The organism is Stenotrophomonas lacuserhaii (assembly GCF_014836545.1).
Lineage (GTDB): Bacteria > Pseudomonadota > Gammaproteobacteria > Xanthomonadales > Xanthomonadaceae > Stenotrophomonas > Stenotrophomonas lacuserhaii.
Map to the genome: position 1 here is coordinate 28125 of NZ_JACSQS010000013.1, position 81143 is coordinate 109267.

The 81143-nt window shown below is 65.3% G+C and carries 69 protein-coding genes and 1 tRNA gene; 25 read left to right on the forward strand and 45 right to left on the reverse strand.

Features of this window, described 5'->3' with window-relative positions; translation table 11 throughout:
- Positions 1-262: 262 nt before the first annotated feature.
- Positions 263-625: a helix-turn-helix domain-containing protein gene (locus tag H9654_RS12550; RefSeq protein WP_191771159.1), complete on the reverse strand. Its 363-nt coding sequence runs from the start codon at positions 623-625 to the stop codon at positions 263-265.
- Positions 626-943: 318 nt separating this feature from the next.
- Between H9654_RS12550 and H9654_RS12555 the strand changes: the two genes are divergently transcribed.
- Both H9654_RS12555 and H9654_RS12560 read left to right on the forward strand, forming a co-directional pair.
- Positions 944-2254 (forward strand): ABC transporter permease, encoded by a 1311-nt coding sequence (locus H9654_RS12555; protein ID WP_191771108.1) that lies wholly within the window; start codon positions 944-946, stop codon positions 2252-2254.
- Positions 2251-3477 (forward strand): ABC transporter permease, encoded by a 1227-nt coding sequence (locus tag H9654_RS12560; protein ID WP_191771109.1) that lies wholly within the window; start codon positions 2251-2253, stop codon positions 3475-3477. The genes H9654_RS12555 and H9654_RS12560 overlap by 4 nt, the downstream gene beginning before the upstream one ends.
- Before the next feature lie 290 nt (positions 3478-3767).
- On the opposite strand, the gene ilvD is transcribed toward H9654_RS12560, so the two are convergent.
- Positions 3768-5603 carry a dihydroxy-acid dehydratase gene (gene ilvD, locus H9654_RS12565; protein WP_191771110.1) on the reverse strand — a complete coding sequence of 612 codons (1836 nt, stop codon included), beginning with the start codon at positions 5601-5603 and terminating at the stop codon, positions 3768-3770.
- Positions 5604-5790: 187 nt separating this feature from the next.
- On the opposite strand from ilvD, the gene H9654_RS12570 reads away from it, so the two are divergent.
- A complete protein-coding gene (locus H9654_RS12570) occupies positions 5791-6363 on the forward strand; it encodes a DUF1190 domain-containing protein (protein ID WP_042613210.1) in 573 nt (190 codons plus the stop codon).
- 3 nt (positions 6364-6366) lie between these two features.
- Positions 6367-7545 (forward strand): glutathionylspermidine synthase family protein, encoded by a 1179-nt coding sequence (locus H9654_RS12575; protein ID WP_191771111.1) that lies wholly within the window; start codon positions 6367-6369, stop codon positions 7543-7545.
- A 146-nt stretch (positions 7546-7691) separates the two neighbouring features.
- Here H9654_RS12575 and H9654_RS12580 read toward each other — a convergent pair whose 3' ends face one another.
- The 9 genes from H9654_RS12580 to H9654_RS12620 all read right to left on the reverse strand — a co-directional run bounded on the left by H9654_RS12580 (position 7692) and on the right by H9654_RS12620 (position 18257).
- Positions 7692-8990 carry a DUF58 domain-containing protein gene (locus H9654_RS12580; protein WP_191771112.1) on the reverse strand — a complete coding sequence of 433 codons (1299 nt, stop codon included), beginning with the start codon at positions 8988-8990 and terminating at the stop codon, positions 7692-7694.
- Entirely contained in the window at positions 8987-10000 is a 1014-nt protein-coding gene (locus H9654_RS12585; protein ID WP_225212042.1) for an AAA family ATPase, read from the reverse strand. Before H9654_RS12585 ends, H9654_RS12580 begins: the two co-directional genes overlap by 4 nt.
- Positions 9997-11193, reverse strand: coding sequence for a DUF4350 domain-containing protein (locus H9654_RS12590; RefSeq protein WP_191771113.1), 1197 nt, complete (start codon positions 11191-11193; stop codon positions 9997-9999). Before H9654_RS12590 ends, H9654_RS12585 begins: the two co-directional genes overlap by 4 nt.
- Positions 11190-12821 (reverse strand): DUF4129 domain-containing protein, encoded by a 1632-nt coding sequence (locus H9654_RS12595; protein ID WP_191771114.1) that lies wholly within the window; start codon positions 12819-12821, stop codon positions 11190-11192. Before H9654_RS12595 ends, H9654_RS12590 begins: the two co-directional genes overlap by 4 nt.
- Entirely contained in the window at positions 12811-13809 is a 999-nt protein-coding gene (locus tag H9654_RS12600) for a stage II sporulation protein M (protein WP_191771115.1), read from the reverse strand. The genes H9654_RS12595 and H9654_RS12600 overlap by 11 nt, the downstream gene beginning before the upstream one ends.
- Positions 13806-14498 carry an RDD family protein gene (locus H9654_RS12605; RefSeq protein WP_225212043.1) on the reverse strand — a complete coding sequence of 231 codons (693 nt, stop codon included), beginning with the start codon at positions 14496-14498 and terminating at the stop codon, positions 13806-13808. Before H9654_RS12605 ends, H9654_RS12600 begins: the two co-directional genes overlap by 4 nt.
- Positions 14499-14629: 131 nt before the next feature.
- Entirely contained in the window at positions 14630-15160 is a 531-nt protein-coding gene (locus H9654_RS12610) for a gamma carbonic anhydrase family protein (protein ID WP_182656299.1), read from the reverse strand.
- A 121-nt stretch (positions 15161-15281) separates the two neighbouring features.
- Positions 15282-17171, reverse strand: a complete 1890-nt coding sequence (gene mnmG, locus H9654_RS12615) for a tRNA uridine-5-carboxymethylaminomethyl(34) synthesis enzyme MnmG (protein WP_191771116.1) — start codon at positions 17169-17171, stop codon at positions 15282-15284.
- Positions 17172-17711: 540 nt separating this feature from the next.
- Positions 17712-18257 (reverse strand): hypothetical protein, encoded by a 546-nt coding sequence (locus H9654_RS12620; protein WP_191771117.1) that lies wholly within the window; start codon positions 18255-18257, stop codon positions 17712-17714.
- 153 nt (positions 18258-18410) lie between these two features.
- Between H9654_RS12620 and H9654_RS12625 the strand changes: the two genes are divergently transcribed.
- The gene (locus H9654_RS12625; protein ID WP_191771118.1) at positions 18411-19373 is read left to right on the forward strand and encodes a pyridoxal-phosphate dependent enzyme; all 963 of its coding nucleotides are present in this window, start codon (positions 18411-18413) and stop codon (positions 19371-19373) included.
- Positions 19370-19975, forward strand: coding sequence for a YdcF family protein (locus H9654_RS12630; RefSeq protein ID WP_191771119.1), 606 nt, complete (start codon positions 19370-19372; stop codon positions 19973-19975). Before H9654_RS12625 ends, H9654_RS12630 begins: the two co-directional genes overlap by 4 nt.
- A 127-nt stretch (positions 19976-20102) precedes the next feature.
- Here the strand turns inward: H9654_RS12630 and bioC are convergent, their stop codons facing one another.
- The 4 genes from bioC to H9654_RS12650 are packed head-to-tail and all read right to left on the reverse strand — an operon-like array spanning position 20103 to position 23873.
- Positions 20103-20999 carry a malonyl-ACP O-methyltransferase BioC gene (gene bioC, locus H9654_RS12635; RefSeq protein WP_191771120.1) on the reverse strand — a complete coding sequence of 299 codons (897 nt, stop codon included), beginning with the start codon at positions 20997-20999 and terminating at the stop codon, positions 20103-20105.
- 28 nt (positions 21000-21027) lie between these two features.
- Complete coding sequence (locus H9654_RS12640; protein ID WP_191771121.1) at positions 21028-21810, reverse strand: SDR family oxidoreductase; 783 nt, start codon at positions 21808-21810, stop codon at positions 21028-21030.
- A 39-nt stretch (positions 21811-21849) separates the two neighbouring features.
- On the reverse strand, positions 21850-22650 hold the full coding sequence (gene bioH, locus H9654_RS12645) for a pimeloyl-ACP methyl ester esterase BioH (RefSeq protein ID WP_191771122.1): 801 nt from the start codon (positions 22648-22650) through the stop codon (positions 21850-21852).
- An 8-nt stretch (positions 22651-22658) separates the two neighbouring features.
- Positions 22659-23873 carry an aminotransferase class I/II-fold pyridoxal phosphate-dependent enzyme gene (locus H9654_RS12650; RefSeq protein WP_191771123.1) on the reverse strand — a complete coding sequence of 405 codons (1215 nt, stop codon included), beginning with the start codon at positions 23871-23873 and terminating at the stop codon, positions 22659-22661.
- A 238-nt stretch (positions 23874-24111) separates the two neighbouring features.
- On the opposite strand from H9654_RS12650, the gene H9654_RS12655 reads away from it, so the two are divergent.
- Positions 24112-24816, forward strand: a complete 705-nt coding sequence (locus tag H9654_RS12655) for a ComF family protein (protein WP_225212044.1) — start codon at positions 24112-24114, stop codon at positions 24814-24816.
- Between the two features lie 81 nt (positions 24817-24897).
- Here the strand turns inward: H9654_RS12655 and H9654_RS12660 are convergent, their stop codons facing one another.
- The 11 genes from H9654_RS12660 to H9654_RS12710 all read right to left on the reverse strand — a co-directional run bounded on the left by H9654_RS12660 (position 24898) and on the right by H9654_RS12710 (position 34556).
- A complete protein-coding gene (locus H9654_RS12660; protein ID WP_042613224.1) occupies positions 24898-25347 on the reverse strand; it encodes a PA2169 family four-helix-bundle protein in 450 nt (149 codons plus the stop codon).
- Positions 25348-25525: 178 nt separating this feature from the next.
- On the reverse strand, positions 25526-25747 hold the full coding sequence (locus H9654_RS17950; RefSeq protein WP_343237805.1) for a hypothetical protein: 222 nt from the start codon (positions 25745-25747) through the stop codon (positions 25526-25528).
- Between the two features lie 281 nt (positions 25748-26028).
- A complete protein-coding gene (locus H9654_RS12670; RefSeq protein ID WP_101116297.1) occupies positions 26029-26421 on the reverse strand; it encodes a hypothetical protein in 393 nt (130 codons plus the stop codon).
- Between the two features lie 167 nt (positions 26422-26588).
- Positions 26589-26665: transfer RNA gene (locus H9654_RS12675), tRNA-Arg, on the reverse strand.
- Between the two features lie 68 nt (positions 26666-26733).
- Positions 26734-27648 (reverse strand): alginate lyase family protein, encoded by a 915-nt coding sequence (locus H9654_RS12680; protein ID WP_191771125.1) that lies wholly within the window; start codon positions 27646-27648, stop codon positions 26734-26736.
- A gap of 173 nt (positions 27649-27821) precedes the next feature.
- Positions 27822-29129 carry an oligosaccharide flippase family protein gene (locus H9654_RS12685; RefSeq protein WP_225212045.1) on the reverse strand — a complete coding sequence of 436 codons (1308 nt, stop codon included), beginning with the start codon at positions 29127-29129 and terminating at the stop codon, positions 27822-27824.
- A complete protein-coding gene (locus H9654_RS12690; RefSeq protein WP_191771127.1) occupies positions 29122-30474 on the reverse strand; it encodes a TolB family protein in 1353 nt (450 codons plus the stop codon). The genes H9654_RS12685 and H9654_RS12690 overlap by 8 nt, the downstream gene beginning before the upstream one ends.
- 14 nt (positions 30475-30488) lie before the next feature.
- Positions 30489-31277, reverse strand: a complete 789-nt coding sequence (locus H9654_RS12695; RefSeq protein WP_191771128.1) for a WecB/TagA/CpsF family glycosyltransferase — start codon at positions 31275-31277, stop codon at positions 30489-30491.
- Positions 31274-32488, reverse strand: coding sequence for an O-antigen ligase family protein (locus H9654_RS12700; protein ID WP_191771129.1), 1215 nt, complete (start codon positions 32486-32488; stop codon positions 31274-31276). Before H9654_RS12700 ends, H9654_RS12695 begins: the two co-directional genes overlap by 4 nt.
- On the reverse strand, positions 32485-33540 hold the full coding sequence (locus tag H9654_RS12705) for a polysaccharide pyruvyl transferase family protein (protein WP_191771130.1): 1056 nt from the start codon (positions 33538-33540) through the stop codon (positions 32485-32487). Before H9654_RS12705 ends, H9654_RS12700 begins: the two co-directional genes overlap by 4 nt.
- 20 nt (positions 33541-33560) lie before the next feature.
- Positions 33561-34556: a glycosyltransferase family 2 protein gene (locus tag H9654_RS12710; RefSeq protein ID WP_191771131.1), complete on the reverse strand. Its 996-nt coding sequence runs from the start codon at positions 34554-34556 to the stop codon at positions 33561-33563.
- Between the two features lie 617 nt (positions 34557-35173).
- Here H9654_RS12710 and H9654_RS12715 point away from each other — a divergent pair.
- The 3 genes from H9654_RS12715 to H9654_RS12725 all read left to right on the forward strand — a co-directional run bounded on the left by H9654_RS12715 (position 35174) and on the right by H9654_RS12725 (position 38911).
- A complete protein-coding gene (locus H9654_RS12715) occupies positions 35174-37399 on the forward strand; it encodes a polysaccharide biosynthesis tyrosine autokinase (RefSeq protein ID WP_191771132.1) in 2226 nt (741 codons plus the stop codon).
- A 120-nt stretch (positions 37400-37519) separates the two neighbouring features.
- Entirely contained in the window at positions 37520-38413 is an 894-nt protein-coding gene (ubiA, locus tag H9654_RS12720) for a 4-hydroxybenzoate octaprenyltransferase (protein ID WP_191771133.1), read from the forward strand.
- A gap of 318 nt (positions 38414-38731) precedes the next feature.
- Entirely contained in the window at positions 38732-38911 is a 180-nt protein-coding gene (locus tag H9654_RS12725; RefSeq protein WP_191771134.1) for a hypothetical protein, read from the forward strand.
- 62 nt (positions 38912-38973) lie between these two features.
- Here H9654_RS12725 and H9654_RS12730 read toward each other — a convergent pair whose 3' ends face one another.
- Entirely contained in the window at positions 38974-39645 is a 672-nt protein-coding gene (locus H9654_RS12730) for a VOC family protein (RefSeq protein ID WP_191771135.1), read from the reverse strand.
- A 507-nt stretch (positions 39646-40152) separates the two neighbouring features.
- Here H9654_RS12730 and H9654_RS12735 point away from each other — a divergent pair.
- Positions 40153-47835 (forward strand): YadA-like family protein, encoded by a 7683-nt coding sequence (locus H9654_RS12735; RefSeq protein WP_191771136.1) that lies wholly within the window; start codon positions 40153-40155, stop codon positions 47833-47835.
- Between the two features lie 87 nt (positions 47836-47922).
- Positions 47923-48726, forward strand: a complete 804-nt coding sequence (locus H9654_RS12740; protein WP_191771137.1) for an OmpA family protein — start codon at positions 47923-47925, stop codon at positions 48724-48726.
- A gap of 105 nt (positions 48727-48831) precedes the next feature.
- On the opposite strand, the gene H9654_RS12745 is transcribed toward H9654_RS12740, so the two are convergent.
- The 3 genes from H9654_RS12745 to H9654_RS12755 all read right to left on the reverse strand — a co-directional run bounded on the left by H9654_RS12745 (position 48832) and on the right by H9654_RS12755 (position 52449).
- On the reverse strand, positions 48832-49146 hold the full coding sequence (locus H9654_RS12745) for a hypothetical protein (RefSeq protein WP_191771138.1): 315 nt from the start codon (positions 49144-49146) through the stop codon (positions 48832-48834).
- A gap of 102 nt (positions 49147-49248) precedes the next feature.
- The gene (locus H9654_RS12750) at positions 49249-50889 is read right to left on the reverse strand and encodes an AMP-binding protein (RefSeq protein ID WP_191771139.1); all 1641 of its coding nucleotides are present in this window, start codon (positions 50887-50889) and stop codon (positions 49249-49251) included.
- Between the two features lie 63 nt (positions 50890-50952).
- A complete protein-coding gene (locus H9654_RS12755) occupies positions 50953-52449 on the reverse strand; it encodes a YifB family Mg chelatase-like AAA ATPase (protein WP_191771140.1) in 1497 nt (498 codons plus the stop codon).
- Positions 52450-52594: 145 nt separating this feature from the next.
- Between H9654_RS12755 and H9654_RS12760 the strand changes: the two genes are divergently transcribed.
- From H9654_RS12760 to H9654_RS12790, 7 genes are all read left to right on the forward strand, one after another.
- Positions 52595-53140, forward strand: coding sequence for a hypothetical protein (locus tag H9654_RS12760; RefSeq protein WP_191771141.1), 546 nt, complete (start codon positions 52595-52597; stop codon positions 53138-53140).
- Positions 53141-53556: 416 nt separating this feature from the next.
- Positions 53557-54507: a glutathione S-transferase family protein gene (locus H9654_RS12765; protein WP_191771162.1), complete on the forward strand. Its 951-nt coding sequence runs from the start codon at positions 53557-53559 to the stop codon at positions 54505-54507.
- Positions 54508-54680: 173 nt separating this feature from the next.
- On the forward strand, positions 54681-55067 hold the full coding sequence (locus H9654_RS12770; RefSeq protein ID WP_191771142.1) for a glycine zipper 2TM domain-containing protein: 387 nt from the start codon (positions 54681-54683) through the stop codon (positions 55065-55067).
- 104 nt (positions 55068-55171) lie between these two features.
- Entirely contained in the window at positions 55172-56266 is a 1095-nt protein-coding gene (locus H9654_RS12775; protein WP_191771143.1) for a tartrate dehydrogenase, read from the forward strand.
- A 217-nt stretch (positions 56267-56483) separates the two neighbouring features.
- A complete protein-coding gene (locus tag H9654_RS12780) occupies positions 56484-56999 on the forward strand; it encodes a hypothetical protein (protein WP_191771144.1) in 516 nt (171 codons plus the stop codon).
- Positions 57000-57237: 238 nt separating this feature from the next.
- Positions 57238-57636: a hypothetical protein gene (locus H9654_RS12785; protein ID WP_101099271.1), complete on the forward strand. Its 399-nt coding sequence runs from the start codon at positions 57238-57240 to the stop codon at positions 57634-57636.
- A gap of 86 nt (positions 57637-57722) precedes the next feature.
- Positions 57723-59510: a peptidoglycan-binding protein gene (locus H9654_RS12790; RefSeq protein ID WP_191771145.1), complete on the forward strand. Its 1788-nt coding sequence runs from the start codon at positions 57723-57725 to the stop codon at positions 59508-59510.
- Between the two features lie 174 nt (positions 59511-59684).
- On the opposite strand, the gene ubiK is transcribed toward H9654_RS12790, so the two are convergent.
- Positions 59685-59939, reverse strand: a complete 255-nt coding sequence (gene ubiK, locus H9654_RS12795) for a ubiquinone biosynthesis accessory factor UbiK (protein ID WP_057508499.1) — start codon at positions 59937-59939, stop codon at positions 59685-59687.
- A 137-nt stretch (positions 59940-60076) separates the two neighbouring features.
- Here ubiK and H9654_RS12800 point away from each other — a divergent pair, with 137 nt between their 5' ends.
- Positions 60077-60415, forward strand: coding sequence for a P-II family nitrogen regulator (locus H9654_RS12800; RefSeq protein WP_042613243.1), 339 nt, complete (start codon positions 60077-60079; stop codon positions 60413-60415).
- A 107-nt stretch (positions 60416-60522) separates the two neighbouring features.
- Here H9654_RS12800 and H9654_RS12805 read toward each other — a convergent pair whose 3' ends face one another.
- Positions 60523-61188 carry an RIO1 family regulatory kinase/ATPase domain-containing protein gene (locus H9654_RS12805; protein ID WP_191771146.1) on the reverse strand — a complete coding sequence of 222 codons (666 nt, stop codon included), beginning with the start codon at positions 61186-61188 and terminating at the stop codon, positions 60523-60525.
- A 444-nt stretch (positions 61189-61632) separates the two neighbouring features.
- Between H9654_RS12805 and H9654_RS12810 the strand changes: the two genes are divergently transcribed.
- A complete protein-coding gene (locus H9654_RS12810; RefSeq protein WP_182656265.1) occupies positions 61633-62538 on the forward strand; it encodes an aspartyl/asparaginyl beta-hydroxylase domain-containing protein in 906 nt (301 codons plus the stop codon).
- Between the two features lie 21 nt (positions 62539-62559).
- Here H9654_RS12810 and H9654_RS12815 read toward each other — a convergent pair whose 3' ends face one another.
- From H9654_RS12815 to speE, 6 genes are all read right to left on the reverse strand, one after another.
- The gene (locus tag H9654_RS12815; RefSeq protein ID WP_191771147.1) at positions 62560-63552 is read right to left on the reverse strand and encodes a PDR/VanB family oxidoreductase; all 993 of its coding nucleotides are present in this window, start codon (positions 63550-63552) and stop codon (positions 62560-62562) included.
- Positions 63549-64850 (reverse strand): aspartate aminotransferase type Ic, encoded by a 1302-nt coding sequence (locus H9654_RS12820; RefSeq protein ID WP_191771148.1) that lies wholly within the window; start codon positions 64848-64850, stop codon positions 63549-63551. The genes H9654_RS12815 and H9654_RS12820 overlap by 4 nt, the downstream gene beginning before the upstream one ends.
- Position 64851: 1 nt before the next feature.
- Positions 64852-65196, reverse strand: a complete 345-nt coding sequence (locus H9654_RS12825; protein WP_191771149.1) for an AzlD domain-containing protein — start codon at positions 65194-65196, stop codon at positions 64852-64854.
- On the reverse strand, positions 65193-65894 hold the full coding sequence (locus H9654_RS12830) for an AzlC family ABC transporter permease (RefSeq protein ID WP_191771150.1): 702 nt from the start codon (positions 65892-65894) through the stop codon (positions 65193-65195). Before H9654_RS12830 ends, H9654_RS12825 begins: the two co-directional genes overlap by 4 nt.
- Positions 65891-66715, reverse strand: coding sequence for a sugar phosphate isomerase/epimerase family protein (locus H9654_RS12835; RefSeq protein WP_225212046.1), 825 nt, complete (start codon positions 66713-66715; stop codon positions 65891-65893). The genes H9654_RS12830 and H9654_RS12835 overlap by 4 nt, the downstream gene beginning before the upstream one ends.
- A 230-nt stretch (positions 66716-66945) precedes the next feature.
- Complete coding sequence (gene speE, locus H9654_RS12840; RefSeq protein ID WP_191771152.1) at positions 66946-67800, reverse strand: polyamine aminopropyltransferase; 855 nt, start codon at positions 67798-67800, stop codon at positions 66946-66948.
- Between the two features lie 175 nt (positions 67801-67975).
- Here speE and speA point away from each other — a divergent pair, with 175 nt between their 5' ends.
- On the forward strand, positions 67976-69865 hold the full coding sequence (gene speA, locus H9654_RS12845) for an arginine decarboxylase (protein ID WP_191771153.1): 1890 nt from the start codon (positions 67976-67978) through the stop codon (positions 69863-69865).
- A gap of 70 nt (positions 69866-69935) precedes the next feature.
- Here speA and H9654_RS12850 read toward each other — a convergent pair whose 3' ends face one another.
- From H9654_RS12850 to H9654_RS12860, 3 genes are read right to left on the reverse strand one after another with little or no spacing between them, the layout of a single operon-like run.
- On the reverse strand, positions 69936-71258 hold the full coding sequence (locus tag H9654_RS12850; RefSeq protein ID WP_191771154.1) for a sensor histidine kinase: 1323 nt from the start codon (positions 71256-71258) through the stop codon (positions 69936-69938).
- 10 nt (positions 71259-71268) lie between these two features.
- Positions 71269-71931, reverse strand: coding sequence for a response regulator transcription factor (locus H9654_RS12855; protein WP_191771155.1), 663 nt, complete (start codon positions 71929-71931; stop codon positions 71269-71271).
- Positions 71931-72227: a PepSY domain-containing protein gene (locus tag H9654_RS12860; RefSeq protein ID WP_101099284.1), complete on the reverse strand. Its 297-nt coding sequence runs from the start codon at positions 72225-72227 to the stop codon at positions 71931-71933. Before H9654_RS12860 ends, H9654_RS12855 begins: the two co-directional genes overlap by 1 nt.
- A gap of 121 nt (positions 72228-72348) precedes the next feature.
- On the opposite strand from H9654_RS12860, the gene H9654_RS12865 reads away from it, so the two are divergent.
- On the forward strand, positions 72349-72798 hold the full coding sequence (locus tag H9654_RS12865; RefSeq protein ID WP_101099285.1) for a PepSY domain-containing protein: 450 nt from the start codon (positions 72349-72351) through the stop codon (positions 72796-72798).
- A 69-nt stretch (positions 72799-72867) separates the two neighbouring features.
- Here the strand turns inward: H9654_RS12865 and H9654_RS12870 are convergent, their stop codons facing one another.
- The 3 genes from H9654_RS12870 to H9654_RS12880 form a co-directional block, all read right to left on the reverse strand.
- Positions 72868-73383 carry a hypothetical protein gene (locus H9654_RS12870; RefSeq protein WP_191771156.1) on the reverse strand — a complete coding sequence of 172 codons (516 nt, stop codon included), beginning with the start codon at positions 73381-73383 and terminating at the stop codon, positions 72868-72870.
- Positions 73384-73614: 231 nt separating this feature from the next.
- Positions 73615-74829, reverse strand: a complete 1215-nt coding sequence (locus H9654_RS12875) for an NAD(P)/FAD-dependent oxidoreductase (RefSeq protein ID WP_191771157.1) — start codon at positions 74827-74829, stop codon at positions 73615-73617.
- Between the two features lie 4 nt (positions 74830-74833).
- On the reverse strand, positions 74834-75328 hold the full coding sequence (locus H9654_RS12880) for a lipocalin family protein (RefSeq protein WP_101099351.1): 495 nt from the start codon (positions 75326-75328) through the stop codon (positions 74834-74836).
- Between the two features lie 164 nt (positions 75329-75492).
- Between H9654_RS12880 and H9654_RS12885 the strand changes: the two genes are divergently transcribed.
- Both H9654_RS12885 and H9654_RS12890 read left to right on the forward strand, forming a co-directional pair.
- On the forward strand, positions 75493-75741 hold the full coding sequence (locus H9654_RS12885) for a hypothetical protein (protein WP_182656257.1): 249 nt from the start codon (positions 75493-75495) through the stop codon (positions 75739-75741).
- A gap of 120 nt (positions 75742-75861) precedes the next feature.
- Positions 75862-78240 carry a DUF3772 domain-containing protein gene (locus H9654_RS12890; RefSeq protein ID WP_191771163.1) on the forward strand — a complete coding sequence of 793 codons (2379 nt, stop codon included), beginning with the start codon at positions 75862-75864 and terminating at the stop codon, positions 78238-78240.
- Positions 78241-78776: 536 nt separating this feature from the next.
- Here H9654_RS12890 and H9654_RS12895 read toward each other — a convergent pair.
- Positions 78777-80879, reverse strand: a complete 2103-nt coding sequence (locus H9654_RS12895; RefSeq protein ID WP_191771158.1) for a phosphoglycerol transferase I — start codon at positions 80877-80879, stop codon at positions 78777-78779.
- Positions 80880-81143: the final 264 nt, after the last annotated feature.

The following is an 81143-nucleotide window of genomic DNA, read 5'->3' on the forward strand; positions in this document are numbered from 1 at the left end:
GCGCTCGCCGAGCATGGCTCGGCGCTACCACGGCTGTCGGCAGTGACGGCCGCTGGCCGCCATGCTCCTTCTTCGGTGGGTGATGACCGTTGGTCGTCACGCTTCTGCCTTCCGCTGCGCTCGCCGAGCATGGCTCGGCGCTACCGTGCTCGCTCCTCGTCAGTCCAGCAGCGCGGTATTGCGCACGGCACCCTTGTCGGTGGCACTCTGCCATCCCTGGGACTTGCCGCAAAGGGCTGTGTTCGTCAGCAGTTCGGAGCATCTAAAGAAGCGTTTCGGCGCTCTCCATCAATGTCACGACGTTGGCAACGACGGTGAGTGGAAGATTCCTGGACGAAGACAGTAACCTGCACTCGAGGGATGCCCTCGCTCCCCCCACTCCCGCACCAGTGCCCGCATGTCGGCCCTCTGCCAACCACGAGAGGCTGACATTCATGACCTGGCTCAAACGGTGAAGATGGACGATCGATGGCGTGAAGCCGTGCTCGCGCTCCCAGTGGCCAACCGTCGAGCGGTTGACGTTCAAGGCAGTAGCGAGATCGGTCTGCGAAAAACCACGGTCTATTCTCACCGAGCGTATTCGTGCAGCCAGTGTGCCGGCGTCCCAGTCCAAAGGAATCTCCATGAAGCGGTGGCAAGCGTGATCGACAGTGTTTGAGATCGCACTGAGCCAGTCAAAGGTCAGCCGCGACGTCCTGCAGTAGAGCTGGTGGAGACGACGAACATGCAGCTGCAAATCTCCTGCTGTGCAGGCCACAGCGACGCGCTTGCGAACACCATCGAGGGCGTGGAGTAATGAGGGTGGGTGCTAGGCAGAAGAGCGAACGCCACCATCCATGACGCAACCTTCATACATCAGCAGCCACCGCGTGGCTTTCAGTGGAGCCGGTGGACGTTGTACCGACGTCCGCTGCATTTCTCCATTGATCTGTTGGAGTAGATCGTGATCACTTATTACCTCACGCTGGCGTATAGACGCTTGCTGGCAACCAAAGGCATGAGCATTGCACTGATGCTGGGGCTTGGCCTGGGCGTCGGAGCCAGCATGATGATGATTACTGTGGTCTACACCATGTCCTGGGATCCGTTGCCGGGACGCAGCGGGCACCTTTTTCATCCTGTTCTGGATATCCTCCCTTCGTCGTATCCAGTACGTGCTGGAAGGGATCCACGGGTTGCCATGACCTGGCTGGATGCACGAGCACTGCTCAAGCAGGGGCCGGGGTACCAACAGGCAGCGCTTGCTTCCGGCAGGCTGCTCGTCGACAGTCAAACGGGTGTGCCAGTTCCTTTCTTCGCACGTGGACAGTACGCCACTACCAGCGTCTTTGATATGTTTGGGATAGATCTGGTGGCCGGTCGCGCATGGACATCGGCCGAAGAGGGCAACCGTGCCCGGGTCGTGGTTCTGAGTCGTTCACTGGCCGCGAGGGTAGGGTTCAATAGGTCCCGGATCGGTGACTCAATCAGACTGGGGGGACACTCTTTCACCGTTATCGGCATAGCCGACAAGTGGGAGCCGCGCCCGCGATTCCACACTGATCTTCAGCAGGACGCCTTCAGCGGATCAGAGGATTTTTTCGTTCCCCTGGCGCTGGCGGTAGATCTAGACCTCAACGTGGCGAGCAGCATCTTCTCTTGGTCCGACGCGGTCGCGAGTAACAGCCTGGAAGACTCCCGATCTTCGTGGCTGCAGTTCTGGGTGCAGCTCGGAGATGATGCAGAAAAGGCAGACTACGTCCGATTCCTGGAGAACTATCTTCACGCTCAGGTCCGCGTCGGTCGCCTTGAACGATTTGTTCCGCCACGGCTGCCAAGTCTTCGGGAGTACCTGACTGAACGGCGGATCGTGCCGAATGATGTCAAATTGCAGCTCGCTCTAAGCATCGCTTTTCTGGGAGTGTCTCTGCTCAACATGAGTGCACTGATTTTTGCCCGGTTCGTTGGCATGAGCCATGAGATATCCATCCGTCGCGCTCTGGGGGCTCGGCGCATCGACATAATCGCCCAGCTATTGAGTGAGACGGCGATCATAGGCTTCTTCGGCGGGATTATCGGTCTGCTCGTTGCCTGGCTGGGCGTTGCTCTGGTCCGCAGCCAACCCGAAGACTATGCGTCGCTGATACGTCTGGGACCGGGACTTATCCTCCCAATTTTCATGCTTGCGTTGGTCTCAAGCCTGCTTGCTGCGCTGTTACCTGCCATGCGCGCGACCTCGGGACGCGTTGCGATGCAGATCAAGGTGGCTGAATGATTTTCAACCAGGTTTCCTTGATCGCACGATCGCTGCGACGCAATCGGATCACGGCATTTCTTTTATTCATGCAGGTGCTCGTAGCCATGGCGTGCGTGGCAAATCTGATGTCTCTTCTGATGGACAGAGTCTCCTCGTTGAGCCATGCGACCGGGATGCAGGACGAAGGCCTCTTGGTAGTTGAAGGCGAGTTCGTGAGTGATCCCCTGGCGGTCCCGTCCGTAGCTATCGCTGAGGACATTGAGACGTTGCGCCGCGTCCCTGGTGTTATAGACGCATTGGCGACAGGGTCTCTTCCTCTGTCAGAACGCAACTGGATCGCTGGTTTCACGAACAAGCCGATTGAAAGCGATCAGATTGACGGAATAATCGAAGCGGAGCCGTCAGTCTATGCAGTGTCGAGTCCCGCGGTTCGCCTGCTTGGGCTCGAACTGACCGCGGGCCGGGATTTTTCGCCTGAGGCGTTTGTTTCCATGCGTTCGAGAGAGGAATATGCAGGTCTGCATGGGGTGTCCGAAGTGATTCTTACCGAGGATCTGTCGGCTCGGATGTTTCCTGGCAGCAGTGCGGTTGGCAGGTTCATCTATGCTGATGCCCGGTACCCGATACGCGTTGTCGGAATTGTAAGAAGGCTTGCGCGGCCAGTGTTCCGGAAAGATGGTGACGACGGCTTGTCGCTCATCTTGCCGCTCATTCCCGATACAAGCCGAGTCATGTTCGCCATCCGCGTGGCTCCGGGCGTATCGGGCGGCGTAGTGGCACTGGTGCGTGAGAAGCTGTTGCAACGCGATCCTCGCCGTAGCATCGCGAGGAGCAGCACGTTCCAGGAGATGAGGACAGACTATCTTCGGCACGACCAGATCATGGCCGTGATGTTTCTCAGTGCTTCGCTTGCTCTGCTGCTGGTGACCGCTACCGGTATCTACGGTCTATCCAGCTTCTGGGTACGTCGACGCTATCCTCAGATTGCCATAAGACGCGCACTTGGAGCGCGGAGGATCGATGTCATCGCCTACTTCCTGATTGAGAACCTGATGCTGACAGCAGCGGGCACGCTGGTCGGCACGGCAGCGGCAATGGGCATCAATTTGCTTGTCGCCCTACACTACGAGGTTCCGCGCATAGGGCCGCTATATCTGGTCACGGGTGGAGTGACGGTCATCCTGATTGGGCAGCTCGCTGCCTTTGTACCTGCGTGGCGCGCTGCGAAACAGGGACAGTAGAGAAAAGGAGATGGAGGGCCTGGCTGTGGGTAGTGACGGCCGCTGGCCGTCATGCTCCGGCGGTGGAAGGAGGCGATCACCTGCTTCGGTAGGTGACGACCGTTGGTCGTCACGCTTCTGCCTTCCTCTGCGCTCGCCGAGCATGGCTCGGCGCTACCACGGCTGTCGGCAGTGACGGCCGCTGGCCGCCATGCTCCTTCTTCGGTAGGTGACGACCGTTGGTCGACACGCTTCTGCCTTCCTCTGCGCTCGCCGAGCCTGGCTCGGCGCTACCGTGCTCGCGCCCCTTGTCAGTCCAGCAGGGCGGTGTTACGCACGGCGCCCTTGTCCGCGCTGGTGGCCAGCAGCGCGTAGGCTTTCAACGCGCTGGTGACTTTGCGCGGGCGTGCTTGCAGTGGCTTCCAGCCGCGTGCATCGGCGTCGGCGCGGCGCTGCGCCAGTGTGGCCTCATCCACCAGCAGGTGGATGCCGCGGGCGGGAATATCGATGCGGATGCGGTCACCGTCGTGCACCAGCCCGATCACCCCGCCGCTGGCCGCTTCGGGCGAAACGTGCCCGATCGACAGGCCCGAAGTGCCGCCTGAGAAGCGGCCGTCGGTCAGCAGCGCGCACTGTTTTCCCAGACCCTTCGATTTCAGGTAACTGGTCGGGTACAGCATCTCCTGCATGCCCGGTCCGCCCTTCGGCCCCTCGTAGCGGATCACCACCACATCGCCCGCTTTCACCTCATCGGCGAGGATGCCAGCCACCGCCGCGTCCTGGCTTTCGAATACGCGAGCGTTGCCCTCGAAAACATGGATGGACTCGTCCACGCCGGCGGTCTTCACCACGCAGCCGTCCACTGCCAGGTTGCCACGCAGCACCGCCAGCCCGCCTTCCAGCGAATAGGCGTGCTGCAGCGAACGGATGCAGCCTTCGGCACGGTCCAGGTCCAGCGACGGCCAACGCGTGGCCTGGCTGAAAGCCACCTGGGTGGGAATGCCGGCCGGCCCGGCGGCGAAGAACTCATGCACCTTCGCGTCATCGGTGAGCGTGGCATCCCACCGCTTCAGCGCGTCGGCCAGCGAGGGGCTGTGCACGGTCGGCACCGAGGTATCCAGCAGCCCGGCACGGTCCAGTTCGCCGAGGATGCCGAACACCCCGCCGGCACGGTGCACGTCTTCGATGTGGTATTCCGGCGTGTTCGGGGCCACCTTGCACAGCTGCGGCACGCGCCGCGACAGCGCATCGATATGGGTCAAATCGAAGTCCACGCCGCCTTCCTGGGCGGCCGCCAGCAGGTGCAGGATGGTGTTGGTCGAACCGCCCATGGCGATATCCAGCGTCATCGCATTGCCGAACGCCGCTGCGGTGGCGATGCCGCTCGGCAGGGCGCGCGGGTCTTCGCCGCCATACCATCGGTGGCACAGTTCCACGATCACCCGGCCCGCGCGGCGGAACAACATCTCGCGGTCGGCGTGGGTGGCCAGCGTGGTGCCGTTGCCGGGCAGCGACAGGCCCAGCGCTTCGGTCAGGCAGTTCATCGAATTGGCGGTGAACATGCCCGAACACGAACCGCAGGTGGGGCACGCGCTGCGCTCGTACTCGGCGACCTTTTCGTCCGACGCGCTGTCATCGGCAGCGATCACCATCGCATCCACCAGGTCCAGCTTGTGTTCGGACAGCTTGGTCTTGCCCGCTTCCATCGGGCCGCCTGAAACGAAGATCACCGGGATGTCCAGGCGCATCGCGGCCATCAGCATGCCGGGGGTGATCTTGTCGCAGTTTGAAATGCAGACGACGGCATCGGCGCAGTGCGCGTTGACCATGTACTCGACCGAGTCGGCGATGATCTCGCGGCTCGGCAGCGAGTACAGCATGCCGTCGTGGCCCATGGCGATGCCATCATCCACCGCGATGGTGTTGAACTCCTTGGCCACGCCGCCGGCCTGTTCGATCTCGCGCGCCACCAGCTGGCCAAGGTCCTTGAGGTGCACGTGGCCGGGCACGAACTGGGTGAAGGAGTTGGCGATGGCGATGATCGGCTTGTGGAAGTCGCCGTCCTTCATGCCGGTGGCACGCCACAGGGCGCGGGCGCCAGCCATGTTGCGGCCGGCGGTGGAGGTGCGGGAACGGTACTCGGGCATGGGCTGGCAGTAACGGGCGGGCCGTACGACGTGGGTGTCTCCCGATGATGCCCAATTTTTCCGGTTGCGTTTGCAACCACCGGGCCAGCCGATCTGACCCGCCGTTCATCTTGCCTGCTTTGCCGACTTTGGTTGCCGGCGCTGATGCGGCATCATTGGCGGGTTGATCCGCATGAGGCATGAGGCCATGAAACGTTCCCGCACCACCGCGCTGCTGTTGATGAGCGCCGCACCGCTGCTGTTCACCGCCTGCCAGAAGGACGAACCGGTGCAGGTGCAGGAAGGGCTGTATACCTCCGTGCAGGCCTGTACCGAGGCCACCGGCGATCCGTCGTCGTGCCGCACTGCCTTTGCCGAGGCGCAGCGGCAGTCTGCCGATGCCGCGCCCAAGTACGCCGACAAGGCGGCCTGCGAAGCCGATTACAAGCCGGAGCAGTGCGTGGAACAGCGCACCTCGGCAGGCACTTCGTTCATCGGTCCGATGATGATGGGCTTCTTCATGTCGCAGATGATGAACAGCGGACGTGCCGGCCTGGCCCAGCAGCCGGCCGCCGCCAGCCCCGCTTACCAGGACAAGAGCGCCGGCTGGGCGCGCGCGGCCCCCGGTGGCAGCGGCGGGCTGAACACGGCCAGCGGCATCGGCGCCGGCAAGGCCGGCCTGGCCCCGGTCAGCAACGTGCCGAACCGCGCCACCACCGCCAGCCGTGCCGGCTTCGGCAGCACCAGTGCGCGCCGTAGCGGCGGCAGCTTCGGCGGCTGATCGATGCAGCGTGTGCGCATTGCCGAGCGCGCCCAGTGGCGCGCTCGTGCCGAAGAAGCCGGCTTCCGCTTCCACACCATCGACGGCCAGCCGTACTGGGATGAAACGGCGTATTACGCCTTCACCCTGCGCCAGATCGAACAGGACATCGAAGACCCCAGCGCCGAACTGCATCAGATGGCGCTGTCATTGGTCGACGAGGTCGTGGCGTCCGATGCGCTGATGGACAAGCTGGCGATCCCGGCGCATTACCGCGACTGGATCGCCAACAGCTGGCGCCAGCGCCAGCCGCACCTGTACGGCCGCCTGGACCTGGCCTATGACGGCAGCGGCCCGGCCAAGCTGTACGAACTGAACTACGACACCCCGACCTCGCTGTTCGAAGCCAGCTTCTTCCAGTGGCAGTGGCTGGAAGACCAGCGCAATGCCGGTCGCCTGCCGCAGCACGCCGACCAGTTCAACGCCCTGCATGAAGCGCTGGTGGAGCGTTTCGGTGAGCTCGCCGCCAAGCTGCCGCCGCCGCTGTTCTTCAGCGCCGTGGGCAGTTCGCAGGAAGACGTGGGCACGGTGGAATACCTGCGGGACTGCGCTGCGCAGGCCAACCTGCACGGCCAGGGCATCGCCATCGAAGACATCGGACTCTCCGAAGATGGGCGCTTCACCGCGCTGGATGACACGGTGATCGGCACGCTGTTCAAGCTGTATCCGCTGGAAGACCTGATGGCCGAGGAATTCGGCCGCGCGCTGCCGGCTTCCGGCGTGCAGCTGCTGGAACCGGCCTGGAAGGCGGTGCTGAGCAACAAGGGCATCCTGCCCTTGCTGTGGGAGCGTCATCGCGGACACCCGAACCTGCTGGAATCGCACTTCGACAACGGCCGCACGTTGGGCGCCGGCTGGGTCCGCAAGCCGTTGTTCTCACGCGAAGGCGCCAACATCGAAATGCACCTGGACGATGGCAGCGTGCAGCGCAGCGACGGGCCCTACGATGGCCCGGCGGTCCTGCAGAAGGCGCATCCGTTGACCCGTTTCGAAGGCGGTTATCCGCTGATCGGCAGCTGGGTGATCGGCGACCACGCCTGCGGGATCGGCATCCGCGAGGATGACAGCGCGATCACCCGTGACAGTGCGCGTTTCGTGCCGCACGCGATCATCGATGAAGCGCCGACGCAGATCTACGTCTGATCCAACGCGGTGACGACCAACGGTCGTCACCCACCAAGGCCGGGCTGGCATGACTCACCGGGGCCGGGCTGGAATCCGGTAGCGCCGAGCCATGCGCGGCGGCGAGGCGTCGTACGTGATTGACGGCCAGCGGCCGTCACTACCGCTTACAACAGGCCGTCGCGCTTGACCGACAGGTAGCGCTCCACCAGCGCGCCGGGCAGGGCTTCGGCGGTGACATCCAGCACCATCACGCCATGGCTGCGCAACGCATCATGCGCCTGCGCACGCTGTTCCAGGTACATCGCCGCAGCACCGGCATGGGCGGCATCGGTGGTCTCGTCCACCGGTTGCAGCAGGGCCTGGTCCAGTACCTGTTCGCGTAGGCTGGCCACGCACACCAGGTGGCGCCGCTGCAGCAGTTTCACCGCCGCCAGCAGGTCTTCGATGTCCTCATCGCGCACGTTGGTCACCAGCATCACCAGCGCGCGCCGCCGCTGTAGCACCGACAGCCGGGTGGCGGCCGCCAGGTAGTCGGTCGCCACCGGTTGTGGCTGCAGGTCATGGCTGGCGCGCAGCAGGTCGTCGATGGTGCCCATGCCGCGCTTGGGGGCCACCCAGCGCGGCTCGCCACCAATGGCATGCAGGCCGACGCCGTCGCCCTGCCGCAGCGCCAGGTAAGACAGCACCAGCGCGGCGTTCAACACCTGGTCGAAGTGCGAAAGTCCGCCGTCGCTGGCCATCATCCGGCGGCCGGTATCGAGCATCAGCAGCATCTGCTGGTTCTTTTCGTCCTGGTACTCGCGCGATACCAGCCGGCGCGCGCGCGAGGTGGCTTTCCAGTCGATCTGGCGCAGGCTGTCACCGATGCGGTACTCGCGCATCTGGTGGAAATCGGTGCCTTCACCGCGCCGGCGCTTGAGGTGCGCGCCGACCATGCGCGAGGCCTGTTCGGCACTGAACAAGGCAAAGCGGGTCAGCGGCACGAAGTTCGGGAACACCCGCACATCGAGTGCAGGCGGCACGGTGCGCCGTTGCGTCCACAATCGCCACGGCGACTGCAGGCGCAGCTGCACGCCATCGAAGCGGAACGCGCCCCGCTGCGACGGCTGCACGTGGTACGCCAGCGTGGTCGCAACGCCGTCACGCAGGCGCAGCCGTCGCGGCAGGCCTTCGCTGTGCCACCCACCGGGCACCAGATCAAACACCTCCAGCCGCACCGGCTGCTCGGCCTCCAGGCTCAGCTGCACCTCGCGGCGCACGTCCAGCGCCAGCGATTCGGGCATGTGCCGCTGCACGCGTGGCGAGGGCAGCCGGCGCAGCCGCAGCAGGTCGGCCAGCCCGAGCAACAGCAGAATCGCCAGCAGCGCCCACCAGCCCCAGCGCGGCAGCCAGCCGGCCAGCACCGCACCACCCACGCCGGCCCAGGCCAGCAGCAGCCACAGCAGGGGCAGGGCAGGCCTCATCGGCGCGGCGCGTCCACCTTGGCCAGCAGGGCCGAAAGCACATCGTCGGCATCCTGGCCTTCGATCTGCAGCTCCGGTGCCAGCGCGATGCGGTGGCGCAGTGCGGGGCGTGCGATATCGCGCACGTCGTCGGGGGTGACGAAATCGCGTCCGGACAACAGCGCCTGTGCACGCGCTGCACGCACCAGCGCGATGCTGCCGCGCGGCCCCGCGCCGAGTGCGATGCCCGGCCATTTCCGGGTGGCGGCGACGATCCGCACCGCGTAGTCGATCACTTCGGCATCCACGGTGATGGCGGCCGTGGCCTGCTGCAGCGCGACCACTTCGCCGGCGCTGAGCACCCGCGGCACCCGCTGCAGGTCGAAGTCGCTGGCGCTGCGGCCAGTGGTGACTGCATCGACCATGCGCTTCTCTTCCTCCAGCGCCGGGTAATCGATGATGATCTTCAGCAGGAAGCGGTCCAACTGCGCTTCCGGCAGCGGGTAGGTGCCTTCCTGCTCCACCGGATTCTGCGTGGCCAGCGCCATGAAGGGCGGTGCCAGCGGGAAGGACTTGCCTTCGATGGTGACCTGGCCTTCCTGCATCACTTCCAGCAGCGCCGACTGGGTCTTGGCCGGCGCGCGGTTGATCTCATCGGCCAGCAGCAGGTTGGTGAACACCGGTCCGCGGCGGATCTTGAAGCTCTCGCTCTTGGGGTCGTACACCGCATGGCCGCTGACATCGCTTGGCATCAGGTCGGGGGTGAACTGCACCCGGCCGTGGTCCAGCTCCAGCGCCTGTGCCAGCGCGCGCACCAGCAGCGTCTTGCCCAGTCCGGGCACGCCTTCGATGAGCACGTGGCCACCGGCCAGCAGCGCGATCAGGATCTGGTCCAGCACGTCCTGTTGGCCGATGAAGGCATGGCCGACCGCTTCGCGGATCGCGTCCACGCGTTCGACCAGGTCACCGGCAACCGGCGAAGGTCCACCCAGCGGTGGCGGGGTCGTAGGGGTGTTTTCCAGTTCGGTCATAGCAGGCGTCTCATCTGCAGCAGGAGGGCAATCCGCTCTTTCAGGGCGGTGAGGTCGTTGGCAGCGGGCGCGGCCAGCGCGGTGTGCACGCGACTGGCTGGCCATTGCAGCAGGGTGGCGATGGCATGTTCCTGGGCGGCGCCTTCCAGTGCGGCGGCGATCGGCGCGCGCGCCTGCAGCCGGCGCAGGAACAGCCCACGTACCGCGGCATGCAGACGCGGGCCCTGGCGCTGGCGCAGCAGCAGTTCGCCGCTGGCGCGCACGTGTTCCAGCAGCGATCGGCGTTCGGCCAGCGGCGAGGGCAGTTCACTGCCCAAGCGCTGCGAGCGCATCCACAGCCCGCCCAGCAGGGACAACAACAGCGGCAGCCAGACCGGCCAACCCTCGAAGAACATCCGCGCCCACAGCGACGGCGGCCGGCTGGCGTACACCAGCCACATCGTGCCCTTGCCGTAGTTCGGCTGCAGCAGGTAGCGGGTCAGGTCGCGGTGCGGACGGTCGTGCAGGCCGTCGACAGCGGCGGTCTGAATCCCGTTCGGGCGCAACGCGGCCGGCAGGAAGGAGTTGGTGTCGGTCTGACCCTTCATGAACTCCATGTCCGCCAGTACATCCACCACGCCGCGGCCGTGACCGATGCGGGCAAACACGTAGCCGTCTTCGTTGCCCCACTCGCGTTGCACGTTGGCGTAGGCCGCATCGCTGACGTCGAAACGGCGTCCGCTGCAGAACTCCCGGTGGCGGTCCTCGCCTTCCACCTGGAACGGCTGGCACGCACTGCCGAAGCCCAGGCTGCCCACGCCCAGCGCCTGCAGCAGGGCCGGTTCCTGACGCTTGTCATCCTCGCCGGTAGGCGGCGTGCGCACCAGCAGATGGCCGCCGCGCTGGACCCAGGCCAGCAGTGCGGCCACTTCCGGTGCGGGCAGTTCGCCGCTGTCCTGCAGCAGCACCACGGTATCGCCGGCGGCCGGAGACATCGCTGCCATGTCCAGCCGCGCGCGTGCCTGCACCTGCAGGCCATCGGCGCGCAGCGCCTGGCCCAGCACGTACAACGGGTTGTAACTGGCCTCGCCCTGCGGCGGCAGCGTTTCGGTCCTGCTCACCTGCTCATGGGTACGCAGGAACCACACCACCAGCGGCACGCTGACCAGCACCGCCAGGCCGATCAACAACGGCCACAGCACGCGCGCCTTCATGCCGGCCACCGGTACTGCGCCTGCAGGCTGTCAGCCAGTGCCTGGAAGGCATCGCGCGAGGGCAGGCGGTTGCCGTAGGCGGCGTACTGCCACATGCGCACGATGGCGCCGAACAGTTCGCGGTCGCGCGCGTCGGGCATGCGGCGCGATGCACGCAGCACCTGCGCTTCGGTGGCGCCCGGCGGCACTACCACGCCGCTGCGGTCGACCACCGTCCCCACGCTGGCGCGGTACAACAGGGCCAGTGCCTGGCGCGGTAGCCCGCGATCCCACAATTGGCGCGCGCGGGTCGCCACGTCGGGCGGCACCACCTCAGGCGGGGTGATCGAATCTTCGATCAGCGCGCCGGGGGCGGCGGCCTTGCGCCGGCCGGATCCGCGCAGCCACGGCAGCCAGCGCCGCGCGGTCAGCAGCAGGATCAGCAGCAGCACCCCGAGCAGCAGCCACAGTCCCCATTCCATCGCCAGGGCGACCATCTTCGCGGCCGATCCCACCAGCTCTTTGGATTTCCCTGCGTCGGTTTCGCGCTTCAGCCGCTCGCGTTCCTTGCGCTCGGCTTCGTCCTCGGGTTCACGTGTTTTCCACTCCGTGACCTCCCGCGTGGGACTCTGCAGCGGGTCTTCATACGCGCGCTGCACGGCCTGGCGGAAGCCGGCGGTGTCGACCGGTGCATCACCGAAGATGCCAGCCGGCGTGTCGTCGGGATCGATCGGCGAAAGCGTCTCTTCTTCTGCTTCTGCCTCTTCTTCTTCTTCGGCTGACGCTGCCGCGTCGTCGGCCACGTCCTGCGGGGTGTCCTGCGCGTGCACCGGTGCGTATGCCCCCGGCAGCGAGAACAGCAGCACCAGCAGCAGCAACGGCGCGGCCTGCTGCAGGCGCTCGCGCAGGCGGCGGAAGCTGATTTCAACGTCCCATGCTTCCATCTGCGTGCGGCGGTTGAGATACAGGCCGAAGCCCGCCCCGACATGCAACGGCCCGATCACGCTGGCGACCAGCCAGAACACGCCATTCAATCCAAATTTCGCCCAGGCCGGGGTGTCCTGCCGCACCAGTTCCCACGCCGCGCGCCAGGAATCGCTCAACAGTTCCACCGGCACGAACAGGAAGATCGCCGACAGCGCGCCGATCACCAGCACCGCTTCGAAGCCCAGGCACAGCAGCGTGAGCAGCATCGACGGACCGGCCGCCGCGCTCAGCACCGCACGCCGGCGCAGGCTGCGCAGCGGCGCGTCGGCGCCTTCCAGCAGGTTCACCGGCAGGCACACGTTGCGTACCGGACTGAAGCGCCGCCAGCCAAGATAACCCCAGAACCCGCTGACGCCCCAGAGGCGCTGCGCGCGCAATGCCTGCCACGCGGTGACCGGTTCGCCGAATACATCGCGTGAGAGCACATACAGCACCACGCGATCAAACGCCGGCTTGCACCACCACAGCAGCAGCCACGCCCAGCCAAAGGCATCGCCGTGCCACCACGCCAGTGCATTGAACAGCACGAACAGCGGCGCACTGGCCAGCAACCAGGCGCCCCACGCCGCGCGCGGCTGCCGGCGTACCAGCGCCATGCCCAGTTCCATCGCCTCCCAACTGCTGCGGACGCGCAGCGCTACGTTGAGCTGGTCAATCCGCATGCGCACCCCCGCGGCCACCGCGCCACAGCCACAGCAGGACCAGCGTCCACAGCACCGCAGCGACGCTGTACTTGCCCCAGGCCGGAATGCTGGCGATGGATGACCAGAATGCTTCGATGAAGGCGGCCACCAGCAGCATCGCAGCGATGCCCAGGCACAGCCGTGCGCCGATCCGTCCGCCTTCCACCAGCGCATCCAGGCGGCGCTTGCGCCCGGGCGCCACCAGCCGCAGGCCGAGCTGCAGGCCTGCGCCGCCGGCGATCACGATCGCGGTGAGTTCGAAGGCACCATGGCCCACCACGAAGCGCCAGAACGGATCGCCGTGGCCGACGTGCTGCAGGTGCCCGGCCACCGTGCCGATGGTGATGCCGTTGAACAGCAGCACCAGCACCGTACCGACACCGGCCAGCAGGCCGCTGGCGAAGGTGCGCAGGCCGATGCTGATGTTGTTCATGATGTAGTAGCCGAACATCATCCAGTCGGTGCCACTGTCGCGGCCCAGGTTGGGTGATGACGGGTCGTACATGCGTTCCACCTGCGCTAGGCGTGCGTTGTCCATCAACAGGTGGACCAGGTCCGGCCGCAGCTGCACGGCCACGAAGCTGCCCACCAGCGGTACCGCGAACAAGGCCAGCGCCACCCACATCACCGTGGCCTGGCTGCGTACCAGCTGCGGGAAATCGGCGAGCAGGAACTCCAGCACACCGCGCCAACGAAATGCCGGCGTGCGGTACAGCAGCGTGTGGCCGCGCTGCATCAACTGCTGCAGGTGTTCCACCAGCTGCGGGCTGTAGCCGCGCTGGCGGGCCAGCGCCAGCTGCTGGCACAGGCGCCGGTAGCGCTGCGGGAACTCCGCATCGGCCGGCAACGCAGGATCCACCGGCGCACGCGCGCGACGACGGCGGCCCAGGTGCGCACGCTGCTCCAGCCAGGCTTCCAGGGCCTGCCATTCGGGTTGGTAACGGCTGACGAACTGTTCCTGTCTCATCGCCGTCCCAGCAACCAGTTGGCCATGGCATACAGGCGCAGCACGCCGACCTGCCCGTTGGCTTGGGTCAGTGGGCTGGCGATGGCTGCCAGTTCCTGTTGGCGGGCCGGTGCCAGCAGCGGGGCGCGCTCGGCGAAGGCGATCACCGCCGATTGTTCCTGCGGTTGCAGCGCAACCGGGGGCGGCAGCGCGCTGTCGATGGTGGCGGCCGGCGCACGGATGCGCGCATCGCCATGCACCACCAGCGTGCCGGCGACCAGATCGCCCAGCCGCCGTCCATTTGCATCGAACAGGCTGCTGAGCAGGCCCAGCGCGTAGCCGAACGGCAGCATGTCCACGGTGCGCAGCAGGTTGCGCGTGACCGATCCGCTCCAGCCCACCGGTGCCCCATCGCGGGCGATCACCCGCAGGCCCATCGCCCGCTTGCCCAGGGTCTGGCCCCAGATCGCTTCCAGCACGATGGTGTAGGCCCAGTAGAGCAGGAACATCAGCGCCAGGTGCAGCCCGCGCCCGAACTCATCCAGCAGTGCCAGCGGGAAGGCCAGCACGATCAGCACGGCCGCGCGGATCGCGAAATCAATCAGCCAGGCCAGCGCACGCGGCAGTGGACCGGCGGCACGCAGCTGCAACGGCACGCCTTCCGGCGTGACCACTTCGCGGTAGGTATCCAGCATCGGCGTTGCGGTCATCTGTGCCGGATTCCTCTCCGGCAGGCGGCCACGGGCATGTGAGTCTCGACGTCATCCTGGGTCGGAGTCTGACTTTAGCAGGTTGCCGCGGCCACCGAGCCAACGGAAGTTCGCTTTACCGCAGCTGGGCCTCAGCCCAGGTACTCGTCCTTCAACCGCACGTAGTGGTCGGCCGAATAGTGCAGCGCTTCGATCTCGCTGTCCTTCAGCATGCGCGCCGGGCGGGCCGGGTTGCCTACCCACAGTTCGCCTTCACCGACCACCTTGCCCGGACCCACCACCGCGCCGGCGCCGACGAAGCCGTGCTTCTCCACCCGGGCCCCATCGAGGATGCAGGCGCCCATGCCGATCAGGCTGTAGTCGCCGATGCTGCAGGCATGGATGATGCAGCCGTGGCCGACAGTGACCCCTTCGCCGATCAGCGTGGGATAGCCGGCCTTGTTGAACGGGCTGTGGTGGCTGACATGGATGATGGTGCCGTCCTGCACGTTGGTGCGTGCACCGATGCGCACGAAGTTGACGTCACCGCGGATCACCGTGCCCGGCCACACCGAAGCATCCTCGCCGATTTCCACATCGCCGATGATCGTGCAGGCAGGGTCTACGTAGGCACGCGCGCCGAGCACCGGCATCTTGTCGCGGAAGGGGCGTAGCGGGTTCATCGGGTTCTCCGGTACAGCGCCGAGCCCAGCCCGGCAGAAAAGGTAGCGCCGAGCCATGCCCGGCCATAAGGGTAGCGCCGAGCCATGCTCGGCGAGCGCAGCGGCCCGCAGGCCCGCCGCCTTACGCCACGCGTCCGCGGCGCGAACGTTCCAGGTGCACCAGCAACAGCGAAATCGCCGCCGGGGTCATGCCGGGGATGCGCTGGGCCTGACCGATGGTCTGCGGCCGCACGCGTTCGAGTTTCTGCAGCGCTTCGGCCGACAACCCGCGCACGATCGCATAATCGAAGCCCTCGGTGATCGGGGTGGATTCATGCCGTTGCTGGCGCTCGATCTCATCGCGCTGGCGGTCCAGGTAACCGGCGTACTTGACGCCGATCTCCACCTGCTCGGCCACCTTGGCATCGTCCACGCCCGGGCCCAGCGAGGGCACCTGCATCAGCTTGGCGTAGTCCAGTTCCGGGCGCTTGATCAGGTCCAGCACGTTGGTTTCCCGGCTCACCGCCACGCCCAGCACCTGTTCCACTTCGCGGCCCAGGGCATTGCCGGGCGTTGCCCAGAGCGCACGCAGCCGCGCACTTTCGGCGCCCACCGCCGCCTGCTTGGTCTCGAACGCCGCCCAGCGGCGGTCGTCCACCAGGCCCATCTCGCGGCCGACCGGGGTCAGGCGCTGGTCGGCATTGTCTTCGCGCAACTGCAGCCGGTATTCGGCGCGGCTGGTGAACATGCGGTACGGCTCGGTGGTGCCGTGGGTGATCAGGTCATCCACCAGCACGCCGAGGTACGCTTCATCGCGGCGCGGGCACCAGCCGTCCAGCCCACGCACCTGACGGGCGGCATTCAGCCCGGCCAGCAGGCCCTGCGCGGCGGCTTCTTCATAGCCGGTGGTGCCGTTGATCTGGCCGGCGAAGAACAGCCCGCCCACGGTCTTGGTTTCCAGCGATGCCTTCAGGCCGCGCGGATCGAAGTAGTCGTATTCGATGGCGTAGCCGGGGCGGGTGATATGCGCGCTCTCGAAGCCGCGGATACTGCGCACCATCGCCAGCTGCACATCGAACGGCAACGAGGTCGAAATACCGTTGGGGTAGATCTCCACGATACCCAGGCCTTCGGGTTCGACGAAGATCTGATGGCTTTCCTTTTCGGCGAAGCGCACCACCTTGTCCTCGATGGACGGGCAGTAACGCGGGCCGATGCCTTCAATCTGCCCGCTGTACAGCGGCGAGCGATGCAGCGACTCGCGGATGATGTCGTGGGTGCGCGCGCTGGTATGGGTGATCCAGCAACTGACCTGCGGCGGATGCTCATCCACCGTTCCGAGGAAGGACATCACCGGCCGCGGATCGTCGCCGGGCTGCTCGTCCATCACGCTGTAATCCAGTGAACGGCCATCGATGCGCGGCGGCGTGCCGGTCTTCAGCCGGTCCACCTGGAACGGGCGTTCGCGCAGGCGCGCGGCCAGCGTGGTGGCCGGCGGATCGCCCATGCGGCCGGCGGCGTACTGGGTGGGCCCGACGTGGATCTTGCCGGCCAGGAAGGTCCCGGCGGTCAGCACCACCGCTGCCGCATCGAAGCGCAGGCCGGTCTGGGTGAGCACGCCACGCACCTGGTCGCCCTCGATGAACAGGTCATCCACGGCGGCTTGGAACACGGTCAGGTTCGGCTGCGCTTCCACGATGGCGCGGATCGCCATGCGGTACAGGTTGCGGTCGGCCTGGCAGCGGGTAGCGCGCACCGCCGGCCCCTTAGAGGCGTTCAAGGTGCGCCACTGGATGCCGGCGCGATCGGCGGCGTGCGCCATCGCCCCGCCCAGCGCATCGATTTCCTTGACCAGATGGCCCTTGCCGATTCCGCCGATCGCCGGGTTGCAGCTCATCGCGCCCACGGTTTCGATGTTGTGGGTGAGCAGCAGGGTGCGCGCGCCACCGCGTGCCGCGGCGAGCGCCGCTTCGGTGCCGGCGTGGCCGCCGCCGATGACGATGACGTCGTAACGATGGAAGGAGTCGGTCATGGGGAAGGCAGGGGTGGCCGCAGCCATCGGTTGGGCAGGCGCAGGCGCCTTGGAGGGTGGCGATTTTAACGCCAATCGTGGCCGGGGTCAGATTCCTTTCGCCCCCGCCGGACAGAAATCCGGGCAGATTCGTGAATCAACCCTAAAGTTGGCATGGAACCTGCAGATATATCCTTAGCACCCAGCGTGATCGGCGCCATTGGCGCTACGGACCGGAATTGGAACAGGGGCTGGTCCAGATGCACATTGGGGAAGCGTAGGGCCGGCAGTCGGGGGACTGTCCGGCCCTGTTTTTTCCGGAACACCGGAGCAAGGCCGTTTCACCTGCAACAGACGCTGAAACAACAAGGCCCCGCTTGCGCGGGGCCTTGTCTTTTTAGGTGCCGACATCCGACAGGGCCGGAACAGGGGGGATCCAGATGTTCCTGGCGGATATCGACGTAGATCGTATGACCGGCTGCGTCGACTTTGTCACTTTTGGACGCGGCGGGTCAATCCGGGCCTACTTTGAACCTTCCCGGCGGAAGGTTCAAGAGCCGATCACCGCTCCTGCTGTCGTTCTGTGGCGCGGTTCAAATTTCGCCACGGCGAACCACTGGGACGCGGTGCCGAGGCCGGGCGTGGCGGCGGTGACGGGCGTACCTGCTGCGGCTGGGGACGGCTCATGCCCTGGCCCTGCGGCGGACGCGACGGACGCGTGTTGGAATCCAGGTTGCGCCACGGCGATCCGCCGTTGTTGCCCGGCGGGCGGGTGTTCGGCGGACGCGGACGGTCGGGCGGCGGACGATTGCCCGGCGGACGGTGGCCATGGTGCGGCGGACGATAATTGGGGTAGGGGCGATAGACCGGGTACCCATAGCCATAGCCGCCACCGTAATAGCCACGACCGTAGTAGCCGCTGCCGTAACCATAGGGGCTGCCGCCGTAGCCGTAGGGATAACCCGCCGGGTAACGGTATTCCGTGGACGGGGAGCCATGGTAGTACCCACTGCCGCCGCCACCACCGCCACTGCCGACATAGTCATACGTGGCGCAGCCGGACAAGGCCAGCAACAGGCCTCCGGCAATGATCAAGCGCATCTTCATGGTACGGCCCCCCAAGGGTAAGGTCTCCAGCTTAGCCTTTCGCATTGAATCGCCGATAAATTCACCCGCGCAAGCATGAATGGTTGGCAATCGGCCCGATGGGGTCCGCGACAGGCGCTGCGAGCGGGTGGGGGCATACGTTAATCTTTGCAGATGAACGAGGCGCCACCACCCCCCGCCCACGCCGTACTTGAAGCCGCCGCGCGGATCGCCGCGCATGCGGCCGTGACGCCCGTGCTGCGCTCGCAGACGCTCGACGCGCTGGCCGGCGCGCAGTTGGCGTTCAAGGCCGAACACCTGCAGCGCAGCGGCGCGTTCAAGTTCCGTGGTGCCTGCAATGCGGTGTGGTCATTGCCGGCCGAGCAGGCGTCGGCCGGGGTGGTCACCCATTCGTCCGGCAACCACGGCGCCGCGCTGGCACTGGCCGCGCTCACCCGTGGCATTGCCTGCCACGTGGTGGTGCCCGAAGGCGCGGTGGCCGCCAAGCTGGCCAACATCGCCCGCCACGGCGCCACGCTGTGGCAGTGCGCGCCGACCATCGCCGCACGCGAAGCAATGTGCGCCCAGGTCCAGGCCGATACCGGCGCCACGCTGGTCCACCCGTATACCGACGCGGCGGTGATTGCCGGGCAGGGAACTGCCGCTCTGGAACTGCTGCAGGCCGAAGGGCCCTTTGACGTGCTGGTGGTACCGGTAGGTGGCGGTGGACTCGCCGCAGGCACGGCGCTGGCGCTGCAGCAGGTGTCCCCGCAGACCCGGCTGGTACTGGCCGAACCGGTCGGCGCTGCCGATACCGCGCGCTCGTTGCAGGCCGGTGAACGTCGCATCGACTTCGTGCCCGATACCGTCTGCGACGGACTGCGTGGCACGCTCGGCGCGCCCAACTTCCAGGTGCTGCAGGCGGCGTGCACGGAGGTGATCGTGGTCGACGATGCCGCCACCGTGGCCGCCATGCGCCTGCTGTGGCAGGTGCTCAAGCAGACCGTGGAACCGTCCTCGGCGATTGCCTTCGCTGCAGTACTGGCGCAGCCGCAACGCTTCGTCGGCCTGCGCGTGGGGCTGGTGCTGTCCGGCGGCAACGTGGACATCGACGCCTTGCCTTGGTCGGCCGCATGAGCCGCCACCGTGTCGGCCTGCTGGGCTGGATGTGGCGCCTGTTCGTGCTGGTGGTGGTGTGGCTGCTGGGCGTGACCGGCTGGATCATGTGGATCGGCGAGCGCGACCAGGCGGCCAAGGCCGATGCGATCATCGTGCTCGGTGCCGCCGCCTATGACGCCAAGCCATCGCCGGTGTTCCAAGAGCGCATCCGCCACGGGCTTGACCTGTACGAAGCCGGCTATGCGCCGCTGCTGATCTTCACTGGCGGCTATGGCGGCAGTGGTGCGCGCTTTTCCGAATCACAGGTGGCGCGGCGCTACGCGCTGAAGCAGGGCGTGCCGGCGAAGGCGATCCTGATCGAAACGCAGTCACGCAACACCGTGCAGAACCTGGTCGAAGCAAAGCGGCTGATGGACCAGCGCGGGCTGCACAGGGTGATCATCGTCAGCGATCCGCTGCACATGGCACGCGCGCTGCGGCTGAGCCGGGCGATGGGCATCGATGCGCTGGCCTCGTCCACGCCGAGCACGCGCTTCCGCAGCTTCCACACCAGTTGGCGCTTCCTGGCGCAGGAAATCTATTTCTTCCACCGCGACCTGTTCGTGCAGGCCACGCGGTAGCCCGCCGTGGTAGCGCCGAGCCATGCTCGGCGAGCGCGGAGCGCGGCCAGTATCCGCCGGCGCATTGTCCGGACGAAGAGCCGCCGAGCATGGCTCGGCGCTACCGCGAGCGCGGAGCGCGGCGGTTTCAACCCGGCCGGCGGCGGATCGGGATCGCCGACAGCGGCACCGCCGCGATGTCCTGGCCCTGTTCGCGGATCGGCGCGCCGGCCTGTGGCGCCCATGCGTGGGCATAGATGACATCCCAGCTGCTGGGCAGCTTGCCGTCGGCGCGCCGCATCGGTTCATACGCCGCCGCGGCCGCCTTGAAACGGCCCGGCCCGGTCAGTGCGCGCCGCCGATCAAGCCGCGCGTTGGTCGCGCCCAGCGCGCGCAGTTCGGCCATCAGCGCCGGCAGATCGTCGTAGGTCAGGGTGAACAGATCGCGGTCCAGCACCGGGTCGCGGAAGCCGGCCATCATCAACGCATCGCCGAACTGGGCGATGGGCGCGAAGCGGCTCACGTGCGGTTGCTCGTCGGCGACGTGGAAGGCTTCGGCCAGCTCGATCAGCGTCTCCGGCCCATAGGTGGAACACAGCAGCAGCCCGCCGGGTTTGAGCACGCGGCGGAAGCCGGCGAACACCGCCGGCAGGTCATCCACGTACTGCAGGCACAGATTGCTGAAGATCACATCCACGCTGTTGTCGGCCAGCGGCAACGCCGTCGCACTGGCGCACACCCGCTGGAAGGGCTTCCACCAGCCGGCCTGGCGCTTGGCCTGGGCGAGCATCGGTTCGGCCACGTCCAGTGCGATCACCTGCGCTTTCGGCCAGCGCTTCTTCATCAGCGCACTGGCATGCCCGGTGCCCGCACCGACATCCAGCACCACCTCCGGCACGCGGGCTTCCAGGTACTCCAGCGATTCCATCAGGCGCTGCTGCACCTCGCGCTGCAGCGCGGCGGCGGCATCGTAGGTGGTGGCAGCGCGGGAGAATGCGCGGCGCACGTGGCGGGGATCGGGGCGGGGGTCGGTGCGCTGGTTCATGCGGGTCTCGGTGGAGCAGGGTGCGGCGTCAGAACGTGCCCGGGTAGGCGCCGCCGTCGATGAGCAGGTTCTGTCCGGTCAGGTAGCCGGCCTGTGCACTGCACAGGAACGCGCAGGCTGCGCCGAACTCATCCGGCTGGCCAAAGCGCCCGGCGGGGATGTGGCGGCGTTTCTGCTCGGCGATGGTCTCCGCATCGGCATTCTGCTGCCTAGCCATGAAGGCGAAGTTGCCGCGCAGGCGGTCGGTGTCGAACTGGCCCGGCAGCAGATTGTTGATGGTGACATTGGCCGATACCGTGCGCCGCGCCAGCCCGGCGACGAAGCCGGTCAGCCCGGAACGCGCACCGTTCGACAAGGCCAGGATGTCGATCGGCGCCTTCACCGACGAAGAGGTGATGTTGACGATGCGGCCGAAACCGCGCGCGATCATGCCATCCACCGTGGCGCGGATCAGGGCGATCGGCGCGAGCATGTTGGCATCCAGCGCGGCGATCCAGTCCTCGCGTTCGAACTGGCGGAAGTCACCGGCCGGTGGTCCGCCGGCGTTGGTGACCAGGATGTCCACCTGCGGACAGGCGGCCAGCGCGATGGCGCGGCCGGCTTCGGTGGTGACATCGGCGGCCACCGCAACCACCTGGCCGGCACCGGGGAGGGCGCGCAGGGCATTGGCAGCCTGCTGCAGGGCCTGCTCGCCACGGGCGACGATGACCACGTTCACGCCCTCCGCCGCCAGCGCACGCGCGCAGCCCAGGCCGAGGCCCTTGCTTGCGCCGCACACCAAAGCCCAACGGCCGGCGATTCCCAGATCCATGTCAGTCCACCTTCTGTTGCGGACGGCGGTTGGCCGTCACTACTGCATTGTGGGTTGACGGCCAGCGGCCGTCACTACCTGCGCCGTGATGAAGTGTTGCAGCTGCGCGGCAACCTCGTCGGCCTGCCCGAGGAACGGCGCATGGCCACCGTGGGCGATGGTCTGCGCCTTCGCTGCACCGGCCGGGCACACTGCGGCGGCGGCATGCGCTGCGGCCGGTGGCACCAGTCGGTCGCGGTGGCCGGGCAACCACAGGCTCGGCGTGCGCAGCGACGGCAACACACCGCGCAGGTCGGCCGACTGCAGCAGCCGCGCGCCTGCTTCCAGCACGCGCGGGGCCGGTGCACCCGCGTCCACCAGGCGCTGGCGCAGGCCACGCAGGTCGGCGCGTGCCGGGTCTGTGTTCATCAGGTCCAGTGCGAGGAAGCGATCCACCGTGGCCGGGAAATCGTCGGCCAAGTCATTCGCGAACTGCGCGAACACCGGTGCCGGCACCGCATGCGGCCATCTTTCCTCACGCACGAAGCGTGGCGAGGAGGCCAGCATCACCAGCCCCTGCACCTGCGGCCGGGTCGCGGCGGCATGCAGCGCGAACAGGCCGCCCAGCGACCACCCGCACCACACCGCCGGCGGCGTGGCCGCGGCAATGGCAGCCACCACGGATTCGCATTCCAGCGGCGTGGCATCTTCGCGGCTGCGGCCATGTCCGGGCAGGTCCACCACGTGCAGGGTGAGCTGACCGGAAAGGCGTTCCACCAGCGGCGCAAAGACGTCGCCCTGCAGGGCCCAGCCATGGATCAGGACCAGCGCCGGGCCGCTGCCGCTGACGGCGATATGCATGCGCAGGGTCAGGCCAGCGCGGCGGCCGGCAGCAGCGTGCCGGCGAGCAGGCCGTCGCGTGCGCGCGCGATCGCATCCACCAGGGCCTGCACCTGCGCAGGCACGTGCAGCGCCGACAGGCTGACGCGCAGGCGCGCCGCGCCATCGCCGGTAAGGCTGGCCGGCACCGTGCCGACCCACATGCCGGCCTGCTGCAGGTTCTGCGCCAGCGCGATGGCCTGTTGATCGGTGGCGAAGGACAGCGACTGGATCGGCGTTTCGGCAGCCATCAGGCCCAGGCCGTGGCCACGCGCGGCGCGGCGGAACACGCCGACCAGTTCAACCAGTTTTTCGCGGCGCCAGTCATCGCGGCGCGCCAGCCGCATTGCTTCCAGCGATGCGGCGGTCAATGCGGGCGAGAGGGCAGGGGAATACAGATAGGGCCGCGCGGTGGCGGCCAGATGCTCCAGCAGTGCGGCGTCACCGACCACCAGCGCACCGGAGCCACCGAGTGCGGCATCCAGCGCGAATACCTGCAGCGGGACATCGGCGGTGCCCAGCCCGGCGGCCGACACGCTGCCACGGCCGCCCTCGCCGAGCACGCCGATGCCATGCGTATCGTCCACGCACAGCAGCGCCTCCTGCATGCGCGCAACCAGCGTCAACGAGCGCAGCGGCGCACTATCGCCATCGATGCAGAACACCGCATCGGTAGCCAGCATCGCCGCGCCTTCGGCGGCGTGCTTGAGCTGGCGCATCGCGCCTTCGGCATCCAGGTGCGGGTAACGGCGCAGGCGCGCACCGGCCAGCGCGGTGGCATCGAGCAGGCTGGGATGGTTGAGCTGGTCCTGCGCGCAGACATCGCCGTCTTCGCACAGCAGCACCTGCTGCACGGCCAGGTTGGCCAGGTAGGCACTGCTGAACAACAGGGCACGCGGATGGCCCAGCCACTCAGCGGCCTCGATTTCCAGCGCCTGGTGCAGCGCATGGCGGCCACCGGCGGCTGGCGCGGCGCCGCCGTTGACGCCTTCGCGCGCGACTGCATCCTGCAGCGCATTGACCACGCCGAACTGCTGCGCCAGGCCGAGGTAGTCGCTGCCGCGGAAGCTGGTCAGCGCATGGCCATCGACCTCGACGCGGACGCCATCGCGACGGCCCACGGCCTGCACCGGCGCGCCCGAATGCAGGCTGTCCACGCTGGCGCGCAGGGTCTGGATTCGCTCGAACAGATCAGGACGGGCCATCGGGGCGCACTACGGATGAACGGGCCGATAGCGTAACAAACCCACCGCCAGCCGGGCCGTGAGGCCCCCCCACCGCCGGTCGGTAGTGACGACCGCTGGTCGTCAATGCATCCGGGTAGTGACGGCCGCTGGCCGTCAGAACCGTTCGGTGGGTGACGACCGCTGGTCGTCACAGGCGGGGCATAGCCCCGCTGCACTCCGCGCCCTCTCCCGATACCAGACACCCCCCACCAACCGCATGCTCATCCCCACCATGCCGCTGCCCACCACCCTCCGCACCCTCGCCAATTCCCTGCTGGGCAGCCTGCTCCCCCCGGTCTGCCAGATCTGCGCCGACCCAGGCGAACGCGGCCACGAACTCTGCGGTGCCTGCAGCCTGACCCTCCCCTGGCACAGCGACGGTTGCGCGCGCTGCGCACTTCCGTTGCACGAAGACGCGGACGAACTCTGCTTCCACTGCGAAGAATCCGCGCCACCGCTGGATGCCTGCTGGGCCAGCCTGCGCTACGAGGATCCGATATCCGGCCTGCTGATCCGCTACAAATTCCATTCCGACCTGGCCGCAGGGCGATTGATGGCGCAGTTGATGGCCCTCAATCCACCGCCGTGGCCGCTGGCGCCACTGGTGGCCGTGCCGCTCCATCCCCGCCGCCTGCGGCAACGCGGCTACGACCAAGCTGCAGAGTTGGCCCGCCTGATCGGCGCACCGCGCTGGAAAGGACTCCGCCGGATCCGCGCCACTGCGCCGCAGTCCGAGCGCAACGCCGATGCGCGCCGGCACAACCTGGACGGTGCCTTCGCAGTAGTGGGGGAGGTGCCGGAGGCGGTGGTGCTGGTGGACGACGTGATGACCACGGGCAGCACGCTGCATGCGTGTGCGGAGACGTTGCGGAAAGCAGGGTGCAAAGAGGTGAACGCGTGGGTTTGTGCGCGGGTGCCGTGATGGGGCATCACTTCATGGCGCCCACGAAAAAGCCGACGCTGCCAGGCAGCGTCGGCTTTCAGAAAGATGCAGCGTGAGGTCTTACGACTTCATTGCGTGCTTACGGGCGCGCATGACCGCATGGGTCTCCTGCACTTCCGGCAGCAGGCGGGTGACTTCGGTGCGCACCGGGGCCGGCACGTCGTTGTCGGTCAGCACGTCCTTGAAGGCCTTCAGCAGGCGATCTTCGGATTCTTCCAGCTCGGCAACGTAGCCGTACTCGGTGTCGCCCAGAGTGGCGCGGATGTTGCCGTACATCTTCTGCACCGAACCGACGAAGGTGCCGTGTTCCGCCGGCTCACCGCCGGTGGCGGCAACGGTCGCGCTCAGCGAGGTGACGATGTCGGCCTTGCTGCCGGCGATGCGGGTAAACAGGGCGGCAAGTTCGGCGTCCTTCACCTTGGTGGCGGCTTCGCTGTAGAACTTCTGACCATCACGGGCGATCTCGATCAGGTCATTGAGGCTGTGTTCGATCTTGGACTGGGTGCTCATGGATAGTGCTCCGTGTGAGTGGTCGAATGGAACGGCGGGAGTGATGCCGTGCCGTTGGAGACCACCTTGGACAGGAGCGAGTCCACTGCAGGTGAGCACCGTTTGATGCGCCCGTCATGTGGCCCAACGGCGGCTGACGCTGCCGGTATGAAGCCCTTGAATGGCCACTTGGGCGGGCTCAGGCGGAGGCCTCTACCCGCAGCTGGATTCGCAGTGCACGCATGACGCCCAGCACGCTGTCGAAGTACAACGGACGCGTGCCATTCAACTGCCGTCGCATGGACTCGCTGCTGAGGCCGCACTGCTGCGCGACATGACTCATGCCGTGCAATTCGGCTGGCCGGCGGATCAGGGATCCCCACGCATCGCCCACCGTATGACGGTGCACGATGCAGTGCATTCTCCGCCGTGCCCAAAGGGCAAAACAGAGCCAAAAAACACCCACAGACAGGATGCCAATCCCGGTTGGCGCTTTTCCTCGCCAGCAGGTTCATCCCATCAGTCGGGCGCCTTTGCGTACATGGGCAAAGTTGCAGTTGTGGGTCCGGCATAGGGCCGGCACGTCGCATGGACGGCGGCGCAGGGCATCAGTCAAAGGCGACGTGCCCAAGGAGGGGGCTGTAATGCGGAATGCGCCGCCGGTTCAAGGCAAGCCCCCGCATGACGCGGGGGCCGCCGGGCTCAATCGCGGTCGAGCTTGAGCTCGAGACCATCTGCCGTGTTGCGGACGACGATCACATCGAAATCGCGGTTGCCATTGACGGCCTTGATCTCGACTTCGTCGGTGTCGTCGGTCTTGATGCTGTAGACGCCCGCACCGAACTCCTTGGAGAGTGCATTGGAGATCAGCACCGCGGCCGCTTCGTGATTGGTGGCGGCCGGGATGGCGATGGCGACATTGGTGGCTTCACCTGCTTGCGGCGTCACCGCGAGGGTGATCTCGCCATCGATCTTGGATCGGCCCTTCAGTTCGACGTTCCACTTGTTCGACGGCGCAGCGAATGCGGGGACCGCCATGGCGAAGGCGACAGCTACGGCCAGGGACCGGGCAAGCGGGGTACGCAGGATGTTCATCGATGCCACTCCTCTGCAGGCGGGCAGGTGCCCGTGGGAGGCCGATGCTGTCGCAGGGGAGTTGGAGGGGGTGTGAAGCGTGGCTGCCGTGGCTGAACACGCCTTCAGGGGGCCTGCTCGCGGCGTCGGGGCCGTGGGCCTGGGACGCGGGGGGTGAAGCGAAGAGATGGTGCGCCCGGAGGGATTCGAACCCCCGACCAATGGCTTCGGAAGCCACTACTCTATCCGGCTGAGCTACGAGCGCGTTTCAAGGCGCGCAGTATATAGGAATTTCTGCGGGTGGGCGGTGGTCCTGTCAGCTTCCTGTCGGATTCATGGCATCGCAGTCCATATGCTGCGGGCCTTGGAGACCACACGCCCGAACCTTTGGACATCGCCACCGAGGAAAAAGAAGCCTTTGGCTTCCTCCGGCAAGGTCTTCACGAAATAGTCGTGGCTTACACCGCTCTCCGGAACGAAGTTCGCCACCACGCGCAGGCCTCTGATTGCGTCGCTGGGAAGCTGATCCCCGGACTTTCTACCGATTTCACCGCCGTCAGGGCGAGACATGTCAGCGAGCGTCGTTTCAACCAGCCGCCGCAGCGCGGGTGTCTGCGCCGGGCTCCCGGCGATCTCCGCCATCGCTGCCAACGGAATAGCCGCGAACAGGTGGTAATGGAGAGCTCGCTTTCCACGTGCGAGCTCAGCCTGCAGGTGACCCTCTGCTCCGATCCCCTTGATGCCCCGATCAAGAATTGACTCGCCCAGCCTAACGCGCGCTCGGTCCTGAAGAAGGACGCCACCAAGCATCATCGAAAGCCCGTGCCAGTAGAGGTGGTTGTCAACAGGTTGCGACTCGTAGAATGCATCGGAGGCTCGCAGCGTGTCGCTGAGCCACTGACGCGTGGCCGCAGAAATAGCGCCGTCTAGGTCGACATCATCCAAGGCCAGCACCGACGTCGTGATGGCGACCATCAACCAGTCTCGGTAATAGTAGTCTTCTTTAGTCGTGGTACCCGTCAAGAACTTTTTCTGCGCCATCTGGTCCAGAAGCCGGCTAATACAATGAGCGATGCCTCCCCGACGATCGCGGGGTGCACGCCCGTAGCTATCTGCCAGACGGTTAAGTTGCATCACCGGCCTGTTCAGAATATCCCGTACGGGCTTCTGTTGTTCGACCTTGGCCGCGTCCAGCGTCGAGAAGGTTGAGTCGGCCGACGGGCCCTTGTAACGCGTGACGATGCCCATTTCCGAGGACATTGCCGGGACGGGAGGACATTCGTTAGAGCGGGGGGCTGCCAATACGGTTGCCGGCACTGAAATCGATGCAATGAGAGCGCCTAGTATGGTGGTTCTTAGGTACGAACTGAAACCCATGCGAGTACTTTCCTCAGTCTGGTCGCTAGCCTGCGAAATGGTTGTCAACGCTTGATTCGAGACGTAATTTTGCCGACAAGCGTCCCCAAGCCCGAGAGATCACTTCGGCCGATAACGAGGAACCGATTCATCGGTATACCGAACTTGACCTTGTACAAGACCAGGAAAGAACCCGTAAGGACAAGGTTTGACAGAAGCATAGAGAGAGCAGCGCCCTCGAGTCCGTAGGCACGAGTCAATGGCAGCGCCGTCAGAATATTGAGCGAAACTCCCGGGAGCATCAGCAGCAATACACGAGCCGGGGACAGCACCACGGACAGGCTCGGAAAGAGGATTGTCCATGGAGCGCCAATCAACGTCGTTCCGACCAGAAGAGGGAACAGCCAGCCATCGACGGCGAAGCGGCCACCAAGCAGAAGCGGTACGGAGATGCTGGAACTCGCAACCATGGCTACCGAAATCAAGGTGAACAGCACCATGGCAACGCGTGACATTGCCGCACTACCTTCCACCGCATCGTTCACACTTCTTGCACGGACACTGTACGAGAACGCCACTACCGCGATTGCCATGCCAACTTCGGTGATGATCTCGGTCAACCGCTGCAGCGAGAAGAACAGCCCTGCTGCGGCCTCTGGCTCTACATGGCTCACAACCAGAAATGACACGCGTTTTGCTGCATTCATCAACAGCACCGCCAGCATGAACACGAATCCCCGGGCGATCAGTCTCCGCGTCAGGGCCAGCGTATTCGCCGAGGGGCGGAAAATGAAGCGGTATTGCCTTGCAAACAGATAGAGCGCGGCGACCAGCTGCGACAGGGCCAGAACCCACATCGCGGACATAAGGGTGAAGCTTCCGGGGATCGCAAGGAGCAGAACCGTGCACGGCAGGAGCACGAAGCGGGAGATCAGCTCCGAGGTGTTAAACAACCTGATGTCGCCCTCTCCCAAGAGGGTGCCTTGCATCATCCTCAAGTAGAGCATCGCCGCCAGCAATAGCGAGAACGGGGGCGCAAGCGCAGCGATATCGATGCTCAATGACGAGAGGTGAAGGGTTATATAGGAAATAGGGACGCCGACAGCGGCAAGCACACACCAGACCAGGAAGCTTGCCCTCGTGTAGGACGCAGCGCGGTCAGGTTCTTGACCGACGAACACCGCCAACGAGTTGCGTATGCCCAGGTCGAGCATTGTGGAAAATATCAGAGTCGTTGAAAAAACGAAGCCGTAAATAGCCATCTCTGCGAGAGAGAGCTGGCGCGCCACGATCAGGAATACCAGCAGATTCACTGATTTTCCGCCGAAGCGGGCCACGACGGTCGCAAGTGTGTCAAGAAGCCTTTTAGCCATTGCTCGGAAGGCCTCGTGTGTCGCCGATCATTACCTGTCGATAGCCATTTACAGTGCCATTGAAAGCGAAGCGCTTGCCATCAGGCGCCCATACCGGGTGGGGATCGATTCGACGGGGACCGAGCAGATCCTTTGTATGTACCCAGGTTACGTGTCGTTCCTCATTCTTCTCCAAGTCGATGAGCCGCAAAGGAACGTCGTTCCGCTCGTTCTTGAAGCCTTCAACCGTATAAGAGTCTGTCAGGAGGTAGCGCCCGCTGCAGTCAATGCTAGGGTGGCCGCTGCCCTTATGGCCCGGGGCAACGATGCTGAGCTCACTGCCGTCGCTGCGAAACTGCACGAACGCCATTTGCTCGCCTTTGGGGCGTAGGTTCATGAGAATATGTTCGCCGTCTGGGGTCCAGTTTGGATGATGCCCGCCGACGCGCCAGAGCCTATCCGGCATGGCAAGCCGGACATCAGAGCCATCCAGTCTCATCGTAATCAGCTGCACGGGCGTTCCTGCACGGAGCGGGACGCCCGTACTGAAAATCACGGCGAAGAGACGGTCGTTGCTCGGGTTGACCTTGACATTGAAGACATAATAGCTGCCGCCGGCGAGCTCGCTCTGGTCACCTAAAGCCAAAACAATGTCGTGCAAGCTGATCAACAGTGCCTTCCTGCCCGTCGCAAGATCGGTTCGCCAGATTCCCTCGGTGCGGCTCGCTTTCTCGCGCTGCCTTGGCTTGTTAAGGAGCGGATCTGCTACGCCATACCCAGGAATGATAGCGTTTACGTACTCGATGTTCGGTGCATACGAATATCGAGCATCCGGTGACATGCCATAGACCGGTCCATCCAAGACCTGATCAAGACCTGCGTTGCGCGAGAGACGAACCCCGGTCGCGCGACCATTGATAACGTCATTGCAGAAAAGCAAATCGTCGGTTTGCCCCCAGTGGACATTGGCCCCAAGCTGCGCGCCCCAGCCTGCGGTCTCATGGATGACATCACAACGCCCCTCATCCAGGTCGATTACGCAAACGCGCGCGCGGTCGCCCGGAATAGGAATACGGTTTATAAAGGGGACCTGCGTAACGGCAAGATAGCGCCCGCTGGGGGAGAACGGATTCACATCGAAAAAGGTCGTCATGTAGTGGCCGTCGGGCGGCGTCACGACATGCACCGGGATAAGGTCCTCAGCGAGCCTGTAGGCGCGCGCCGGACTCTCCCGAGTCGCTGCCGGGTCGGGCCAGATGTTCGTAGGCCCACGCATATGAGCGAGCACGTTTCGAATAATATCGGGCGACTCGCGTACTGAGCGTTTGAGAAACTTAAGGTTGTTGATGAGTATCTGAGTGTTCATCTTGCATGGTCCCTTTAGCCCGCGCGATCGCGCTGGAGGCGAAGCGCTTCGCGGATGAAAATGCCAGGGAAGATGAATGCATCCCGTGCATAGCGACGGAACAGGCGACGTGGGTCAGAGCTGAGGCGATAAAGCCATTCCAGTCCGATCGCCCCCATCCAACGTGGAGCGCGCTTCACGCTCCCCGCCATGAAATCAACCGTCGCGCCCGCGCATATCGCGATGCCAGCAGGCAGCAGATGCCGATTACGGAATACCCACTTCTCCTGCTTTGGTGAGCCGAGGCCAAGGATGATGAAGTTGGCCGCCGATGCTCGAATCATGTCAATGATCGCGGACGACTCGGATTCGTCGGCCTCAAAGCCAAGCGGGGGGCTATAGCTACCTGCCGCCCGTAGCGAGGGATAGCTCCTCGAAACGTTGTCTATCGCACGATGCGGCACGTCCCCCATTCCTCCAAGCACAAACACCGATAAAGGAAGTCGATTCTGCTCGGCATGTTCCAGAACCGCCGGCACTAGATCACTTCCGGCGACCCGCTCGGGAACCGGACGACGAAGAAGTCGCGACGCCGCGTACACGGGCCAGCCGTCGGCGAGGACGTAGGAGGCTTGTCGATAAACCTCGGCGAACTCCGTATCCGAATCCAACATGACAATGTGGTCAACGTTCGGGGTCACCACATAGTGAAATCGGTCTGCCCGAACAGCGGCGTTTGTGACCTGAGCGGCCGCTTCGCGCAGCGTGAGCGGATCTATGTGGACCCCGAAGAGCCTGACGGGGGCAGGAAAATTAGTAGTCATTTGCTTTTATTCCGTGTCTGGATGGCAATCGACGTCATCAACAAGACGAGGCAATACAGGGTCACGGGTTTCGATGCGTAGTTGGCGCCAGTAAGGCTCCCAAGGACCATGGTAAGCACGAAAAAGAACGTGTATGAGTAACGTTGGTCCGGATTTCTAGCGCCCGCGACCCATATGTGGCTGAGTGCGAGTAGAACCACCAGTCCGAAGCCGAGGTAGCCGTTCTCGAAGAAGGCCTGGATGAAACTGTTATGTGGATGCGGGGGGCGATAGACGCCGGGCCAGAGGTGATCAAAAGCTGGTTGATCGAATGAGGCAAAGCCGTGGCCTTTGAGGGGAGTCAGCGCCGCTTCCCCTATGCTGCGGAGCCATATGGTCGTGCGCCCGGTGAGGCTTGTATCGACGCCCGCACCGGCCAATGTGGATTCCAAACTTGACTGGATGGTGATAGCAACTACAACAACAGCCAGCGTGCAGATGCCGGCCATCCACCGCATCCATCGCCCCATAGCAAATGCGATGGTCAACGCAAGCGCAACTACTACAAAAAAGGAGTAGAGCCGGGCGTAAGCCAGTATGAATGCCGCGAAGATCAGGGGAAGGCATAAGTAGAGCCACCACCTCTGGGGAAAAATGCGCCTGAGGTCGCCGTTGAGTGCAGCAAGCACTACAAGTCCCAGCGCGAGACCCATGTAAAGGCCGAGCCGCAACTGGTGTTCGAAAACGCCCCGTAGTTCGGGTCGCTCGCCGGAGGTGAACGGTTGGAAAGCGAGCGCCCGGTCAGCTGGGATGACTGCAAGCGAAAGTACTGCGGCAATGCACGCAAGCACCACAATGGAGCGTACGACTCGTTCGATTGGCGCTGAAGCGAGAAAGACACTGGCTGCATAGATCACGATGAGCAGTACACACTGGTAGAGCGTGTCCATGGCCGAAGGAGCCCACAACGTGCTTGCTGCAATCAGCCCGAGGTAAACCAGCAAGATCCGATTTGAGGAGCGAATGGTCGGAAAAGGAAGGCGCCAAGCATTCTTGTAGGCCAGCAATCCTATAGAAAGCAACATGGAAGTGACCATCACCAGGTTGCCGATCTTCAGGCTTCCCAGCCGAGGAAGATTCAGATCCAGGCAAAGGGCGCCGAAGACGAAAAGCAGGACGGAAATCCGTGGAACCTGCACTGCGGTCCTGTCCGATAAGGGCATGGATTTCATCGCGCGGAAAGTAATTGATCAAAGAATGCGTTCAGTTGCTCGCACTGTTGATATGCGGTGTCACGACGCATCGGTGCACAGCCAGAGGGAGTGGGTGCGTTGAAGTCGATGATATTTCCCGATAGCCCCAGGTCGGTAAAAAGCGCCGAGATCTTTCTTTGTTTACCTTGTGGGATGAGTGCGACGGGCACCGATCCCGCGTGAGCGGCTACCAATAATGCATGCAATCGATTGGAGTACAGGGATTCCACCCGGGAGTAGATCGCTGAAGCGTCATCCATGCTTTGATGGCAGTCGACGAAAATTATGCGATCCGGTCCGTAAGAGGCGGACAGCTTCTCGTAAAGGCTGAACATCGCCGCGTTGTCGCGGCCGACTTGGGACACGATGGCGTGGATCGAGCCGGCTGGGCTGGCGTCGATAAGGTCCATGGCCATTGCAGATAAGCGTTCCATGTCGAGTCCGCGATCTGCGCGGAAACTATAAGCCGTGGCGATGTCCCTTGGTCCGATAATCTGCGCGGGCTCATCGTATAGGTTGAAAGAAAGGTCAGGCGCGATGCCATCCACCCGGATTCCCTCACTTTCAAGGTAGCGGGCGCTTTCTTTGTCCCGCACCGAGAATGAATGGCAGATAGCACGGCGGAAACGGGTAACAAGCAGCTCGCGACGCGTCATTGGCTCGAACGAAACGCCTGCCAGGCATACTTTGACGCCGACCATTTTCAGGCCGAATAGGATCAGGTTATAGACGATTGATGAGATGAAAGCCCGACTGCTGTCACCCACGCCCCCCCCCAGCCCGCCCGGATTGAGGAAGAAGTAGCATCTCTGGCCGGAAAGGGCGGCAGCCGCCATGGCAAGCATCATTCTGCCGCGGGGGCCATGAACCAGCCGCGTGTTTGCGATCCCCTCCACGCCCATCGTTGCGTGGAAGCTTTCGGGAGACCTGCTCAGATCGATGGACAGTGGGATCCGTGCGGCAATCAGCCTGGCCAGCTCGCGATTTATGAGCGCATCGCCGAGGTTGTCGAACTGCGTCTTCACGCTCATGAAGCCGATACTCTTGTGCGTCACGACATGCCCTCGGCTCGGACTGCCATATGCTTGAGCCGCTCAATGTAGTCGTAGCTAGCCGTACCATTATCTCTTGGGCCACGGGTGGCGAAAATAAGTGCCGTCTGCTTGAAGAGGGGTTCGGGAGCCAGTGTGCGGTAGATGCTTTTAAGGACGGTCTTTGGTTCAACTGCGCGCGCGTTTCGGAGGATCATCGAAAGGGCCGCGATTCTGCTGCGCTTCGCGACTTCATGTGAGAGGGCGTAGAGCACGAAGCCTGAGCGGGCCTTGGGAGTGAGCGGGCATTCCGGAGAGTCCAGCCAAGACGCGATGCTATGTTCGGCCCCCGCGCTGGAAATGCGGGCGCCTTGTTCGTCATCAAAAAGTACAGCCAGTGGCTCACGTAAAAAGGTCATTTTTCTGGCGAGTCTGCAGCAGCGAATGAAGAAGTCAGGGTCCTGAACCTTGCGCAGATTCTCGTTCCAGCGCGCAGCACGGAAAAGATCCCGGCTGACCACGATACTTGAAGACTGTATGCGCTGATCTCTAACGAAGTAGAACTCGCTTATTTCTTCATCAGCGTCAGGGGCGCGTGTCGGTCTCAGCTGCAGCCGTTCGTCGCCACGATATACTAGTAGCGGCGATGCCAGTAAATCGGCGCCCGTGTTCTCAACGGTAGCAGCGATGCTTCGCAACTTGTCGGGGAGAAAAAGATCATCGCTGTCCAGGTAAGCAATGTAGGGGGCGCGGGCCGCATCGCTACCCGCATTTCGTGCGGCGCATGCCCCGGCAGCACCTTCGGGCAGGCGCAGTAGAGTGATGTCAAGGTCGTTGAAAAGCTCAACCACCAAGCCAATGTCTTCGGTAGACCCATCGTCAACCACAACAACTTCGAAATCCTGTAATGACTGCTCGCGCAGTGAAAGCAGGCTTCGATAGAGGAGTCGCGAGCGGTTCTTGACCGGGATTACGACTGAAAAGGTGGGGATGGGCGCGGAGGTCATCGAGGGCATCTGTCCTTGCTGAACGAATAGTTGGTGCGAGTCCTGAAAGCGGCGTCGACGATCAGGCCGGTTGTCAGAACGTGCCCTTAACCAGCGGCAAAAATGAGGGCGCAACATGCGGATCCGTTCGCCGGGCGCTTGTTGTGGTGGTATGCATTTTGCGGTCGCCCTTGCGTGCGGATGTTTGATCCCATGGCCAGGACACTTTCCCGGCCTGAGAGCCCGCTTCAACAGTGGGAATCACGGCGTTGAGCTGGGGAAAGTAATGCTACTACACCCGTAGCTTCGAACAGCAGGTCGTCGACAAGGCAAGAGGTGGCACGGGCAAATCCACGTCACGCGATGAGAGCGTCGGCCGCAGGTATATCAAATGCTGAATGGGTCGGCGCCCCGTTTTGGAGCGCGCAACTCAGTTTAATGCGGTAGAAGTGTGACCTCGGTCTAATGCTGCTATTGGCAGGGAGTTGACACGAGATCCGTCGTGATCTGGCTTCCCGACGCTGCGATTCGCGCGCCGACACGGATCAGGTAGACTGTTGCGCCCGTCTGATGGCCGGGACCTCCCCTGATTTACCTGAACGAGCAGTGCGCCGCGCGTGGTCTGCTCCCGAACACAAGTGGACGCAATGACCAAGCAAACGGATCCCCGAGCGCTCAAGGATGATGAGATTGATCTGCGGGAGTTGGTAGGTGTTCTGATCGACCGGAAATGGTGGATCATCATCTCTACCGCGATCTTCTCACTGGCGGGAATCGCATACGCGCTGCTTTCGGAGCCGGTATATCAGGCTCAAGCCACCGTACAGGTCGAATCGAAAGTCCCTACGATCCCAGGGCTCGCTGATCTAGCGTCTCTAGGAGGCGGTGGGAGCACTGCGGCAACGACTGAGGTTGCCTTGCTCACCTCGCGCACAGTGATTGGCACTGCGATCGATGAGCTTGACTTGGAGGTCCTCGTTAGCCCGCAGCGTCTGCCATTGGTGGGCGACTTCCTTTCCCGGCGTTTCGCGCCGGCATCGGAAGAGGACGTTGCAAAGCCTCTCTTGGGCTTGTCGAGCTACGGCTGGGGCGGTGAAGTGCTTGAAATCCATCGGCTTGAAGTCCCACGCGCGATGGTCGATACCTCGCTTACTTTGGAGGTGCTTGATAGCGCTGGTGGCTTCATGCTGTCCGACGAGGATGGTGTTGAGTTGCTACGGGGCGAGGTGGGGAAGATCGCTGAGGGTCGGGGGGTGAAACTGGAAGTAGCAACGCTCAGGGCTAACAAAGGGACTCGCTTTGATGTCACTCGAGCGCGCCGCCTCGACGTTCTTGCCGACCTTCAGGAAGACATCAAGGCTGTAGAGCAGGGCAAGGACTCTGGCATCCTGCAGCTGAGCTACGAATCAGAGGACCCGCAGCGCGCGCAGGCTGTGGTGCAGCATGTTGCTCAGGCGTACGTCCGTCAGAACGTTGACCGTAGCTCCGCCGAGGCTGCATCACAGCTGCAGTTCGTGAAGGAACAGCTGCCGACCATCCGTCGACAGGTGGAAGAGGCACAGGCTGCGATGAGCAGCTACCAATCGCGCGCCAACTCCGTTGACATCACCATGCAGACCAAGGGTCTGCTGGAGCAGGAGGTTGCCGTGGAAGGCAGCATCCAGCAGTTGCGCCTGAAGCAGGCGGAGATGGATCGCAGCTTCACACGCGAGCATCCGGCCTACCGCGCTCTACTCAACCAGCTCAGCGAACTCGAAGGCCGCAAGGCCGGCTTCAAGCGTCAGGTTAGTGACCTGCCCGATACACAGCAGGAATTGCTGCGTCTTACGCGCGATTTGCAGGTCAGCAATGAGCTGTATACCGCATTGCTGAACCAGGCGCAGCAGCTGGACGTGGCTCGCGCTGGTGCCGTAGGGAACGTACGCATCGTTGACCCGGCCATGGTGGACACTGCTAATCCGGTCAAGCCGCGTAAGCCCCTCATCGTCATCATTGCGACCCTTGTTGGCGCATTGCTCGCAACAGCATTTGTCTTCCTGCAGCGCATGCTGAACCCGGGCATCGAAGACCCGGCCGAACTGGAAGAACTCGGCCTGCCGGTCTACGCCGCCATCCCGCTCAGCGTGTCCACCGCGCTACCGAAGCTGCGCAAGGGCAAGCACGGAACGCGCGTAATCGCTGATGGCCGCCAGCACCTGCTTGCGGTCAGCTCCCCGGCAGATCCCACGGTGGAAGCGCTGCGCAGCCTGCGTACCAGCCTGCACTTCGCGATGCTGGAGGCGAAGAACAACATCCTGACCATCTCCGGTCCGCGTCCGGGTGTCGGCAAGACGTTCGTGTCCAGCAACCTGGGTGCGGTCATCGCTCAGGCTGGACAGCGCGTGCTGGTGATCGATGCGGACATGCGCAAGGGCACCCTGCACAAGCTGCTCGGCATCTCGCACCAGAAGGGCCTTTCGGACGTGCTGGGTGGCAAGCTGGCAGTCGAGGCGGCCATCCATCCGGTGCCGGGCCTGGACAACATGCACTACATGGTGCGTGGTGACATTCCGCCGAACCCGGCCGAGCTGCTGATGCACCCGCGTTTCCAGCAGATGCTGGAGTTGCTGTCGGCGCAGTACGACCTGATCATCGTGGATACCCCGCCGATCCTGGCCGTGACCGATGCGGCGCTGGTCGCTACACATGCCGGATCGAGCCTGCTGGTTACCCGTTTCGGCGTGAACCAGGCAAAGGAAATCCTGCTTACCCTGCAGCGCTTTGAACAGAACGGCGTGCAGATCAAGGGCGCGATCTTCAACGCGGTGGAAAAGCGTGCGACGGGCTATTACAGCTACGGGTACTACGAGTACAAGTCCGACGGCAAGGATTGAGGCTGTTGTTCTGAGGGCCAAGGCGTGACGACCAACGGTCGTCACCCACCGATTGCTGACGCATGACGGCCAGCGGCCGTCACTACCTGGGCCTTTGCCTGGCGGGAGTATCATTTCCCCATGTCACACACTCCCCTTGATGCGTCCCGCGCGGACGCGACGCCGCGCTGGCGGCATTACTGGAAACTGATGCGCGCCGATCGCCCGATCGGTACGTTGCTGCTGCTTTGGCCCACCTGGTGGGCGCTGTGGCTGGCGTCGGGCGGTCTGCCGCCGCTGTGGACGCTGTTCGTATTCACCGCCGGGGTCTGGCTGACCCGTTCGGCGGGTTGCGTGATCAATGATTACGCCGACCGCTGGCTGGACCCGCACGTCAAGCGAACCAAGGATCGTCCGCTGGCCAGCGGCGCGGTGCGTGGGCGGCACGCGCTGATGCTGTTCGCGGCGTTGATGCTGGTGGCGTTCGCGCTGGTACTGACGATGAACTGGCTGACTGTGGCGCTGAGCTTCGTCGGCATCTTCCTGGCGGCCAGCTACCCATACCTGAAGCGCTATACGCACCTGCCGCAGGTATACCTGGGCATGGCCTTCGGCTGGGGCATTCCGATGGCCTTCGCTGCCGTGCAAGGTGAGGTGCCGGCACTGGCGTGGCTGCTGTATGTGGGCAACATCCTGTGGTCCACCGCGTATGACACGTGGTACGCGATGGTGGACCGCGATGACGACCTGAAGATGGGCTCGCATTCCACCGCCATCCTGTTCGGGGATCTGGATCTGGTGATCCAGGGCGTGTTGTACGCGCTGTTCCTGGCGGCGATGACGCTGGTGGGCGTGCGGGCCGAGCTGGGGGTGTACTACTTCGTTTCGGTAGGCGTGGCGGCCGGGCTGGTGGCGTATGAGTTCTGGCTGTGCCGCAATCGCGAGCGCGACCGGTGCTTCAAGGCGTTCCTGCATAACAACTGGGTAGGGGCGGCGCTGTTCGTGGGGATCGCGCTGGCACTGGCAGTCAGGTAGCGCCGAGCCACGCTCGGCGAGCGCAGCGGGAAGAGCGTGACGACCAACGGTCGTCACCCACCCATGCAACGGCATGTCATCGGAACGTCACGATCCAGGCGACGGCTGAATAGGCCAAAGCACGCCGCGCCATGAACACATGCAATCCCAGTATGAACTCTTAAGGTGCTTGTTCCATAAGGGTTTCGGGGTGTTTTGCAGGCGCGGAAACCACGTCGTGACGCCGTCCTCCACACATGCGCACACATGGTTAACCAGCGCCTGCAGAGGATGGCCATGACCGCGGCATTCCGCATGCGGCTTTAGGGAGATATCCAGATGGCCAATCAGCAGAATCAGCAGAATCCGGACCAGAAGAACCAGCAGGGTCAGCAGGGTCAGCAGAACCAGCAGGGCCAGCGCGACCAGCAGGACCAGAAAGGTCAGCAGCAGCAACAGCAGCAGGACCAGCAGAAGAACAAGAACCAGCAGCAGGGCACCAACGAAGAAGAAGAATGAGTTGATGCACTGAGCTGAAGAGACAAGGCCTCGCACCCGCGGGGCTTTGTTTTTGAGGGCCGTCAGCGACTGCGAACGATCCAGCCTTGGCCGGCATCGGCCACTTCCACAGCCCCATGGGGCGCTTCGATTTCCAGCGCCAGTCCTTGTGCATTCGGCAGGTCCACCTGCTCGGGGAACCAGTGGCGCGTGGCGTCCACCACGATCAGCAGCGCTTCGTCATCGCCCATCGGTGCGAACACCGGCGAAGGGTCCGACAGCGGCTGCAGCCCGAAGCGCTCAGCCAACACGCGCTGCGTCGCCGGCACATCCCCAACCGGTAACCCGACCTCGCTCAGGCAGGTGAGCTCGCCGCCATCGAAAGGCCCTACGTGCGACGACGCAGGCAGGCGCCGCCGGCCGATCAATTCCAGTATCAGCCCATCCGGGCCAGTGAAGTACACCGACTGGGACTGCCAACTGCTTTCAAGGGCGAAGTAGTCATTGCCATCGGGCGAACGCTGCAACGGCGTGCGCGCGCGCAGCCAGGACATCGCCTCGGCGAAACGGTTGTCCGGTACGTTGAAGGCCAGGTGCACGCCGCCGACCGGCCGTCCATCGGCGGAAGCGAGGGTGATGGTACTCCAGCCAATCACTACCTGGTATTCGTGCACGGGCAGCTGCAGCGCGTCGCGAAAGTAGCGGGCGACGCTGTCGGGATCGGATACGGGAAGGGTGAGGTTTCGGATACGCATGGCCCCACTGTATCGCCAGCGCCCTCATTGGGCATAAGTGTGACGTACACCTCACTTTGTTGACGACGCCAATCACACATTGTTAGGATTGCGTTGTTCGGTGACCAGTGGATGGTTGAGCAGTGCCAAGGAGTCTGGCTTTCGCCCTCGTGCGTACGCCGGCAACCCGCACCTTCAAACCTCCCCTGGCTCGGCGATCGGTAACGATCCATTCGGGTCGTACAGGGGGCAATTCTGTATGTCTCAGTACCCAACGTCGCGCGAAAGCGCGTGCGGTGCTTTGCTTCGCCTTGAATCTGCCATGCACGGGCCCTGCGGGCCTGTCGATCTTCTGTGCGCGCGTGGTTTCCACCACGCGGAATCGCCGCCGTTCTGCCACCGACACCCCTCGGCCCGCCAGCTGGCGCGCTCCTGCGGACCGCAGCTGCCACGTGCAGCGGCGGCCGCGCCTAAGTGCGGCAACCAGCAGCGTGCCGTCGACTTCGTCACTCCCGTAGAGAACCTTCAATGAACAAGATTTACCGAAAGATCTGGAACAAAGCACTCGGCCGGATCGTGGTCGCCTCGGAACTCGCCAGCAGTGACGGCGGCGGCGCCACGGTCGGTGCAGTCGGTACCCAGCGCGGTGGTGCGCATGCGCGCCTGGCACTGGGTGTTGCCTTGGCATTGGCATCAATCGGCGCGCACGCGCAGGACATGGATCTTGGCCCGGATGGCTCGGTGACTGCCGGCCAGACCGTGCTGGACAACGAAGGCCTGCGCGTCGGCGCGGCCGTGGCGATCGGTGCCACCGCGATCAACGTGGGCAACCTGGTGATGGACGCCGGCACCAACGAACTGCGTGGCCTGTCCAACCGCACCTGGAATGCCAACGGCAGCTACACCGCCGGCCGTGCGGCGACCGAAGAGCAGCTGAAGGTAGTCAGTGATTCGGCCAATGCCGGCTGGAACGTGGCCGTCGGTGGCAGCCAGACCAACATCGGCCCGGGCGGCACCGTCACCTTCCAGGGCGACGACAACATTACGCTTTCGCAGAACAACGGCGCCGTATCGGTGGCACTGGACAAGGCGCTGGACCTGGGCGCGACCGGCAGCGTCACCACCGGTGCGACCTCGATCAACAACACCGGCCTGCGCATCACCGGTGGTCCGAGTGTGACCACGACCGGCATCAATGCCGGTAACAGCAAGATCACCCAGGTCACGGGGGGCAGCATCGTCCAGGGCGGCACCGAAGCAGTGACCGGTGGTCAGCTGTGGGCGATGCAGCAGCAGCTGTACACCGACGGCCAAGGCACCAAGTATTTCCATGTGCAGTCCACCGCAGCCGACTCAAAGGCAGTTGGTGGCGAGTCCGTTGCCATTGGTCCGAACACGATCGCAGACGGCTACCACAGCATTGCCGCGGGCGACGGTGCAAGCACCGATCTCACCGCTGAAGCCGCCATTGCGATGGGCCGTGACGCGAATACCCATGCGGCGCGCAGCGTTGTCCTGGGTGACCAGGCGAGCATCGCGACGCGTTATGCGAACGACGCCATTGTCATCGGCACGCGCGCCCATGTGGACGGCGTGCAGGTGGCGCCTGCCAACGCTGCCATCGCCATTGGCATGGACTCCACCACGAAGGCTGACAGCAGCATCGTGATCGGCAACGCAGCCACCGTGGATTCCGAGTACGCCAACGATGCCATCGCCATCGGCAGCAATGCACGTGCTGAAGGGCAGTCCGCGATCGAAGCCGTTGCCATCGGTGTCAATGCGCGCGTGACCGCGACCCGTGCCACCGCCGTGGGTACCGATGCACAGGCGCTGGGCGCCAACAGCATCGCACTGGGGCAGGCCACGGCCAGCGGTGGCAGCGCCATCGCGGCGGGCAATGCAGCCGAAGCAGAGACCCCCAACAGTATTTCCCTCGGTAGCGGCGCCGGCGTGGGCACGGTCGGCAATGCCGCCGGGGACCGCACCTCGCACATTGCCATCGGCACCGGTGCAGGTACCAACGTCGCCGGCAATCAGACTACTGCTATCGGCTTCCAGGCTGGCGCCAATGTCACCGGCGACCAGAACATCGCCATCGGCAGCCAGGCGGGTACGGGCATTACCGGTGACTTCAACGTTGCGGTCGGCTACCAGGCCAACAGCGGCGCGGCCAACCTGCAACGCTCGGTCGCCGTGGGTAGTGGCTCCAGCGCCGACAGCGATGCCAACGCATTCGGCTACGGCGCCACCGCACAGGGAGTGGGCGCGGTCGCCGTCGGTACGGAAAGCAATGCAGGCGCGCATGGCGTCGCGCTGGGCCGCAACACCATCGCCGAGAATGGCAACGTGGCACTCGGCTTCGCCTCTGAAGCCCTCAACAGCGACCTGGCTGGAAATGGCTACCTGACCGGCACCACGCCCATCGGCAACGTGGTATCGGTCGGCAATACCGGTGCAGGCACCCAGCGCCGCATCGTCAACGTGGCCGATGGCGCGCAGCGCTATGACGCAGCCAACGTAGGCCAGTTGCGTGCGACCCAGCAGACCGTGGCCAACCTGATTGGTGGTGAAGTCACGGTGGATGCGGCGAGTGGCAACTTCTCGCAGATCACCCTGCGCGATTCCAGCAACAACGAGTTCAAGTTCAACACCGTCACCGAAGCGCTGGGAGCGGTCACCAACGGAACCGTCAGCACGCTGCCGGCGAATGCGGTGGTGCGTAACAATGATGGCGGCATCAGCAACGTCAACGCCGGTGTGCTGGGTACCGATGCGGTCAACGTGGCACAGCTGAACAGCACCGTCGCCAACAACAGCAGCAAGTACGTCAGCATCAAATCCACCGATGCGGCCAACCGTGACAACGCCGGCGCAACCGGCAACAACGCCACTGCCATCGGCCCGCAAGCCGACGCCACCGGAAACGAGGCACTGGCGCTGGGTTATCGCACCCGTGCGCAGGCGGCCAGCGCCGTGGCCATCGGCAGCGATGTGAACGCGCTGGGCGTCGCATCCACCGTGGTGGGCAACGAGAGTTACGCCTACGGCCGCTCCGGCATCGCCATCGGCGACCGCGCAGTGAGCAGCGGCAACAACTCCATCACCATCGGTACCGACGCCCAGGCGGATCCGAAGTCGCCGGTGGCCACCGTCAACAATGCGATCGTCATCGGCACCGAGGCAGAGGTTTCGGCGGACGATGGCATCGCCATGGGTCGCAGTGCCTTGGCATCTGAAGAGCGCGCCGTGGCACAGGGCTACGACGCACACGCCACCGGTATCGATGCACTGGCCGAAGGCACCCGTGCGCGTGCCAGCGGTCTGCGTGCGCAGGCCAGCGGCACCGACGCCCAGGCGTCCGGTGTGGATGCCATTGCCTCGGGCACCGATTCACGTGGTTATGCGGTGAATGGTGTCGCGCTGGGACGTGGTGCCGTGGCCGGCATTGCCAATCCGCTGCCGGCGGACGTTGCCAACAACATCAACGCGGTGGCCATCGGCAATGGCGCCCAGGCCGTGCAGAACAGCGCCACCGCGCTGGGTAACGGTGCCAGCGCCAGTGCGGCATCGGCCTATGCCGTCGGTACAAACGCATCGTCCACCGGTATTTCGGCCCACGCGACCGGCACCAATGCGCGCGCCACTGCTGAATCGGCAATTGCCTCGGGCACCAGCTCGCTGGCATCGGCGCAGTACGCCGTCGCGGTCGGCGCCACCAGCCAGGCAACGGCAGTCAACAGCTTCGCGGCCGGCTTCAATGCCCAGGCCAGCGGCGCCGATGCGTATGCACTGGGCCGTGGCAGCCGTGCCAGCGGAACCGATACCATCGCGTTCGGTCGCGATGCGATTGCCTCGAACAATGACGCCGTGGCGCTGGGACACAACTCGACCACGGCAGCTGTCATCAACACGCCCAGCGCGCAGGTCGACAAGCTGACCTACATCTACGCGGGTTCCAACGCGACCAGTACGGTCAGCGTGGGTGCAAGCGGCATGCCCCGCACGATCACCAATGTTGCCGCGGGGCAGGTGGGCTCGAGCAGCACCGATGCGATCAATGGCAGCCAGCTGTATGGCACCAACGAAGCGGTCCGCCTGCTGGGCAACAACTTGGACAGCGCGGGCAGCAGCACGGCCGCAGGACTGGGGATCTACTCGAGCTACAACCCGAACAACCACACCGTGACCACTGGTTTCAGGCTGGGCACCAACCAGTACACCAATGTCCAGGATGCGCTGACGCGTGCCGCCAGCGGCATCAACCTCAGCGCGCAGGGTGCCAACGCCACCAATGTCGGTCCGACCAGCACCATCGGCGCCACGATGGACCTTCGCTCGGCCAACGCCAACCTGGCTGTCCGCAAGACCGCGCTCAGCAACACGGTGGAGTTCGAGCTGGCCGAGGACATCGACCTGGGCGGCGACGGCAGCCTGAAGACCGGCGACACCCGGATCGACAACGCCGGCGTCGCGATCACCAACGGCACGGTGTCGAACATCATCAACGCAGGTTCCTCGGTGGTGCGCGATGGCACCTCGGATACCACCGTCAGCGCGGGCAACGTGGCCGTGACCACGGGTGGCAACACCACCAACATCGGTGCCACAAGCGTGGTCGTTGGCGGTGCCAACCCGCTGGTAGTGGACGGTTCCACCGGTACCGTCACCGGCCTGGGCAACAAGACTTTCACCCCGGGCAGCATCACCAGCGGCCGCGCCGCCACCGAAGACCAGCTGCAGCTGGTCAGCGACGTGGCCAATGCCGGCTGGAACGTCACCGACGCCGACGGCAACGCGGCCAACATCGGTCCGGACGGCAAGGTCACCTTCACCGGCGACAACAACCTGACCGTGGCCCAGACCGGCGCGGACGACGCCGGCGTAGTGGGCATCACGCTGAAGAAGCAGATCGACCTGGGCAGCACCGGCAGCGTCACCACCGGCGACACCGTGGTCGACACCAATGGCGTGCAGGTCAACAACGCCATGGGCACTACGATGATCGGTGGCGGCATGGCGATGCTGACCGATGGCACCCGCTTTACCGCCGTGGCACCGGGCACGGTGGCGCTGTTCGACGGCACCCACACCAGCCAGCTGAACAGCACCGGCCTGCAGGTAGGCGGCTCCAAGCCGGTGGTCATCGATGGCATGGTGGGCACGGTGAACGGGTTGAGCAACAAGAGCTTCGACCCGACCAAGATCGTCAGCGGCCAGGCTGCCAGTGAAGACCAGCTGCTGCAGGTCAGCAACGCGGCCAACGCCGGCTGGAACGTCACCGATGCCGACGACAACGTCGCCAACATCGGTCCGGACGGCAAGGTCACCTTCACCGGCGACAACAACCTGGCCGTGGCCCAGACCGGCGCGGACGACGCCGGCGTAGTGGGCATCACGCTGAAGAAGCAGATCGACCTGGGCAGCGCCGGCAGCGTCACCACCGGCGACACCGTGGTGAACACCACCGGCGTATCGGTCGGCACCGGTGTGAACACCACCACCATTGGTGCGAACAGCGTCGTTGTGGGCGGTGCCAACCCGATCGTGGTCAACGGTTCCAACGGTACCGTCACCGGCCTGAGCAACAAGACCTTCACTCCGGGCAGCATCACCAGCGGTCGTGCCGCCACCGAGGACCAGTTGCAGCAGGTCAGCCAGACCGTCAGCGCCGGCTGGGACATCAGCGCCGATGGCCTGAACGTTTCCAAGGTGTCTTCGACCAGCCCGACCGGCAGCAGCGTGGACCTGAGCTCGGCCGACGGCAACGTGGTGCTGACCAAGGCCGACGACAGCAATGACGTGTCCTTCGGCCTGGCTGAAGACATCAAACTGGGTGCCAACGGCAGCTTGACCGCCGGCAACAGCACGCTGGACACCAGTGGGCTGATCGTCACCGGCAGCACCGGTGCCACCACCGTAGGCGCCACCGCGATCACCGTCGGCGGTGCGAAGCCGCTGGTGCTCAACGGCTCCACCGGCACCATCGGCGGGCTGAGCAACACCTCGTTTGATCCGACCGCTGTCACCAGCGGCCAGGCGGCCACCGAAGACCAGCTCAAGCAGGTCAGCGATGTCGCCACGGCGGGCTGGAACGTCACCGATGCGGCAGGCAGCACCGCCAACATCGGCCCCAACGGCAAGGTCACCTTCACCGGCGACAGCAACCTGGACGTGGCCCAGACCGGTGTGGACGGTGAAGGCGTGGTGGCGGTCACGCTGAAGAAGAACCTGGACCTGGGCAGCACCGGCAGTGTCACCACCGGCAACACCGTGGTCGACAACAGCGGCGTTCAAGTCGGCGATGGCACGTCCACCACCAGCATCGGCGCAACCGCGATCAATGTGGGCGGCACGATCGTGCTCAACGGTGCGTCCGGCACCATCGGTGGGCTGAGCAACACGACGTTCGATCCGACCGGCATCACCAGCGGCCAGGCGGCCACCGAAGACCAGCTCAAGCAGGTCAGCGATGTCGCCAGCGCTGGCTGGAACGTCACCGATGCGGCCGGCAACACCGCCAACATCGGCCCGAACGGCAAGGTCACCTTCACCGGCGACAGCAACCTGGACGTGGCCCAGACCGGTGCGGACGATGCCGGCGTGGTGGCGGTCAGCCTGAAAAAGAACCTGGACCTGGGCAGCACCGGCAGCGTGGCCATCGGCAACACCCTGCTGGACAACAACGGCCTGACCCTGGTCGGTGGCCCGAGCATCACCAGCGCCGGCATCGACGCAGGCAGCAGTCGCGTCACCAACGTGGCGGCTGGCGTGGATGGCACCGATGCGGTCAACGTGGACCAGATGGGCGATGCCATCGAAGCCGGTCGTACGCGTTATTACAGCGTCAACTCCACCGGTGGCGGCAATGAAGCCAACGATGGTGCGACCGGCGCCGATGCGATCGCTGCGGGCCGCGACGCGCAAGCCGATGGCGACCAGGCGGTTGCGATGGGCGTGGGTGCAGTGGCCGCCGGCACGGGCAGCCTGGCACTCGGTGCCGGTGCGAACGCGCAGGCAGTCAACAGCCTGGCCTTCGGCAACGGCGCGGTGGCCAGCCATGGCAACAGCATCGCGATGGGCGCCGGTTCGGCCACCACCGTGGGCGCGCAGGTGAACTACCAGGGTGCCTACGTCGGCAACTCCAGCTCGACCGGTGAGATGAATCTCGGTGGCCGCCAGGTCACCGGCGTGGCAGCCGGTTCGGCGGCGACCGATGCGGTCAACGTCAGCCAGCTCAATGCCGGCGTTGCCAGTGCGGTGGGCGATTCCAAGCAGTACACCGATACCCAGATCGGCGTGGTCAACACCCGCATCGACGGTATCGACAACCGTGTCACCACCATCGAAGGCGACCTGATCGATATCCGTGGCGACATCACCGACATCCGCAACGACGTGGTGGACATCCAGGGTGACATCACCGACCTGGACGGCCGCATGAGCAGCGTGGAAGGCGATATCCGCAATGCCAACCAGGTCGCAGGCACCACTGTTGCCAAGGTCACCGACATCGAATACGGTGCCGACGGCATGTTCCAGGTCAGCCAGGACGGCGATCTGAACAAGCCGCAGGCCACTGGCCAGAATTCGGTGGGCGGCGGCAAGGGCGCGGTGGCATCGGGCGCCAACAGCACGGCCCTGGGTAACCAGGCTGTGGCCAGCGGCGCCAACAGCACCGCCATCGGCCAGGGCTCGATTGCCAGCCACGACAACAGCGTGGCGCTGGGCCAGGGCTCGAAGACCACGGTGGGCGCACAGACCGGCTACAACGCCGCGTACGTGGGCAGCAGCACCTCCACCGGTGAGGTCAACATCGGCGGCCGCACGATGACCGGCGTTGCGGCCGGTATCGCTGGCACCGATGCGACCAACGTCAACCAGCTGACTGCGGGCGTCAACCAGGCCATCACCTCGGCCAACCAGTACACCGATGCGCGCATCGGCAAGGTGGAAGACGACCTGTGGCAGCTGGACCGCGGCTACCGCAGCGCCACCGCCGCCGCCATGGCGATGGCCGGCCTGCCGCAGGCCTACCTGCCGGGCAAGAGCATGTTGTCGATGGCCTTCGGTGGCTACCAGAGCGAGTACGGCATGGCGCTGGGCCTGTCCGGCATCACCGACAACGGCCGCTGGGTCTACAAGGCCCAGGCCAGCGGCAACACCATGCGCGACTGGGGCTTCTCGGTCGGTGCCGGCCTGCAGTGGTGATGTCGTCCTGACCTGGGGGAACGGGGCCGGCCATGCGCTGGCCCCGCTTCCCACGCTGTCTCCCATTCGAATTCGAAGGATTGTTTGATGAACATGGCAAACCGTTTCAAAGCCGCCGCCACCACCGCACTGGTCCTGGCTCTCGCGGCCTGCACCACCCAGGCCACCAAGCAGGGCCCGGGTGAAGTGAGCTTCCCGGACCGTGATCGCATCGTGTTGAAGGAAGGTACTTTCCCGAACGTGGCCAACCTGCGCAGCATCGGCCCGGGTGTCACCAAGGACCAGCTGTACCACCTGCTGGGCCGTCCGCATTTCAGCGAAGGCTTCGCACCGAAGGCCTGGAATTACCTGTTCCACTTCCGCACGCCCGAAGGCGTGGTGACCTGCCAGTACCAGGTGCGGTTCGACAATGAAAAGCGCGGCCAGTCGTTCCATTGGGCGCCGGCATCCTGTGCGGATGTGCTGAATCCGCCGGTCGCCCCGGTGGCGCCCGTGGCCGCTGACGGCGTGGCGCGTTTCTCGCTGTCGGCCGATGCATTGTTCGCGTTCGGCCGCTCCGGCGTGGCCGACATCAAGCCGGACGGCAACGCCGAACTGAAGCGCATCGCCGCTGAAATCAGCGCCGCCAAGGACAGCCAGGTGACGGTGGTCGGGCATACCGACCGCATCGGCAGCGACGCCAGCAACCAGCGTTTGTCGCAGGCACGCGCGGACACCGTGCGTGGCGTCCTGGTAAGCCAGGGCGTGGCCGCAGCCAGCATCCGTGCCGAAGGCCGCGGCGAAGCCGAACCGGTAACGCGTGACTGTGCCGATTCGCTGGCACACCGCGCGCTGGTGGCCTGCCTAGCCCCGGACCGCCGCGTGGAAATCGCCGTCAGCGGCTCACGCTGACCGCATCACTGGCCGTCACTGCTCCGGTAGTGACGGCCGCTGGCCGTCAACGCCTGCTCCTGGTGGGTGACGACCGTTGGTCGTCACGCCCTTGCCCCACCTACCTCAGATCCCGCTCTTGGCGAATTCCTGATTCAACGCGTGCGTCATCCGCGCAATCTCAGGCGTCAAACAGGTGTTGAACTGCGCCGGATCCTTGCACCGCGCCGCCACCTCGGTGGAGCGCTGCTTCAATCCGAACGTCCCCAGAATCCCGCGCGCACGGACGAAACACGCCGCACCCGGTGAGCCCTGCTGCAGCTCGCCATGGCGTGCCGTGCAATGGGTGATGGCCGCCGCCAGTGCAGCCGCATTGACCGCATACAACGCACCTTCGCTGGTATCAGCAGCACGCGCGTGGTGGGGCAGGGCGATCGCCACGCCCAACAGCATCGTCGTCCAGATCGATTTCACATCAACGCTCCGGCACAGGCAGACGGCCCATGCATCTTCTGGGCGTGATTCTAGCGCACGCGCGCCGGCTCATTGACCCGCCTGACGGGCCACTTCGGCCGCCCGCAGCACGAAGCGCTGCACCTTGCCGCTCGGCGTCTTCGGGACCTCACTGACGAACTCCACCAGCCGCGGATAGGCATGCGCGGACAGTCGTGTCTTCACGTACTGCTGCAGTTGCGCGGCCAACGCCGCATCGCCTTCGATGCCGCTACTGGCGATCACGAAGGCCTTCACGATCTCGGTGCGCTCCGCATCAGGAACGCCGATCACCACCGCCTCGGCGACGGCGGGATGTTCCAGCAGCGCGCTTTCCACGTCGAACGGACCGATCCGATAACCGGACGAGGTGATCACATCATCGGATCGCCCGATGAAGCTGATAGAGCCGTCGTCCTCGCATTCCACGGTGTCGCCGGTCAGGTAGTAGCCATCGCGGATGGCCGGTGTGTCCGCGCCGTAGTAGCCGGTGAACCACATCAGCGGCGAGCACGCGATGTCGATCGCCAGGATGCCTGGCGTTCGCGGGGGCAGCTCGCGGCCGTCATCGTCCAGCACCGCCACGCGGTAGCCCGGCATCGCGAAGCCGGACGATCCCGCACGCACCGCATGCTCCAGTGCGTGATGGTTGTTCACCACCATGCCGGTTTCGGTCTGTCCGTAGTGATCCAGTACGGTGGTGGACAGATGGGCAGTGAACCAGCGAGCGATCTCGGCATTCAACGGCTCGCCGGCACTGCTGACCGCCCGCAGTTGGCCCGCGACGCGCGCGGCCGATGCCTCGCCCGCCGCGATGATCTGCCGGTAGGCGGTCGGCGAGCCCGCCAGGTTGGTGACGCCCAGCCGTTCGATCACCTCGTGCAGGCCCTGCACGGTGAACGGCGCCTCGTTGAAGGTGGTCGCCTCCCCGAGCATGAGGGGGCCGATCACCGCGTAGTACAGCCCATACGCCCAGCCGGGATCGGCGATATTCCAGAACACATCGCCGGGGCGGAGATCCACCGCCAACTGCATGTAGCTGGCGAAGGACATCAGCGCCCGCAGTGGTACCGGAACGCCCTTCGGCGCGCCGGTGGTGCCTGAGGTGGACAGCAGCACCATCAGCGCATCGCCGCGCAGCAGCACCGGTTCGAAGGGCGCGCTGCCGGCGTCGGCCAGACGCGCGCGCCAGTCGATGTCCGCTGCTTCAGCAGGCTGGTCGGCGGGGAGAATCGTGGCGACCGGCGGACAGTCTTCGACATCATCCAGCTTGTGCCGGTTGATGTGATCGGTGACCACCAGCCGGGTGCGGCCGGTGCGCAGCCGCGATTCGATGGCCTTGGCCCCGAAGGCGGTGAACAGTGGCTGGTACACAGCGCCTACGCGCCACGTGCCGAGGATCGTGGCCAGCAGCTCCGGCGTGCGCGGCAGCATGCCGGCCACCACATCGCCGCGGCCGATGCCCTGTGCGGTGAGCACATGCGCGACCCTGGATGCGGCCGCGCGCAGGTCTTCGAAGGTGTACAGGTGCAGGCTGCCGTCCGTGCTGATCCAGCGCAGCGCCAAGCGATCATTGCCGCAATGGCGGTCACAGCATTCCACGCAGGCATTGATGCCGTCCTGCAGGTCGCCGTGCAGGCGGCCTTCCCAGTCGTGGAGGTTGAAGTCATCCACGGCACGTTGATAGGTCATGGGGGAGCTCCGGGGCGTGTCTGGCACGATACCCCGTTGCGTGGGGCTGTGGGTCGTGCCGGCTTACGCCCCCCGATCCAACTGCCGATAACCGATCGCCTCCGCCAGGTGCGCGGTATCAATGCCATCACACCCCGCCAGGTCCGCAATCGTGCGCGCCACCCTCAGTATCCGGTGCATCGCACGCGCAGACAGCTGCAGCCGCTCGATGGCCTGCTCCAGCAGGCTCTGGTCGGCTTCGGAAAGATGCGCGCACAAGCGAAGTGCCTTGCTGTCCATATGGGCATTGAGCGCGCCACGCTGCAGCTGACGCTCGCGCGCAGCGATCACCCTTGAGCGAACATCCGCACTGCACTCGCCTGCCGGAGCCCCCTCGCGCAACTCTTCCGGCGACAGGCGGCTGACCGTGACATGCAGATCGATGCGGTCCAGCAACGGGCCTGACACCCGTCCGCGATAGCGCTGGATGCGCTCGCTGGTACACAGGCAGCGGTTGCTGCGATCCCCGGCCCAGCCGCAGGGGCAGGGGTTCATCGCGGTGACCAGTTGGAAGCGTGCGGGAAACACGGCACTGCGCGCCGCGCGGCTGATGCGGATATGGCCCGACTCCAGGGGTTCGCGCAGGATCTCCAGCGCCATGCGCGACCACTCCGGCAGTTCGTCCAGGAACAGCACCCCGTTGTGCGCCAGCGAGATCTCACCGGGGTGCGGCGGGTTGCCTCCACCGGCCAATGCGGCAGGGCTGGCGCTGTGGTGCGGCGCGCGGAACGGTCGCTGCCGCCAGCGCCGCGGGTCCAGCCCGCTGCCGCTGATCGAGGCGATGGCTGCGCTCTGCAGGGCCTCGGCCTGGCTGGCCTCGGGCAGGATGCCGGCCAGCCGGGAGGCCAGCAGGGTCTTGCCGCAGCCGGGACTTCCAATCAGCAACAAGTGGTGCCCGCCGGCCGCAGCGACCTCCAGCGCACGCCGCGCATGCGGCTGGCCGCGCACATCGGTGAGGTCCAGCGGCGGATCGGCCTCGATGCTGGCACGCTCCGCGCGGGGCAGGCGGGAAGGATTCTCAACCGATGCACAGACTTCCAGCAGCGTGCGCGCCACACGCACATCCGCATGCTCGGCCAGCGCGGCTTCGGCTGCATTGGCGGGCGGCACGAACAGCGTGCGGTTGGCCTCCGCTGCGGCAATGGCGGCCGGCAGCACGCCATCGACCGGGCGCAGTTCGCCGGTCAGCGCGAGTTCGGCCACGTACTCATGGCGGACCACCTGCTGCGGGTCCAGCTGGCCACTGGCGGCCAGGATGCCCATCGCAATGGCCAGATCGAAGCGGCCGCCCTCTTTGGGCAGATCCGCCGGGCCCAGGTTGATGGTGATGCGGCGCTGCGGATAATCAAACCGCGCGCAGAGCAGCGCTGCGCGCACGCGTTCACGCGATTCGCGGACAGTGGTTTCCGGCAGGCCGACGATCTGGGTAGCGGGCAGGCCACCGGACAGATGCACCTCGACACGAACCAGCGGCGCATCGGCGCCGGCACGGGCGCGGCTGTGGACCAGCGCGAGGCTCATGCGGTGACTCCCTCGGATGCAGGAACCCAGTGTGGTGCAGGCGGTGCTGGCTGTACGTCGGTGGAGGGAACGCAGTACTGTAGGTGGAGCTACTTACGATCGCTGCTACATCGGGTGGGCTACTCAAGCGAAGGAGACGCGCAGCATGGTCGGGAAAGCTTCACGGGCACGTACGTATACCGCCTTCGGTATTGCAGCACTCTGCTGGGCGCTGTCGGCGAGCAACCTTGGCTACATCTCTTTCTTTTACGCCTTCGCTTTGGCCGCAAGTCTTGCCGCACAGTGGTTGTGGTTCAAGGATGTTCCGCTGTTGACGGCGTCGAGGGGGCTCGAGTTCTACGTCCTGCTGTGCGCAAGTGCGTTGGTGTATCTACTTCCCTCGGCACTGTCGGGCCGCCTGCTGTCAGATGCGTTCCAAGTGCAGCAGACGGCGATATGGGCTGCCGTCACTGTGGCCGTGCACGCAGGTGGTGCGTTGCTTGCGATGCGGCTGAATTGGCGGCGCGGGGCGGGCGTTGCCCTCGCACTATTCGTTGCCATGGTGGCAGCATGCGGGGTGAGATGGGTGCAGTCAGGCGAGGAGCGTCCGCCGATGCTGGCGGTGTTGCTTCCGGTGATCGGCTACTTGCCCGGTGTTGCGGCTGCGATTGATAACGTGCCGATCCAGGTGGAGCTGCCCAGATCGAAGTAGAACGAAGTGGGCGAACTAACTCTGCTGCGGTGGCGGGGAGCGCCCTGGAGTAGCTTTGCCACGTAGTGTCGAGCTTGCTCGACACATACGGATGTCGAGCAAGCTCGACACTACGTGGCTGTTCGGGGCTAGCCCCGTGCGGCCGTAGCTTCACTCACGCGGTTTTCCCGTTTCGCCAGATCCTTGCCGACGAGATAGCCCGCGAAGAGAACGCAATACACCAGCGCAACCGCACCCATGATCACGTGGAACGTCTGCCTGCTCTTATCCGCCATATCACTGTCACTCCATTGACTGAAAGGGACGCGCTCCGCTGCGCCTTGCAGAGTTTGCCACACAGTGTCGAGCAAGCTCGACACTACGTTGCCGCTGCCTGCGTTAGAACGGGAGCCGACTTCAAACAAAGGGCTTCCCCGATGGGCATGTTGGTTAATGGCGAATGGCAGACCGGTACCGCGGGCGGTGCCGGCGAAGACGGGCACTTCCATCGCGAAGAATCCACCTTCCGCCGCTGGCTCACTGCGGACGGCGGCTGCGCCCCGAACGGACAACCGGCGCTGATTGCAGAACCCGAGCGCTTCCGTCTGTACGTCAGCCTGGCCTGCCCATGGGCCCATCGCACGCTGATCGTGCGTGCGCTGAAAGGGCTGGAACCGCTGATCCCGCTGTCCATCGTGAACTGGCATATGGGCGACAACGGCTGGAACTTCGCGCCGGGCCCCTTGGTGACGCCCGATCCCGAGCGCGGCGCGCAGTACCTGCACCAGCTGTATCAGGCCGCCAAGCCCGGCATGACCGGGAAAGTGACCGTCCCCGTGCTGTGGGACCGCACCGAGGGGGATATCGTCAGCAACGAATCGGCCGACATCATCCGCATGTTCAACGACGCCTACGATCACCTGGGCGCACGACCAGGCAACTACTATCCCGAAGCGCTGCGGCCGGAGATCGATCGCATCAACGAGCGGGTGTATGAAACGCTCAACAACGGCGTTTACCAGGCAGGCTTCGCCGCCACGCAGGAAGCCTACGACGAAGTCATCGGGCCTTTGTTCGAAACACTGGATTGGCTGGATGGCCTACTGACGGATCAACAATGGCTGGTCGGCGGGGTGATGACCGAGGCGGATATCCGGCTGTTCACTACGCTGATCCGCTTCGACTCGGTCTATTACGTGCACTTCAAGTGCAACGTGAAGCGAATCGCCGATTACCCCGGCCTGCATGCGTTCGTGCAACGGATGATGGTTATCCCGGAGGTGGAGGGGACGGTCAATTTCGAGCACGTCAAACATCATTACTACGGTAGCCACAAACACATCAATCCGTCCGGGATCGTGCCGGCAGGCCCTGTGGCTCCCTACTGAGGGGGGGTGATTTGCCTTGCTCGCGACGATGCCCGCCCCAACCTGAACAGGGGTCGGTTCATGTCCGGGTACGCAATGTTCCGGCAATCTTCGGCGACGAGATTGAACCGTGCGGGGACAGCACAACGCCCGCTTCCCGCAACTGATCACCTGTCCTGTTGGAGGATTTGACGATGCTTACCTCAACCGCTTCCGTATTCCGTGGCTTGGCCCTGGCATTGGCACTCACCGCCGGCGTTACCGTCGCCAGCGACGCCGATGCCATGTCGCGCAAGGACAAGAACACTGCGATCGGTGCAGTGGTCGGTGGTGTCGCAGGGCACGTCCTGTCCAATGGTGATCCGCTGATGACCGTAGGCGGTGCGGTGGCCGGCGGTGCGATCGGCAACGTGACCACCAAGGATCGCCGCGACAACCGCAACTATCGCTACGACCGTGATCGTCGCTATGACCGCGACTACCGCTACGAGCGCAGCAGCCGTCACGACCGTCGCAATGACCGCCGTCATTGGAACAACGGCCGTCGTGGGAATGATCGCCATCATGGTGGTTGGCGCTGAGTTGATTGGGCGCCGGCCCGAACGGATGGTCACGCTCGCGCCGATAGTAATGCGATCCGTGAATGCCTAGCATCGGGAACACCCCTTTTCCCTGCGAGACCCCCATGACCCAGACCTTCAAGATTGCCGTCATCCCCGGCGATGGCATTGGCCAGGAGGTCATGCCCGAGGGCCTGCGTGTGCTGGACGCCGCTGCACGCCGCTTCCAGCTGGACCTGCAGTTCACCCACATCGACTGGGCCAGCTGCGGTTACTACCAGCAGCACGGTCAGATGATGCCCGACGACTGGAGAACGCAGTTGCAAGGCATGGATGCGATCTTCTTCGGCGCGGTGGGCTGGCCGGACACGGTGCCCGACCACGTCTCGTTGTGGGGCTCGCTGCTGAAATTCCGTCGCGAGTTCGACCAGTACATCAACCTGCGTCCGGTGCGCCTGTTTGAAGGCGTGCCGTGCCCGCTGGCAGGGCGCAAGCCGGGTGATATCGACTTCCTGGTGGTGCGCGAAAACACCGAAGGCGAGTACACCAACCTGGGCGGCGTCATGTACGCCGGCACCGAGCGCGAGATCGTCATCCAGGAAACGGTGATGAGCCGCCACGGCGCCGACCGCGTGCTGAAGTACGCCTATGAACTGGCGCAGTCGCGTGCGCGGCGGCACCTGACCGTGGCGACCAAGAGCAATGGCATCGCCATCAGCATGCCTTGGTGGGATGGCCGCGCCGATGCGGTCGGCGCGGCCTATCCGGAGGTCACCGTCGACAAGCAGCACATCGACATCCTCACCGCGCGTTTCGTGCTGCAGCCGCAGCGCTTCGACGTGGTGGTGGCGAGCAACCTGTTCGGCGACATCCTCTCCGATCTGGGCCCGGCCTGCACCGGCACGATCGGCCTGGCGCCGTCGGCCAACCTCAATCCGGAGCGCGATTTCCCGTCGCTGTTCGAGCCCGTGCATGGCTCGGCACCGGACATCTTCGGCAAGGGCATTGCCAACCCGATCGCGATGATCTGGTCGGGTGCGCTGATGCTGAAGTTCCTGGGTTGCGAGGAGGCGCACGACGCCATCATGGCGGCGATCGAGGACGTGCTGGCGCAGGGGCCGTTGACGCCGGATCTGGGCGGCAAGGCGACGACGGCGCAGCTGGGTGAGGCCGTGGCAAGGGCAGTGGCAGGCCAGCGCGAAGCGGCTTCCAGCTGCTGAGTCGTCGGCGTTTCAGCGTCGTGTGGGCGGGCCCCCACGCCGAGCCCTTGCGGACCCGACTGCAGGCCTGCGCCGTTCTACGCCGCGTTCAGTGTGCGTGAAAATGTGACCGAAAGCACGCCTTCACGACTGTCTAAATCGCTTAACAGATCTCCCGGTATGCTCCATGCACCCGCGCGCCGCCGTAGGCGCGCGAACGACCGATCAGGAGGATCCGTTGTCTCAATCACGCTCTCTCGCGCTGCTGGCGCTCTCGCTGGGCCTGGCCCTTACCGCGTGCAAACCCACCGAGCCGACGACGCCGGCAGGAACACAGCCGGCTACCCCGGCACCGGCCACTACTGCGGCAACCACCGCACCCACTGCGCCGGCTGATGCGGCCACGCAGTGCCCGCATGCCGACTTCAATACCTTCCTGGCGCATTTCGGCAACGACATCGCCCTGCAGGAGAAGTCCGTCGCCGACCCGCTGCTCACCGAATCCATCGATGCCAACGCCCAGCCCGAGCCGGCCAAGGTGACCAGGCAGGTGCCATTGGCGGAGGTGGAGTGGCCGGTGATTCCGGACCCGGCGGCGCTGTCGCGCCAAGGCCGCGAACTGCAGGTCACACCGCAGGCCGATGGCAGCGTGCAGGTGCTCATCCGCAAGCCGAACACCAGCGACCAGCAGATCTATACGTTCGCGCAGAAGCCGTGCTGGCAGCTGCAGAGCGTGGACGATCAATCGATCTGATGCCATTGGCGGCAGGGCCTGCTGACAGGCCCTGTCGCCGCTTCCCGGAGCACGACGCATGACGTCAAAGTTTGTCGCCCCTGCCCTGATGCTTTTGTTGGCCGCCTGCAGCGATCCGGCGGCTGAACCGTCCACGCCGGCCACCCCGGCTGCACCCGTTGCAGGTGCCACCGCTGCTCGCCCGGTGGCACCCGCCGCTGCTTCCACAACCCCCTCCACCCAGCAGGACGACACAGGAATGCACATCGAATGCCAGGGAACCCGCCTGACCGTGGCGGGGCTGCCTGACCAGGGCAATGACGCCCCGCCGCAGACGCGGCTGGATATCGAAAAGGACGGCCAGCGCCGCACCTTGGACAAGCCGGCCGAGATGACCGACTACACCGCCGTGGGCCTGGCCTGCGTGCAGGACAAGGACAACACGCCGTATTTCGTCGTGCAGTACGGCGAGCTGCCGTTCGGTTGCCAGTTCTGCGAATGGTTCTACCTGTATGACGCCGACGGCAAGCAGCTGACCCACAGCAACCCGCCGCTTCGTGGCGAGGCGCCCTCGCAGGAACCCAACAATGACGAGTATGAGCAGTGGTTGGCCAAGCTCGGCGTGACCCATCCGGAGGTGACCTACTTCAAACCCTGAAAGCGATAGAAAGCACGCTGCACCGTTACACCTGGAGCAACACCCCTTAAGGAAATTCCCTTTTTCATAGAATGGATCGCACCGCTATGCCTGACATCTACCAGAACATGATCCAGCCCCGCGGGGCCGGATACCGCAGTGATCAGATAAAACCCTATAGCCACTACCGCGAGCCTATCGATCAAACCGATGGTCGCTTGCACGGTGAATCGCGCCGTTGGGGCGATGCCTCGCCGGAAGTGCAGTCACGCGTGATCGATACGCTGATTGAATCTTCCCGCGAAGCCGGGCTTTCCCCGCGCGAGACCGCGCATGTGCTGGCCATCGCCCGCGTCGAATCTGGCTTCAATCCGGATGCTGCCGCCGGCACCACCTCCGCCTCCGGGCTGGGCCAGTTCATCGATGGCACCGGTAACGCCTACCAGCTCAACAACGGCAACCGCTTCGATGTGGAAGCGCAGTCCGATGCGCTGGTGCAGCACTTCATCGACAACCGCCAGCTGGCCCAGCGTCGTGGCCAGGGCGAGGAGTACATCTACAAGTACCACCACGACGGCCCGACCCGCGATTACGGTGGCCTGGGGCTGGCCGAAAGCAAGGTGATGCCGCGCCTTGCCGAGTACGAGCAGTTCGTCAAGGAGCGCCTGGCGCAGTCGCAGGGTCAGTCGCAGGGCCAGAGCCAGTCGCAGACGCAGACGCAGGCTTCGCCGGCGCAGACCGTGGGCGCGGCCGCCGCCGTGGCCGGTGGCGCAGTGGCTGGCGTTGCTGCCGCGCAGGCAGCGCAGCAGCAGACGGGATCGTTCCAGCACACCATGCAGGTGATGCTGCCGCCGCAGAACGGGATCAAGCCGCACATCACCGGGCATTACGGTGAGGAACGCGGTGCCAAGGACCACGGCGGTACCGACTTCAACTATGTCGGTGGCCAGACCGGGGTCAATCGGCAGCATCCCACGATCAACGCGCCGATCTCGGGCAAGGTGACCTTCGCCGGTGGCAGCTACGGCACGGTGAAGATCCTGGATGCGCAGGGCAACTCGCACGAGATCCTGCACATGAACAACGTGCAGGTGAAGGAAGGCCAGACCATCCAGGCCGGCCAGCCGATCGGCACGATGGGGGGACGCGGCCCGAATGGTGCCGATCAGTACGCCCAGCACGTGCACTACCAACTGAAGGACCCGGCCGGAAGGCTGCAGAGCCCGGAAGCGTTCTGGGACCAGCGCCGCGTGCAGGACGGTACCGCAGCCGGGCAGGGACGCGCCGAGGAGGCCTCATCGGTGCTGCGCCACGGCGCACGCAGCGAAGATGTGGCCAAGCTGCAGCAGGAACTGAACCGCCAGGGTATCCGCGATGCGAACGGCAACCGGCTGGCCGAAGACGGCCGCTTCGGTGACCACACGCGTGACGCGGTGACCGCTTACCAGCAGGCCAATGGCCTGAAGGCCGATGGCATTGCCGGACCGCAGACGCTGGGTCGGTTGAGTGAGGGTCGGCAGGCCACGCACGGGCATTCGCATGAGGCCCCGGTACGTGGACCGCAGCTGGGCGAGGCCGGGCATGCGGATACCCCGTTGCACGCGGCGATCCGTGGCCAGCTGCCGTCAGCGGTGTCCAACGACATGGCCGCGCACATCACCCACATGGCCAAGCAGGCCGGCATCGACAGCCCGGAGAAGCTGCAGGGCGTTGCGGTGCAGGATGGCAAGGCGTTCGTGATGGGCACCACGCCGGGCTTCCGCGCGATGGTGGACATGAGCCAGCCGGCACCTGCAGCCGAGCAGACCAGTGCCACGCTGCTGGGCGAGCGGATGAGTGCCCAGGTGCAGCAGGGCCAGGAAGAGCAGCAGCGCGCTGCGGTGGCGATGCGCTGAGGCGCGATTCCACCGGTGGGAGTCTGGTGGGAATCCGGTGGGTGACGACCGTTGGTCGTCACCTGCTGGGCGGAAAAGCGTGACGACCAACGGTCGTCACCCACCGAAGCAAGCTGCGCACCCACCGAAGGGCTGGTCCGCCCACCGAAGCAGGGCGGCCCACCTACCGCTATGTCACTCGGCCGGGGGCTGCGGCTTTTCCATCGCGGCGACCACCTGTTCGAGTGCATCAAGCTTCTCGCGCGTGCGCAGCAGCACCGCGCGCTGGACGTCGAACTCCTCCCGGGTGACCAGGTCCAGCTTGGACAGGCCGGCCTGCAGGGCGCTCTTGAAGGTGGACTGCAGCTCTTCGCGCGATTGGCGCAGCCCCGGCGGCACCAGGTCGCTGAGGCGGCGGGCGAGGTCATCCAGCTGGTTGAGGTCGATCATGGGGGCTCCTGGGGCTGCCGCGTGGCCGCCACCGCAGGCGGGCGCCACGTGCATAACGAATGAGGGATGCCAAGGATACTCTCGCCACTGCAGGCGCACAGGCGCTATCCTCGCGGCCGAGTACAGGAGGATCCACGATGAAGATGGTCATGGCGGTGATCAAGCCGTTCAAGCTCGATGACGTGCGCGAAGCGCTGGCCGAGCGCGGGGTCACCGGGATCACGGTGACCGAGGTGAAAGGCTTCGGGCGGCAGAAGGGCCACACCGAGCTGTACCGCGGCGCCGAATACGTGGTGGACTTCCTGCCCAAGGTGAAGCTGGAAGTCGCCGTTACCGACGATCAGGTGGAGAGCGTGGTCGAATCGATCGTCAAGGCGGCCGGCACCGGCAAGATCGGCGACGGCAAGGTATTCGTGTACGAGCTGGGCAGCGTGGTGCGCATCCGTACTGGCGAACTGGACGCAGACGCGCTGTAACGCCCGCTGATCGGTAGCGCCGAGCCGTGCTCTGTCTGGTAGCGCCGAGCCATGCTCGGCGGGCGCAGCAGCGCGTCAGCAGTCCGCCGAGCATGGCTCGGCGCTACCTAACCAACCCGTTTTGCCCACGCGTAGAAGCGCTTCCAGCCCTGGCGGATGGCGGCCACCCAGCCCGGGTCGGCCACGCGCGCGGCCAGCGCGTCGCTGGGCCGCTGGCCGGTCAGGCGCTGGCGCATCTTCACCAGGTTCTTCAGGTCGCTGCGGCTCAGCTGGCGGCTGATCGGGTTACGCCGCAGCCAGCGCGGCGTGCGCCAGGCCGAGGTGAAATCCAGCAGCACCGGCACCCCTCCGCTGACCACCACGTTGGTGCCATGCAGGTCGTTGTGGGTGATGCCGGCGGCATGCAGGCGGTCCAGCGCCTGCTGCAGTTGTTCGAACACCTCACCGCCCACCGCCTGCGCGGTACTCAGGGTCTGCCCGGGAATGAACTCCATGCCCAGCGCGAGGCCGCCGATGGTGCCCAGCAGGGCGGGGGCATGTTTCCAGCCGTTCAGGCGCTGCAACATGTGGGCTTCGTGATGCACCAGCACGCGCGCGAGCAGGGACAGCGGCGTGCCCCGATAGCGCGTGTAGTCCTTCACCACGGCCGGCTGTCCGTCCATGCAGGTGCGATAGACGTCCGGTTCGAGGAAACGTTCGCCGCGCTTGAGCAGCAGCGGCATCGCGGCGTCGTCGCCGCAGATCGGAGAGGGGGAAGTAACAGGGGTGTCCATGACGTTCTCTGACAGCCCGGTGGGTGGCGCAGAGCGTCAAGCGAACCGGTGGAAGGGCATTAGCGGAGCCGCTAATTTTAGTACCCGCCAGTTCTCTATTGAATAATTGTGACGGGTTCGGCAGCGCAACAGTGCGTCATGCCACTCGGACAATCTTGTCTCATTTGTTTTTTGTTCGTTATCCATCAACAAGTTGCGCCTTGGGCGGCGGTCGCTTCAAGCCAAACCGGACATGAATGCGGACGTGGCAGTCGCCCGTGCAACGCTGCCAACGCCCTGCGGCGCTTGACCGGCGTCGCCCAGCTGCCGACCATTGCGCGTTCCCTGCGCGCCTGGTCGGACCGCCTGGTCGGCACGTCCCCCGTCCCCGTGCGTTACCGGCGCGGCTGCATGCGCGCCCGTTCCCTGCCCACCTGCGTCCGGCCCCCGCCGGAGGAATCATCAATGATCAAGATCGTGCTGGCCGTGCTGTTCATCGCCTGCGTGTTGTACATCCATTATCGCGGCAAGGTCCGCGCGCGCTGGTCGCGCCAGTTGCTGGACCACTCCAGCTTCATGGCGCCGATCAACGTGGTCATGTATCTGTTTTCGAAGGTGCCGACCACGCCGTTCCTGGATCCGGGCAAGGAGTTCCCGCAGTTGGAACCGCTGCGGCAGAACTGGACCGTGATCCGCGACGAGGCGCTGGCGCTGCGCGATGCGCAGAAGATCGCCGCCTCAAGCAGCTTCAACGATGCCGGCTTCAATTCGTTCTTCCGCCGTGGTTGGAAGCGCTTCTACCTGCGCTGGTACGGCCCGTCGCATCCATCGGCCAAGCAGTTCTGCCCGCAGACCGTGGCGCTGATCGAGTCGATCCCGGACGTGCGCGCGGCGATGTTCGCCCAGCTTCCGCCGGGCAGCGAGCTGCGCCCGCACCGCGATCCGTTCGCCGGTTCGCTGCGGCTGCACCTGGGGCTGAGCACACCCAACGATGACCGCTGCTACATCGAGGTGGATGGCGTGCGGAAGAGCTGGCGCGATGGCGAATGGATGATGTTCGACGAGACCTACATCCACCACGCGCACAACGAGACCGAGCAGGACCGCGTGATCCTGTTCTGCGATATCGCCCGTCCGCTGCGTTTCGGCCTGCCTGGCCTGTTCAACCGGGCGGTGGCGTCCACGCTGCTGGCCGGTGGCGCCTCGCCGAACCTGCCGGGCGACCCGACCGGTGGGGTGAACAAGGCGTTCGGCGGCGTCTACAAGGTGCGGCTGAAGGCCAAGGCGCTGCGTGCGCGCAGTGCGTTCGCCTACCACGCGATCAAGTGGGGTCTGGTGGTGGCGGTCATCGCGGGCATCTGGGCGATCTGACGCTGGCTGGTCCGGGCCGGGCTAGATGTCCAGCTCCAGCTGCGTTCCACGGCAACCGGACACACAGGGCAGCATCAGTGATGAATGCTGTCGTTCGTGCTCGCTCAGGATGCCATCGCGGTGGTCGACCTCGCCGCTGACCACCCGGGTGGCGCAGCTGCCGCAGACGCCTTGGTGGCAGCCATTGGGAATGGCGACGCCGCTGCGCAGCAGGAAGTCCAACAGGCTTCCCTGGCCATCGTAATGGAGCCGCGTACGCGAGTGCGCCAGCACCACGTCGTAGCCCCTGGGGGGCAGGCTGCCGGGCAGGCGCGAAGAAGCGCTGAAGCGTTCCACATGGGCACGCGTGATGCCAAGCCGCCTACAGGCCAGCCCAAACGCGTCGAGCATCGGCCCCGGCCCACAGCAGTAGAAATGCGTAGCAGGCGGATGCGCCGCGAGCAGTGGCAGCAGATCGGGCGGGCCCCCACATTCATCGTCGAACAGGCAGGTGAGCGCGTTTCCCAACGGGGTGAGGTCCTGCAGGAAGACCGCGTCCTGCCGCGAACGCGCGCTGTAGTACAGATGCAGCGGACGCTGCCGTGCGGCAAGATGCCGGGCCATGCACAGCAGCGGGGTAATGCCGATGCCGCCGGCGATGAGCACGCTGTTTTCTGCCGGCTCATGCAACGGGAACGCATTGCGCGGCAATGAGGCCTGCAGGGAATCGCCCTCGCGCAGTTGCGTATGCAGGTAGTGCGATCCGCCCCGTCCCTCGGCAGCCAGCAGGATGCCCAACTGGTAACAGCGGGCATGCTCAGGCGCATTCATCAGCGAATAGCTGCGCACCCGCGCATCCGGAAGCGCCAGGTCGACATGCGCGCCCGCGGTGAATCCTGCCAGCGGAAGGGCGGTGGCGGGAACGAGCTCGATCACGATGACGCGGCTGCTGCGACGCTGCAGGCGGTTCACGAACGTGGATTGCCACGCGGCCTGCGGTAATGCCGTGGTGGTGTCGGAAAGGGGGGCGTTCACGGGACCCCCTTCAGCGTGTTTGAGGCATCACGGCCTGGAGCGCTGGACAGTTCCGCGCAGGCGAGCAACACGCACCCTGCGATGATGGCGGCGGCCTGAGCTGCGTCGGAAGGTGAAAGGCGTGACGGCGCAATGCGCAGGCACCGGTCGCGGGCATCGGTGCCGCTGCAGTGGGTTGTTCCCGCCGGCAGGATCGCCACGCCGGCCTCAGCGGCCAGGCGGACGACGCGGCGGGCGCAACCGGGCGGTACCCAGAGGGTGATGAAGTAGCCGCCGGATGGCCGGCTCCAGTGCACGTCCTGCAGCGCTGAAAGCCGCCGCGCGAAAACCTTCAGGACCTGCGCGAACCGCTGCTGGAGCATGTGGCCGTGCTGCTGCATGTGGCGGGAAACCCCGGCTGCGTCGCCGAAGAAACGCAGATGCCGCACCTGGTTCACCTTGTCCGGCCCGATGGTGCACGCCCGCTGCGCCGCCAGCCACCAGTCCAGCAGGCGCGCACTGCCTCCCAACAGGGCAATACCGGCGCCGGGGATGGTCATCTTCGAGGTGGAACCGAACAGCAGCGCGCGATCCGGATTGCCGGCCGTCGCGCAGGCGTCGTACAGGCCGGGCGGCGCCGACGCCTGCGGAGCGAAGTCATGGACGGCATAGGCGTTGTCGCAGAACAGCGTGAAGTCCGCTGCTGCTGTCTTCATCGTTGCCAGCCGGCGCAGCACCTCCTCGCTATAGGTGGCGCCGCAGGGGTTGGAGTGCCGTGGCACGCACCACATCCCGCGGATCAGCGGATCCTGGGCCACCTGTCTCTCCACCTGGTCCATGTCAGGACCATCGACGCCTATCGGTACCGGCACCATCGTTATGCCATGGTCGCGGCATATGGCGAAATGGCGGTCGTACCCCGGAACCGGGCAGAGGAAGCGGATTTGCCTGGCCGCTGCCCACGGGGCGTGGCCGGGCAGGCCAGTACGCCACGCCAACCCGATGGCGGCGTGCATCAGCGCCAGGCTGCTGTTGCCGCCCACTGCGGCCTGAGCGGCCGGCACGCCGAGCAGCAACGGTGCGAGCAGGGCCCGTAGCTGGGGAATTCCCTGTTGGCCGCCGTAGTTGAGCCAATCCTGGCCGTCCTCGCTGTCAAACGGCGCCGGCCCCGGCAGCGACAACATCGCGTGCGACAGCGCGATCTGCTCGGCAGAGGGCAGCCCACGGGTCATGTCCACCGCCAACGGGGCGTCCCGGCAGGCGGCATGCCATGCCTGCAGTTCTCCGAGGTCATCGGAGGGAAGGGCGGGGCCGGTCATCTCAGCCGACTCCCAGCAGCAAGGCCGCCGCGTAGAGTGCGGTGCAGGCCATCAGGGGGCGGAACACACTGCGCAGCCATGACGCCAGGCCGCCGGCGAGGATGACGATTGCCAGCTTCAACAGCGCGTCGGCATCGTGCAGATGCGCCACAGGCCGCGTAAAGAAGGATTCGCCGAACAGGGCCAGGTAGATCACGCTGCCCATCACCGCCGAGGCCGCATGCTGCAGCAACCGGGCCACCGGGCTTTCCGAGGAGAGGGTCAGTCGCCGGAACACCAGCAGCGGGATGGAACGCATGAGGTAGGACGCGGCGGCAGCGGTGCCGATCAGGAGCCAGCCGTTCATGGCGCAGCCCTCTGTGAGCGGTTATCCATCGCACATAGCAGAACGGCAATGCCGAGCGGAACCACCAGCACATGCAGGCTTCCCAGTAGCCCGCCTATCAACGGAGTGAGCACGAAGCCGGCCACGGTCGCCTGCAGTGCCCGGTTTCCACCGGCAGCGTGGCAGGCCAGCGCGGTGAAGTGCACCGGCAGGATGATCGTGACGAGCTGCGCTACCAGCGCTGACGGGGTCGCGCCGATGAGGTGGCCGGCTGCGGTGGCCGCGATGGCGCAGCCCAGCGTCGTGGTGCCGCACCCGAGGTAGTAGGCGTACACATCGCCGGGCCCTTTGCCGCATCGGCTGGAAAGCGTGAAGGTGGAAATGGACAGCAGTTGTGCCGACAGCAGCGACCGCCCCAGGCTGACATGCTGGAACTGCTCGGCGAGCACCGAGGACATGATGACGAAGCGGAAATTGACCAGCACCGTGGCCGCCAGCAGGGCGACCAGCCCCAGCGTGTCCGACTGCTGGACGATCAGGGCCTGCAGTGGGGCGGCATGGACGGTCAGGGTCATGACGGTAGCCTGCAACAGTGAAAATCCCGCTTTGCTGGCCAGCGCGCCGATCGAGGAAAACAGGAATCCGAAGGTAAGGCAGACGGGCAGGGAGTCGCGGCACCCCTGCAGGAAGCTGCTGCGCGCGGCTGGCGAGGCACTCATTCCACGCCTCCCTGATCGCCAACAGGGGGGCGCAGCCCATTGAGCAGTTTCACGCTTTCGGCGAGCGTGCCGCCACGGGTCTCAAACCCCACCACGCCCCGCCAGCGCGCGGCTGAGATGGCGGCTACCAGCGCACCGAAGGGCAGGTTGCCGGCGCCCAACGGCAAATGCGCGTCGCGATCCTGGTTGTTGTCACTGAAGGACATGCCGACGATGCGAGGGCGGAAGCGCCGGAACATCGCCACCGGGTCGCCGCCGTTGACGTAGGCGTGGGACACATCGAAGAAAAGATGCAGGCCGGGGACCTGTTCCAGCACCGTGGCGATTTCATCGGGGGTGGTGCAGATGTAATAGAAGGGATGGAAGCGGGTGTAGTTGCACAGGTTTTCCAGCCAGATCTGCACGCCGCGCGGTGCGGCATAGGCAACCAATGCGCGGAGGTTGGCGATCAGCTGGTGCAGCCCCGCCTGGCGCACGTCGGCAACCAGCCGTGGCTCCACCACCCCGCCGCCATGCACGATCAGTGGCGCGCCGCCCAGCCGGCTGCAGATATCGACTTCGCGGCAGGCATAGTGCAGCGCGGCGGTAGCCAGCGCCGGAACGTCGCTGCCGAGCGGAGATTTGAAATTGCCGTGGTAGATCGGCCGCATGCCGGTCTGCTGCATCAGTTCCAGCAGTGTTTCCAGGCGCTCTGGTGGGAAATCTTCCGGGCGTTCGCCGTGCAGGCTTCCGTCCACGTACCAGTGGCTGTAACCCTGTTGCAAGGCGCGCGCGAGGCCCGACTCGGCGTCCAGGTAGTCCTGCTGGGCGGCCGCGGCCATGAAGTCCGGCCATGACGCGGCGGAAGAAGGGGGAAACGCTGCGTAATCGGAAACCGGGCTGCCCATGGTCGACGCTCGCTGCAGGATGTGCAGCTACTCTGCGCGGGGCAGAACGCGTCGTATGTCGGTCAATAACGTCCCCGGCGGTGGCGGTTTGCCGGTGTGCGCGGTAAGTTGGCCGCTGCTGCGATAGGGCCGAGGTCGCTCGGCCCTATCCACCCTCGATCCGATCAGCCCTTCAGCGCGGCCTGCACGAACGGCGGCGTCACCAGCACGCCGGTATGCAGCGCGGCGGTGTAATACAGCGTGTCAAAGCCCTTTGCAGCGGCGTCGGACTGGCGGAAATCAAACCCGCTTTCGCCCTTGCGCGCCAGCGTCACGCTCCACCAGCCCGTGGGGTAGCACGGCTGCGGGAACGGCAACGTCTTGAACGAACCGAAGCCGGCCTTGCCCATCTCGGTGCGCATTTCGTTGATCAGTTCCAGCTGCATCAGCGGCGATTCGGACTGCTGCACCAGGATGCCGTCGTCCTTCAAGGCCTTGAAGCAGCTCTCGTAGAAGGCCTTGTTGAACAGGCCTTCGCCAGGGCCGACCGGGTCGGTCGAATCGACGATCACCACGTCCACGCTGCCGGCCGGGCAGTTGGCCATGTAGGCCACGCCGTCGTCGAACATCAGTTCGGCGCGCGGGTCATCGTTGGAATCGCACAGTTCCGGGAAGTGCTTGCGCGCCATCACCGTGACCTGCTCGTCGATATCGCACTGGGTCACGCTCTCCACGTTCTTGTGCTTGAGCACCTCGCGCAGGGTGCCGCAGTCACCGCCGCCGATGATGACCACGCGCTTGGGCGCGGCGTGGGTGAACAGCACCGGGTGGCTGATCATCTCGTGGTAGAAGAAGTTGTCCTTGCTGGTCAACATGATGGCGCCATCGATGGTCATCAGGTTGCCCCAGTCGGTGGTCTGGAAGATCTCGATCTTCTGGAACGGCGACTGCACTTCGTCCAGCTTGCCGGTGATGCGGTAGCCGATGGCCGAGCCAGTGCGCTCGAAGTGTTCGATATACCAGTTGCTGTTGTCAGTCATGGAGGAGCAATCCTTTTCGGAGGATGGGACGCCGGGCTGGCGGAAGCGGGGCCGCAGGGCGGCCCGCCCGTTCAGGTCCAGGCAGCGACCACGGGCGCGGGCGCGCATGATAACGAACCCTTCGTCGATCAGGGGTTATCATGCACCCCCTTTTTTACCAACCAGGCCGACTTCAATGACCGATTGGTCCCTCGACCAAGCCCGCAAGACCTACTCGATCCCGCATTGGGCGGACGGTTACTTCGACGTGGATCAGGCCGGGCACATGGTGGTGAGGCCGACCGGGGCCGATGGCCCGGTGGTTTCGCTGCCCGACGTGGTCGATGCGGCGCGCGCCAACGGGGCCAAACTGCCCCTGCTGGTGCGCTTCCCGGACATCCTGGGCCAGCGCCTGGGCAAGCTGCAGGCCGCCTTCGCGCAGGCCCAGGCCGATTGGGAGTACCCGGGCGGCTACACCGCCGTGTACCCGATCAAGGTCAACCAGCATCGCGGCGTGGCCGGCACCCTGGCCAGCCACCACGGCGAAGGCTTCGGCCTGGAAGCGGGCAGCAAGCCGGAACTGATGGCCGTGCTGGCGCTGTCGCGCCCGGGCGGGCTGATCGTCTGCAATGGCTACAAGGACCGCGAGTACATCCGCCTGGCGCTGATCGGCCGCAAGCTGGGCCTGCAGACCTACATCGTCATCGAGAAGCCGTCCGAGCTGAAGCTGGTGCTGGAAGAATCCAAGGCGCTGGACGTGAAGCCGGGCCTGGGTGTGCGCATGCGGCTGGCCTCGCTGGGCGCGGGCAAGTGGCAGAACAGCGGCGGCGACAAGGCCAAGTTCGGCCTGTCCCCGCGCCAGCTGCTGGACCTGTGGAAGTCGCTGCGTGACACCGAATACGCCGACTGCCTGAGCCTGCTGCACTTCCACATGGGTTCGCAGATCTCCAACGTGCGTGACATCGCCAACGGCATGCGCGAAGCCACCCGCTACTACGTGGAAATGTCGCAGCTTGGCGCGAAGATCACCCACGTCGACGTGGGCGGTGGCTTGGGCGTGGATTACGAAGGCACCCGTTCGCGCAGCTTCTGCTCGATCAATTACGGGCTCAATTCGTATGCCAGCAGCATCGTGCAGCCGCTGGCCGATGCCTGCAAGGAACACGGCTTGAAGCCGCCGCGCATCGTCACCGAGTGCGGCCGCGCGATGACCGCCCACCACGCGGTGCTGATCGCCAACGTGTCCGAGGTGGAACAGGCGATGGAAGGCCGCGTGCCGGACCAGCACGACGACGAGCCGGCATCGATCCGCCACCTGCGCGAGATCCATTCCGAACTGGGCCAGCGCCCGGCAATCGAGCTGTTCCAGGAAGCCCAGCATTTCCATGCCGAAGGCCTGTCCAGCTATGCGCTGGGCCAGATCGACCTGCCGCAGCGCGCGCGCATCGACGACCTGTTCTATGCCATCGCCCATGCCGTGCGTGCACGCCTGAGCTTCGACGAAAAGAGCCATCGGCCGGTGCTGGACGAGCTCAACGAGCGGCTGGTGGACAAGTACTTCGTCAACTTCAGCGTGTTCGAATCGATCCCGGACGTGTGGGCGATCGACCAGGTGTTCCCGATCGTGCCGATCGAGCGACTGGACGAGCAGCCGGACCGGCGCGGCATCATCGCCGACATGACCTGCGATTCGGACGGCATGGTGGAAACCTATGTCGGCAACGAGAGCCTGGACAGTTCGCTGCCGCTGCATGCGCTGCGTTCCGGTGAAAGTTACCGGATCGGGTTCTTCATGGTCGGTGCGTACCAGGAGATCCTGGGCGACATCCACAACCTGTTCGGCGATACCGATGCGGTGGAAGTCCGTGCCGGCGCGGAGGGCTATGCAATCACCCAGCAGCGCCGTGGTGACACCACCGATGTGATGCTGGACTACGTGGGCTACAGCCTGGCCGAACTGCGCGCGACCTACGCCGAGCGCGTGGCCGCGGCAGGCCTTGGCGCCGAGCGCGCGAAGGAGTTGTCCGAGGCGTTGGAAGCCGGTTTGACCGGTTACACGTACCTGTCCGACGAACCGCTGATGTAAGCGGGGGACCCGGTAGTAACGGCCGCTGGCCGTCATTGGTTGACGGCCAGCGGCCGTCACTACCGGCGGGTCAGCCCGCCGGCAGCCACAGGGTGGCGCGCAGGCCGGGTGAGGCGTTCTCCAGTTTCAGCTCGCCGGCATGACTGGCGGCGATGTCGCCGACGATTGCCAGGCCAAGGCCGCTGCTGTCTTCGCGCTGGTCCAGCCGCACGCCCCGCTGCAGCACGGTCTGCAGCTGTGATTCCTGCAGCCCTGGACCGTCATCGCGCACGTCGATGCGAAGCCGTTTCCCGTCCACCGAAGCACTGACCCGCACCTGCTGCACGGCCCACTTGCCGGCGTTGTCCAGCAGGTTGCCGAGCATTTCCTCCAGATCGGCGGCATCGCCGGCAAAGCGCAGTGCCGGATCGATGGTATCGCTGCTGAAGTGCACGCCGCGCCCACCGTGAACGCGGCCCATCAGGCGGCACAGCGACTGCACCACCGGGGCAACGTCGGCGCGCTGCCGGTGATCGACCGCCAGCCCTGCCGCCAGGTAGCGTTCGATGCTGGCCTGCATGTGCCCGCCCTGCGCGCGCACGGTCTGCTGCCAGTCGCCACCGGGATGTTCTGCTTCAGCGGCGAGCACGCTCAGCGGTGTCTTCAGCGCGTGGGCCAGGTCCTGTGCGCTGGTACGCGCCCGCGCCACCATGCGCTGGTGGTGGTCGAGCAGGGCATTGAGTTCCTCAGCCAGCGGCGCGATCTCCGTGCTCAAGCCGCGGGTATCCACCCGCTGGGCTTCGCCGCGGCGCACGCCTTCCACCTGTTGCCCCAGTTGCCGCAGCGGGCGCAGGCCGAAGTGGATCTGGCTGGCCAGCACCGCCAGCCAGACGGCGACCAGCACCGCCAGGGCCAACGCGCTGCGTTGCCGGAACTGCGCCACCTGGGCCTGCAGGTCGCTGCGATCAAGCGCCACGAGAACCTGCAGCGGCGCCTGTGCGCGCGGCAGGCGGACTTCGCGGGCCAGCACGCGCAGCGGCTGCTGCAGCGGACCGGTGATGTCGGCGGCAATGCCCCCGCTGCTTGCGGCCGGCGCGGTGAGGCTTTCATCCCACAATGAGCGCGACTGCAGCAGGGGCGTGCCATCGGCCGCGCCGACCTGCCAGTACGCACCGGAGAACACCCGCTGGAAGCGGGCTTCGTTGGGTTCCTGGCGCAGCACCACGCGCCCGTCCGGATTGACTTCGGCCTGTGCCAGCACGGTCAGCAGGTCCTGCTCCAGCGCCGCATCCAGGCTGTCACGCGCGGCACGTTCGAACAGATGGCCAAGCAACGCGGTGGCCAGCGCGGTGACCAGCAGCAGGCCCAGCCCGCCCGCCAGCAGCAGCCGGTTGCGCAGCGAGGCGCGCTTCATGGTGCCGCCCTCATGCGGGTGCCGTCAGCCGCCAGCCCTGCCCGCGCACGGTCTGGATCAGGTCGACGTCCAGCTTGCGCCGCACCCGCCCGAGCAGCACGTCCAGGGCATTGGAATCGGGATCGAAGCCGCTGTCGAACACGTGCTCACCCAGCCGCTCACGGCTGATCACCGTATCCACGTGGTGGATGAAATAACCGAGCAGACGGAATTCCTGCGGGCTGAGTGCCAGCTCGCTGCCGTGCAGGCTGAAGCGGCCCGCGTTGACGTCCAGCTGCAGCGGTCCGCACTGCAGGCGCGGAGTGGCATGGCCGGTGCTGCGGCGTATCAACGCGCGCAGGCGCAGCACCAGTTCGTCAGGCTGGAAGGGCTTGGTCAGGTAGTCGTCGGCGCCGGCATCGAATCCGGCCAGTTTGTCGTGCCAGCGCCCGCGTGCGGTCAGCACCAGCACCGGGAAGGTGCGGCCATTGCCGCGCCAGCGTTCGATGATGCTCAGGCCATCCAGGCCCGGCAGGCCGAGGTCCACGATGGCCGCCTGGACGTCTTCGACCTGGCCATGTTCTTCGGCCGCACGGCCATCGGCGAAGGCATCCACCACGAAGCCGGCCTGCTCCAGCAAGGGCCGCAGGCGTTGCGCCAGGTCGTGGTCATCTTCGGCCAGCAGGATCCGCATCAATCGTCCAGTTCGGTCTTCAGCAGCTTGCCGTTGCGCGCATCATAATCCAGCTCCACCACCACGCCGTCGGCGCGCAGGATCTCGACTTCGTACACGGCATCGTCCAGTTCCACTTCCAGCAGCGTGCCGGGATGGCGCCGCATGGCATCGCGCACCACGTCTTCCAGCGGTACGTAGCGGCCCTGTTCCACGGCACGCCGTGCGGTCTGCTGGGCATGGTCGTCGCCTGCCGCCACCGGCATGGCGGGCAGCAGCGCGAGCGCGATCACGACAAGGGTTTTCAACGGATACATGCGCCTATCAATAGCGCAGTGGACTAACCGTTGGCTAACAGCCCGGGCTAGGTGGCTGTTAGGTGGGCTGGGCAGACTGTGTTGGCCGGACCCGCTGCGGTCCATCTTTCCGGAGAACACCATGAACAAGCTGTCCCTGATTGCTGGCGCCACCGTTGCCGCCCTGCTGGGTACCACCGTGGCGGTCACCGCCCATGCCGCACCGCTGGGCCTGGCCCAGGTGGAACAGAAGCTGCGCGACGCCGGCTACAGCCGCATCCACGAGATCGAAAAGGATGACGGGCTGTGGGAAGCCGACGTGACCCGCGACGATGGTCGCTTCCGCGAAGTGTATGTGGACCCGAAGACCGGCGAGATCTTCGACGAGTTCGATGGTCGCACCCAGCTGAACATCGACCAGCTGCTGGCCAAGGCCAAGGAGCAGGGCCTGAAGGACATCCATTCGGTGGAGCGCGATGGTGCTACGTGGCAGCTGGAAGCACGCAACGCGCGCAACCAGAAGGTAGACGTGCGCCTGAGTGGGCATGATGGCCGCATCCTGGACAGCGAGCGCGACGGCTGGCTGGATTGACCCACGCGCCATGAAGCCCGGACCGGTAGCGCCGAGTCATGCCCGGCGAGCGCAGCGGTTGAACGCTGCTTACCAGCCGAACGGCGGCGGGCGATCCCAGTAGCCGGGGCCCGGACCATAGCCGCCGCCGAAGCCACCGCCATACGGACCATCCCAGGGACCGAAGAAACCCGGTCCCTTGCCTTCGCTGACGTGGATGTTGACGTTGACCCCGCGGGTCTTGCCCTCGTCAGTGGTGTAGTTCTTGCTCAGGTTCAGCGTGGCCGCGTTGTAGTGGCTGTTGCCGTAGCCTTCGGAGTAGCCGATGCCGGTGCTGACACTTCCCGAGACGCGCAGCTTGTCATCGGTGACCTCGGCGATGCCGTTATCGCTGCCGGCACGTGCGCGGGGGCCGCTCTTGTCGCCGTAATAGGTGCCTGGGGCGTCCTGCTGGAAGCTGGGATCGTTGAGATAGCGCAGCGGTTCGCTGGGCACGGCCAGGTTCAGGCCGGTGGCCGACTGCGGGCCGGTTGCGCCGGCAGCGCTCTGCGCAAGCACCGCCGAGGGGGCACAGGCCAGGCACAGCAGGATCAAGGGGCGGATCATGGCACGACGCTCCAGCAGCGGACGGGGCAGGGCAGGCGGGCCCTCATGGCGACGCTAGCAGCTGCTGGTTGAATGATGCCTGTCGTTGCGCTTGCAGGGTAGCGCCGAGCCATGCTCGGCGGGCAACAAAGGCGCCGCTGCGCTCGCCGAGCATGGCTCGGCGCTACCGGGCTTCGTGCCGGGCGGGAATACGTCATCGTGCCGGACGGCAGGACCTGCGTGGGTTGGCGATCAGCGTTCCAGCCTGCCGAAACCGAACAGCGATTGCAGCGGGTGGCGCCTGCGTTCGATGTTCGCGCGCAGCAGGCCTGCGCCGATCATCGAATAGGTGATCCCATTGCCGCCGTAGGCCATCGCGAACTGGACGCGGGGCCCCCACTGCGCATGCGGCCCGAAGAACGGCAGGCCGTCGGCGGTTTCAGCGAACGTGCCGCCCCATGCAAACGCCGATACCGGGTCCAGCGAGGGAAACCAGCGCTTCAGCCCCTTCATCAACTTGTCCGCCTTGCCATCCACGCGGCGGTCGCGGCGCGCCGGGACATCCACCGCATCGTCCAGTCCGCCCAGCAACAGTCGACCATCGCCGGTGCTGCGCAGGTAAAGATACGGCCGCGCGCTTTCCCAGACCATGGTGGTGGCCAGCGGCCCGAGTTCATCGGCGTGCAGTGGATCGGTGATCAGCGCGTAGCTGCTGCGGTTGCGCGCCACGCGCGTGTCCAGCCATCGCTGGTTGGCATACCCCTGCGCCAGCACCACGTGCCCGGCGCGTACCTGCATGCCGTCTTCGGTCCGTGCGGTGACGCCGCGCGCGGTGGGCTGCAGGGTATGCAGCACAGTCCGGTCGTGCACCTGTCCACCCCGCCGCTTCACGCGTTCCAGCAGCCGGTAGGTCAGGCAGTAGGGGTCCACCCGGGCGGCCTGGCGGGTCAGCAGCGCACCATCGCCGTCCATCCCCATGCGCTCGCGCAGGGCATCGCGATCCAGCCAGCGTGCGTCCAGTCCGTGTTGGCGGCGTGCGGCGCCTTCAGCCTGCAACACCGGCACGTGGCGGGTCTTGCTGGCGAGGTACACGCTGTCCATCTGCTTGAAGTCCACCCCGGACAGGCCGCGGGTGACGTGGCGCAGTTGTGGCAGCGCCTGCGCGCAGGCCTCGTAGGCCAATGCGGCATCGTCCTCGCCGTACTGGCGCGCCAGGTCGATCAGATGGGTATCGATCTCGTACTGCAGCAGGGCCGTGCTCGCCGCCGTGCTGCCCCAGCCGATATCGCGCTGTTCGATCACCGTCACTCCGTGCCCATGAGCGGACAGTTCATCGGCGATCAGTGCGCCGGTGATGCCGCCGCCGACCACCAGCACATCGCAGTGCAGGTCGGTTTCAAGCGGAGGGAAGGCCTGGATGAGCCCGTTGCGGACGGACCAGTACGGATAGCCGCTTTTGAGATCCATGGGGTCAGGCCGTCGGCTTGCCGGTGTGCGGGGTGTCGATCAGTTTGGACAGATCGAAGCCCTGCTGGCGGGCGCTGGCCAGATAATGGTCGCGAACGGTCTTGTCCAGGTGCGGGGTACGCGATAACAGCCACAGATACTGCCGGTCCGGACTGCCGACCAGCGACACGCTGTAATCCGGCGCGATCTGGATCACCCAGTAGTCGCCCTTGGTGAACGGCAGCCAGCGCAGGCCCTTGGGCAGGAAGCTGACCGCCAGCCGCGCGCTGTCGTTGTCCACGACGCTCGCCTCACCGATGGCTTCCTCGATCTCGCCGTCCATCCGGCAACGGTTGTGGACACGGATATTGCCGTTGTCCTGCAGGCTGTAATGCGCCGACACGTCGGTGCAGGCCTCGGGTTCGTGGCGCATCGGCAGCCGGGCGATTTCGTACCAGGTGCCGAGGTAGCGCGGCAGCTTGAGGTCGGGGACGGTTTTGAGGTCGTCGTGGGTGGTCATGTCGGTCTCGTCCCGGAAGCGGTAGGCCACCTTGCCGCGCCCGCCGCCACGGACAGGTGAAACCGTCTTGCCATGGCGTAGGCGCAACACTGCGTAGCGGCCGCCGGGTTTATCGGAAAGATGCGCGGGCCCATGCTGATGAACAGTGACAAGGAGTAATGCCGATGTACCAGGTGATCCTGTTGAAATCCGAATCCAGCTTCGTCCGCGCCAGCTGGGAGCAGGCCGAGGAGGTGGTCGAGCATGAGGGCGTGGCCTACACGTTGCGTGCCGGCCCCCGCCAGCCGCTGCCCACCGACCACGCCTGGGACCCGATCGTGGTGTATGCCCCGGAAGAGATTCCCGAAGAAGAGTTCCAGGAGTGGTATGCCGCCCAGCAGCCGCAGGTGGAGGAGCTGCGCCTGAAGTACTGATCCGATCCGCACCCGCCACGTCGTATAGTCCGCGCAGGCGCGGTGGTCCGCGCATGCCGGTATCGTGTTTTGTCTCTTTCCAGCCTGATTCCAAAGCGCGGTGCCCTCGTCGGCCTGCTGATGTTGCTGTTCCTGGCCGGCGCTCCGGTGCTGGCGCAGGAGCCGGCCGAACTGACACCTGACGCCCGGGTAGCCCGGGCCGAGGCCACGCTGAAGTCCGCGCGGGCTTCGCTGGAGGACGCCGAAACGCCTGACACGCTTGCCACCCTGAGCGAGCGGGCGAAGGCGGCCAAGGACGATGCGGACGCGGCCGCCAAGGCGCTGCAGCCGCAGCTGGACCAGCTCAACGAGCAGCTGGCACCACTGGGCGAGGTGGCCGAGGGCAGCACCGAAGCACGCGAAGTGGCGGTGCAGCGCACCAGCCTGACCAAACGGCGGAACAGCATCGACGGCACCCTCAAGCGGGCCGAGCTGGCGGTGGTCAACGCCAACCAGCTGGCGGCGGACATCGAAAAGCTGCGCGCCAGCCAGTTCAGCGAGGAGCTGGGCCGCAAGGTCGCCTCGCCGCTGTCGCCGGCCTTGTGGAGCCAGGTGGCCGCGACCGCGCCGGCCGATACCACGCGGGTGCTGGCGCTGTACCGGTTGGGCACCAATGCGGTACGCGATGCGTTGAAGCGTGAGGGCGGGGGCCTGCCGCTGCTGGGCCTTGGGGTATGCCTGATGCTGTTCTTCCCGGTGCGGCTGTGGCTGCGGGCGCTGGGGCGGCGTTATGCGGCCGCCGAGCACGCGCCGCAGGGTCGCCTGCGCCGGACCGGCCTTGCCGTCTGGTTGCTGGTGGTGGGCACGGTGATGCCCGGGTTGGCGGCCTGGGCGCTGGTGGCGGCGATGGACGCGGTGGGTGCCATCCCGCCGCGCCTGCAGACCGTTTCCAATTACTTCCTGGGGGCCACCTGCTTTGCGGCCTTCATCGTGGCCCTGAGTGCCTGCCTGCTGGCCCCCAAGCGGCCGTCGTGGCGCCTGCTGGACCTGGACGACACCGCAGCGCGCAACCTGCGCAAGTACGCGTGGAGCGCGGCGGCGGTGAGCTGGATCAGCATCATGCTGGCGGCGGTGGATCGTGCGGCGCGCACCAGCGAGATCAACACCATCGCGCTGGATGGTGTGATCGCGCTGATCTACCTGTGCCTGATCATGGCGATGCTGGTCACGCTGTCCCGGTTGCACCGGCGGCAGACCGCCGAGGCCGCCGAGCGCGCTGAAGCGCAGGCGGCCGATGCACGCGCCCGTGGCCCGGCCCACCGCAGTGGCTGGATCGTGCTGACCCGCGTGGCCGGCAACGTGGTGGTGGCTGCGGCGATCATCGCCTCGCTGTTCGGCTACCTCAATTTCGCCAAGTTCGTGACCTCGCAGCTGGTCTGGGGCGGCATCGTCGCGCTGACCACCAGCCTCCTGCTCAGGTTCGCCGATGATCTGTGCACCTGGATGCTGCATCCGGACAGCCGCATCGGCCGCACCGTGGTGCTGACCACCGGCCTGAGCGCAGCACAGGTGGAGCAGGCCGGCGTGCTGCTGTCGGCCTTCAGCCGCATCGTGCTGGTGCTGCTGGCGCTGCTGATCTTCACTGCTCCCTTCGGCAATGTCGGGTCGGTGCTGGGCAGCGTGGAGGCGCTGTCGAACGGCATACCGATCAGTCCAGAGATCACGCTGCGGCCTGGCAAGATTCTGCTGGCCATCGTGGTGCTGCTGGCCGGCCTGGCCTTGATGCAGGCGCTGCAGCGTTGGCTGATGGAGACCTATCTGCCGAAGACAGAACTGGATTCGGGTGCGCAGAACTCGATCAGTACCGTGGCCCGCTATCTGGGCATCATCCTTGCCGTGTTGTGGTCGCTGACCGCATTGGGCATCGGCTTCGGCCAGCTGGCGCTGGTGGTCAGCGCGTTGTCAGTAGGTATTGGTTTCGGCCTGCAGGCGATCACCCAGAACTTCGTCTCCGGCCTGATCCTGCTGGCCGAGCGGCCGGTGAAGATCGGCGACTGGGTGAAGATCGGCGACCAGGAAGGCGACATCCGCCGCATCAACGTGCGCTCCACGGAAATCACGGTGGGTGACAAGTCGACCTTGATCGTGCCGAACTCGGAGCTGATCACCAAGACCGTGCGCAACATGACCATGGGCAGCGCGCAGGGCCGGATCCAGATCCAGTTCACCCTGCCGTTGAACGCGGACGTGGCGGCGGTGAAGCAGGTGCTGCTGGAAGCCTACACGGCGCATTCCAGCGTGCTTTCCGACCCGGCGCCGTCGGTGTTCATCGACTCGATCAGCGGCGGTCAGGTGGCGATCAACAGCTTTGCCTACGTCTCCAGCCCGCGTCAGGTGTACGGCACGCGCAGCGACCTGTTCTTCAGCCTGCTGCAGGAGCTGGCGGCCAGAGGCATCGCGTTGTCCTCGCCGACGGACATCCACTTGGTGCGGGATCCTGACGCTCATGGGCGTGGCTGACAACAGCAACGTCAACAGCCGGAGGGCTATGTGTAGGCGGGGCGGGGTGGCCTGGCGGGGCACGGCAAGGGCCGCATCCATGCGGGCCTCGTTTCGCGCCATCCATGGCGCTTAACGACCCCGCCAACCCACCCCGCCCCGCCTTTGACATGTCCATGGTGGCCTTGGACATGCGGTTCTGGTGGCGCAGACCCATGTTCAGCGGATTCGTGGGGCAATGGGGTCCAATGGTCTCCGCCGACCATGGGTCGGCGCTACCAGGGCGCAGTGGCGTGTCGGGAGGAGGGAGCCCCTGAGTCAGGGGCGGCCGCGAAGCGGCGGGGTGTGGGTGCCAGTGAGATGGGGCCCGCGGTTTGCGCAGCGAAGCGTGGGAGCGACAGCGCGATTGCGATGGCGTGGACCCGCGCCATGGATGGCGCGAAACGAGGCCCGCAGGAGCGGCTTTTGCCGTCCCCCGACCAGCCCCACCGCCCGGCCGACCCTCAGGCGCGGCTATGAGCCAGCCACCCGCGAGGGGGTCTCACCCGTTCGACCCACTACCCACGCGGCCGCCGCGACGGCACCAGCGCAAACGTATCCACCGCCAGCTTCTCGGCATGGTTCAACCACGCCCGGATCTCCAGGTCATCCACCTCATGGTCCAACCCGAAGCTCAGGTTGATGCGGCCACTGGCATCGGGCTGCACCCATTGCTGGGCCAGCACCACCTGCCGCTGCGAGGACACCGCTTCGATCCAGAACCCGCGCTGCGGCTGCGTGCTCGCCACCAGTTCAAGCATGTACTGGCCGGCGCGCGTGCGGCGGCCCTTGTCGGTGATCATGTGCGCCTGGCGCACGCTGGGGCGCGGACCCTCGAAGGCGTCCAGCGCGGCATCGACCTGCACGCCGCCGCGCAGTTCGTCATCGCGGTACAGCTTGATGCCGTTCTCACGGTTGACCAGCAGCGCGCACCAGTCGCCATCGGCAGAACCGTCTTCAAAGGCGGTGCAACGGTCCACGTAAGCCAGCGTGCTGTCCTTGTCGGCCTCGTCGAACTGACGCGAGGTGTTCTCCAGGTAGACCGACTTCAGGGCCCAGTCCTTGTCGTACTCCAGCAGCACCGGCGGCTGCACGTGCTGCACGCCGACCACCACCTGGTTGCCCTCGTCGATGCGCAGCTCGCGGGTGGGTTCGCCCAGCCACAGCGAACGGGCGAAGGCCAGGTATTTGGGGTAGTCGCGGCCGTTGTCCTTGCGCGCAGCCACGCTGGCGCTGGCCGGACGCTGTGGATCCAGCAGCGAGCGGCCGAAGCCGATGCGCTGGATCGAAGGGTCCAGCAGGCTCAGCAGAGTCGCGCCGCTGTCCAGCGTGGTTGCGTCGTCCACCTGCAGCTGGCGCGGTTCAATGCCATTTCCCACGAACAGCAGCAGGTTCTCGCGCTCCTGCTTGGCCAGTACGTGGCTGAGGTCGTTGGGCATGGCCAGGTGATCGGACGACACCACGATCAACGTATCCTTGCCATACGGGCTGGCCTGGATGCGCGCGACCAGCTGGGAGATCAGGCGGTCGGTGCACTTGAGGGCATTGAGCAGGCCGATGTTGCCGTGCTTACTCTCATAGCGCTCGTTGCGGCACGACACCGGCAGGTGGCCCGCAGGATGATGCGTGTCCATGGTCAGCGTGGTCAGCATGAACGGCTCTTTGCCACGCGAGAGCTGCTCGAAGCGGCGATACGCGGTATCCAGCAGCACGTCGTCGTGCACGCCCCAGGCCGAGTAATGGATGCGACCGACCTTCTTCTGCTGCTTGAACCACGCCAGGTCATGCACCTCATCGAAACCGTGGCTGGCCAGGAACTGGCCCTTGCCGGCGAACTGCCCGTTGGCGCCACCCAGGTAATGATTGGTGTAACCCTGCTGCTTCAGGTAATCCCCCAGACACACTGCCTTGGGCAGGAAGCTGCCCATGCGGTCCATGCTGTTCTCATCGCCCTGGGCGGTGGTCAGCGGCACGCCGCACATCGAGGAAACCAGCCCGGCGATGGTCCAGCCGCTGCCTTCCGGTGAATCCAGCCCGCGCACGTCGAGCGAGCGCGCCGCCAGCTTGTTGAGGTTGGGCATCAGGCCGGGGAAGACCTTCTCGTCCAGATAAGTACGTTCCAGGCTTTCGCCGTAGATCCACACGATGTTGCGCGGACGCTGCAACGGCTGCGTGGGCACCTGGTACTCGGGCGCGATCCCGGCGAAATCGACCGGGCGCAGCTGGTAATACAGGCGCTGGCCATCGGCAAACAGAGGGCTGATGAATACCGCCAGCATCCACACACCGGCGAAGCCGACGAACAGTGCCCGTCCGTTGCCTGGGCGCTGCCAGCGCTTGATGCGCACCAGCGCCAACGGCAGCAGTGACACCAGCAGCAGCGCGATATAGCCGGCGATGACACGCTTGAAGTCGGAGACACCCGCGCCTTCCATGTCGGCGCCGAGGTGGTACAACGTGGCCGCATTCAGGCCGTCGCCGGACAGCTGGTCGATCACCCACCAGCTGCTCAGTGCGACCAGCAGGACCGAAAGCAGGCCGGCCTTCCACCACAACCACTTGCTGGAAACCAGCAACAGCCAGGCAAGCACGAACAGCGTAAGCAACAGAATCCAGAGCATGGGCGTATTCGGCAGTGACGGAGGTGGTGATGGACGTCGTACCGACGCGTGTCCATCCGACCGGAACTGCCAAGCACATCTGCATGACAGCCCGATGACCGGATCATGCCTGCACGAACCTGACTGAAATGTTTGTTGAAAACGACGACCGCCGCGATGCCGTCAGCTTTGTGCAGCACGCGTGAATGCGTAGTGTCGAGCTTGCTCGACAGCACGACCGTGTCGAACACAGCGTAGTGTCGAGCTTGCTCGACAGCACGACCG

Coding starts and splice junctions, on each gene's coding strand:
- H9654_RS12550 (WP_191771159.1), bottom strand. CDS start 625: ATGGAGATTCCTTTGGACTGGGACGCCGGCACACTGGCTGCACGAATA.
- H9654_RS12560 (WP_191771109.1), top strand. CDS start 2,251: ATGATTTTCAACCAGGTTTCCTTGATCGCACGATCGCTGCGACGCAAT.
- ilvD (WP_191771110.1), bottom strand. CDS start 5,603: ATGCCCGAGTACCGTTCCCGCACCTCCACCGCCGGCCGCAACATGGCT.
- H9654_RS12570 (WP_042613210.1), top strand. CDS start 5,791: ATGAAACGTTCCCGCACCACCGCGCTGCTGTTGATGAGCGCCGCACCG.
- H9654_RS12575 (WP_191771111.1), top strand. CDS start 6,367: ATGCAGCGTGTGCGCATTGCCGAGCGCGCCCAGTGGCGCGCTCGTGCC.
- H9654_RS12580 (WP_191771112.1), bottom strand. CDS start 8,990: ATGAGGCCTGCCCTGCCCCTGCTGTGGCTGCTGCTGGCCTGGGCCGGC.
- H9654_RS12585 (WP_225212042.1), bottom strand. CDS start 10,000: ATGACCGAACTGGAAAACACCCCTACGACCCCGCCACCGCTGGGTGGA.
- H9654_RS12590 (WP_191771113.1), bottom strand. CDS start 11,193: ATGAAGGCGCGCGTGCTGTGGCCGTTGTTGATCGGCCTGGCGGTGCTG.
- H9654_RS12595 (WP_191771114.1), bottom strand. CDS start 12,821: ATGCGGATTGACCAGCTCAACGTAGCGCTGCGCGTCCGCAGCAGTTGG.
- H9654_RS12600 (WP_191771115.1), bottom strand. CDS start 13,809: ATGAGACAGGAACAGTTCGTCAGCCGTTACCAACCCGAATGGCAGGCC.
- H9654_RS12605 (WP_225212043.1), bottom strand. CDS start 14,498: ATGACCGCAACGCCGATGCTGGATACCTACCGCGAAGTGGTCACGCCG.
- H9654_RS12610 (WP_182656299.1), bottom strand. CDS start 15,160: ATGAACCCGCTACGCCCCTTCCGCGACAAGATGCCGGTGCTCGGCGCG.
- mnmG (WP_191771116.1), bottom strand. CDS start 17,171: ATGACCGACTCCTTCCATCGTTACGACGTCATCGTCATCGGCGGCGGC.
- H9654_RS12620 (WP_191771117.1), bottom strand. CDS start 18,257: ATGAAGATGCGCTTGATCATTGCCGGAGGCCTGTTGCTGGCCTTGTCC.
- H9654_RS12625 (WP_191771118.1), top strand. CDS start 18,411: ATGAACGAGGCGCCACCACCCCCCGCCCACGCCGTACTTGAAGCCGCC.
- H9654_RS12630 (WP_191771119.1), top strand. CDS start 19,370: ATGAGCCGCCACCGTGTCGGCCTGCTGGGCTGGATGTGGCGCCTGTTC.
- bioC (WP_191771120.1), bottom strand. CDS start 20,999: ATGAACCAGCGCACCGACCCCCGCCCCGATCCCCGCCACGTGCGCCGC.
- H9654_RS12640 (WP_191771121.1), bottom strand. CDS start 21,810: ATGGATCTGGGAATCGCCGGCCGTTGGGCTTTGGTGTGCGGCGCAAGC.
- bioH (WP_191771122.1), bottom strand. CDS start 22,650: ATGCATATCGCCGTCAGCGGCAGCGGCCCGGCGCTGGTCCTGATCCAT.
- H9654_RS12650 (WP_191771123.1), bottom strand. CDS start 23,873: ATGGCCCGTCCTGATCTGTTCGAGCGAATCCAGACCCTGCGCGCCAGC.
- H9654_RS12655 (WP_225212044.1), top strand. CDS start 24,112: ATGCTCATCCCCACCATGCCGCTGCCCACCACCCTCCGCACCCTCGCC.
- H9654_RS12660 (WP_042613224.1), bottom strand. CDS start 25,347: ATGAGCACCCAGTCCAAGATCGAACACAGCCTCAATGACCTGATCGAG.
- H9654_RS17950 (WP_343237805.1), bottom strand. CDS start 25,747: ATGCACTGCATCGTGCACCGTCATACGGTGGGCGATGCGTGGGGATCC.
- H9654_RS12670 (WP_101116297.1), bottom strand. CDS start 26,421: ATGAACATCCTGCGTACCCCGCTTGCCCGGTCCCTGGCCGTAGCTGTC.
- H9654_RS12680 (WP_191771125.1), bottom strand. CDS start 27,648: ATGGGCATCGTCACGCGTTACAAGGGCCCGTCGGCCGACTCAACCTTC.
- H9654_RS12685 (WP_225212045.1), bottom strand. CDS start 29,129: ATGGCTAAAAGGCTTCTTGACACACTTGCGACCGTCGTGGCCCGCTTC.
- H9654_RS12690 (WP_191771127.1), bottom strand. CDS start 30,474: ATGAACACTCAGATACTCATCAACAACCTTAAGTTTCTCAAACGCTCA.
- H9654_RS12695 (WP_191771128.1), bottom strand. CDS start 31,277: ATGACTACTAATTTTCCTGCCCCCGTCAGGCTCTTCGGGGTCCACATA.
- H9654_RS12700 (WP_191771129.1), bottom strand. CDS start 32,488: ATGAAATCCATGCCCTTATCGGACAGGACCGCAGTGCAGGTTCCACGG.
- H9654_RS12705 (WP_191771130.1), bottom strand. CDS start 33,540: ATGAGCGTGAAGACGCAGTTCGACAACCTCGGCGATGCGCTCATAAAT.
- H9654_RS12710 (WP_191771131.1), bottom strand. CDS start 34,556: ATGCCCTCGATGACCTCCGCGCCCATCCCCACCTTTTCAGTCGTAATC.
- H9654_RS12715 (WP_191771132.1), top strand. CDS start 35,174: ATGACCAAGCAAACGGATCCCCGAGCGCTCAAGGATGATGAGATTGAT.
- ubiA (WP_191771133.1), top strand. CDS start 37,520: ATGTCACACACTCCCCTTGATGCGTCCCGCGCGGACGCGACGCCGCGC.
- H9654_RS12725 (WP_191771134.1), top strand. CDS start 38,732: ATGGCCAATCAGCAGAATCAGCAGAATCCGGACCAGAAGAACCAGCAG.
- H9654_RS12730 (WP_191771135.1), bottom strand. CDS start 39,645: ATGCGTATCCGAAACCTCACCCTTCCCGTATCCGATCCCGACAGCGTC.
- H9654_RS12735 (WP_191771136.1), top strand. CDS start 40,153: ATGAACAAGATTTACCGAAAGATCTGGAACAAAGCACTCGGCCGGATC.
- H9654_RS12740 (WP_191771137.1), top strand. CDS start 47,923: ATGAACATGGCAAACCGTTTCAAAGCCGCCGCCACCACCGCACTGGTC.
- H9654_RS12750 (WP_191771139.1), bottom strand. CDS start 50,889: ATGACCTATCAACGTGCCGTGGATGACTTCAACCTCCACGACTGGGAA.
- H9654_RS12755 (WP_191771140.1), bottom strand. CDS start 52,449: ATGAGCCTCGCGCTGGTCCACAGCCGCGCCCGTGCCGGCGCCGATGCG.
- H9654_RS12760 (WP_191771141.1), top strand. CDS start 52,595: ATGGTCGGGAAAGCTTCACGGGCACGTACGTATACCGCCTTCGGTATT.
- H9654_RS12765 (WP_191771162.1), top strand. CDS start 53,557: ATGGGCATGTTGGTTAATGGCGAATGGCAGACCGGTACCGCGGGCGGT.
- H9654_RS12770 (WP_191771142.1), top strand. CDS start 54,681: ATGCTTACCTCAACCGCTTCCGTATTCCGTGGCTTGGCCCTGGCATTG.
- H9654_RS12775 (WP_191771143.1), top strand. CDS start 55,172: ATGACCCAGACCTTCAAGATTGCCGTCATCCCCGGCGATGGCATTGGC.
- H9654_RS12785 (WP_101099271.1), top strand. CDS start 57,238: ATGCACATCGAATGCCAGGGAACCCGCCTGACCGTGGCGGGGCTGCCT.
- H9654_RS12790 (WP_191771145.1), top strand. CDS start 57,723: ATGCCTGACATCTACCAGAACATGATCCAGCCCCGCGGGGCCGGATAC.
- ubiK (WP_057508499.1), bottom strand. CDS start 59,939: ATGATCGACCTCAACCAGCTGGATGACCTCGCCCGCCGCCTCAGCGAC.
- H9654_RS12800 (WP_042613243.1), top strand. CDS start 60,077: ATGAAGATGGTCATGGCGGTGATCAAGCCGTTCAAGCTCGATGACGTG.
- H9654_RS12805 (WP_191771146.1), bottom strand. CDS start 61,188: ATGGACACCCCTGTTACTTCCCCCTCTCCGATCTGCGGCGACGACGCC.
- H9654_RS12810 (WP_182656265.1), top strand. CDS start 61,633: ATGATCAAGATCGTGCTGGCCGTGCTGTTCATCGCCTGCGTGTTGTAC.
- H9654_RS12820 (WP_191771148.1), bottom strand. CDS start 64,850: ATGACCGGCCCCGCCCTTCCCTCCGATGACCTCGGAGAACTGCAGGCA.
- H9654_RS12825 (WP_191771149.1), bottom strand. CDS start 65,196: ATGAACGGCTGGCTCCTGATCGGCACCGCTGCCGCCGCGTCCTACCTC.
- H9654_RS12830 (WP_191771150.1), bottom strand. CDS start 65,894: ATGAGTGCCTCGCCAGCCGCGCGCAGCAGCTTCCTGCAGGGGTGCCGC.
- H9654_RS12835 (WP_225212046.1), bottom strand. CDS start 66,715: ATGGCCGCGGCCGCCCAGCAGGACTACCTGGACGCCGAGTCGGGCCTC.
- speE (WP_191771152.1), bottom strand. CDS start 67,800: ATGACTGACAACAGCAACTGGTATATCGAACACTTCGAGCGCACTGGC.
- speA (WP_191771153.1), top strand. CDS start 67,976: ATGACCGATTGGTCCCTCGACCAAGCCCGCAAGACCTACTCGATCCCG.
- H9654_RS12850 (WP_191771154.1), bottom strand. CDS start 71,258: ATGAAGCGCGCCTCGCTGCGCAACCGGCTGCTGCTGGCGGGCGGGCTG.
- H9654_RS12855 (WP_191771155.1), bottom strand. CDS start 71,931: ATGCGGATCCTGCTGGCCGAAGATGACCACGACCTGGCGCAACGCCTG.
- H9654_RS12860 (WP_101099284.1), bottom strand. CDS start 72,227: ATGTATCCGTTGAAAACCCTTGTCGTGATCGCGCTCGCGCTGCTGCCC.
- H9654_RS12865 (WP_101099285.1), top strand. CDS start 72,349: ATGAACAAGCTGTCCCTGATTGCTGGCGCCACCGTTGCCGCCCTGCTG.
- H9654_RS12870 (WP_191771156.1), bottom strand. CDS start 73,383: ATGATCCGCCCCTTGATCCTGCTGTGCCTGGCCTGTGCCCCCTCGGCG.
- H9654_RS12875 (WP_191771157.1), bottom strand. CDS start 74,829: ATGGATCTCAAAAGCGGCTATCCGTACTGGTCCGTCCGCAACGGGCTC.
- H9654_RS12880 (WP_101099351.1), bottom strand. CDS start 75,328: ATGACCACCCACGACGACCTCAAAACCGTCCCCGACCTCAAGCTGCCG.
- H9654_RS12885 (WP_182656257.1), top strand. CDS start 75,493: ATGTACCAGGTGATCCTGTTGAAATCCGAATCCAGCTTCGTCCGCGCC.
- H9654_RS12890 (WP_191771163.1), top strand. CDS start 75,862: ATGTTGCTGTTCCTGGCCGGCGCTCCGGTGCTGGCGCAGGAGCCGGCC.
- H9654_RS12895 (WP_191771158.1), bottom strand. CDS start 80,879: ATGCTCTGGATTCTGTTGCTTACGCTGTTCGTGCTTGCCTGGCTGTTG.